Origin of the sequence: Massilia niastensis DSM 21313 (assembly GCF_000382345.1) — a bacterium.
Classification (GTDB): Bacteria; Pseudomonadota; Gammaproteobacteria; order Burkholderiales; family Burkholderiaceae_D; genus Telluria; species Telluria niastensis.
The window spans coordinates 172,129-287,471 of sequence record NZ_KB908076.1 but is presented as its reverse complement, the minus strand read 5'-3'; the positions used below and the strand labels follow the sequence as shown (position 1 = coordinate 287,471).

Here is a 115,343-nt window from a genome sequence, read left to right as displayed (position 1 = left end):
CGCGTCGACCTGCACCTGCACGAGGCCAACATGGCGGTCGCGCAGCGCAGGCTGAGCGAGGCATGGACCCGGCGCGAGCTGCTCGACAAGGTCCTGGAACGACAGCAGGCCGCCCTGGCGCGCGAGCAGGACCGCGCGACCCGCAAGCGGGAAGACGATATCGCCACCCAATCCTGGATGGCCGGACGGGCGGCGTAGCCGCGACAACAGCACAAAGGAGAGCAGCAATGGCATCGCCGATCACCGCACCTACCTACGACCCGCGCAGCACGGCCGCGAGCCTGGCCCGCTCCTACGTGCTCGCGCGCGAACAGCTCCTGGAGTTCCAGGGAGACCAGTCCGTCGCCACCGGGCAGGCGCTGGGCGAGCTGAACTCGGCGATGCTGGCCTTCCAGACCAGCCTGGGCGCGCTCACCGGCCTGAACAAGACCCTGTTCGCCCAGACCGCGAGCTTCAGCGACACCACGCTCGGCAGCGCGACCGCCAGCGCCAGCGCGACAGCCGGCAGCTACGCGTTCTTCGTCAAGCAGGTCGCCACCGCGAGCCAGGTCTCCTACACCGGCTTGACCGACAACGCCGGCGTCGGCGGCAACCTGGCCATCAGGATGGGCGGCGCCGCCGCGTTCAACGTCAACCTCTCGGCCGCGGACAGCGACGGCAACGGCACCCTGAGCACGCGCGAGCTGGCCGCCGCGATCAACGGCGCGGCCGGCAACGATGCGAAGGTCACGGCCTCGATCGTCACCACCGGCGGCACTTCGGAGCTGGTGCTGACCGCCAAGAACACCGGCGCCAACACCGCCATCACGATCGACACCAGCGCCGTCACCGGCCCGTCCAGCCTTGCTGCCGCAAACGCCGACCCGGCGCGCGTGCGCACCCTGGTGGCGGCCCAGGACGCGGAGATCCGGGTCGGCTCCGAGACCGGCACCGCGATCGTCCAGGCCAGCAACACCTTCACCAACATCGACGGCGTGAAGATGACGTTCACCAAGGCCCAGGCCAGCGGCAGCGCCCCGCTGACGGTCACGGTCGGCGCCGACCTCGAGGCCACCACCGCCAACGTGCAGGCCTTCGTCGACGCCTACAACAAGCTCAAGACCACGCTGAACAAGCTGACCGAGGCCGGCGATCCGGCCAAGAACGTCGCCGGCGGCGCCTTCGCCCACGACAGCGGCATCCGCGCGCTGAACGCGCGCCTGGTCGGCCTGCTGCGCCCGGTCAGCGGCGACACCCTGGCCGCCTACGGCATCATCGCCACCCGCGAAGGCACGCTCGAGCTGCGCACGGATCGCCTGAAGAGCCAGCTGGCCGCCGAGCCGGGCGGCCTCGATGCGCTGATCGGCAGCGCGTCGAGCTCCAGCCCGACCGGGATCGCCGGCGCGCTCGAGAAGTACCTGAAAAGCTGGAGCAACGGTGTCGACGGTCAGATCAAGCAGCGCAAGGACGCCGCCAGCAGCCAGCAGTCCCGGGTCGAGGACCGCCTGGTGGCCCTGAAGAAGGAGGAAGAAGCCGCCTATGGCCGCTACCTGCGCCAGTTCACCCAGCTGCAGACCGTGCAGGGCATGATGAACCAGCACTCTTCCCTGTTCGATTCCCTGTTCGGTAACAAAGACTGACGAGCACCCCATGTCCTATCACGAAGCCTACGGCAGCTACCACGCCGTCAACCTCGACGCCCAGACCTCGCGCGCCACCCCGGTGGAGCTGGTCCTGCTGCTGACCGACGGCCTGCTCGACGAGCTGGCGCGCGCGCGCGCCCACATCGTCGCGCGCCGCTACGAGCAGAAGGCGGCCAGCATCGACAAATGCGTCGAGATCATCAACGGTCTTTCCAGCTCGCTCGATTTCGAGCAGGGCGGCGAGACCGTGGCCAACCTGGCGCGCATCTACGACTTCTGCGCCGCGCACCTGCACGGCGCCGGCATCAGGCTCGACCCGGACATGGTCGACGAGGTGATCCGCGTCCTGGCCACCATCCGCCAGGGCTGGAACGGCGTCCAGGAGCGCAATGGATAGGACCCGCAACATCGAGCGCCTGGCCGCCGTCCTCGCCGATGCCGGCGGACGCGCCGACTGGGACCTGCTGGAGAAGGCCGTGCGCGAGCTGGCGCCGCGCCTGCAGGCCCTGGCCGCCCACGGTCCCTGGAGCGCCGCCGAACGCGCGGCCCTGCAGCGCCTGCGCACGGCCCACGAAGGCGCGGCCGCGGCCTGCGCGGCGGGCGCCGCGCTGCTCCAGGCGCGCCTGGACGAGCTGTGCAACAACAAGGAAGGCTGGATGGCCTATGCCCTCGCGGGCGAACTCGAATCTGGTGACACCCCTCGATGACTATTTCGATGAACAACACGCCCCTGCCCGCGGCGCATGAGGGCGCCGCAGCCGCGGCAGCCCTGCCCGCCCACCCGGCGCTGATGGCGCCCGGTGTCCAGCGTTTCCTGGCGTGGCTCGACCCCGATCCTGCTGCGCTCCAGTCCGATCCGGCGCTGCCGGACGAACCCGGCGCCGACACGGAAGAAATCGCCACCGGAGAGGACGAGCCGCCGCTCGATGGCGCCACGCCAGGCGCGGCGCTGCTGGCCGCGATGGCGATGCCGCTGATGCCGGCCACGCTGCCGGCCATGATGATGGCGATGCCTGGCGCGAAAGGCCTTCCTGCGCAGCCAGCCGCCGACGCCGAAGCGCTGGTGGGCGTCGCGGCGGCGCCGGGCGCCGAAGCCCGGGCAAGCCTGCCTGCGGCTGCCAGCGTCCCTGTGCTGCCGCAAGACGGCGCCGTGCCGCTGCCGGTCGCAGACGCCGGCGGCGCCCTGCCGGCCCGCGCCGGTGCGCCAGTCCAGGCCGCCCCCGTGGCAGGCGACGGCGCGCCGGTCGCCGCCTCCTTCGACGCCGGCGCCGTCGGCGGCGCGGGCTGGGGCGTGAACCCGCCGGCCGCCGGCGCCGCTCCGGCGCGCGCCGCCGACACCGTGGCGCTGGCCGGTCCGCCGGCGGCCTGGCGCCGGAGCCTGCAGGAAGCCCTGGGCGAGCGCCTCGACCTCCAGCTCGGCAAGAACGTCGAGCAGGCCATGATCCGCCTCGAACCGCCGCAACTGGGCCGGATCGACATCTCGATCCGCCACGCCGCCGGCAGCCTGGAAGTGCATATCTCGGCCACCCACGGCGAAGTGCTGCGCCAGCTGAACACGGTGAGCGACAACCTGCGCAACGACCTGGCCCAGCGCCAGTACACCGAGGTGTCGGTCAGCGTGACCCAGGCGCCGGCGCGCGCCCAGGCCGGCGCCCAGTTCGGCGCCGATGCCCAGGGCCGCGGACGCCAGCCGCGCGAGCAGGAGCACACGCCCGGCATGGCGCTGCTCGACGCCGGCGCGCCGCATCCGGACCTCCTGTTTTCCCTGAATGGACGCGACTGAGCGAACCCCCATGAAAGCCAAACTGATCATCGCATTCGCCGGCGTCGCGCTGGCCGCCGCGGCCGCCGCCGGCGGCGCCATGTGGTACCTGAACCCCGTGCCCGTCAAGGCCGAGGCGCCGCCCCGGCCGGCCCCGGAAAAGAAGCCGACCAGGTACGTCACCCTCGACAAGGTGATCGTGATGCTGCGCCGCGCCCCGAACGAGCAGGCCGCGCACTACCTGTCGGTCGACCTGGTGCTGGCCACCACGCCGGAAGACGAGAAGGAAGCCAAGGAGCACCTGCCGCTGCTGCGCAGTATCGCCCTGTCGGCGCTGTCGAACCGCACCCTGGCCGAAGCCTCGGCCATGACGGTCGACCAGTATGCCGCGCAGCTGAACAAGACCTTCGACGCCGCCTATGTCAAGGAAAACCACCTGAAGCCGTTTTCCGAAGTCATGGTCGGCAAGCTGATCATCGAGTGAGCTTGGAACGGGGATGACGTGGCCTATCTAGCCGACTACCTCGATGCCGCCGCCGGCGATTACCAGGAGGCGGCCGCGGGCGCGGGCATGGATCCGCGCGAGGAGCAGCGCCACCTGGTGGCCTATGCGCCGCTGGTCAAGCGCATCGTGCGCCAGCTGAACGCCCAGGTGTCCGGCGCGGTCTCGCGCGAGGACATGGAGCAGATCGGCCTCATGGGACTGCTCGAGGCGCTGCGCCGCTACGGGTCGCCGGACGCCGGCTTCGGCAGCTATGCCTCGCTGCGCGTGCGCGGCGCCATCCTCGACGAGCTGCGCCGCCAGGACTGGCGCCCGCGCGCGGTGCGCCAGGACAGCCACCGGCTGCGCGACGCCGTGCGCGCCCTCACCCGCCGCCTGGGGCGCGAGCCGAACGAGAAGGAAGCGGCCGAGGCGCTCGGCGTCACCGCGGAGGAATACCGGCAGCACCTGCTGGACGAGGGCGCCGAGGAAATGCTCAGCTTCGACGAGCTGCTGCAGGAAGCGACCGAGCAGGCGCACAGCGCCCCCGGTCCGGAAGAACGGTACCTGGTGCGGCGCAGCCTGGAACAGGTGCTGGGCAGCCTGAACGAGAAGGAACAGCGGGTGATCCAGATGATCTACGAGTTTGAACTCAGCTACAAGGAAATCGCCGCCGTGCTCGACCTGTCGGACGCCCGCGTCTGCCAGCTCAACAAGAGCGCACTGGCGAAAATGAAGGCCGCGCTGCAGCGCGTCTGACCCGGACCAACAACATCAAAAGCCAGAAAGGCCTGACCTCATGCAGCAATTACTCGGAATCGCCATCGTGCTCGGTTGCGTCTTCGGCGGCTTCGCCCTGATGGGCGGCACCGCCAGCGCCATCTTCCACCCGACCGAACTCCTGATCATCGGCGGCGCCGCCTTCGGCGCGCTGGTGCTGGGCAATCCGAAGCACGTGCTGGCCGAAATGGCGCACCAGCTCAAGAAGGTGGCGGCGCGCAAGAAGCACGATTCGGAATTCCAGCGCCAGCTGCTGCTGCTGATGTACGAACTGCTGCAGACCGCCGCCGGCGGCCTGAAGGCGCTCGACGCCCACGTCGAGGCGCCGGCCGAAAGCCCGCTGTTCCAGCGCTATCCGCGCGTCCTCGAGGAACCCAAGCTGCTCGCCTTCATCGTCGACAACTTCCGCCTGATGGCGATGGGGAAGATCAACGCCCACGAACTCGAAGGCGTGCTGGAACAGGAGCTCGACGCCATCCACGAGGAACTGACCCAGCCGGCCAGGTCGCTGCAGAAGATCGCCGAGGCGATGCCGGGCTTCGGCATCCTGGCCGCGGTGTTGGGCATCGTGATGGCGATGTTCTCGGTCTCGAGCGGCGCCGATTCGGGCGAGATCGCCGAGAAGGTCGGCGCGGCCATGGTCGGCACCTTCATCGGCATCTTCTTCTGCTACGGCCTGCTGGAGCCGCTGGCGAACATGATGAAGCAGCTGGTCAACTCCGAAGCCTCGACCATGGAAACCGTCAAGGTGGTGCTGTGCACCCACGTGGCCGGCAAGCCGGCGCTGCTGGCGATCGACGCCGGGCGCCGCCTGATCCAGCTGAACACCAAGCCCAGCTTCGCCCAGCTCGAGCAGTGGATCACCGCCATGGGCGGCGAGGACGAATCGCAGAACAAGCGGCGCCGTACCAGCGACCGGATGACGGGATGACGGGTCCGATGTCGAAACTGATCGAAAAGCACGAATCCACGATCGTCAAGCGCGGCGGCGGCCGGCACCAGCACGACGAGCATGGCGGCGCCTGGAAGGTGGCGTTCGCCGACTTCTGCCTCGCGCTGATGGCCCTGTTCCTGGTGCTGTGGCTGATCGCCGCGCGCGAACAGCAGAACCTGAAGAAGATCGTGCGCGACGCCACCGACAGCGGCATGCTCGAAGGCCTCGGCGCCAAGCCGCAGATCGCGGCGGAACCGGCAGGCAGCATGATCGAACGCTTCGAGCTGCCCATCGCCGGCACCAGCGGCAACCAGGGCCCGGGTAGCCCGAGCGCGCCGCGCGTGGCCTACGAGTCGCCGTCCGACCTGGCGGCGCTGTCGAAGGCGCTGGCCGAACTCAGTCTGGATGCCGGCCTGGCCTCGAACCTGGCCACCGTGGTCACCCCCTATGGCTTGCGCGTGATGTTGCACGACACCGAGCGCCAGGGCATGTTCATGCGCGGCAGCGCGCTGCCGACCGGCCGCTTCGCGCGCCTGCTGCGCAAGATGGGACCCCTGTTCGCCCGGATGAAGAACCAGATGCTGGTCATCGGCCATACCGACTCGTCGCGCTTCGCCGGACCCGATGCGGGCGGCTACTCGAACTGGGCGCTGTCGACCGACCGCGCGCTGGCGGCGCGCGCCGAACTGCTGGGCGGCGGCATGCGCGCCGACAGCGTGCTGCAGGTGGTCGGCATGGCCGACCGCGGTCCGCTCGACCCCAAGGAACCGCTGGCGGGCGTGAACCGCCGCATCGAACTCATGATCCTGACCAGCGCCCAGGCGCGCGCGGTGTCCGCGATGTTCGGCGCACCGGGCCCGAGCCAGGCGCTGGGCAAGGACGCGTCGGTCAGCATGCCGAATGCGGCAGCCCTGGAAGAACTGCGCCGCCAATTGCCGGACCAGCCATGACGATCCAATCGAAAACCCGAGCCCACCGCATGAAAATTACCGGATCCCCCGTCTCGACCGTGACCCCTGGCGCCCAGCCCGCGAGCGCGCCGGCCCAGCCCGCGCCGGCGGGAGCCCCGGCTGCCGCGCTGCAGTCGGAAGTGCTGAAACCCGCCAGCGAAGCGCTGCGCGCGCTGCCGGACTTCGACGCCGCCCGGGTGGCCGAACTGCGCGATGCGCTGGCGCGCGGCGAACTGCCGTTCGACCCGGCGCGCCTGGCCGGCCTGATCCAGAAATTCCACGGGAGCCGCTGACATGACCAAGATGACCCGCCAGCAGGCCAATGCACGGCTGCTCGACGACGTGCAGGCCGACCTGATCGACAGCTCGGCCGTGTTCGCCCTGCTGGAACGCCAGTTCGACGCCGCCGTGCGCCACCGCAGCGCCGAACTGGCGGCGCTGGCGGCGGAACTCTCGCCACTGCTCGACGCGATCGACGCGCGGCGCCGGCAGCGCCTCGCCCTGGTGCGCGCCCTGCTCGGCCCGCAGGCCACGATGGACCAGTACTTCGCCAGCCTGGCGCCGGCCGCGCGCGGCGCGATCGCATCCGCTTGGGGCGAACTGGAACGGATCGTCCGCGCCTGCAAGGAAGCCACCAGCCGCAATGGCGCGCTGCTGGCGGAACAGTATTCGGTGATGCAGCGCGTGCTGCATGGCGAGGAGCAGATCTATGAGCCGCGCTGAACCCTCCGCCGCCCGCATCGGGCCGCTCGCGCCCACCAGCGCCACCCGGCCCACCGCGGCCATGAAAGGCGGCGACGCCGGTTTCGGCCGCCTGTTCGGCGAGCTGCGCGACGAGGTGGAGCACTACATCCGGCAGGGCGACGCCGGGAGCACCGCTGCTTCCACGCTCAGCGCCGAAGGCAGCGTGTGGCGTGCGCGCGCGGCGGGACTGCTGGCGCCTGGCGGCGCCGGCCCCGACTCGCCCCAGCAGCAGGCCTTCCTGGAAAGCATCGCTCCCTGGGCGCGCGAGGCCGCCGACAAACTGGGCGTGGCGCCGGAACTGGTGTCGGCCCACGCCGCGCTGGAATCGGGCTGGGGCCAGCGCCTGCTGCGCACCGGCGACGGCGCCGCCAGCCACAACCTGTTCGGGATCAAGACGGGCGGCAACTGGGAAGGCGCGGTGAGCGAAGCGGCCACCACGGAATACGTGAACGGCGAAAAGCTGGCGACGCGCGAGCGTTTCCGCGCCTACCCGGACCAGGCCAGCGCCTTCCGCGACTATGCGCAGCTGTTGATCGACAATCCGCGCTATCGCGGCGCGCTCGGCGCCGGCAGCGATGCGGCGGCCTTCGCCCAGGGACTGGCGCGCGGCGGCTATGCCACCGACCCGGCCTATGCGGCCAAGCTGGCCCGCCTGGCCGCGCAACTGCAGGGAACTAGCGAGTGATGGGCTGGTCGACCGGTTCGACGGTGCCCGCGCCCGCCACGCGCATGCGCACCACCTGTCCGCTGGCCGCATTGCGCACCCGGACCACGGCGCCGTGCGCGCCGGCGTCGAGCGCCTCGCCCGCCATGCTGACCTCGACGCCCTCGTGGCGCGCCACCATCAGCACCTGGTCGCCGCGCTTGACCACCAGGGGCGCCGCCAGCTGGCTGGCGCGCAGCACCTCGCCCGCCCGCAGGCTGCGCCGGCTGCTCCTGCCGACCGCCTGCGCGGGCGCGACCGCGTCCGGCGTGTGGGTGATGTCGCGCCGTTCCAGGGCCAGGTCGGATTCCGCCAGCTGCTGGTTGGCGGCCACCGGCGCGGCCGTGACCGCGACCTCGGCCGAGATGCGCGCCCGTACCACGAACTCGTGGCGCCAACCGCGTCCATCGGGGCAGCGCGCGACGAAGCGCGTGCGCGCCGGCTGGCGCGTGTCGAGGGCCTCGATCGCGGGCGCGACGCTGCAGGGCGGCGCCGCACGCGAGGTGACGACGCTCAGCTCGAACCTGGGCTCGCGCAGCCCGCTGGCGGCCGCCTGCCTGTCCAGAAAGTTACGCGCAGCCTCCTCCACTTCCGCCGCAAGAGTTTGCGCCGCCCCTGACGCAGGAGCGAAAAGAGAGGTTACAATAACAAAAATTGCCGTACGGAAAGACATCATTGTAAATACGGGTCGCGTCGAAGAAGACCCATTCTACTCAAAACACACGCTGCAGATCACCGACGGAGGATTGCCATGTCGATAAATTTCAAGGAAGCCCTGGGCGTGCACGACGACGCCCTGCACCTGCGCGCCGAGCGCACGCGGGTGCTGGCGTCGAACATCGCCAATGAAAGCACGCCCGGCTACACGGCGCGCGACATCGACTTCGCGCAAGCGCTGCAGGAACGGTTCGACCTCGAGGCGGGCGCGCCGACCTTGTCGGAAGACGGCCCGCTGTACCGCGTGCCCTACCACCCCAGCGCCGACGGCAACACCGTCGAGATCGGCGTCGAGCAGGCCGCGTTCTCGCAGAACGCTTCCGATTTCCAGACCAGCCTGACCTTCATCAACATGAAGCTGCGCGGCCTGGCCAAAGCCATCAACGGACAATAAGCATGGGTTCCTTCAAAGACATCTCCCTGATCGCCGGTTCGGCCATGGCGGCCCAGACCGTGCGCCTGAACACGATCGCCAGCAACCTGGCCAACGCCAACGCCGTCGCCGGTTCCGAAGCCGAGGCTTTTCGGGCCCGCAAGCCGGTGTTCGCCGCCATGGTCGGCGAGCAGGGCGTGGCGCGGGTCCAGGTGCTGGACGTGGTGCAGTCGAGCGAGCCGCTGCGCCGGGTCCACGAGCCGGACAATCCGCTGGCCGACGCCGACGGCATGGTGTACTACGCGAACGTCAACGAAGTGGCCGAGATGGCGGACATGATGGCCGCCTCGCGCGCCTTCGAGACCAACGTCGAAGTGATGGGCCGGATCAAATCGATGCAGCAGTCGCTGCTGAAACTGGGCGAGGCCTGAGGCATGAGCACCACCAACAGCAGCTACAACTTCCCCCCTTCCGCCGCGCCCAGGACCACGGACGACCAGGTCGTCACCCACGCGCCGGTCAACGAGAACCGCGACCTGTTCACCAAGCTGCTGGTGGCGCAGATCCGCAACCAGGATCCGCTGTCGCCGAGCGACCCGAGCCAGTTCGTCAGCCAGCTGACGCAGCTGTCGCAGACCGAGGCCCTGGAGAACCTGGCGCAGACCACCGCCGCCAGCGCCAGCATGCTGCAGAACCTGCAGGTGCTGGCGATGGGCGGCCAGGTCGGCACCGAAGTCTCAGTGGCGACGGAGAAGGTGCGCCTGGGCGAGGGCAAGATCTCGGGCAGCGTGCAGCTGGAAGGCGCCAGCAACCTGACCCAGCTGGTGCTGACCGGCGTCGACGGCAAGGAGCACAAGATCGACCTGCCCTCGCACGGCCCGGGCGCGCTGGCGTTCACGATCGACCCGGCGGCGCTCGGCCTGCCGCCGGGGAACTACGGCATCAAGGCGATCGCCTCGGACGGCACCAAGCCGGCCGTCGAAGTCAACGGCCGCCTGGACAGCGTGCGCGTGTCCGCCAGCGGCGGCGTCCTGCTGCAGGTCGCGGGCATCGGCGACGTCGACCCCGAAAAGATTACTGGTTTCAAAGGCAAGACCACGGCGGCCCGGATGGCGGCCCTGTCCACGGATCACTGAAAGGAGTCACCATGAGCTTCAACATCGCCCTGTCCGGCATCCAGGCCATCAACGAGCAGCTGGAATCCGTCTCGCACAACATCGCCAACGCCGGCACCTACGGCTTCAAGAGCAGCCGCGCCAACTTCTCGTCGGTGTATGCCGGCGAGCAGGCGAATGGCGTGCAGATCGGCTCGGTCACCCAGAACATCGGCCGCAACGGCAGCGCGATCGGCACCGGGCGCGGCCTGGACGCGTCGATCCAGGGCCGCGGCTTCTTCGTCGGCCGCGACAGCCAGGGCGTGCTCTCGTACACCCGGGTCGGCATCTTCGAGCCGAGCAAGGACGGCTACCTGATCGACGCCAGCGGCCGCCGCGCGCAGGGCTATGGCCCGACCGTGAACGGCGTGCAGGGCCCGATGGGCGACATCAGGATCCCGACCGGCCAGATCCCGGCCGTGGCCAGCACCAGGGTCAGCTACGTCGGCAACCTGTCGGCCGACTGGACGGCGCCGGCCCTGCCGTTCGACCCCGCCAACGCGAATACCTATAACATGGTGAAGCAGTCGGTCGTCTATGACGCGCTCGGCGGCGAGCATACCGTGTCGCAGTATTTCGTCAAGGCCGCGGCCCCGGCCAATACCGTGACCGTGCATTACGCCTTCGATGGCGGAGCCCCGCTCGCGGCGACCAGGAACCTGAGCTTCGGCGCCAACGGCCAGCTGCCGGCCGGCATCCCGACCACGCCCCTGACCCTGACCCCGACCAACGGCGCGGGCCCGATCAATTTCGCGATCGACTATACCGGCACCACCCAGTTCGCCGGCGAAGCCAACACCACCACCAACCGCCCCGACGGCTACCCGTCGGGCAGTTTCCTGGGCGTGGACCTGGCGGCGGACGGCTCGGTGGTGGCCAAGTACAGCAACGACCAGCGCCAGATCGTCGGCACCCTGGCGCTCGCCACCTTCGCCAGCGAAGGCAACCTGACCTCGATCAACGACACCAGCTGGGTCGCCAACAACAGCTCGGGCGATCCGCTGTACACCACGCCGGGCGTGGGCCTGGGCGGCAAGCTCGCCACCAGCTCGCTGGAAGGCTCGAACGTCGACATCACCGCGGAACTGGTCGGCCTGATGACCTCGCAGCGCAACTACCAGGCCAACTCGAAGGTCATCACCGCCGAGAACCAGATGATGCAGGCCCTGATGCAGGCGCTGTAAGCACATGGACAAGCTGATCTTCACCGCCGTCAGCGGCGCCGAGCGCACCATGCGCGCCCAGCAGGTACGCGCGAACAACCTCGCCAATGCCGACACCCCGGGCTTTCGCGCGAATATCGAACTGGCTTCGGTGCAGGCGCTGGGCGGCTACGGCTATGACGACGTGCACCTGTCGAAGACCGAGGCGGACACGATCTCGACCCGCGCCGGCGTGGTGCGCGAGACCGGCCGTCCGCTCGACGTGGCCCTGAACGGCGCCGGCTTCCTGGCGGTGCAATGGGGCGACGGCGAAGCCTATACCCGCGCCGGTGCGATCGACATCGGCGCCGACGGCGCGCTCTCGGTCCAGGGCCGCGCGCTGCTGGGCGAAGGCGGCGCGATCGTGCTGCCGCCGCACACCGCGGTCGACATCGCGGGCGACGGCACCATCTCGGTCATGCCGGAAGGCGGCACCCTGATGCAGGTGGTCGACCGCCTGCGCCTGGTGAACGCCGAGGGCGCGGAACTGACCAAGAACGAGGCGGGCCTGATCGTGCCGCGCGGCGGCGACCCGCTGCCGGCCGATCCGAACGTCACCGTGCGCGGCCGCGCCCTGGAGGGCAGCAACGTGTCGGCGATCGAGGAAATGGTCGCCGTGATGAGCCTGAACCGCAGCTTCGAGATGCAGATGAAGCTGTTCAAGGCCAGCGACAACATGAACGAGGCGGGCAACCGCCTGATCGGCGGCTAAGGCCGCCGTCACACCGAGACAGGAGCAAGCATGAATCCAGCAATGTGGATCAGCAAGACCGGCGTGCAGGCGCAGGACGCCAAGCTGCAGGCGATCGCCAACAATCTGGCCAACGTCAACACCGTCGGCTTCAAGCGTGACCGCGTCGTGTTCGAGGACCTGTTCTACCAGGTCGATGCGCAGCCGGGCGCCCAGAACGCCGACAACACGGTGTCGAACGGCGTGCAGCTCGGGAACGGCACGCGCGTGGTCGGCACCCAGAAGGTATTCAGCGACGGGAACATCCAGACCACCGACCGCCAGCTCGACGTCGCCATCTCCGGCGCCGGCTTCCTGCAGGTGCGTCGTCCGAACGGCGAGACGGCCTATACCCGCTCCGGCCAGCTGGGCGTCGACCAGAACGGCACCCTGACCAATGCCCAGGGCCTGCCGCTGGTGCCGCAGATCACGATTCCCCTCAACGCCAGCGGCTTCACCATCGGCGCCAACGGCATGGTCTCGGCCACCATCCCGGGCCAGGTCCAGCCGGTCGAAGTCGGCCAGCTGACCCTGACCAGCTTCATCAACCCGGCCGGCCTGCTGGCGCTGGGCGGCAACCTGTTCCAGGAGACCGGCGCCAGCGGCACCCCGAACGAGGGCCGTCCGGGCGATGCCGCCTTCGGCACGCTCAAGCAGGGTGCGGTGGAAGGCTCGAACGTGCAGGTGGTCGAGGAAATGGTCGACATGATCGCCGCCCAGCGCACCTACGAGATGAACACCAAGGTGCTGTCGGCCGCCGACAACATGCTGCAGTACCTGGCCCAGGCCGCGCGCTGATGAAAGCCTGCGCCGCCCTGCTGTCCGCACTGCTGCTGGCCGGGTGCGCCTCGCGCGCCCCGGTCGCGATTCCCGAGGACGAGCCGATGCCGGTCCAGCGCGCGGCGCGCGGCGGCGTGTCCGGCGGCGTCTTCACCAGCGACGCGATCTCGCTGACTTCCGACAGCCGCGCCTTCCGCGTGGGCGACGCGGTGACCGTGATCCTGCAGGAGACCACCCAGGCCAGCAAGCGCGCCGGGACCAGCTTCTCGAAGGGTTCCGCGGTCTCGGTGGCGCCGCTCGGGGTGCTCGGCAAGACCTTCGGCAAGACCGGCATCGAGATCGCCGCCGACCGCGACTTCCAAGGCGACGCCACCAGCACCCAGCAGAACGCGCTGTCCGGCGCGCTCACCGTGATCGTGCAGGAAGTGCTGCCCAATGGCCTCCTGCGCGTGGCCGGCGAAAAGAACCTGATGCTGAACCAGGGCGAGGAATTCGTGCGCCTGAAAGGCTACCTGCGCGCGGCCGACATCGACGCCGACAACCAGGTCTCGTCGCTGCGCGTGGCCAACGCCCGCATCGCCTACTCGGCCAAGGGCGTGCTGGCCGACGCCAACTCGCCGGGCTGGCTGACCCGCTTCTTCAACAGCCCCCTGATGCCCTTCTGAGTACACCATGAACCTGTTCACCCGCTGCGCCCTGTGCGCCCTGCTCGCAGCAGCCACCCTGCCCGCCTTCGCCGCGCAGGCGCTGCGCAACCTGGTCAGCGTCGAGGGCGTGCGCGACAACCCGCTGGTCGGCTACGGCCTGGTGGTCGGCCTGAACGGCAGCGGCGACTCGACCCAGGTCAAGTTCGCCAGCCAGTCGGTGATCAACATGCTCAAGCAGTTCGGCGTCAAGCTGCCCGAGGGCGAGGACGCCAAGAACAAGAACGTCGCCGCCGTGATGGTGTCGGCCGTTTTCCCGCCCGGCTACCGGCGCGGCCAGAGCATCGACGTCACCGTCTCCTCGCTGGGCGACGCCAGGAGCCTGCGCGGCGGGACCCTGCTCCTGACCCAGCTGCGCGCGGCCGACAACGAGACCTATGCGCTGGCCCAGGGCAACCTGGTGGTCGGCGGCCTGAGCGCCACCGGCAGGAGCGGTTCCTCGGTGACGGTGAACACCCCGACCACCGGCCGCATCCCGAACGGCGCCATGATCGAGCGCGAGATCGCGAGCGACTTCGCAACCCGCCCCCAGATCATGCTGCGCCTGCGCCAGCCGCACTTCGAGACCGCGACCAACGTGGTGGAGGCGATCAACCAGCGCTTCGGCCCGGTCGCCACCACGCTCGATGGCACCAGCATCGAAGTGGTCGCACCAGACAACCCGACCGAGCGCGTGGCCTTCGTCGCGAAGCTCAACAACCTGCCGGTCGATGCCGGCGCCGAGGTGCCGAAGGTCGTGTTCAATTCGCGCACCGGCACCGTGGTGATCGCCGACGGCCTGCGCGTGAAGGCGGCCGCCGTCACCCATGGCTCGCTCAAGGTGATCATCTCGGAAAGCGCGCGCGTCAGCCAGCCCGGCCCGTTCTCGCGCGGCCAGACCGCGGTGACGCCGGAATCGAAGCTGTCGGTCGACCAGGGCTCGGGCCAGATGTTCCGCTGGCCGGCGGGCGCGCGCCTGCAAGCCATCATCGACACGGTCAACAGCCTGGGCGCCTCGCCCGACGACATCATGGCGATCCTGCAGGCGCTCGACCAGGCCGGCGCGATCGAAGGCGAACTGGTGGTGATCTGATGCGCATCGACGACGTCGACAACAGACTGCCGCGCGGCGCCGATGCATCGGCCACATCGGTCGCACCGGCCACGGACGCCGCCTACGCGGCCAAGGCCACCGGTGCGGCGGTCGAGTTCGAGCGCTTCTTCATCTCGCACATGCTGCGCCAGATGCGCGCCTCGACCCGCGCGATGGCGTCCGAGGACAGCGTCTTCAACAACCGCATCAACCAGGACATGCAGGACCTGGCGGACGACCACCTGGCCGGCAACCTGGCGGGCCAGCGCGCCTTCGGCATCGCCGACGCCATCCTGCGCCAGCTGCTGCCGGCGGCAAAACATAAAGCTTAACAAAAAGCAGGAAGCGGTCGCCTTACCAGGGTATCCCTGTCTCGAGGACACACAGAACCATGTCGATCATCAATAACGCCCTGTCGGGCGCGCTTGCCGCCCAGGTGGCGCTCACGGCCGCCAGCCAGAACATCGCCAACCTGCAGACCAGGGGCTATACGCGCCAGGGCGTGCTGCTGGGGGCAATGGGTCCGGACCAGAGCCCGCACTCGACCGGCAGCGGGGTACAGGTGACGGCCCTGCTGCGCTTCTCGGACAACTACAAGAGCCAGGCGATGTGGCGCGCGGCCTCCGACCAGGGCCAGTATTCGCAGAACCAGCCCTACCTGACCCAGCTCGAGAACGTCATGGGCGACAAGGACGCCAGCCTGTCTTCCGGCATCGACGAGTTCTTCAAGGCCCTCAACGCGGTGGCCGGCGATCCCGGTTCGACCCCGCTGCGCCAGGCGGTGGTGACCTCGGCCAACCTGATGGCCGAGCGCTTCAATGGCCTGAACAATGTCTTCAACTCCCAGCTGCAGTCGGTGCGCCAGCAGCGCAGCGCCGTGGTCGATGCGGCCAACGCCCAGATCAGCACGATCGCGAGCCTGAACGCGCAGATCGTCGAAGCCCGCTCCGCCGGCGTCAGCCCCTCGGCGCTGATCGATGCGCGCGACCAGGCGATCGACGAGCTGGCCAGCAAGATGGGAGTGGAAGTCTCGGACAACGCGGACGGCACGCGCGACGTGTCGCTCAAGAGCGGCCAGGCGCTGGTACTGGGCGGCATGCACGGCAGCCTGAAAGCGGCCCCGACCGCCACCTCGCCCCAGGAATTCAGCCTCAGCTTCGCCGGCACCACCTATGTCCTCGACGCCAACAAGATGGGCGGCCAGCTCGGCGGCCTGAGCAAATACGAAACCGAGAAGCTGCTGCCGCTCCAGAAGGACGTGGACGACATGGCGCGCCAGGTCGCCGAGCGGGTCAACACCCAGCTCGGCCTCGGCTTCAAGGCCGACGGCCCGCCGGGCACGCCCGGCACCCCGCTGTTCGTCTACACCCCGGGCAGCAGCACCGACATGCTCAAGCTGGTGCCCGGCTTCAAGGCCGAGGACCTGGCCTTCTCTTCCGACGGCACGCCGGGCGACACCGGCAACCTGCAGAAGCTGGTGGCGATCAAGGGCCAGGCGATCACCCTGACCTCGCTCGGCACCGTGGTGCTGAGCGACGCGGACACCCAGCTGGTGGGCAAGCTCGGCGTGGACAGCAAGCTCAACAAGGAAGCGCTGAAGACCGCGCAGGCGGTGCGCACCCATTCGGTCGATTCCTGGCAGGCCACCAGCGGCGTGAACCAGGACGAGGAAGCCGTCAACCTGGCGGAATTCGAAAAGATGTACAACGCCAACATGCAGGTGGTGCGGGTCGCCACCCAACTCTTCGACACCCTGCTGGCGTCGATGAACTGAAGAGACAATCATGCGCATCGCCACTTCCCAATTCCAATCCACGCTGAGCCAGTCGCTCCAGCTGAACCAGGAACGCATTTCCCACCTGACCAAGCAGATGGCCTTGAACCAGCGCATCCTGTCGCCGTCGGACGATCCGGTCGACAGCGTGCGCCTGGCGCGCCTGACCCGCGAAGAAGCCGCTGTGCAGCAATACCGCGACAACATCGGCTCGCTCAAGCTGCGCCTGAACAAGGCGGAAGGCTACATGAGCAACATGGTCGACGAGATGATCGCCGGCCGCGACCTGCTGGTCTGGGCCTCGGATGGCGGCAACGTGCCGGACGACCTGAAGTCCATGATCGCCCCGCTGACCTCGCTGCGCGACAGCCTGTTCTTCGGCGCCAATACCAAGGACGAGGAAGGCCGCTCGCTGTTCTCGGGCACGCTGACCAATACGCCGGCGATCACCTACAACGCGGCCGCGCCGCTCGGCGCCCGCTACACGTATACCGGCAACACGAACGCGCAGAGCGTGGTGGTCGGCAACGGCATCACGCAGGCCTCGAACCAGAACCTGAGCGGCCTGGAACAGCTGCTCAACCGCATGGACGAGACCATCAGCGTGATGTCGGCGCCGGGCGCCTCGCCGAACGATCCCGCGGTGCGCGCGATCCTGACCGCCAACCTGAACGGCTTCGACAGCGCCATGAACCTGGTGTCGAGCAAGGTCGCCAACCTGGGCGGCGTGCAGAACGTGATCGCCACCCTGGACGCCAACCACGCCAACATCAGCCTGTCGAACAAGATGGCGTACACCGACATCGGCCAGCTCGACGTCGGCGTCGCCGCCACCGAGCTAGCCGGCTACTCGACCGCCCTGCAGGCCACCTACAAGGCCTATGGCCGGATCGGTGAGCTGTCGCTGTTCGACGCCCTCCGCTAGGCCATGGACACCAGCCTCCGTTCGGCCACGCTGGCGCCGGCCACCGGCGGCGCCCAGGGCCCTGCCGCGGCCGGGCGGGCCGCGGCCATACGGCCGGCCGCCCCGGACAAGGGCGCGGTCGCCCTCGTCGCCGCCAATCCGGCGCCGCTCAAGCGCAGCATCGACTGGAACCCGGACCTGCAAGGCGAGGTTGCGCGCGCCCAGCAGGCGCTCGATTACCTGGAACGGGTCGCCGGGCAGCTGGAAGCGCTGAAGTCCGACCTCAGCGCCAGGCTGACCGGCCGCGGCGATCCGGCGCGCAGGATCGAGGCGCAGGCGCGCCAGCTCGCCGCCACCCTGGACGCCCGCCGCGCCCAGGGCGGCGGCGGCATCGACGCCGAGCTCGGCTTCAACCATGGCCAGCCGGCGCTGCAGCGCTTCCGCATCGAGGGCCTGGACGTCGCCTCGCTGCAGGCGCGCGCCCCGGCGAACCTCGGCTTTTCGGTCGGCGCCCAGGGCGGGCCGCAGCTGGCGGCGACCATCGAGCCGGGCATGACGGCCGAGGAAATCGCGCACAGGCTGGACCGCAGCCTGGCGCCGGTCAAGCTGCGCGCGGGACTGGACGAGAAGCGCGAGCTGGTGTTCGCGACGCCGGAGCCGGAATGGGAAGGCGTGAAGGATGCCATTGCCGTAACCGGGCGCGGGCGCGCCGGGACGGTCGAGGTGCCGGGCTCCCTGGCGCCGCAGCAATGGGAACTGGGCAATCCGGACGCGCTGCGCCAGAGCTTGCGCGAAGTGGTGCAGGCGCTAGCGCGCGTGCGGCGTTCGCAGGAGGCGGCCAGCGCGGCGCTGAGCGCGGCGATGGCGCGTACTGCGCAGCCGGAGATGCCGAGCGCGGAACTGGCCATGATCATGGATGACTTCGCGCTGACCGCGGCCAGTCATGATTACGAATCTCTTCTGGCGATTACCTCGGCGCTGGTCGGCGTCAGCCGGGAACGGGTGCAGGCGCTGCTCGGCTTGCGCTGAGAGGTTCTTCTTTTTGTGAAAAAGCTCCCATGCGCGGGTTCGCGGTGGGAGCTTTTTTCTTGGTAAGCGACCGACTTGGACCGACCAGGCATCCAATGCAGCATTCAGGGTCAGGTCTGTCATTCGGACACCGAGCGAGTACCTTTGCTCTATCTCAAAATGCCAGTTTGTTTATCCCAAACTCGTCAATGTTCGGCTTACATTTGTCACCGCAACCCGCGCATCACGAACAATGTCGGAAAGAGGAAAAAGTCTCAGCAAATTTAAAACCATTCTGTGATTTCGCAAGGATTGTGCGTCCATGTCCGAATGACAGACCTGACCCTGAATGGCCTCTTTTCAAGCACCCAATAAAAAACCCGCTGCAAGCAGCGGGCTTTTCCTCAAACCACCAAGCGCAGATTACGCTTCGCGGCTTGCCTTCTTGCGCTCGTGTTCCTTCAGGAAGCGCTTGCGCAGGCGGATGCTCTTCGGGGTGATCTCGACCAGCTCGTCGTCCTCGATGAACTCGACGGCGTATTCCAGCGACATCTGGATCGGCGGCACCAGGCGCACGGCTTCGTCGGTACCCGACGAACGCACGTTGGTCAGCTGCTTGCCCTTGATCGGGTTGACGACCAGGTCGTTGTCGCGCGAGTGGATGCCGATGATCATGCCTTCGTACACCGGGTCGTTGTGCGACACGAACATGCGGCCGCGGTCCTGCAGCTTCCAGATCGCGTAGGCGACAGCGGCGCCGTCGTCCTGCGAGATCAGCACGCCGTTGCGACGGCCAGCCAGGTCGCCCTTGCTGTTGTCGACCGGCGCGTATTCGTCGAACACGTGGCTCATCAGGCCGGTGCCGCGGGTCAGGGTCATGAATTCACCCTGGAAGCCGATCAGGCCACGGGCCGGGATCTTGTATTCCAGGCGAACACGGCCCTTGCCGTCCGATTCCATGTTCTGCAGGTCGCCACGACGGCGGCCCAGTTCTTCCATGACGCCGCCCTGGTTGACTTCTTCGACGTCGACCGACAGCATCTCGAACGGCTCGTGGCGCACGCCATCGACCATCTTGTAGACCACGCGCGGACGCGACACGGCCAGCTCGAAACCTTCGCGGCGCATGTTTTCCAGCAGAATGGTCAGGTGCAGTTCGCCGCGGCCCGAGACTTCGAACACGGTGTCGTCGTCGGTCGGCGAGACGCGCAGCGCCACGTTGGCCTTCAGTTCGCGCTCGAGGCGGTCGCGCAGCTGGCGGCTGGTGACGAACTTGCCTTCGCGGCCGGCCAGCGGCGAGCTGTTGACCATGAAGTTCATGGTCAGGGTCGGCTCGTCGACGGTCAGCATCGGCAGCGCTTCCGGCACGTCCGGTGCGCACACGGTCGAGCCGATGCCGATTTCTTCGATACCGTTGATCAGGACGATGTCGCCGGCGACGGCTTCATCGACCAGCACGCGCTCCAGGCCCTTGAAGTTCAGCACCTGGTTGATGCGGCCCTTGGTCGGGGTCGAATCCGGGCCGTTCATCACGACCACGTCCTGGCCGGCCTTGACGCGGCCGCGGCTGATGCGGCCGATGCCGATCTTGCCGACGTAGGACGAATAGTCGAGCGAGGTGATCTGCATCTGCAGCGGGCCGTCCGGGTTGTCGTCACGCACCGGCACGTATTTCAGGATGGCTTCGAACAGCGGCTTCATGTCGCCGTCGCGCACGCTTTCGTCCAGGCCGGCATAGCCGTTCAGGCCCGAAGCGTAGACGATCGGGAAGTCGAGCTGCTCGTCGGTGGCGCCCAGCTTGTCGAACAGTTCGAAGGTCTGGTTGATCGCCCAGTCGGCGCGCGCGCCCGGACGGTCGATCTTGTTGACCACGACGATAGGCTTCAGGCCCAGGGCCAGCGCCTTGCGGGTCACGAAGCGGGTCTGCGGCATCGGACCTTCCTGGGCGTCGACCAGCAGCAGCACCGAGTCCACCATCGACAGCACGCGCTCGACCTCGCCGCCGAAGTCGGCGTGGCCCGGGGTGTCGACGATGTTGATGTGGGTGCCTTCGTACTCGACCGCGCAGTTCTTCGACAGAATCGTGATCCCACGCTCTTTCTCGAGGTCATTCGAGTCCATCACGCGGGTGTCCACTTGCTGGTTTTCACGGAAAGTGCCCGACTGACGCAGCAGCTGATCCACGAGCGTGGTCTTGCCGTGGTCAACGTGGGCGATGATTGCGATATTACGGATCGCGCGTTTGGTGTTTGACATGGTCTTTGAGAAGTTGCGTGTTGTACGGAAGTGTACGGGTGCTGCCAAATTCGGAAACCGACTAGTATAGCATGCTTATCCCCTCTTCAGAGGGGAACACGGGAAAAGCCCCGCTTTTTCAACGGCTTGCCACACTCGGCATCCCTTTTGGCAGAGCCCGGGCGCCGCTGCGGCAGCATACCTGCCGCAGATGACGCCTTGTTGACTCAGCCTTGGGCCGGGGCCTGGGGCGCCGTCGAGATCAGGCGCTCCGGCGCCAGGATCGCGTACTCGCCCAGCTGGCCGGTGCCGAGCAGGCGGCCGTCGTGGTAGATGCGCACCCTGCCCTGCCCGGCCGGCACCATCACCGCTTCCTTGCCCAGCGCCAGGCGCTGGCCCTGCAGGAAGCGCTTGGCCAGTTCGGCCGTGAGTTCGACCTCCGGGAAGGTCGACAGCAGCGCATCGACCGGCCGCAGCAGCGACATCGGATCCGGATGGGCCAGCAGTTCGTCGAGCGTCACCATGCCGGACACGGTCAGGGCGCCGACTTCGACGCGACGCAATTCCTTCAGGTGAGCGCCGCAGCCGAGCGCGGCGCCGATGTCCTCGCCCAGCACGCGCACATAGGTGCCCTTGCTGCAGGTCACCATGATCTTCAGGAAAGGCGCCTGGTAGTCGAGCACGCACAGGCCATGGATGGTGACCGGGCGCGCCTCGCGTTCCAGCGTGATGCCTTCGCGCGCGTATTCGTACAGGGCCTTGCCGTCGCGCTTGAGCGCGGAATACATGGGCGGTACCTGCAGGATGGGGCCGCGGAAACGGGCCAGCGCGGCTTCGACCTGTTCGCGCGTGACGTCGACCTCGCGGGTCTCGATGACTTCGCCTTCGGTGTCGCCGGTGGTCGTCATGATGCCGAGGTGCACCACGGCTTCATAGGTCTTGTCGGCTTCCAGCAGGTCTTGCGAGAACTTGGTGGCCTCGCCGAAGCACAGCGGCAGCAGGCCGGTGGCGAACGGGTCGAGCGTGCCGGTGTGCCCCGCCTTCTTCGCGTTCAGGACACGCTTGGCCTTGATCAGGGCGTCGTTGGACGACAGGCCGACCGGCTTGTCGAGGAGCAGCACGCCATCGACGAGGTCGCGCGGCTTCCTGGCGGGACGGGCGTTCACTCTCGGTCCGCCGCTGCGGCGCCGGCTGGCCCGTCGCCGGTGTCGTCGTCGGCGTCTTTCGCGCGCGACGCGTTGGCCTGGTCGATCAGCGCCGACATCTGCAGGCCGCGGACGGTCGAGGTGTCGTGCACGAAGTGCAGCTGCGGCAGGGTGTGGATGTGCAGGCGCTTGCCCAGCTGGTTGCGCAGGTAGCCGGCCGCCTTCGACAGGCCTTCGAGGGTCTGCTTGACGTCTTCCGGGTTGTCCTTCAGCAGCGTGAACCAGACCTTGGCGTGGGCGTAGTCCGGGGTCAGCTGGACTTCGCTGATCGTGACCATGCCGACGCGCGGGTCTTTCAGTTCGAAGGCGATCAGTTCCGACAGGTCTTTCTGGATCTGGTCGGCGACGCGCAGGCCGCGCTGGGGAATGCTTTTGCTGTGTTTTGCCATAGTGTTACTGCGTGTGTTGTTCTTTTAAATCGATGGGGCCCTGCGGCCCCTGGGGAGCGGGCCGGGCGCTACGCCATTCGCATGACGTAATAAAAGGGCCAGGCCCCCCGCGATTGCATCGCGAAGCGTCCTGGCCCCCATGGTACTACCAAGCCGTGAATTACAGCGTACGCGCCACTTCTTGAACTTCGAACACTTCCAGGGTGTCGCCAACCTGGATTTCGTTGTAGTTCCTCAGCGACAGGCCGCACTCCAGACCGGCGCGGACTTCCTTCGCGTCGTCCTTGAAGCGCTTGAGCGAATCGATCTCGCCAGTCCACACGACGATGTTGTTGCGCAGCAGGCGGACCGAGGAGGTACGCTTGACCACGCCATCGGTGACCAGGCAGCCCGCAATCGCGCCGACCTTCGACACCAGGATGACCTGGCGAATCTCGACCTGGCCGGTGATGTGCTCGCGCTTCTCCGGCGCCAGCATGCCCGACAGTGCGGTCTTGATCTCGTCGATCGCATCGTAAATGATGCTGTAGTAACGGATATCGACGCCGTTGGCTTCCGCCAGCTTGCGCGCCTGTGCATCGGCACGGGCGTTGAAGCCGATGATGACCGCTTTCGAGGCCACCGCCAGGTTGACGTCCGACTCGCTGATGCCGCCCACGGCCGCGTGCACGATCTGCACACGCACTTCCGAGGTCGACAGCTTCTGCAGCGAACCGACCAGCGCTTCCTGCGAACCCTGCACGTCGGTCTTGACGATCAGCGGCAGGTTCTTCACCTCGCCCTCGGCCATCTGGTCGAACATGTTTTCCAGCTTCGCCGCCTGCTGCTTCGCCAGCTTGACGTCACGGAACTTGCCTTGACGGAACAGGGCGATCTCGCGCGCCTTGCGCTCGTCGGCCATGACCATCACTTCCTCGCCGGCGCTCGGCACTTCGGTCAGGCCCTGGATCTCGACCGGGATCGACGGACCGGCTTCGCTGATCGCCTTGCCGTTCTCGTCCAGCATCGCACGGACGCGGCCGAACGAGGAACCCGCCAGCACGACGTCGCCGCGCTTCAGGGTACCCGACTGCACCAGGATCGTCGCGACCGGGCCGCGGCCCTTGTCCAGACGGGCTTCGACCACCAGGCCGCGCGCCGGTGCTTCGGCCGGCGCCTTCAGTTCCAGCACTTCGGCCTGCAGCAGCACGTTCTCGAGCAGGTCGTCGATGCCCTGGCCGGTTTTCGCCGACACCGGGACGAACGGCGAATCGCCGCCGTATTCTTCGGGCACCACGCCCTCGCTCACCAGTTCCTGGGTGACGCGGTCGGTATTCGCACCCGGCTTGTCGATCTTGTTGATCGCCACCACCAGCGGCACGCCGGCGGCTTTTGCGTGGGCAATCGCTTCCTTGGTCTGCGGCATCACGCCGTCGTCGGCCGCCACCACCAGGATGACGATGTCGGTCGCCTTGGCGCCACGGGCACGCATGGCGGTGAACGCCTCGTGGCCCGGGGTGTCCAGGAAGGTGATCATGCCGCGCGGGGTGTCCACGTGGTACGCACCGATGTGCTGGGTAATGCCGCCGGCTTCGCCCGCGGCAACCTTGGCGCGGCGGATGTAGTCCAGCAGCGAGGTCTTGCCGTGGTCGACGTGACCCATCACGGTCACGACCGGCGCACGCGGGGTCGCGTCGAACTCGGCGTGCTCGCCCTGGTCGGCCAGCAGCGCTTCCGGATCGTCGACGGCGGCCGGGTAGGCCTTGTGGCCCATCTCTTCCACCACGATCATCGCGGTTTCCTGGTCCAGCACCTGGTTGATGGTGCACATCTGGCCCAGCTTCATCAGTTGCTTGATGACTTCCGACGCCTTCACCGACATCTTGTGCGCCAGTTCGGCCACGGTGATGGTTTCAGGGACGTGGACGTCCTTCACGATCGCCTCGGTCGGCGCCTGGAAGTTCGATTCGCGATCGTCGCCATGCGAACGGCGGCCGCCACGGCCACCGCTGCGCCAGCCGTCGCGGCCGGTCGACGGACCTGCGCCGCCGCGCGTCTTCACGCTCGGGCCGCCACGCTTCTTGGCGTCGTCCGACCAGGTCGAAGAGACATTCGCCGACTTGATCGACTTCTTGTCGCCCGGCTTCTTGGCGTCGTCTTTCTTGGCCTCGGTTGGTTTCTTGTCGGCAGGCTTGTGCAGCGTGCCGGCGGCAGCCGGGGTCGCGGCCGGAGCGGCCGGCTTGGCGACCGGTTCCGGCGCCTTGATCACGCGGCGCGGCTGGCTCATCATGGCCTTGATCTGGGCCACTTCGTCGGCCACGGCCTTGCGTGCACGTTCGGTAGCGGCGGCGCGCTCGGCCGCTTCACGCGCGGCTTCCTCGACGCGGCGCTTGGCTTCCTCGGCCGCGGCCTTGGCCTTTTCTTCGGCGGCGAGGGCGGCGGCGGCGCCGGCGGCGCCGGCGGCGGCCTTGGCCTCGCTTGCAGCTGCCTGGGCAGCCCCGGCAGCGGCCTGGGCGGCTTCACGCTTGGCCTGTTCCGCCGCTTCGCGCTTGGCCTGCTCTTCGGCAGCCTTGGCCTGGGCGGCCTTTTCTTCCTCGAGCTTGGCCAGGCGTTCCTGCTTCTCGCGCAGGTCGGCTTCCTGGCGCGCGATCAGCTCGGCCTGGCGGCGTGCCTCTTCTTCACGACGCGCCTGCTCGGCGGCATCGATCACCGGCTCGCTCGGCACGGCCGGCTTGGTGGTCAGGTCGTCACGTTGCACGAAAGTACGCTTCTTGCGCACTTCGACCTGGATCGTGCGCGATTTGCCCGAAGAGTCAGCCTGCTTGATTTCCGTGGTTTCCTTGCGGGTCACCGTGATCTTTTTCTTTTCACCGGTTTCGCCGGCGCCGTGGGCACGACGCAGATGGTTCAGCAGCTTGTCCTTATCATCTTTCGACAATGGATCTGACGTCGAACTTTTTTCGACGCCGGCCGAGCGCAGCTGCGTCAGCAGCAGGTCTGCAGGCATCTTCAGTTCGGTGGCAAATTGGGCTACGTTGTTACTCGCCATTCAGTCCTCTTTTTTCTATGTGTCGCTTAGATGATAAGAAATATGCTTTTTATTAAGCCTTGGCCGTTTCAACCAGGTTCCAGGCTTTCGCCTGCAATCCCTTGGCCCGGTCGTCGTACTTGGCGTCGACCAGCTTCATCTCATCGTCGGTCACATCATTAAATTCACTCTTGATCAGTTCGCGGGCACGGTCGGACGGGAGCGCCAGGATGGCGCCGAATTCGTCGTAGGCAAGGCCAGCGAATGCTTCGACCGACTTGATGCCTGCAAGACCAAGCTTGCCGGCGGTGGTACGGTCCATGCCTTCCAGGTTTACCAGGGCTTCTTCCATGCCCTCGAGACCTTCCTCGGAAGCGATCGCTTCGGTCACCAGCGCGTCGCGGGCACGAGTACGCAGTTCGTTGACGGTGTCTTCGTCGAACGATTCGATTTCCAGCATCTCGGAAATTGGTACGTATGCGATTTCTTCAAGGCTCGAGAAGCCCTCTTCCACCAGGATGTCGGCCACTTCCTGGTCGACATCCAGTTTTTCCATGAACAGCACGCGGATCGCGGCCGTTTCCTGGGCCACCTTGTTGGCCGATTCCTCGGCCGTCATGATGTTGATCTTCCAGCCGGTCAGCTCGGACGCCAGGCGCACGTTCTGGCCCGAACGGCCGATCGCGATCGCCAGGTTTTCCTCGTCGACCACGACGTCCATCGCGTGCTTTTCTTCGTCAACCATGATCGACGACACATTGGCCGGGGCCAGGGCGCCGATGACGAACTGGGCCGGATCGTCCGACCACAGCACGATGTCCACGCGCTCGCCGCCCAGCTCGCCGGTCACGGCCTGCACGCGCGAACCGCGCATGCCGACGCAGGTGCCGATCGGGTCGATGCGCTTGTCAGCCGTAAAGACGGCGATCTTGGCGCGCACGCCCGCGTCACGGGCGGCCGACTTGATCTGCAGCAGGCCCTGCTCGATCTCGGGTACTTCGAGTTCGAACAGCTTCATGATGAATTCCGGCGCGGTGCGCGACAGGATCACCTGCGGGCCGCGCATGTTGCGGTCGACGCGCAGGATGTAGGCGCGGACGCGGTCGCCGATGCGCAGGTTTTCCTTCGGAATCATCTGGTCGCGCGGCAGGCGCGCTTCGATCTTGCCCGACTCGACGATCGCATCGCCGCGTTCCATGCGCTTGATGGTGCCGGTCACGAGCGAATCGCCACGCTCCAGGAAGTCTTGCAGGATCTGCTCGCGCTCGGCGTCGCGCACGCGCTGCAGCACGACCTGCTTGGTGTCCTGGGCGAAACGGCGGCCGAACTCGACCGACTCGATCGGTTCTTCGATGTACTCGTCGACTTCGATGTCCGCGATCTGTTCTTTTGCTTCGAAGTGCAGGATTTCCTGGTCGGGCAGCTGCAGGCCGGCCTCGTCGGGAACGACGTGCCAGCGGCGGAAGGTCTCGAATTCACCGGTGTCGCGATCGATCGCAACGCGAATGTCGACTTCGCCTTCGTAGCGTTTTTTCGTGGCTTGCGCCAGAGCAAACTCAAGCGCCCCGAAAACCACTTCCTTGTCGACGTTCTTTTCGCGCGCGAGCGCATCCACCAGTAATAAAATTTCGCGACTCATGCTTTGCGACTCCTAAAATCCACCTGCGGCACCAAACGTGCCTTGTCCAATTCGGCCAGCGTAAATTCCATCAACGCCGGGCCATCTTTATTTTCAAATTCCAAACCGATCTTGTCGCCCTCGACGCCGCGCAGGATGCCGGTGAAGGTTTTCCTGTTCGCAGTACCGGGCATCGGCACCCGCAGCTTGACCGAGCACTCATGGCCGGCGAAGCGCGCAAAGTCCGCCAGGGTCCGTACCGGGCGATCGAGGCCGGGCGACGAAATCTCGAGGCGTTCGTAATCGACGTTCTCCACGGTCAGTACGTGCGACAACTGGTGGCTCACCGTTGCGCAATCCTCGACCGTGATCGGCCCTTTCTCGTCCGCAGTAGCAGCCGGGAAATCGATGTATACACGCAGGATCCCCCGCTCGCCTCGTTCGACTTCAACGAGTTCGTAGCCGAGGCCACTGACTGTTTTGGCGATAAGTTCAAACTGCTGCACGGCACTTCTCCAGGGCTTTAAAACGATTTACCAAAAAAAAAATGGGCATCTGCCCATCTTTTTGTATTCACAACCCAACCAGATGAAAGCACTTGCACCAAGAAGATAATGGGAAGAACTTTGATTAGGCTGCAAATTATACTGCTTTCCGGCTTCTATCGCAATCGCCATACCAAAAATGCACAGCTGAGCAACAGTTGTCAGGGTGACTACATTGGGCATACCGCATTTTACGAGGTTTGCCCGACTTGCGCGCGCGGCGACACGATATTTTCGTGTCAATCCGCGCCGGATGCCCCCCCCGGATCAGCCGCGCCGGCCGCGGCGCGGCAGGCCGTGTTCGGAGCCGCGCGGGCCCTGGCCGCCGCGGCGGCCGCCGCCGCCGGTGCCGGCGAAACCGAAGGTGGTCTGCAGCGGATCAGGCTGGCGCGGACGGCTGCTGCCACCACCACCACCGCCACCGCCACCAGCGCGCTGGCCCTGGCCTTGCCCCTGGCCCTGGCCGAACGGATTGGCGTTGCGGCCACCCTTGCCGCCCTGCCCCGGATTGCCGGGACGGCCGCCGGCAGGCTTGCCCCCCTGCCCCTTGCCGCCGGCCGGCTTGCCGCCGAACCCGGTGTTGCCCAGGATGCCCTGCTCGCGCACCGAACCGACGCGCGCCACCGGCGGGCCGAACGGATCGACATTGCGATTCGCGTCGGCGCGGTCGATGCGGTTGCCGTCCGAACGGCGATTGTCGTCGCGGCCGCCCTTGGCGCCCTTGCCCTTGTCGGCGCCGGCAGCGGCGCCGCCTTTCTTTTCAATACCGAACGCGGACATCAGCGCGCGCACGTCGTTCTCTTCCAGCTCTTCCCAGCGGCCGCGCTTCAGGCCGGTCGGCAGGGTCATCGCGCCGTAGCGGGTGCGGATCAGGCGCGAGACGGTCAGGCCGACCGCCTCGAACATGCGGCGCACCTCGCGGTTGCGGCCTTCGCCGATCACCACGCGGTACCAGCGGTTGACGCCTTCGCCGCCGCCGTCCTGGATCTTCGAGAAGGCGGCCTTGCCGTCCTCGAGGTCGACGCCGGCCAGCAGCTTCTGGCGCATGCCTTCTTCCAGCTCGCCCAGGGTGCGCACCGCGTACTCGCGGTCGATGTTGTAGCGCGGGTGCATCAGGCGGTTCGCGAGGTCGCCCGAGGTCGTGAACAGCAGCAGGCCCTCGGTGTTGAAGTCGAGGCGGCCGACGGCCAGCCACTTGCCGGTCTTCATGGTCGGCAGGCGGTCGAATACCGACGGGCGGCCTTCCGGATCGTCATGGCTGACGATCTCGCCGGCCGGCTTGTGGTAGACCAGCACGCGCGGCGGCTTGCTGCTGTTGACGCGGCGCTGGATCAGCTTGCCGTTGATGCGCACCGCATCGGTCGGCAGGATGCGCTGGCCGATGTGGGCCGGCTCGCCATTCACCGAGACGCGGCCGGCGATGATCAGCTCTTCCATGTCACGGCGCGAACCCAGGCCGGCCTCGGCCAGCACCTTGTGCAGCTTCGGCGCGTCGTCCTCGGCGGTCAGGTCGCGGCGCACCTTGGACGGCTGCGCGTTGCCGCGGCCGCCCTCGTGGGCGTCGAAGTCGTCCGAGGTGACGAACGAGAAGACCGTATCGGCGTCATTGCCCTTGACCGGCTTCTGCTGCCTGCCCGGCTTCTGCTGCTGCTTGCCCTGCTGCGGCCTGGCGCTCTGCTGCGGCTGCTGGCCACGCTTGCCCTGCCCCTGCTTTTGCTGGCCACGGGCGCGCTGCTCGCGCGGTTCGCGGCGACCTTCCGGCGCGACGGCGGCGCCCTCGGCGCCTTCTGCAGCCTGGATCGCGGGCTCGGCGGCAACGCCGGTCTCGGCCTGGCGTTCCTGCTGGAGCGCTTCGCGCTCGGCGCGCTTCTCGCGCATCTGGCGCGGACCGCGCGGCTTGCGGGTTTCCGCGGCCGCCGGCGAAGCGGCCGGCGCTTCGGCAGCCGGGGCCTGGGCGACGGGCGCGGCGGCGGCCGGCGCAGGTGCGCCCTCGGCCACGGCGGGCGCCGGGGCCTGCTCGACGGCGGCAGCCCTAGGGGCGCGCGGCTTGCGCGCCTTCGGGGCCGGCTTCTCGCCTTCGGGCGCGGCGGCAGCGGCGGCAACCGGTGCCGCGTCGCCGGCCTCGGCGGCCACGGCGGCCTTGCGGGTGCGTTTCGGCTTGGCGGCGGGCGCCGCCTCGGCCGGCGCCGCGGCTTCCGGCGCAGCAGCCTCGACTGCGGCGGCCGGGGCCTTGCGGGTGCGCTTCGGCTTGGCCGGCTTGTCCGCCTCGGGCGTCGCCAGGTCGGCAGGCTTGGTATCGATAGGTTCAGTAGTCATCGTTCGTATCTTTATTGTGCTGACCTGGCCCAGCGACTGCCGCCGTTTCCCGGTCAAAAATCGGGACTTCAACAGGTGAAGTATCTGTCTCTTCGGCGGCCGCCACGGCGTCCGCCTTCTCAAAGTTTTCCTTCAGCGCCGCCTCCAGCGCTTCCAGGCTGCGTCCGTCGGGCGCGTCGGCCACCGGCTGCAGCGGCGGCAGCTGGGACAGCGAAGCCAGCCCCAGGTCGTCCAGGAACTGCTTGGTGGTGCCGAGCAGGGCCGGCCGTCCCACCACTTCCCGGTGGCCGACCACGTCGATCCAGCCCCGGTCTTCCAGCATCTTGACGGTCTGCGAGTTCACCGCCACGCCGCGGATCTCCTCGATGTCGCCACGCGTCACCGGCTGGCGGTAGGCGATGATGGCCAGCGTTTCCAGGGTCGCACGCGAGTATTTCGGCGGCTTTTCGGGCGACAGGCGGTCGAGATAGGGTTTCATCTCGGGACGGCTCTGGAAGCGCCAGCCCGAGGCCAGGCCGACGATCTCGATGCCGCGCCCCTGCCAGTCCTGGCGCAATTCCTCGAGCAGGATCTTGATCGTATCCGCCCCGACGCCGGCGCCGACCTGGCGCCCGCTGGCATCGACCTCGGCGAACAGCTTCTTCATGCCATGGATGGACATCGGCTCCCGGGCACACAGCAAGGCGGTTTCGAGGACGCGCTTGGCCTCGTCAGTATTCATGTCGCGATGTCGTCAAGTCAAACAAAAACCGTTAACGGGTACAAGCGCGGATGCCAGCCGCCATGGCTCGGGTTGGCCGGCCGGGGCTGCGGTCTACTGCACGTTCAAACTGGAATCCGTGGGCCCGGGCTTGGATGCGCCGGGCTGACATTACATGGCAGGAAAGGAACCTGCCCAGGGCGGCCCGCCTGGAGGCTGGGCTGCCGGCTGTTGATTTTCAGGCGAAACGCGGGCTCGGTATCGCTGGGAGGCCTGGCTCCGGGGCGCGACTACGCGAGCGGACGACGTCGTTTCTTTCCAACTGGCGGCCATTGTAACCGATAAAACGCGCGAGCGGACAAGGGAGCCGGCCGCGAATGCGCCGGGATTTGCGTCAGTCGGACAGTTTTTCCGCCAAGATGGCCGATACGCCAAGAAATGCCGGGTAGTCGGCGGTGATCACATAGGTCGGGATCTTTCCCAGGTAGGCGCTGAAACGCCCCTTCTGTTCGAAGCGCCGGCGGAACGAGGAGCCGGCGAAGCGCTCGCCCAGGCGCGGCACGATGCCGCCCCCGATATACACGCCGCCCTGGGCGCCCAGGGTGATCGCCAGGTTGCCGGCCGCGGTGCCGAGCATGCCGCAGAAGACTTCCAGCACCTGGTCGCACAGCGCGCACTCGCCCGCCAGGGCGCGGCGCGAGATCTCCGGCGCCGCCAGGCCGTCGCCCGGGCGGCCGGCGCGGTCCGCCAGCGCGCGGTAGATCAGTTCCACGCCCGCGCCCGACAGCAGGCGCTCGGCCGAGACGTGCTCGAACTCGCGCCAGGCGTATTGCAGGATCGCCACTTCGACTTCATCGGCCGGCGAGAAGCTCACGTGGCCGCCCTCGCTGCGCAGCGCGGTCCAGCCGGAACCGCAGGGGACCAGGCCGGACACGCCCAGGCCGGTGCCGGCGCCAAGCAGGCCCAGAGGGCTGTCCGGCAGCGGCGCGCCGCCGCCGACCTGGCGCTTCTGCCCGCCCAGGTGCGGCAGTGCGCGCGCCAGTGCGGAGAAATCATTGACCACCAGCAGCGTATCGAAACCGCATGCCTGGCGCATGGCCTCGATCGAGAATTCCCAGTGGTGGTTGGTCATGCGCACATGGTCGCCCACCACCGGGTTGGCGATCGCGATCGCCGCATGGCGGATTGCGCCGGGAGCGGCGGCCGCCACGGCCGGCGTGGCCAGGTAGGCGCGCACGGCATCGGCCAGGGTCGGGTAGTCGTTGCAGGACAGCACGTCGATCAGCTCGATGCGGCCGGGCCCGAACTCCAGGGCGAAGCGCGCATTGGTGCCGCCGATGTCGGCGAGCAGGCGTGCGCCGTCCGGGTGGACGATCGGGGTGGACGGTTGGCTGGACGAGGAGGCGATCATTGCGGGCAATAAATTCGTGGTTGCCCAAGCTTACACAACTTTTTGCAGCCGTGACAAGATGTTTTTGTAGTTTAGGTACATAACCGGGGCCTGTTAGCGACATTTCCCATACACCCGCCCCTGCGAGAGGTAGTACAACTACTTCGCGACAATCATGCGCTGAAACGAAGAAAGCCCGCTCAGGGCGGGCCGTCGGGGGGAGCGTGAGCGCTCAGGCGGTGGCCGGATCGAACCCGGAATCGCCCTTGCCGTGGTGGCTGTTCCACGCGTCCAGCCCGCCCTTGAGCGGACGCGCACGGTGGAAACCGTTGGCGGCGAACTGCCTGGCCACCTCGACCGCCGTCAGGTCGTCCGGGCAGCTGCAGTAGACGACCACGTGGCGGTCCTTGTCGATCGAGGCCATCAGCTCCTCCGGCACGCAGGCCTTGAACACCACGGCGCCGGGGATGGCCGCTTCGAGCTGCTGGGCGGTCAGGCTGCGCGCGTCGATGATGACCGGCTCGTGGCCGCCGTCGATCAGGTCCTTCAGCTCGCACATCTCGATGCGCGGGATGCCGCCGAGCCTGCGGTGGCGCCGCCGCTCGGCGTACTTGAAGACGATGAACAGCGCCAGCAGGCCGAGCACGACCATCAGCGCGGTGCTGCCCATGGTCGACAGGGTGGTCAGGAGCTTGTCGACGCTGTTGTGGAACCAGATGCCCAGCAGGATGCCGGTGCCGCTCCACAAGGCCGCGCCGGTGATCGAGAAGAACAGGAAGGGACGGGTCGTGGTGCCCATGGCGCCCGACAGCGGGGCGGCGATGGTGTTAAAGCCGGGAACGAACTTCGAGACCAGCAGCGACTTCACGCCGAAACGGCTGAAACGGTCCTCGGTCTGGGTGACGCATGAATCGGGGGACAGGGAAATCTTGCACAGCAGGCGCAGGATGCGCTTGCCGTAGAAGCGCCCGGCACGGAACCAGAAGTAATCGCAGATCAGGCAGGCAAGCACGGCCGCCCCCAGGCACAGCGGCCAGCTGACCTCACCGTCGACCGCCAGCGCCCCGGACACGATCAGGATCGGGAAGGCTGGGATGGGCAGACCGAACTGTTCGACAAGCACGATACCGAACACGATCAGTACGCCGTACATCTGGATGAGGTCAACTAACTGGGGCATCTTTGTAGTTTATCTGAATTCCGAAATGCATACAGGGGAGGTCTTTCCTTTGGCGTAGGCGGCGCAGGAGCGGCGCCGCTCCCGGTGGCCGTCCTAGGCCCCGCGCGGAATCGCGGCCAGCAGCGAGCGCGTATACGGATGCTGCGGATCCCGATACAGCGCATCCGAATCGGCCATCTCCACCACGCTGCCATGGTGCATGACCATCACCTGGTCCGAGATGTATTTCACCACCGACAGGTCGTGCGAGATGAAGATGTAGCTCATCCCGTACTCGTCCTGCAGGTCCTGCAGCAGGTTCAGCACCTGGGCCTGCACCGACACGTCCAGCGCCGACACCGACTCGTCGCACACCAGGATTTCCGGCTTCATGGTCAGGCAGCGCGCGATCGCGATGCGCTGGCGCTGGCCGCCCGAGAACTCGTGCGGGTAGCGGTGGTAGGCCTGCTCCGGCAGCCCTACCCGCTTCAACAGGTAATACGCCATCTCCACCCGCTCGGCATCGTTGGCGCCGATGCGGTGGATGCGCATCGGCTCGAGCAGGATCTGGCCCACCGTGAAGCGCGGATTGAGCGAGGCGTAGGGATTCTGGAAGATGATCTGGATCCGCCTTTTATAAGGCTGGTAGTCGCGGTCCGACATCGCCACCAGGTCGCGCCCCTCGAACAGCGCGCTGCCGCCGGTGGCGCGGTGCAGGCGCAGCAGGGTCAGGCCGACCGTGGTCTTGCCCGAGCCCGATTCCCCCACCACGCCCAGCGTCTTGCCGCGCGCCAGGGTGAACGAGACATCCTTGACCGCCTTGAACTCGCGCTTGCCGAACAGGCCTTCGCGCAGCCAGAAGCTCTTCGCCAGATTGTTTACCACCAGCACCGGCTGGTCGCCCTCCCCCGTGCCGCGGGCGCGCTGGGCCAGCGTGTCGCCGGGCGCCGTGCGCCCGCTCAGGTAGTCGTCGATCACCGGCAGGCGGACCGGCCGCTGGTCCAGCTTCGGGCGGCAGTGCAGCAGGGCGCGGGTGTAAGCGTCGGCCGGGGCGCCGAACACCTGGCTCGCCGCGCCCTGCTCGCGCACTTCGCCGTGGCGCATCACGATCACGCGGTCGGCGATCTCGCCCACCAGCCCCAGGTCGTGGGTGATGAACAGCACCGACATCTGGTGCTTCTTCTGCAGGCGCGCGATCAGTTCCATGATCTGCTTCTGGATCGTCACATCCAGCGCCGTGGTCGGCTCGTCGGCGATCAGGAGCTTGGGTTCGCAGGCGATCGCCATCGCGATCATCACGCGCTGCTGCTGGCCGCCCGACATCTGGCCGGGATAGGCGTCGATCTTGTTGTCCGGATCGGGGATGCCGACCTCGGCCAGCAGTTCCAGGGTGCGCGCGCGCGCCCGGCGCTTGTCCATGCCCATGTGCAGGCGCAGCACCTCGCCGATCTGGAAGCCGACCGTGAACACCGGATTCAGCGAGGACATCGGTTCCTGGAAGATCATCGAGATCTCGCGCCCGCACAGCTTGCGCCGCTCGGCGACCGGCAGCTCGAACAGCTCGCGGCCGTCGAAGCGCACGCTGGCGCCCTCGTGCACCACGGTGGTGTCCGGCGGCAGCAGGCCCATCACGGCGAGCGAGCTGACCGACTTGCCGCTGCCCGACTCGCCCACCAGGGCCACGGTGGAATTTCTGGGCAAGTCGAAGGAAATGCCCTTGATCGCCTCGACCGTGGTCTTCTTGTCGACGCGGAAGGAAATGCGCAGGTCGCGCACCGACAGCAGCGGAGTGTCATCCTGGTTCATGGCCGGTCTCCTCAACTCATTTCAACTTCGGGTCGAGCGCGTCGCGCAGCGCGTCGGCGAACAGCGAGAACGCCGTCACCAACAGCGCCATGGCGCTGGCGGCGGCGGCCAGCTGCCACCACTTGCCCAGGATCAGTTCATTCTGCGCCTCGTTCAGCATGCTGCCCCAGGACACCGTGCCGACCGGCACGCCAAAGCCGAGGAAGGACAGGATGACCTCGGCCTTGATGAAGCCGACCACCAGGATCGACATCTGCACCAGCGCCACGTGCGAGACGTTCGGCAGGATGTGGCCGAACATGCGCCGCCAGCTCGATGCCCCGATGGCGTCGGCCGCCATCACGTATTCGCGCGCCTTGTGCTTCATGTATTCGGCGCGCATCAGGCGGTAGGGGCCGGTCCAGCCGGTCAGGCCGAGGATCAGCACGATCGTCATCAGCCCTTTCTGCTGCAGCACCGCGGCCACGGTCAGGATCATCAGGATCGAGGGGATCGAGGTGAAGATGCTGTAGAACCAGTTGAACAGGTCGTCCACCAAGCCGCCATAGAAGCCGGACACGGCGCCGAACAGGGTGCCCAGCGCCACCGCGACGAAGGCCGCGACCAGGCCGACCACGATCGAGGTCTCGCCGCCCTTGATGGTCTTCTTGAGCACGTCGTGCCCCCACTTGTCGGCGCCGAACGGCAAGGTGGTGAGCTTTTCCAGCGGCGGATGCTCGGCCGCCACCCTGGCCTTCAGCTCGGCCAGCTCGTCCGCCAGCGGATCGAAGGCGTTCGGCGGCGTGGCGCGCGGCGCCTGGGCCGCCGCCAGCGCCCGGGTGGCGGCATCGGCGCCCACGAAAGTCGGCGGCGCGTAGTTGACCGCGACCTCGTCTTCCCAGTCGGCCGCGACCAGGCCGGCGCTGGAGAGCACCAGCAGCAGCAGGAAAGCCAGGACCACGGCCAGCGCGGCCATCGCAACGCGGTCGGCGCGCAGGCGGCGCCAGGCCAGGGTCCAGAGGCCGGGCGAGGCCGAGCGCGTATCGGAGGCCGGCGGGGAAATCACGTGAGTTGTCATTGGATTACTTCAGTTGCACGCGCGGGTCGACTGCCTGGTACAGCAGGTCGGCCAGCAGGTTGAACACCATGGTGGCGGCGGCCACGTAGACCGTGATCGCCTTGATGACCGGGAAGTCGCTGCGCTCGACCGCCAGGATCACCTCGCGTCCGATGCCCGGGATGCCGAAGAAGCGCTCCAGCAGGAAGGCGCCGATCAGGAGCGCCGGCAGGTTGGCCATCACGTGGGTGATGATGGGAATGGCGGCATTGCGCAGCACGTGGATCCAGACGATCCGGCGTTCGCCGAGACCCTTGGCGCGCGCGGTGCGCACGTAGTCCTGGCCGACCTCGTCCAGCACGAAGCTGCGGTACAGGCGCAGGGTCGGTGCGATCGAGACCGCCAGGCCGATGATGATCGGCAGCAGCGCGTAGCGCAGCAGGTTCTCGCCCAGGCTCTCGCCCCAGCCCTGCACCGGGAACAGGCCCAGCTTGTAGGCGAAGAAGTACTGGAACACGATGATGTAGACCAGGATCGAGATCGACATGCCGACCGTGCACGCGACCATCACCGCGCGGTCGGTCAGCGAGCCGCGCACGAAGGCGATCGCCAGCGCCAGCGCGATGCCGAACACGGTTTCCAGCACGGTGAGCGGCACCAGCACCGTCAGCGACGGCCCCAGGCGGCTGGAGATGATGTGCGAGACCGGCTCCCCGGTGCTCCAGGCATTGCCGAAGTCGAAGCTCAGGATCTGCTGGACGAAGATCCACAGCTGGATGTGCCAGGGCTGGTCGGTGCCGAGCTGGCGCCGGATGTTCTCGATCGCCGCGCTGTCGGCCATCTTCCCGACCAGCAGGTAGGCCGGGTCGCCGCCCACCCAGTTGAACAGCACGAACACCAGCACGACGACACCCGCCATGGTCGGCAGCATCTGCCACAGGCGCCGGAGGATATAAGCAAACATGGAACTCCCGATTATGCGCAGCGGCGCCTGCCGCTCTTGCTGCCGAGCCAGCCCGAAAAGGCGTAACGATAGCGCATCTCCCCTTGCATTGACAGGTACGCCCTTCCGTTGACCGACAGTCAAACGTTGTATTTACGCAATATGCATCATTTTGCGTATTGACGCTTGGGCAAGGCAGGTGGTCTGATAACGCCGCTCCCAGAAAACAACCATTCTAAACTTTTCTGGAAGCGAGAGAGACTCATTAGTTTATCGGCATAACCAAGGGTTATTCACCCATGAATATGTCGTCGTAAGAATATGTATTTTTACACAATGTAGTCTGCCTTTCCTACCTTGTTGGAGTTGAGATGTATAAAAAAACAGCAATCGCTCAAGCAGTATCGTTCGCCCTGGCCAGCGCCGCGCTGGCGCCGGCCATGGCGCAGGACACCGGTGGCGCAATGCAGCGCGTGGAGATCACCGGTTCCGCCATCAAGCGTGCAACCGCCGAGACCGCTTCGCCGATCCAGGTGATTGGCCGCGAAGACCTGGCCAAGTCGGGCAAGGGCACGGTCTCCGAATACCTGCAGACCCTGACCGCGGACGGCGCCGGCTCGCTGCCGACCGGCTTCGGCAACGGCTTCGCCGCCGGCGCCACCGCGATCTCGCTGCGCGGCCTGGGCGCGACCTCGACCCTGGTGCTGCTCAACGGCCGCCGCATGGCGCCGTTCGCGCGCGCCGACGACGGCCAGAAGAGCTTCACCGACCTGTCGACGGTGCCGATGGAAGCGGTCGAGCGCATCGAGATCCTGAAGGACGGCGCCTCGGCGACCTATGGCGCGGACGCGATCGCGGGCGTGGTCAACATCATCCTGCGCAAGGACTTCACCGGCGTGGCGCTGAAGGCCGAAGCCGGCCAGTCGCGCTACCGCGATGGCGAGACCGGCAAGGCGACCCTGACCTACGGCAAGGGCAACCTGGACGAGGACGGCTACAACCTGCTGTTCAACGCCGAGGTGTATTCCAACAAGGGCATCCAGAACCGCGACCGCGCCGGCCGCCGCGAATGGATCGGCGCGGGCGACATCCGTCCATGGGGCTATGCCCAGAACACCCAGTTCGCGGGCGGCTGGATCACCCCTGGCAATGCCTCGCCGAGCCCGGTCGGTTCGGTGCGCGACCCGGTCACCGGCAACTTCGTCTCGCTGCCGGGCTGCTCCCAGCTGTCGCCGGTCAAGTACCAGGATCCGGCCGGCGGCTGCCTGTGGCACCAGGACCAGTTCCGCTCGATGACGCCGGACATCGACGGCTTCAACCTGTACACCCGCTTGACCAGAAACCTGGACGGCGGCCACCAGGCCTATGCCGAACTGGGCTACTCGCGCCGCGATACCTCGTTCACCCTGACGCCGGTGGCGGCCAGCGGCATCTTCGCCTTCCCGGGCGGCATCAACAACTACAACTCCGGCCCGGGCGCGACCGTGCTCGACGCGACCCACCCGCAGAATCCCTTCGGCGTCGACGCCCGCCTGCGCTACTCGCCCTTCGACGTCGGCCCCTCGACCCGTTCGGCCGACAACCAGTTCGCGCGCTTCGTGGTCGGCATCAAGGGCCAGGCCTTCGGCTGGGACTACGACACCGCCTATAACCACTCGCGTTCGACCCTGGACCTGACCTGGAGCAACATGCTCAACATGCGGGTCCTGAGCGCCGCGCTGGGCGACCCGAAGAGCAAGTTCTTCCCGTACTACATCGGCAACCAGGCCTACAAGAACCCGGCTTCGCTGTACCAGGCGATGGTGCAGGACGCCAGGTCGCACTCGACCACCCAGCTCGACATCCTCGACTTCAAGGCTTCGCGCGAACTGATGCAGCTGCCGGGCGGCGCCCTGGGCCTGGCGGTCGGCGCCGAATACCGCCGCGAGAAGCTGGACAACCCGTCGCTGTCGGGCACCGAGGACGGCACCATCAACACCAACTACGTGGCCGCCAAGGGCGAACAGGACATCTACGCGCTGTACGCCGAGATCGCCGCTCCGGTGGTCAAGGACGTCGAGCTGAGCGCGGCGGTGCGCTACGACAAGTACGAGAACTTCAACTCGACCACCCCGAAGGTCGGCGTCAAGTGGACGCCGCTGAAGACCTTCGCGCTGCGCGGCACCTATTCGGAAGGCTTCCGCGCGCCGGGACCGGCTGAATCCGGCGTGCAGAGCCAGAGCACCGGCAACTCTTCGGTGCGCGACCCGATCCGCTGCCCGGGCGGCCGCCCGGCGGCCGGCGGCGCCACCGAGGCCGACTGCAACATCACGATCGGCGCGGTCAAGATCGGCAATCCGGACCTGGCGCCGGAAGAGTCGAAGGGCTACACCCTGGGCATGGTCTGGGATCCGTTCAACGGCACCAGCGTGGCGCTCGACGCCTGGAAGATCAAGCGCAGCAACGAGATCAATCCGCTGCCGTACAACGAAGCGGCGGCCCTGCCGACCGCGATCCGCAGCGACAACAACCTGGTCGTGAACGGCGTGGCGATCCCGAACACCGGCACCCTGCTGCTGTCGCGCGCGCCCTACCGCAACTCGAGCTTCACCGAGGTCAAGGGTATCGACCTGGACATCAAGCAGCGCTTCCGCCTGGGCGACTACGGCCGCGCCACCGTCGGCCTGACCTGGACCCACATCTCGTCCTGGCTGCGCGCCGAGAACGCCACCACTGCGTACCAGTTTGCCGGCACCCACGGCAACTGCGACACCTCGAACTGCGCCGGCACGCCGAAGAACAAGGGCAGCCTGGTGGCGTCGTGGGACCGCGATGCGTGGAACCTGACCGCCACCGCGAACTTCCGCAGCGAGATGGAGAACACGCGCTTCGCGGGCGACCTGTGCGCCTCGCAGTTCGCGAACGGCGCCCCGGCCCCGACCGGCTGCCGCCTGCCTTCGTTCACGACCCTGGACCTGTCGGCCCGCTACAACGTGAGCAAGCAGCTGCAACTGTACGGTTCGGTCAGCAACCTGTTCGACAAGGTTGCTCCGCTGGATCCGCTGACCTACGGCGGCATGAGCTTCAACCCGATGGATGCGAGCGGCGCGATCGGCCGCTACTTCAAGCTGGGTGCGCGTTACCAGTTCTGATGAGCTGAACCCTGGGTGAGTCCTGCGACTCACCCGACCACGCCTGGGGCGGTGAGCAATCACGGGCGGTGAGCAATCACCGCCCTTTTTTTATCTACCCAGGCAAAAGATATTTACCCATCAGTAACATTAATGAGCCCGGCTGTAAATACATTTGTGCAAGCTAGTTGTTTTTAAAGCTAGTCAAGATTTTACGATTGACACTGTATTTACATCATGTTTTTATTGCCTCGTAGTAAAAAAATGCCGTGAATTATTCATCACGGCCTTCATTAAAAACACACTGTGCAGGCGCGATCCGCCCGCAGGGACTACAGGGAAGATGCGATATGATGGTTGAAAGAGTGATATCTCGATCAGTAAGATTGATGTTCGCAAGCGGCATGGCGGTTGCCGTCTCGGCCGCCTATGCGCAGGAAGCGGCGCCGGCAGCAGCAGGCCAGCCACTGCAGCGCGTGGAAGTGACCGGTTCGCGCATCGCGACCGCGAACCTGGAAAGCGTGAGCCCGGTGACCGTCGTGGGCGCCAAGGACATCAAGCTGGAAGGCGTGAAATCGGTCGAAAACCTGCTGAACAACCTGCCCCAGGTGTTCGCCGACCAGGGCGGCTCGATCTCGAACGGCTCGACCGGCACCGCCACCGTCAACCTGCGCAACTTCGGCGCCGACCGCACCCTGGTGCTGGTCAACGGCCGCCGCCTGCCTGCCGGCAGCCCGCGCAACACCGCAGCCGACCTGAACCAGATTCCGGCAGCGCTGATCAAGCGCGTCGAAGTGCTGACCGGCGGCGCCTCCGCCATCTACGGCTCCGATGCGGTGGCCGGCGTGGTCAACTTCATCATGAACGACAACTTCCAGGGCGTTCAGATCGAGAGCAACTACCAGTTCTACAACCACCAGCAGAATGGCGGACCGGTCGCCGACGCGAACAAGCGCCGCAACTTCCCGCTGCCGGGCGACAAGGGCGCCGACGGCAAGGTCAAGGACATCAGTTTGCTGATGGGCGGTAACTTCGCCGACGGCAAGGGCAATGCCGTGCTCTACTTCGGCTACAAGAAGGAAGATCCGCTGCTGCAGTCCGAGCGCGATTTCTCGGCCTGCTCGCTGGACGGCTTCAGCTCGGGCAACACCTTCAACTGCGGCGGTTCGGGCACCAGCTTCCCGGGCCGTTTCTTCACCGATTCCGGCCAGGTCACCGTGGCCAATGCGGCCGGCGGCGTGCGCCCCTGTGTGGCCGCGACCGACCAGTACAATTTTGGTCCGCTGAACTACTTCCGCCGTCCGTCGCAGCGCTACACCTTCAGCGCGTTCAGCCACTACGACCTCACCGACAACGCGCGCCTGTACACCGAGGCCAGCTTCCACGACGACCATACCGTCGCGCAAATCGCTCCTTCGGGCCTGTTCGGCCTGGACGCCTCGGGCGCGGCCGCGATCCGCTGGGAAAACCCATTCCTGTCGACCGCCTGGAAGAACGCGCTCGGCCTGACCGGTCCTGGCGACACCGCCGATGCGGTCATCTTCCGCCGCAACGTCGAAGGCGGCGGCCGTCAGGACGACCAGCGCCACACCTCCTACCGCGGCGTGGTCGGCATCAAGGGCGATGTCGCGAACTGGAACTACGACGTGTTCGCCCAGGTCGGCAAGGTCCTGTTCACCGAGAACTATCTGAACGACTTCTCGATCGCGCGCAGCGCCCGTGCGGTCGACGTCGTCATGGGCCCGAACGGCACGCCGGTGTGCCGCAGCGTGGTCAACGGCACCGACCCGAACTGCGTCCCGTACAACATCTGGGCGCTGGGCGGCGTCACGCCTGAGGCGCTGAAGTACCTGCAGACCCCGGGGTTCCAGAAAGGCAGCACCTCGCAGACCGTGCAGGGCATCAACCTGTCGTCCGACCTGGGCGAGTACGGCATGAAGCTGCCGACCAGCAACCAGGGCGTGGGCATCGCACTGGGCTGGGAACACCGCACCGAGAAGCTCGACCTGGCCACCGACGCCGCGTTCGAGTCCGGCGACCTGGCCGGCCAGGGCGGCCCGACCCTGGGCGTGGCCGGCCAGTTCAGCGTGCGCGACTACTATGTCGAGACCCGCATCCCGGTGCTCGAGAAGCTGCCGTTCGCGGATTCGCTGACCCTGACCGCTTCCTACCGCAAGTCGGACTACTCGACCGGTCACAAGACCAGCTCGTATGGTTTCGGCGCGGAATGGGCCCCGGTGCGTGAAGCCAAGTTCCGCTTCAGCTACCAGCGCGCGGCGCGCGCCGCCAACGTGGTGGAACTGTTCACCCCGCAGGGCCTGAGCCTGTTCGGCATGGCGGAAGACCCGTGCGCGGGCCCGACCCCGTCGGCGACCCCGGCGCAGTGCGCGCTGACCGGCGTGACCGCGGCGCAGTATGGCCGCATCGAGGATAGCCCGGCCCAGCAGTACAACCAGATCTCGGGCGGCACCTCCACCCTGGCTCCGGAGAAATCCGATTCCTTCACCCTGGGCCTGGTGCTGCAGCCGATGCGCAACCTGTCGATGACCATCGATGCCTTCGACATGAAGGTCAAGGGCGTCATCGATCCTCAGCCGGCCGCGACCACCCTGACCCAGTGTCTCCAGACCGGCGATCCGAAGTTCTGCTGGCTGATCCCGCGTGACCGCCTGGGCACCCTGTGGGCCCTGCCGGGCGCGCATATCCTGGCGCTCAACGAGAACCTGGGCATGCGTTCGACCAAGGGCGTCGACCTGGGTGTGAACTACGGCATGAAGCTGGGCGCCTGGGGCAACCTGGACCTGTCGCTGATCGGCACCTACCTGAAGGAGTTCAAGCAGGAAGACTTCCCGGGTTCGGGCGAGTATGACTGCGCCGGCCTGCACGGCACCACCTGCGGCACCCCGCTGCCGAAGTGGCGCCACAAGGTGCGCGCCGTCTGGGGCACCCCGTGGAACGGCGTGGAACTGGGCGTGACCTGGCGCTACATCAAGGGCGTGAAGCTCGACGCCACCAGCGGCAACGCCCTGCTGGCAACCGATTTCGAGCCGGCCGACGAACGCCTGGGCGCACGCAACTACCTGGACCTGGTGGGCAGCTGGCAGATCAACAAGACGCTGACCTTCCGCGCCGGCATGAACAACGCGCTGGACAAGGATCCGCCGGTGACCGGTGTCGTGGCTGCGGTGTTCGGCAACGGCAACACCTATCCGCAGGTGTTTGACGCACTGGGCCGTCACGTGTTCCTCAACCTGACCGCCAAGTTCTAAAACTCTACGGTACAGGCAAAAACGGCGCACTTCGGTGCGCCGTTTTTTATGGCGCTGTCACCGTAAGCTGTTGGTCCGCTATGAACTGTCGAGCTTTTGCCTGGTCCAACGCCTATCGGATCGAGGGCGGAGGCAGGATGAAAGCGCCGGGTTTCAAGAGGTGGCTGAAACGGCTGCCCGGGCTGACCCGGCCCCAGCGGGCTCAGGTGCTGCAAGCCCTGCGTCCGGCCGTCGGCCTGGACCGGGTCGTCGAAGCGATCGCGCAGGCCAGGGCGGCCCGGCGCTGCTGTCCCGCCTGCGCAAGCAAGTGTTGCCACCGGCACGGCCATGCCAATGGCTTGCAGCGCTACCGCTGCCGCCAGTGCGGGCGCACCTTCAACGACCTCACCGGCACGCCGCTGGCGCGGCTGCGGCACCGCGCGAAATGGCTTGATTACCTGGAGTTCCTGCTCGAATCGCAAAAGGGATCGCGCAAGCTCGATCGTCCACCGCGCAAGCGTGGCGGCGTGGCCAGGCGGCGCGGCTCGTGACCGACTCGCACGCCGCCTACCGCGCCTTTGCCCGGGAAGCCGGCATCGCGCATCACGCCGTCAACCTGCGCGCCGGCGAGCGGCTGCGTGGCGCCATCCACGTGCAGAACGTCAACGCCTACCACCGGCGTTTTCGCGAATGGCTGGCGCGCTTCCACGGCGTCGCCTCGCGCTACCTGCCCAACTATCTCGGCTGGCAATGGGCGCTGGACGGCGGGCGCATCAGTTCAGCTGAGCAATTTCTCCGGGCCGCGATCGGCCTCTTCAATATGCAAGGATGACAGCGCCTTGCTTATTCTTCTTCGCGCAGGCGCCGCTGGCGCACCGCCGCCGCCAGCCCTTCCAGCACGCCGATGCTGGTCTCCCAGTCGATGCACCCATCCGTCACCGACTGCCCGTAGGTCAGCTCCTTGCCCTGCACCAGGTCCTGGCGTCCCGCGACCAGGTGCGACTCGACCATCACGCCCACGATGCGGTCGTCGCCGGCCGCGATCTGGCTGGCGATGTCGGCGCACACCGGCACCTGGTTCTCCGGCTTCTTCGAGCTGTTCGCATGCGAGGCGTCGATCATCAGGCGGCTGGCCAGGCCCTGGGCCGCGATCTGGCGGCAGGCGTCCTCCACGCTGGCGGCGTCGTAGTTCGGGGCCTTGCCGCCGCGCAGGATGATGTGGCAGTCCTCGTTGCCCGCGGTCGACACGATCGCCGAGTGCCCGCCCTTGGTCACCGACAGGAAGTGGTGCGGCTGGGACGCCGCCTTGATCGCTTCCACCGCGATCTTGATGTTGCCGTCGGTGCCGTTCTTGAAGCCCACCGGACAGGACAGGCCGGAGGCGAGCTCGCGGTGCACCTGCGATTCGGTGGTGCGGGCGCCGATCGCGCCCCAGCTGATCAGGTCGGCGATGTACTGCGGGCTGATCACGTCGAGGAACTCGGTGCCGGCCGGCAGGCCCAGCTCGTTGATGTCGCGCAGCAGTTCGCGCGCCATGCGCAGCCCGTCGTTGATGCGGAAGCTGTTGTCCATGTACGGGTCGTTGATCATGCCCTTCCAGCCGACCGTGGTGCGCGGCTTCTCGAAGTAGACCCGCATCACCACCTCGAGCTCGCCGGCGAAGCGCACGCGCTGCTCGGCCAGGCGGCGCGCATACTCGAGCGCGGCCTTCGGATCGTGGATCGAGCACGGACCGATCACCACCATCAGGCGGTCGTCCTGGCCGTGCAGGATGCGGTGCAGCGCGATGCGCGCACTGGCGGCGGTCTGCTCGGCCACCGGGCCCACCGGGAACTCGCGGATGAGGTGCGAAGGCGGCGTCAGTTCCTTCATTTCGCGGATGCGTAAGTCGTCGGTGCGAGGCATGCTGTTCTCCGTTTCGTCGTGTCTAGGCTGGAAATAAAAAAACCGCCATCGCTGGCGGTTTGTCTGGATTTGCTGGGACTGTTCGTTATCGCGTGAACCTGCCGCTACTCCACCGCCAAGGGGCTGGAATGGCTAAAGTAAAAAAAGCAGGTAAAGAAAACGTTCTGGCGCATGGAGGTCGTCCGGTTTGGTTAATTGACTATAACAACAATGCGTGAAGATTGGCAAGCTCTTTGTCTGCTCGCGGCGTCGCGGATGGAAAACGATCAGTGGCGACAAACAGACAATTGTGAACAACGATGATGGCACGTTTGACATTGATCATGTGCCCGTCGCATGCTGATGGACGCAAGAGTCGATTCACATCCCCGAGTGCCGCGCACGGGTGGGTTGATTGGAGCAGGACTCGGTAGTTGAAGAACCCATTCTTTTTCAACGCTGGCGCGGCCGGGTCCACCCATCCTTGGAGTCCGGAACATGACCGAAACCCCTCTCTCACGCTCCGTCCGCCGGCTGTTCGCCGGGGGCGGCGCCGCCGGCCTGGCCCTGATGGCCATCCCGGTCGAAGCGCTGGCGCAGGATCCCGCGCCCAAACCGATCGCCCGCGTCGAAGTCACAGGCTCGAACATCCGTCGCGCCCAGGCCGAGACCGCGTCATCGGTGCTGACCGTTAACCGCGCCGACATCGAGCGCTCCGGCAAGACCACCGTCGCCGAACTGCTGCAAACCCTGGCCGTCGACAACCAGGGTTCGGTGCCGGTCAACTTCGGCGCCGGTTTCGCGGCCGGCGCATCCGGCATCTCGCTGCGCGGCCTCGGTACGGCCTCGACCCTGGTGCTGCTCAATGGCCGCCGCATGGCGCCCTACGGCCTGGCCGACGACGGCCAGAAGGTGTTCGCCGACCTGAACGTCATTCCTTCCGACGCGGTCGAGCGGGTCGAGATCCTGAAGGACGGCGCCTCGGCCATCTACGGCTCCGATGCGATCGCCGGCGTGGTCAACATCATCCTGCGGCGCGACTACCAGGGCTCCACCGCGCGCGCGCTGATCGGCACCGGCGAAGCCGGCGACGGCCAGCAGCACCAGGCCGCCCTCACCTGGGGCTGGGGCGACCTCGAGGCGGACCGCTACAACGTGCTGTTCACCGTCGAGTACAAGCATACCCAGGAGATCTTCAACCGCCAGCGCGGCAACCGCGACTACATCGGCAAGGTCGACCTGCGGCCGTACGGCTTCTCGGCCCAGGAACTCCTCGGGGGCACCGGCGCCATCACCGGCAACAACGCCGCCGGCAATGCGATCAACGGCAACGTGCGCAATCCCGACACCTTCGACTACTTCAACCGCGGCAACCTGGCGGGCGCAGGCTTCACCCGCACCTTCCCCGGCGCCGCCTGCAGCAACTTCACCAACCACCCGCAGGGCGACCCGCTCGGCGGCTGCCTGGTCGATGCCGCCTTCCTGTACAACCAGATCCAGCCGGATAGCGAATACATCTCGACCTTCGGACGCGGCGCCCTCAAGCTGGGTTCGGACATGGAGGCCTACACCGAGCTGAACCTCTACCACAGCCTGACCCAGTCCTCGACCACGCCCTCCTCGGTCAGCGCCTCGGTCGGCTTCCCGGGCGGGCCGGTCAGCAACGCCGGGGCCCAGCTCGGCGCGGCCCACCCCGACAACCCCTACTTCGGCCGCCCCGGCCGGCTGCGCTACCTGGCCGCCGACGTCGGACCGCGCTTCTCGGACATCGAGTCGACCTTCATCCGGGCACTGGTCGGCATCCGCGGCAAGTACGGACCCTGGGACTGGGACACCTCGCTGCTGTACTCGCGCAGCAAGGTGGTCAACGAGCGCGGCGGCTTCCTGCAGCGCGACGTCACCTTCGCCCTGCTCGATCCCTCGCCCACCAACGTGGCGGCCGCCACGGCGAACAGCGCCGCCTACCGGGCGCTGCCGCCGGGCACGGTCTGGCGCATCGCCGAGAACGCCGGCCTGAACTCGCCGGGAGTGTACGCGGCGCTGTCGCCGTCGATCGAGAACGACGCCAAGACCGAGATCGCCCAGATCGACTTCAAGGCCTCGCGCGAGTTCGGCAAGCTGGCCGGCGGCGCGATCGGGCTCGCGGTCGGCGGCGAGTTCCGCCACGAATCGGCCGAGCTGCAACCGACCGCGGGCACCGAGCGCGGCAACATCATCGGCCTCGGCTATTCGGCCTACGATGGCCAGCGCAATATCTCCGCGCTGTATGGAGAACTGCTGGCGCCGGTGCTGCCCGGCCTGGAAGTGACCGGCGCCATGCGCTGGGACCATTTCACCGATGTCGGCAGTTCCTACACGCCGAAGGTCGGGGTGAAGTGGAATCCGCGGCGCGACTTCGCGCTGCGCGCGACCTTCGCACGCGGCTTCCGCGCGCCGAGCGCGGCCGAGAACGGCGAGGGCGGCCTGGCCGCCTTCTCCACCGCCACCGATCCGATCCGCTGCAGCCTGGGCGTGGAAGCGGCCTGCAATCCGGCGGCCGTCGCCATCATCACCTCGCCCAACCAGGACCTGAGTCCGGAGCGCTCGCGCAGCTACAACGTCGGCGTCATCTGGGATCCGCTGCCGCGCACCAGCATCTCGCTCGACTTCTGGAAGATCCGGCGCACCAACGAGATCAACCAGGAGCAGATCGACGCGGCGATCGCGAACGGCAACGTGGGACGCGACCCGAGCACCGCCGAACCGGGCATCCCGGGCGATCCGGGCGCCATCACGGCGGTGCTGGCGCGCTACGTCAACTCGGCCCGCACCGAGGTGCAAGGCATCGACCTCGACGCGCGCCAGAGCTTCAAGCTGCCGAGCGAATGGGGCAACCTGGTGTTCGACATCAAGTACACCTACCTCGACAAATGGGAGCGTACCGAGCAGGACGGTACGAAGCGCGACTTCGCGGGCACGCACGGCAACTGCGACGTCACCAACTGCGTGGGCACGCCTGACCACAAGGTCAACTTCCGCACGACCTGGGAGCGCAGCAACTGGCGCGTGTCGGCCAACGTGAACTACCGCGCGCCGATCGACAACACGCTGTTCAAGGACGATCCCGACGGCTGCGCCTTCCACTTCGCCAACGGCGACGACGCCCCGACCGACTGCGAACTGTCCTCGTTCACGACGGTCGACCTGGTGTTCCGCTGGAAGCCGCAACCGCGCTGGGAAGTGTTCGGCTCGATCCAGAACGTCTTCGACAAGAAGGCGCCGCTCGATCCGCTGACGTATGGCGCGGTGTCGTACAACCCGGTCGACTACTACGGCGCGATCGGGCGCTTCTTTACCCTGGGGGCGCGCTACTCGTTCTAATAGGGTGGGCGGGTCTTCCCGCCCACGCGGTGATAGCTACAGGACGAGTCGGATGAACGCGTGGACGGCATAGCCGTCCACCCTACTCCCGGCCCACAAACAACAACGCCCGGTGGAGACACCGGGCGTTGTCATTCAGGCGCGAGTCGATCAGCCGGTGCCGCCCACGGTCACGCCGTCGATGCGCAGGGTCGGCTGGCCGACGCCGACCGGCACGCTCTGGCCTTCCTTGCCGCACACGCCGACGCCCGAATCCAGGCGCATGTCGTTGCCGATCATCGAGATGCGGTTCATCACGTCCGGACCGTTGCCGATCAGGGTGGCGCCCTTGACCGGATAGGTGATCTTGCCGTCCTCGATCATGTAGGCCTCGCTGGCCGAGAACACGAACTTGCCGTTCGTGATATCGACCTGGCCGCCACCGAAGTTCACCGCATACAGGCCGTTCTTGACCGAGGCCAGGATTTCCTGCGGATCCTTGTCGCCGGCCAGCATGTAGGTATTCGTCATGCGCGGCATCGGCAGGTGGGCGAAGGATTCGCGGCGCGCATTGCCGGTGACCGGCATCTTCATCAGGCGCGCGTTCATGGTGTCCTGGATATAGCCCTTCAGGATGCCATCCTCGATCAGGGTCGTGCACTGGGTCGGGTTGCCTTCGTCATCCATGTTGAGCGAACCGCGGCGGTCCTGCAGGGTGCCGTCGTCGACCACGGTCACGCCCTTGGCCGCCACGCGCTGGCCGATCATGCCGGCATACGAGGACGAGCCCTTGCGGTTGAAGTCGCCTTCCAGGCCGTGGCCGACCGCCTCGTGCAGCAGCACGCCGGGCCAGCCCGGTCCCAGCACGATGGTCATCGGGCCGGCCGGCGCCGGGCGCGCCTCCAGGTTGACGCAGGCCGACTTGACGGCCTCGGTCGCATAGCGGTCGAGCACCTCGTCGCTGAAGTAGCCGTAGTCGTAGCGGCCGCCGCCGCCCGAGGAGCCGACTTCGCGCCGGCCGTTCTGTTCGGCGATCACGGTCACCGAGACCCGCACCAGCGGGCGGATGTCGGCCGCCAGCACGCCGTCGCTGCGCACCACCAGCACCACGTCGTATTCGCCGGCCAGGCTGGCCATCACCTGCACCACGCGCGGATCCTTGGCGCGCGCCATCTTCTCGACCCGTTCGAGCAGGTTCACCTTGGCGGTCGCATCGAGCGAGGCCAGGGGATCGTGCGGCAGGTAGAGCGAGCGTCCGCCGGTCGGCTGGGCGGCGCCCGCGATCTTCACGCGGCCGGCGCCGGCGCGCCCGATGGTGCGCGTGGCCGCGGCCGCGTCCAGCAGCGCGCTCTCGGAAATCTCATCGGAATACGAAAACGCCGTCTTGTCGCCGGAAACGGCGCGCACGCCGACGCCCTGGTCGATCGAGAAGCTGCCGGTCTTGACGATGCCCTCTTCCAGGCTCCAGCCTTCGCTCTTGGTGAACTGGAAGTACAGGTCGGCATAGTCGACCTTGTGCGTAAACATCGTCCCCAGCGCGCGCAGCAGCTTGCCCTCGTCGAGGCCGAAAGGCGTCAACAGCACGTCGCGGGCGACGGCGATGGAGGAAAGGTTCGGTTCGAATGGAGTCATTTTGCGGTCTTTCTCGTATAGAGAGGGCATTGTGCCATATCCGCAAGCTTCGTACAGGACGGGGGACGCACCCGGCGCGCCGCCCTGGTGCCGGCTTGCGATGGCTCGCGGTGGCTGGCCGTGGCGCTTACAGCTTGCGATGGCGCAACGCCGGCAGGCTTTCGCGCACGCGCGCCAGGAAGCCCGGGTCGAGTTCGCCGCACACCACGCCCTCGCCTTCGTGCAGCACGGCCTTGACCTCGCCCCAGGGGTCGACCAGCATGCTGTGGCCGAAGGTGCGGCGGCCGCTGGCGTGCACGCCGCCCTGCGCCGAGGCCAGCACGTAGCACTGGTTCTCGATGGCGCGCGCGCGCAGCAGCACTTCCCAGTGCGCGAGACCCGTGGTGTGGGTGAACGCGGCCGGCACCACGATCAGGGCGCACTCGCCCATCGCACGGTAGAGTTCGGGGAAGCGCAGGTCGTAGCACACCGACAGGCCGACCCGGCCGAACGGCGCGTCGAAGCTGCCCACGGTCTCGCCCGGCACGATGGTGCGCGCCTCGTCGTAGGATTCGCTGCCCTTGTTGAAGCCGAACAGGTGGATCTTGTCGTAGCGGCTGACCGCCTCGCCTTGCGGGTCGTAGACCAGGGTGGTGTTCATCACCCTGCCGGCGTCGCTGGAGACCAGCGGCAGGGTGCCGCCGATCAGCCAGATGCCGTGCTCGCGCGCCAGTTCCGCCATGCAGTCCTGGAGCGGGCCGGCGCCCGGCTGCTCGGCATGCGCGACCTTGTCGCTGTCGCTCAGGCCCATGATCGGCCAGTATTCGGGCAGGGCCACCAGTTCGGCGCCCTGGCGCGCGGCGTCGCCGACCAGGCGGCGGGCGGTGGCCAGGTTGTCGCTTACCTGTGGGGTGGAAACCATTTGCACTGCGGCTACGGTGGTCATGTCACTCCTTCTTCGCTGTGGGGCGCGCGGCCTTTGCAGCAGCCGGCGCAGGGTTCTCGAGTTTGGTGATGGTCGGGGACTTCCACGGCCCCGTGATCTGCATCTGGTAGGTCAGCGCCTTCATCACCGGCTCGCGCAGGAAAAGCTGGGCCAGGAAGCCGCCCAGGCCGATGATCGGATTGACCGCCAGGCCATACACCAGCGGACCGGTGCCCAGGTTGAATTCGGGGATCACCACCACGCGCAGGTTGGTCGATTCGTTGGCGATGTCGGCGGTGCCGTCCATCAGCACGGTGGCCGCCACGCCATGCATCTTGAGGTTGTCGGTGCGCAGCACGCCGCGCTGGATCATGGCGTTGGCGCTGATGCCGTCGAAGGCCAGGCCTTCCGAGAACACGTCGTGGAAATCGAGCTTGAGCAGGCGCGGCAGCGCCTGCAGGCTGAGCACGCCCAGCAGCTTGGCCGCGCCCGGGTCCTGCTTCAGGAACTGGCCGGATTCGACGTTCATCTCGATCTGGCCCGACAGGCTGGGGATGTCCATGGCGTACGGCAGCCCGGCCCAGGAAATGTCGCCCGCCATCTTGCCCTTGCCCCGGCGCAGGGTCTCGGGGAAGCCGAGGCGGTCCAGCAGGCGGCCGGCGTCGTCGATGTCGAGCGCGAAATTCAGGCTGGTGTTGCTCTTGCCATCCTTGGTCAGCCAGCGGCCGTTGGCCTTGAGCTGACCGTCCGGGTTGGCCAGCGCCAGCCGGTCGATGCGCCATTCGCGCCCGGCCAGCGCCTGCACGTTGCTGGCCTGCAGCTCCAGGCGCCCGAGCCGCTTGTTGAACAGTTCGAAATGCTCGGCCACGATGTCGAGCGAAGGGATGGTGGCGCTCGCGCCCCGGTTCGATTCGAGCAGGTCCTTGACCTCGGCCTCGGCCGATTCCGGAATCACGAGCGAGGCCAGGCGCGCCGTGACCTTGCCCAGCCCGCTGGACGATTCGGCCCAGGTCACGTAGCCGCTCGCCTGGCGCGAATGGATGCTGGCCTGCCAGGTGTCGCCCGCATGGGTCGCGCCGACCAGCACGTCGGCCAGCCGGCGTTCGCCGACCGTCATCTCGACCGCGCGCGCCGCCAGGGTCGTCGGCAGCACATACTGGGTGAAATCGGCCCCGCCCGCCCCATCGGCCGCGCCTGGCGCAGCGTCTTCGCCGACGCCGGCGATCGCCTTCCCGGCCGCGATCCAGTGGTCGACGTTGACCGCCTTCATGTTGACGTTGACCATCATGCCGCTGTCCGGTTCCGGCGCCGGCACGTTCACCCCGATGCCGCCGCGGCGCACCGTCCAGGGCCCGCGCCCCTGCTTCTCGCGCAGGTAGCGGGCGCTCACACCCTGCCCCAGCGCCACCCGGATCTCGTCGCGTCCGACGCCGCCCACGGTGGGCTCGCCGGCCAGGGTGAAATGCAGGGGCAGCGCATCGGCCTGCGGCTTGTTCAGCGGCGCCGGCAGCTCGAGGCCGAGCCCGGCCAGGCTGGAATCCACCGTCACCATGCGGCGCCCGTCCTTCACCACCACCGCGCCGGTGTAGCGGGTGCTGCCCGACAGGCGCTGGGCGAGGCGGCGCAGCGCCGGCGCCGGCGCGGTGCGGCGCATGCCCTCGGCCGACAGGGTGCCGCCCAGGCGGATCACGATGCCGCCGTCGCGCTGGGTGCCGCCGCCCAGGGCCAGCGGGCCGCCGAGGAAGCTGGCGCCGACCCCGTTCAGGTTGACACCGCGCTCGAAGAATTCGATCTTGCCCAGCGCCGCCTGCAGCGGCGGCAGTTCCGGGAACAGGCTGACGTCGTTGCTGAGCAGCTGCAGGCTGCCCTGCACCTTGGTATCGGGCAGGTGCGCGAGCGGCATGCTCAGCTTCAGGCCCAGGCGCGCATTGCCGGTGGCGCGCGTCTCCTCGGTGAAGTGGCCGATCCATTCCAGCACCGGCGACGCCGACACGTAGCGCAGGAATTCCTGCAGCGGGGCGCTGGCGCCGCCTTCGATTTCCAGCATCATTTTCTCGTGCGCGCCCAGGTCGGGGATGACCGCCTTCACCTTCGACAGCGCCACCCCCTGGGTGCGCAGGGTGTCGCCGCGGATTTCCAGGCGCGCACGGTCGAACTCGATGCTGCCGTCGATCTGTTCGGCCAGCGGCCACAGCGGGCTGCCGTCGGCATGCCGGTGGCCGGGCGCGTATTCCAGGCGTGCGCCTTCCAGGCGCCCGGAGACGTTGAATTCGCCGCGCGCGCGCTCGGCCAGGCTGCTGGCGCGGAACGGGAATTCGGCCAGGTCGCCGCGCAGGCGCAGGCGCGCGTCGCGCAGGCGGCCGCCCTGCAGGGCGCCGGTCAGCCAGTGCCCCAGGTGCTCGGGCGTGACGCGCGGCAGGAAGCGTCCGACCTGGGCGATCTCGAAGCCGTCGATGCTGCCGGTGAAGTCGGCGGTGCCGGGACCATGCCCGGGTTCGAGCGGCAGCAGGTGGCGGCCCGACAGCTGGCCGTTCAGCGCGCCCTGCTGGAAGGAGAAGCTGTCGACCTCGACCAGCAGCTGGCGCTGCGGCTCGTAGTTCCAGCGCGCCTTCATCTGCATCCGGTCGAAGGGCATGGCGGGGTCGGAGAACCAGGACGGCATGCGCAGCACCATGCTGCTCGAATCGATCGCCACCGAACCGCCGCGCTCGTTGGCGTCGATGCTGCCGGTCAGGTTGTCGAAGCCGGGAAGCGCGGCCCGCGCCGGCACCCCGGGCACGCCGGGGCGGGCCGGCAGCGCCGGACGGGCTGGCTGGGCATTCACGCCCAGGTCGGCGACATCGCCGCGCACCCGGAATCCGGTGATGTTCGGATAGCGCCCTTCCCATTCGGCGGTCACGTCGACCAGGCGGCCGCGCGGGGCGTAGTCGGCCAGCAGCTGGCGCTGCAGCCGGGTGATCGGCAGGTAGTGGGCCAGCGCCGCCAGCGCGCCGACGTCGAGCTGGCGCGCGCTCAGCTCGCCCTGCTCGGGACGGCCGTGGTGCGCCGGACGCCAGGTTTCTTCCATCGTGGCCGGGGGCAGCGCCCGGCCGTCGCGGGTGACCACCGAGAAGTCGCTCAGGCTGACGGTGTGGCCATGGGCGCCGAAGGTCGGCTTGCCGTCTTCCTTGCCCGGCAGCATTTCCTCGCGCGCGGACAGGCGGCCGGTCACGCGCGCCAGGTCGAGCACCGGCGCATCCTCGGCCAGGCGCGCATGCACGTTGGCCAGCGCCAGGTCGGCGGTGAAGCCGGCCAGGCGCGCCTGGTCGAAGCTGACCCAGGCGCGCAGCGAACCGCGGCCCCGGGTCAGCCGGACCGGATAGTCGACATGGCGCTTCCAGGCGCCCAGGTCGGCGCCGCGCAGGTCGGCATACAGCTCCCCTTTCCAGCGCGACATGTCCGACGGGCTCGATCCGAAGCGGTGACGGAACTGGGCGCGCACGTCGATGGGTTGGCCGAGTTCGGCCGGCGGGGTGGCGCGCAGCGCGAAGTGGTGGGTGCCCCAGCGGTTCAGCAGGGCCAGGGTGACCTTGCTCAGTTCCAGGGACGGGGTGCCGCGCAGCTCGTCGGTCCAGTCGACCCGGCCGTCGCGGATGACGATCTCGCGCTGGCGGAACAGCCAGTCGCCGCCGCCCGTGTCCTCGCCCTTCGCATCGAGGCGCACGCCGGCCACTTCGACCACGCCGTCCAGGCCGCGCCGCACCGCCAGGTGCGGGCGCTGGAGCTCGAGCGACTGGAAACGCGGCTCGAGGGCGGCCACGCTCCACCACGACACGGTGGCCGAGACCGAGGGCAGCGCCAGCACCTGGCGCCCGCGCGGGTCGTGCAGGCGCACGTCGCCCAGGAACAGCGAGGGGTTCAGTCCCTTCCAGGAAGCATCGATGCGGGCGATCGTGACCCGGTTGCCGAGGGCGCGCCCGGCGGCGCGCTCGATGTCGCCTTTATATAGATCGATATTCGGCAGCACCGCGTAGCGCAGCACCAGGAACAGCACCGCCAGCCCGAAATACACCAGCAGGAGCAGCTTGATGGTGAACCCCAGCACATGGTGCGAGGCCAGGTTCGCGATGCGATAGGCGGCACGGAGCCTTCGCCAGCGCACGGCGAGCGGCAGGTGCGCGGGCGCAGCCTGCGGGTCCGGGTTGTGCATCAAGGTGCTAATAACTCAAACTCGCCGTAAGGGAGATTCCCGCAAATTATTTCTTTAGTAACAGACAGCTTGCAACAGTCGCGGCGTCTACCTTACCATCATGCTGACCCAGGCAGCACGGCGGGCAATTCTACCGCATTGCACGCCTGCCGCAACGCAAACCATTGCTTGGATCCAAAAGATGAACCCTGCTTCCCCGGCGTGCGCGTCGCGCTTCTACCAACGCTGGCTCGACGCCGCGCCCGGCCGTGCGGCGCAGCTCGCCGATCTGGCTCGATTATCGCTGGCCCGGGCCGATTTCGGCGCGGTATTGGAACGGGAGCTGGCGGCCGGCCTGCCGCTCGAGCGCGCCATGCGGCGCCTGCGCAATCTCCTGATCTGCGCCATCATCGAACGCGACCTGGACGGGCGCGCCGAACTCGACGAGGTGGTGACGGCGATGACGGCCTTCGCCGACTTCGCGATCCGGACCCACGCGGCCGCGCTCACCGACGAGCTGGTGGCCATCCACGGCATGCCGGTCGGCGAGGAATCCGGCCGGCCCCAGCAGTTGATGGTGCTGGCCATGGGCAAGCAGGGTGGCGGCGAGCTGAACGTCTCGTCCGACATCGACCTGATCTTCGTCTACCCCGAGGACGGCGAGACCGCCGCCGGGCCCGGCCAGCGCCAGCTGTCCAACCACGAATTCTTCGTGCGCCTGGGGCGCAAGCTGATCGCCGCCCTGTCCGAGGTGATCGAGGACGGCTTCACCTTCCGGGTCGACATGGCGCTGCGGCCGAACGGCAAGTCGGGACCGCTGGCCGCCAGCCTCAACATGGTCGAGGAATACCTGATCGTCCAGGGCCGCGAATGGGAGCGCTACGCCTGGGTCAAGGCGCGCGCCGTCACCGGCGCGCCCGAGGACATCGCGGCCCTGGATGCGATCGTGCGCCCCTTCGTGTTCCGCCGCTACCTCGACTTCGGCGTGATCGATGCGATCCGCAACATGCACGCCCAGATCCGCGCCGAGGTCAAGCGCCAGGAGCGCCTGCACCCCGAACGCAGCCACAACGTCAAGCTGGGACGCGGCGGGATCCGCGAGATCGAATTCCTGGCCCAGGTGTTCCAGCTGATCCGCGGCGGGCGCGACCCGGCTTTGCGCGAGCGCTCGACCCGCGCCACCCTGCGCCTGCTGGCCGAGCGCGAACTGCTGACCCACGACACCGTCGCGCGCCTGCTGGACGCCTATACCTTCCTGCGCAAGCTCGAACACCGGGTGCAATACCTGGAGGACGCCCAGACCCATACCCTGCCGGCCAACGACGCCGACCGCCTGGCGGTGGCGCGGATGATGGGCCTGCCCGACGTGCCCACCCTGCTGGCGCGCCTCGAAGAGCAGCGCAGCTTCGTCGCCGCCCAGTTCGACGCGATCTTCGCCGACAAGGCCGAGAGCGCCGAGGCCGAAGGCCCGCTGCTGGCCGACGACCCGGAAAACCACGAAGCGATTGGAGCGCGCCTGGCGCAACTGGGCTTCGACGACCCGGCGGGGGCCGCCGCGCGCCTGGTCGCCACCCTGCAGGGACCGCGCATGGCCAGCCTGCCCGAGGCCAGCCGCGCGCGCCTGCTGGCCCTGGCCGATTGCGCCCTGCCCCAGATCGCGACCGTGGTCGGCGAGGCCGGCATCGGCAGCCACAGCGCCACCCTGGGCCGCCTGCTCGACTTCTTCGAAGCGATCGCGCGCCGCTCGGCCTACCTGTCGCTGCTGACCGAGTATCCGCACACGCTCGAGCGCGTGATCCGCATGATCAATGCCAGCGGCTGGGCCGCGACCTTCCTGACCCAGCACCCGCTGCTGCTCGACGAGCTGCTGGACGACCGCAACAACGGAGCCGGCGACCTGGCCGAGCTGGCCGCCAGCCTCGACCAGCAGCTGCTTGACGCGGCCGGCGACACCGAGCGCCAGCTCGACATCCTGCGCGAAGTCCACCATGCCCAGCAGTTCCGCCTGCTCGCGCTCGACCTGGCCGGCGAGCTCTCGGTCGAGCGCCTGGCCGACCACCTGTCGGCGCTGGCCGACACCATCGTCGGCGCCACGGTGCGCCACGCCTGGCGCACAGTGGCCACCCGCCATCGCGAGGAACCGCGCTTCGCGGTCATCGCGTACGGCAAGCTGGGCGGCAAGGAACTCGGCTACGTGTCCGACCTCGACGTGATCTTCCTGTACGACGACGACGACCAGGACGCGCCGCCCAACTATGCCAAGCTGGCCCAGCGCTTCATCACCTGGATGACGGCGCATACGGCGGCCGGCATCCTGTTCGACGTCGATATCGCGCTGCGTCCGGACGGCGCCAGCGGCATGCTGGTCTCCTCGCTGCAGGCCTTCGAGCGCTACCAGGACAGCGCGGCCTGGATCTGGGAGCACCAGGCGCTGACCCGCGCCCGCTTCTGCGCCGGCGACGCCGCCATCGGCGCGCGCTTCGAGGCGATCCGCGAGCAGGTGCTGCGCAAGGACCGCGCCGGCCAGGCCGAGGAGCTGAAGGACGAAGTGGCGCGGATGCGCAAGCGCATGCGCGACGCCAATGTCAACCGGTCCGACCTCTTCGACCTGAAGCACGATCCGGGTGGCATGATCGACATCGAATTCATCGTCCAGTATTTGGTATTGCGTCATGCCAGCGCCTGGCCGCAACTGACCGCCAACGCCGGCAACATCGCGCTGCTGCGCACCTGCGGCGAACTGGGCCTGATCGATGCCGACCTCGCCACGGCGGTCGCCGACGCCTACCGCGCCATGCGCAAGCTGCAGCACCAGGTGCGCCTGCAGGGGCAGGACAAGGCCCGGGTGGAGTCGCCCCTGGTGGGCCGGCATCCGGACAGCGTGCTGCGCCTGTGGCAGGCCTGCTTCGGCGAATAATTCCTCATCTCATCCAACGCCGCCCGGCCGGGCGGCATCCCCCTCTCCGTATCTCCCCCCTCTCCGTATCTCCCTCCTGGCGCGCGCACCCTTCCCGGGGCTCGCACACTTTTTTACTGCCCGCAAGCACATTTTTGCACCGCTCATGCGCAATCGATTGCTGCTGACTTTCTGGTCAGAGATATGTACACAATCTGTTGTTTTTTAGATAGATCCTCCTGGAAACATCGTTGACATAAAACAACGCAAAATGCTCTGATACATACGTGTATTCACGGCAGGCAATATCCGTTACAACGGTGCGCCCAGGTTCACACGGGATGTATTTCTAAACATATAAAGCCGTACCCGCACAACGGGAACGCAAAGATGGAGAGCACATGCAACAACGTACCAAGATCGCGGTGGCAGTGGCGTTCGCGCTGCATTCGATGACCGCACTGGCCCAGGACGCCATGCAGCGCGTGGAAGTGACCGGCTCGCGCATCCGCCAGGTCGACCTCGAAACGGCCCAGCCGATCCAGGTGATGAGCCAGGAACAGATCCAGAAGAGCGGTCTCGTCACCGTCGGCGACATCATCAACAACCTGTCCTCGGCCGGCACCCCGGCCTTCAGCAAGGGCTCGACCCTGACCTCGAACCGTGAACAGGGCGGCCAGTACATCAACATGCGCAACCTGGGCGCGAACCGCCTGCTGGTGCTCGTCAACGGCAAGCGCTGGACCCAGACCGTGGCCGGCTATACCGACCTGTCGACCGTGCCGTCGGCCCTGATCGAGCGCATCGAAGTCCTGAAGGACGGCGCTTCGTCGATCTACGGCTCGGACGCGATCGCCGGCGTGGTCAACATCATCCTGAAGAAGACCATGCAGGGCGGCACCGCCAGCGCCTACGTCGGCCAGAACGAAAAGAACGACGGCAAGACCAAGGATTACTCGCTCTCCTACGGCGCCGGCGACGAGAAGGCGTCGCTGATGTTCGGCCTGACCCACAGCGAGCAGGGCGAAGTCTGGGCCAAGACCCGCGACATCACCTCGTTCAGCTTCGGCCCGGAACACTACAACGCCGGCTTCGGCGGCGGCCCATGGGGCCGTATCCGCCAGGTCAGCGCCACCGGCGCGGCCAGCGGCTTCGACCAGATCCTGAACCATACCGGCAGCTACAACGGCGACGGCGTGGGCCAGGATTCGCGCAACCCGGCCAACTACCATCCGTACCGCTCCACCAACGATCCCGACGTGTTCAACTCGAGCAGCCAGATGATGTTCACGTCGCCGACCAAGCTGACCTCGATCTTCGTCAAGGGTTCGGTCGCGCTGCCCTACGACATGCGCCTGACCACCACCGCGATGTACGCCGACCGCGACTCGTCGCGCCAGATCGCCGGCTATCCGCTGAGCTCGACGGCCCAGGCCAAGTTCCCGGTCTACATCGACAGGAACAGCTACTACAACCCGTACGGCAGCTCGGTCGCCGGCGCCGCCGCCCAGGACCTGTTCTTCTACCGCCGCACCATCGAAGTGCCGCGCGTGACCGACAACAACAACCGCACCCTGCACATCGACGCCGCCCTGGAAGGCGAATTCGAACTGCGCAGCCTGCCGTGGAACTGGAGCGTCGGCTACAACCACAGCAGCGTCGACGGCAGCGTGCTGAGCACCGGTAACCTGAACCTGCTGAACCTGAAGAAGGCCCTCGGCCCATCGTTCCGCAACGCCTCCGGCGTGGTCCAGTGCGGCACCGCGGCGGCCCCGATCGCCCTGGCCGAGTGCGTGCCCTGGGATATCCTGGGCGGCCCGTCGGCCAGCACGCCCGAAGCGCTGGCCTACGTGATGTCGACCGGCCAGTCCACCTACGGCTCGACCGTCAACAGCGCCACCGCCGACCTGACCGGCGAACTGTTCAACCTGCCGGCCGGCGCCGTCGGCCTGGCGGGCGGCCTCGAGTACCGTGAAGTGCGCGGCTACGACCGTCCGGGCCAGTTCGAGCAGTCCGGCTATTCGACCGACCTGGCGGGCAACGCCACCATCGGCCGCTATACCGTGCGCGAAGCCTACCTGGAAGCGAACATCCCGCTGCTCAAGGGCGTGCCGCTGGCCGACTTCCTGAGCCTGAACCTGGCCTCGCGCTATTCGGACTACTCGAACTTCGGCTCGACCACCAACAGCAAGGCCAGCATGATGTGGAAGCCGATCAAGGACCTGCTGGCGCGCGGCACCTATGCCGAAGGCTTCCGCGCTCCGACCGTGGGCGACACCTTCGGCGGCGGCTCGCAATCCTTCGACTCCTACCTGGACGCCTGCGACAGCGCCTTCGGCGATGCGAAGAGCAACGCGACCACCATGGCCAACTGCCGTGCGAAAGGTGTGCCGGCCAACTTCCGCCAGGTCAACCAGGCGGGTTCCCCGGTCACCGCGGGCGGCGGCCAGACCCCGACCCCGTTCCAGACCGGCGCCGGCAATGCCTTCCTGACCCCGGAAACCGCCAAGACCCGCACCCTGGGCCTGGTGTACAGCCCATCCTGGGTGCCGGGCCTGTCGCTGTCGGTGGACTGGTTCAACATCCGTGTCGACAACCGCATCACCGCGGTCTCGGCAACCTACGTGATCAACCAGTGCTACGTCAACAACGTGCAGGGCTTCTGCGACGCGATCAAGCGTGACCCGCTCACCGGCCAGATCACCAACCTGGCGCGCGGCAACGCCAACCTGGGCCAGCTGGAAACCGAAGGCGTCGACCTGAGCTTCTCGTACCGCCTGCCGCGCAATGCCTACGGCCAGTTCGGCCTGCGCAGCGAAACCACCTACATCGACTCGTACAAGATCAAGAGCACCGCGACCGCGGACTGGGTCGAATACGCCGGCGAGTGGGATACCTACCGCGTGAAGTCGAACATCGCGCTGGACTGGAGCCTGGGCAACTGGAGCGCCACCTTCGCGACCCGCTACTACAGCTCGCAGAAGAACCGTTGCTGGACCACGTCGATCGAGTGCTCGGACCCGACCGCGAAGACCAGCTGGGGCACCGGCTACAACCGCCACAGCGCCATGGTCTACAGCGACCTGTCGATCGGCTACTCCCTGCCGTGGCAAGGCAAGATCCTGATCGGCGCCAACAACGTGTTCGACAAGAAGCCGCGCGTGAATTACAGCGCATCGAGCAGCTATGGCGGCACCGCCTCGTCCTCGTCGGTGAATCCGGATCTGCCGCTGGACCGCTTCGTCTACGTCCGCTACAACCAAGCGTTCTAACGCAATTTAATTGCGCAAAAAACCCGCCCGGCGCCAGCCGGGCGGGTTTTTTTGCTTTATAGAAATTTAGAACGACAACTGACCGCGGCGTCAATAAGCGACCAACAGTTAAACGGTAATTACGCGTTTCCGCAACATATCTGAAAAACGAGATGCATATACATTGACACTGCCGAGTCCTGAATGTTTCTATTGCAAACTTAAAAATTCGTTGAACCAACAGTTGAGCGCATTTTTTTAATCGGTCGCCGAGCGACCCTTCCCGATAGGCTGTACTGCAACCCAGTACGGCCGCGTTTTCACCCCTAGGAGTTTTGCAATATGATGGAAACAATCCTGTCCCGGTCGATCCGCGTGATCTGCCTTGGCGGCATGACCCTCGGCATGCACGCTGCTTACGCTCAACAAGCCGAGCAGCCGCTGCAGCGCGTCGAAGTTACCGGTTCCCGCATTCGCCAGGTCGACCTGGAAACGGCCCAGCCGATCCAGGTGATGAGCCAGGAACAGATCCAGAAAACCGGTCTGGTCACCGTCGGCGACATCCTGAACAACCTCTCGTCGGCCGGCGCGCCTGACTTCAGCCGCAGCGGCGCCCTGACTTCGAACAGCGAAGCTGGCGGCCAGTACGTCAGCCTGCGCAACCTGGGTTCGAACCGCCTGCTGGTCCTGGTGGACGGCAAGCGCTGGACCCAGACCGTGGACGGCTACACCGACCTGTCGACCATCCCGTCGTCGATGATCGAGCGCCTGGAAATCCTGAAGGATGGCGCTTCGTCGATCTACGGCTCGGACGCGATCGCAGGCGTGATCAACATCATCCTGAAAAAGAACATGCAGGGCGGCCAGCTGTCCCTGTACACCGGCCAGAACGAAAAGAACGACGGCAAGAACAAGGACTTCTCGCTGAGCTACGGCGCCGGCGACGACAAGGCCTCGCTGATGTTCGGCCTGTCGCACACCGAGCAAGGCGTCGTGTGGCCATCGACCCGCGCCATCACCTCGACCACCTACGGTCCGGCCCACCCGTTCGACGGCCTCGGCGCGTCGCCATGGGGCCGCATCACCCCGGTGAACGCGGCTGGCGGTTCGAACACGAACCCGGCAACCGGCGGCTTCAACCGCATCCTGAACCACACCGGCACCTATGACGGCGTCGGCGTCGGCGCCAACTCGCGCGACCCGAACAGCTACCACGCCTACACCGGCGCGGCGGCGGACAAGTTCAACTCGAGCCAGGACATGCACCTGCTGTCGCCGAACAAGCTCGACACGCTGTTCGTCAAGGGTGAAATCGCCCTGCCGAAAGACATGCGCCTGAAGACCACCGCGATGTACTCGCAGCGCCAGTCCACCTCGCAGATCGCCGGCTACCCGCTGCAGTCGACCTCGCAGGCCGCGTACAAGGTCTACATCGACAAGGACAGCTACTACAACCCGTACGGCAACCAGGTTGCTGGCGCCGGCCTCGGCCAGGACCTGTTCTTCCAGCGCCGCACCATCGAGATGCCGCGTATCACCGACAACGAAAACCGCACCCTGCACGTCGATGCGACGCTGGAAGGCGAATTCGCGGTCCGTGACCTGGCGTGGAACTGGAGCGCTGGCTTCAACCACAACAAGGTTTCGGGCTCGGCGACCGGCACCGGCAACATCAACCTGCTGAACCTGAAGAAAGCGCTGGGCCCGTCGTTCCGCAACGCCGCCGGCGTCGTGCAGTGCGGCACCCCGACTGCGCCGATCGGCCTGTCCGAGTGCACCCCATGGGACATCCTGGGCGGCCCATCGGCCTCGACCCCGGAAGCCCTGGCCTACGTCAACTCGATCGACCAGCGTTCCTACGGTTCGACCATCAACAGCGCCACCGCCGACATCGGCGGCGAACTGTTCCAGCTGCCGGCCGGCGCCGTCGGCCTGGCAGTCGGTGTCGAACACCGCGAAGTCAAGGGTTCGGAAGTCCCTGGCCAGTTCGAACAGTCGGGCTACTCGACCAACCTGTCGGGCAAGCCGACCTACGGCCGCTACACCGTGCGCGAAGCGTACGCCGAGCTGAACGTCCCGGTGCTGAAGAACAAGCCGTTCGCTGAACTGCTGAGCTTCAACCTGGCGACCCGCCACTCCGACTACAGCAACTTCGGCGTGACCAACAACAGCAAGGCCAGCTTCATGTACAAGCCGGTCAAGGACCTGCTGACCCGCGGTACCTGGGCTGAAGGCTTCCGTGCACCGACCCTGGGCGACACCTTCGGCGGCGGCTCGCAGTCGTTCGACACCTTCCTGGATCCGTGCGACACCCGCTTCGGCGAAGCGTCGAGCAACGCGGCCGTGCAGGCGCGCTGCGTTGCCTCCGGCACCAGCGCAACCTACCGCCAGCTGCAGCAGGCAGGCACCCCGATCACCAGCACCAACGGTACCCAGTCCCTGGTGGCTTTCAACTCGGGCGCAGGCAACAGCTTCCTGGAACCGGAAACCGCGACCACCAAGACCGTCGGCTTCGTGTACAGCCCGTCGTACCTGCCAGGCTTCAGCCTCGGCCTCGACTGGTACAACATCAAGGTCGAGAACCGCATCACCGCGATCACCGCCGAGTACGTGGCCAACGAGTGCTTCATCGAAGGCAACACGAACTTCTGCAGCGTGATCAAGCGTGACCCGATCACCGGCCAGATCACCACCCTGTCGCGCGGCAACGCCAACCTGGGCGAGATGGAAACCGAAGGCCTGGACCTGGCGGTCAACTACCGCCTGCCGCGTACCGCCTACGGCCAGTTCAGCGTGCGTAACGAAACCTCGTACGTCGACAAGTTCCGTACCCGCAGCAGTGCCGGTTCGGACTGGAACGAGTACGCCGGCGAGTACTTCTACAACCGCGTGAAGTCGAACACCTCGATCGACTGGGCACTGGGCAACTGGAACGCGACCTGGGGCTTCCGCTACTACAGCCCGGTCAAGGACCAGTGCTGGGATCGTGACGAAGGCATCGAGTGCAACATGCCTGACCACGAAGCCACCTTCGGTACCGGCGCCAACAAGCTGGGTTCGGTCACCATCCATGACCTGAGCGTCGGTTACAAGACCTCGTGGAACGGCCGCATCCTGTTCGGTATCAACAACATCTTCGACAAGAAGCCACGCATCGTGTACAACACGCAAGCCGACGCTTCGTCCGTGGATGCCGACCTGTCGCTGGACCGCTTCTTCTACGTCCGCTACAACCAGTCGTTCTAATCGCAATATAATTGCGCAAAAAGCCCTCCCGGCGTGAGCCGGGAGGGCTTTTTTGCTTTTGAACGAACGGTATTCGGACAGTCAGTGACTTTCGAATTGAAACCAAGAATGTTTCACGTTTACGCAACATTGTACATATTCGTACATATTCTGTATTGACACCCTGCTCTCGCAAATGCTCTGATTGCCGCCTCGAAATTTTTTACCTAACCCCGGAAAAGAAATTTCGAGGACCTTTGTGACTTTGTCACCGTGGCAACAGCCAGGGGGACTGGCTTTGCCATGTTCAACACTCGGAGAAATTTGTAAATGATGGAAAAAACTTTGTCCCGGTCGATCCGCGCGATCTGCCTGGGCGGCATGACCCTCGGCATGCACGTTGCCACCGCCCAGGAAGCCGGGCAGCCACTGCAGCGCGTCGAAGTCACCGGCTCGCGCATCCGCCAGGTCGACCTGGAAACCGCGCAACCGATCCAGGTGATGAGCCAGGAACAGATCCAGAAGAGCGGCCTGGTCACCGTTGGCGACATCCTGAGCAACCTGTCGTCGGCAGGCGGCGAACCGGCCTTCAGCAAGGGCGGCGCCCTGAACAGCAACCGCGAAAGCGGCGGCCAGTACATCAACCTGCGCAACCTGGAATCGAAGCGCCTGCTGGTGCTGGTGGACGGCAAGCGCTGGACCCAGACCGTGGACGGCTTCACCGACGTCTCCACCGTGCCGGCAGCCATGATCGAGCGCATCGAAGTCCTGAAGGACGGCGCCTCGTCGATCTACGGCTCGGACGCGATCGCGGGCGTGGTCAACATCATCCTGAAGAAATCGCTGACCGGCGGCCAGATCAGCCTGTACACCGGCGCCAACGAAAAGGCCGACGGCCGCAACAAGGACTTCTCGCTGACCTATGGCGCCGGCGACGACAAGGCCTCGCTGATGTTCGGCCTGTCGCACACCACCCAGGGCGCGGTCTGGCCGGGCACCCGCAACATCACCTCGACCACCGGCGGCCCGAACCACCCGACCGCAGGCCTGGGCGTCGGCCCATGGGGCCAGATCCGTCCGGTCGCCGCCAACGGCGGCCCGGGCACCGGTTTCAACAAGGTCCTGAACCACACCGGCAGCTATGACGGCAAGGGCGTCGGCGCCGACCCGCGCAACCCGGCCAACTACCACGCGACCGGCACCGGCGCTGACGACCGCTACAACACGTCGCAGGACACGACGTTCATCATGCCGAACAAGCTGGACACGATCTTCACCAAGGGCCGGATCCAGCTGCCGAAGGACATCACCCTCAGCACCACCGCGATGTACTCGCAGCGCAAGTCGACCCAGCAGCTGGCCGGCTACCCGCTGCGCTCGGACAGCCAGCCGGGCTTCCCCGTCTATGTCGACAAGGACCACTACTGGAATCCATACGGCAACCAGGTAGCGGGCGCCGGCAATGGCCAGGATCTGTTCTTCAACCGCCGCACGATCGAAGTGCCGCGCGTGACCGAGAACGAAAGCCGCACCCTGCACCTGGATGCCGCACTGGAAGGCAACTTCGAGCTGCGCGGCCTGCCGTGGAACTGGAGCGCCGCCTACAACTACAACGAGGTGTCGGGCACCTCCAACAGCACCGGCAACCTCAACCTGTTCAACCTGAAGAAGGCGCTGGGACCGTCGTTCCGGAACGCGTCCGGCCAGATCCAGTGCGGCACTCCGGGCAAGCCGATCGCGCTGGCAGAGTGCGTGCCGTTCAACATCCTGGGCGGCCCGTCGGCCTCGACGCCGGAAGCGCTGGCCTATGTGATGTCCAACGGCCAGGCCAGCTTCGGCAGCAAGGTCAGCAGCGCCAACCTCGATCTCTCCGGTGAAGTGCTGCAGCTGCCGGCCGGCGCGCTCGCGGTCGCGGGCGGTGTCGAGCACCGCGAAGTCGAAGGCTACGACCGTCCTGACCAGTTCGCGCAATCCGGCTTCTCGACCGACCTGGCGGGCAACCCGACCTTCGGCAAGTACATCGTGCGCGAAGCCTACCTGGAAGCGAACATCCCGGTGCTGAAGAACGTGCGCTTCGCCGAACACCTGAGCTTCAACCTGGCCACCCGCTACTCGGACTACAGCAACTTCGGCAACACGACCAACAGCAAGATCAGCTTCATGTACAAGCCGGTCAAGGACATCCTGACCCGCGGTACCTATGCCGAAGGCTTCCGTGCGCCGACCGTGGGCGATACCTTCGGTGGCGGCACCCAGTCGTACGACACCTACCTGGACGCCTGCGACACCCGATTCGGCGAAGCCGGCCGCAACCCGGGCGTGCTGGCGCGCTGCCTGGCCGCGGGCGTGCCGAACAACTTCCGCCAGATCGACCAGACCGGCGCTCCGATCAAGAGCGTCGGCGGCGCCCAGGGCGGCAGCCCGTTCCAGGCCGGCGCCGGCAATTCCTCGCTGCAACCGGAAACCGCCACCACCGCGACCCTGGGCCTGGTCTACAGCCCGTCCTGGCTGCCGGGCTTCTCGGCAGCGGTGGACTGGTACAACATCAAGGTCGACAACCGCATCAGCGAGATCTCCGCGAACTACGTCGTCGAGCAGTGCTACATCCAGGGCGTGGGTTCGTTCTGCAACGCGATCAAGCGCGATCCGGCGACCGGCGCCATCATCAACCTGTCGCGCGGCAACGCCAACCTGGGCCAGCTGAAGACCGAAGGCTTCGACGTGGCGCTCGGCTACCGCCTGCCGCGCACCCAGTACGGCCAGTTCACCGTGCGCAGCGAAACCTCGTACGTCGACTCGTACATGGTCAAGAATTCGGCGGACGCGCAGTGGTATAACCGTGCGGGCGACTACTTCTACAACCGCGTGAAGTCGAACATGTCGCTGGACTGGAGCCTGGGCAACTGGAGCGCCACCTGGACCGCGCGCTACCAGAGCGGCGTGAACGACGAGTGCTGGGACGTGCAAGCCGGCATCGAGTGCAACCGCCTGAACGACAAGGGCGAATGGGGCACCGGCGTGAACAAGCTCGGCTCGCTGACCTACCACGACGTCAACGTGGGCTACAAGACCCCGTGGAACGGCCGCATCGCACTCGGCATCAACAACCTGTTCGACAAGGGCCCGCGCGTGACCTACCGCGGCGGCGCCGATGCCGCACCGGTCGACGCCGACCTGCCGCTGGACCGCTTCGTCTACGTCCGCTACACCCAGTCGTTCTAAGCAGTACTCCCGGTCCGCAAGGGCCGGGCTGGACGCCTGATCGATGCCCGTCCGGCCATGCCGGGCGGGCATTTTCCACTCCCGCGCCACCGCTTGCGCGCGACAAGGTATCATGGCGGCTTGCCGGCCGTTGGCCGGCGCTTTTTTTTTGCATGCGATGATCAAACTCAAGAACGACAAAGACCTGGCCAAGATGCGCGTGGCGGGCCGGCTGGCGGCCGAAGTGCTGGAAATGATCGGCGAATACGTCGTCCCGGGCGTGTCGACCGAGGAACTGGACCGCCGCTGCCACGACTACATCCGCAAGGTGCAGAAGGCGACCCCGGCCAATGTCGGCTACCACGGCTTCCCGAAGACCCTGTGCACCTCGATCAACGGCGTGGTCTGCCACGGCATCCCGAGCGAGAAGGAAGTGCTCAAGGACGGCGACATCATCAATATCGATGTCACCGTGATCAAGGACGGCTGGCACGGCGACACCAGCCGCATGTACTTCGCCGGCACCCCGAGCCCCGAGGCGCAGCGCCTGGTCGAGACCACCTATGACGCCATGATGGCGGGCATCCGCGCGGTGCGCCCCGGCGCACGCCTGGGCGACGTCGGCCACGCGATCCAGAAGCTGGCCGAAGCCGCGGGCTACTCGGTGGTGCGCGACTACTGCGGCCACGGCATCGGCCGCGTCTACCACGAGGAACCGCAGGTGCTGCACTACGGGCGTCCGAACACCGGGCTGCTGCTCAAGGAGGGCATGACCTTCACCATCGAGCCGATGATCAATATCGGCGCGGAAGACGTGGTGCAGCTGGAGGATGGCTGGACCGTGATGACGCGCGACGGCTCCCTGTCGGCGCAGTGGGAGCACATGATTGCGGTGACGAAGAACGGCGCGGAGATCCTGACGCCATGGCCGGGCAAGTAAGTTCTTCCTGACCCGCAGACCAAAAGAAAAGCGCCCCGCAGGGCGCTTTCCTTTTTGGCCTTGGCCGTGGATTACTTCGCGTTCATCAGCGCGACAGTGGTGTCGAGCATGCGGTTCGAGAAGCCCCACTCGTTGTCGTACCACGACGACACCTTCACCAGGCGGCCCGACACCTTGGTCAGGGTCGCGTCGAAGTTCGACGATGCCGGGTTGTGGTTGAAGTCGATCGAGACCAGCGGTTCGGTCTGGTAGGTCAGGATGCCTTTCAGGGCGCCCTCTTCCGCTGCCGCCTTCATCAGCTGGTTGACTTCTTCCACGGTGGTGTCGCGCTTGGCGATGAAGGTCAGGTCGACCAGCGAGACGTTGATGGTCGGGACGCGGATCGCGAAGCCGTCCAGCTTGCCATTCAGCTCAGGCAGCACCAGGCCGACCGCGGCGGCGGCACCGGTCTTGGTCGGGATCATCGACTGGGTGGCCGAACGCGCGCGGCGCAGGTCTTCGTGCATCACGTCGGACAGCACCTGGTCGTTGGTGTAGGCGTGCACGGTGGTCATCAGGCCGGTTTCCAGGCCGATGGCTTCATGCAGCGGCTTGACCAGCGGGGCCAGGCAGTTGGTGGTGCAGGATGCGTTCGAGATCACGGTGTCGGTGCTCTTCAGCACGTCCTGGTTGACGCCGAACACGATGGTCGCGTCCACGTCCTTGCCGCCCGGCGCCGAGATGATGACCTTCTTGGCGCCGCCCTTCAGGTGGGCCGATGCCTTCTCTTTGGTGGTGAAGAAACCGGTGCACTCCAGGACCACGTCCACGCCCAGCTCGCCCCACGGGATTTCGGCCGGGTTACGCTGCGCGAACACGCGGATCGGATCGCCATTGACGATCATCTTGTCGCCATCGACCGTGACGGTGCCCGGGAACTTGCCGTGCGCGGTGTCGTAACGGGTCAGGTGGGCGTTCGATTCTGCGTTGCCCAGGTCGTTGATCGCCACGATCTGGATGTCCTGTTTCTTGCCGCCTTCGTAGAAAGCGCGCAGGACGTTGCGGCCGATGCGGCCATAACCATTGATTGCAACTTTAATCGTCATTACTCTGCTCCTGATTAGAAAAAAAACCTTTTTCCCTACGGAAGAACTTCAGGGCGGGGCACCTCTGCGGCGCCCCGCCCTGGCGGCATTTACGCTGCGATGACAGCCTTGGCCTTGGCGACCACGTTCTCGACGGTGAAGCCGAAGTGCTTGAACAGCACCGGCGCCGGAGCCGATTCGCCGAAGGTGTCGATACCGACCACCGCCCCTTCCAGGCCGACATACTTGTACCAGAAATCGGTCACGCCTGCCTCGATGGCAACACGCGGCACGCCGCGCGGCAGCACGCTCGCCTTGTAGCCGGCGTCCTGGCGCTCGAACACGTCGGTCGACGGGATCGAGACCACGCGCGCGGCGATGCCCTCGCCTGCCAGCGCGTCGGCCGCCTTGACCGCCAGTTCGACTTCCGAACCGGTCGCGATCAGGATGACTTTTGCGTCGGCCGCGTCGCGCAGCACGTAGCCGCCCCTGGCGACGTTCGCGACCTGGGCCGCGTCACGTTCCATGTACGGCAGGTTCTGGCGCGAGAAGATCAGGGTCGTCGGGCCGTCCTTGCGCTGCACCGCCGCGCCCCATGCCACCGCCGATTCGACGGTGTCGCACGGACGCCAGTTGTCCAGGCCCGGGATCAGGCGCAGCGACGAGACGTGCTCGATCGACTGGTGGGTCGGGCCGTCTTCGCCCAGGCCGATCGAGTCGTGGGTGAACACCGAGATCGAACGGATCTTCATCAGGGCCGCCATGCGCAGCGCGTTGCGGCTGTAGTCCGAGAAGGTCAGGAAGGTCGCGCCGAACGGGATGAAGCCGCCGTGCAGGGCCACGCCGTTCTGGATCGCGGCCATGCCGAATTCGCGCACGCCGTAGTTGATGTGGTTGCCCGGGATGCCCGAACGCACCGCCAGCGATTCCTTCCAGTTGGTCAGGTTCGAGCCGGTCAGGTCGGCCGAGCCGCCCAGGAATTCCGGCAGGCTCGGGGCCAGCGCCTGGATCGCGTTCTGGCTCGCCTTGCGGGTGGCGATGGTTTCCTTCTTGTCGACGCAGGCTGCGATGGCGGCGTCCAGCACCTCGCTGAAGTTGCCCGGCAGTTCACCCTTCATGCGGCGCTCGAATTCGGCGGCCAGCTGCGGGTGGGCGTCGCGGTAGGCGCCGAACAGGGTGTTCCACTCGCCTTCCAGCTTGGCGCCGCGTTCCTTGGCGTCCCAGGCTGCGTACAGGTCGGCCGGGATGTCGAACGGGATCGGATCCCACACCAGGTGCTGGCGCACCGCGGCGATTTCCTTGTCGCCCAGCGGGGCGCCGTGGACCTTGTCGCCGCCTTCCAGGTTGGGCGAGCCCTTGCCGATGATGGTCTTGCAGCAGATCAGGGTCGGACGGTCCGACGCCTTGGCCTGCTCGATGGCTGCCGACACGGCGGCGACGTCGTGGCCGTCCACCTTCGGGATCACGTTCCAGCCGTAGGACTCGAAGCGCTTCTGGGTGTCGTCGGTGAACCAGCCTTCGACACGGCCGTCGATCGAGATGCCGTTGTCGTCGTACAGCCAGATCAGCTTGTTCAGGCGCAGGGTGCCGGCCAGCGAGGCCACTTCGTGCGAGATGCCTTCCATCAGGCAGCCGTCGCCCAGGAAGGCGTAGGTGTAGTGGTCCACCACCTCGTAGCCGGGGCGGTTGAATTCATACGACAGCAGCCACTCGGCCAGCGCCATGCCGACCGAGTTCGCGATACCCTGGCCCAGCGGGCCGGTGGTGGTCTCGACGCCGGGGGTGATGCCGACTTCCGGGTGGCCCGGGGTCTTCGAGTGCAGCTGGCGGAAGTCGCGCAGGTCGTCCATCGAGACGTCGTAGCCCGCCAGGTGCAGCAGCGAATAGTGCAGCATCGAGCCATGGCCGTTCGAGAGCAGGAAACGGTCGCGGTTCATCCAGCCCGGATTGGCCGGGTTGTGGCGGTAGTGCTTGTCCCACAGCGCAACGGCGATCTCGGCCATGCCCATTGGCATGCCCGGGTGGCCCGAGTTGGCTTTCTGGACAGCGTCCATCGCCAGCGCGCGGATCGCGTTGGCCATCATGGTGGTGGTTTGCGTAGGTTTCATGGATTAACGGTGCGATGAACAGGAATAGGCAGGGAATGGAATTTGGTGGCGATGGAGCTGGCCGTAGCCCGTTATTTTACCAGACCAGTGTGCTGCCGAATTAAAATGCAGCTTTTGTTCCTCATCCCCAGGTCCTGCATGCCCCGTTTTTACTGTCCCCAGCCGCTCGCCGAAGGCGCCACCATCGACCTGCCGGAGCCGGTCGCCCACCACCTGCACGTGGTGCGCCTGCAACCGGGCGCGGCGCTGACCTTGTTCAATGGACAAGGCGGACAGTACCGCGCCACCCTGGCCGAGATCGGCAAGAAGCGCGCCAGCGCGCGGCTGGACGCCTTCGAGGCGGTCGAGGTCGAGGCGCCCTACCCCGTCACCCTGGCCCAGGCGCTGCCGGAAGGATCGAAGATGGACTGGATCGTCGAAAAGGCGGTCGAACTGGGCGCGGCGGCGATCCAGCCGCTGGCGGCCCGGCGCAGCGTGGTGCGGCTCTCGGGCGAACGGGCCGAAAAGCGCCAGGCCCACTGGGAAGGCGTGGTCGTATCCGCCTCCGAGCAGAGCGGGCGCAACCGGCTGGCGCGCCTGCATCCGCTGGCCGACCTGCATCCCTGGCTGGCCAGCCCCGCCGATGGCCCCCGTATCCTGCTGAGCCCGCGCGCCATCCAGTCCCTGGCCGGCTGGGCGCAGGCCACGCCGCCCCAGGCCGTGACCCTGCTGGTCGGCCCCGAAGGCGGCTTCACCGCCGAGGAAGAAGATGCGGCGCTGGCGGCCGGCGCGCTGGCGCTGTCGATGGGGCCGCGCGTGCTGCGCACCGAGACCGCCGGCCTGGCCGCGCTGGCGATCCTGGCCGGCGCCTGGGGTGCGATCTAGGCGGCGCGCGCCTATATATATAGTAGGCGCGCGAACCCGACCCAAAAAATAAAAAAACCCCGGTGGCAGGCTGACCTGCCACCGGGGTTGTAGACGACTACCCGGTTAGAACGTGTAGTTCAGGCCGAGGCTGAAGTAGCGGCCAACCGCGCCGGCCTGGTGCATGGCCGAGTTGTACTGGCTCAGGTTGTTGCCGGCGCTGCCGTAGGTGGCGACGTCGACTGGCGGCTCGCGGTCGAACACGTTCAGGATCGTGCCCTTCAGCATCAGGTTTTCGCTGAGCTTGTAGGTGACGTTCAGGTTGGTGCTCGCGAACGAACGGATGGTGCAGTAGTTGATCGGCGTGCCGTTCAGGTCGAAGAAGGTGCGTCCGGCCACGTCGTGCGCCGCGGTCTTGCAGTCGGTGGCGCCCACCGACGGATCGAGCGCCGAGTACTTGTCGACCCAGTTCACGGTGGTGGTGATGTTCAGCGGACCACGGTCCCAGCCCAGCGTGAAGTTGGCGCGGTTCTTCGGATTGCCGGTGTTGCCGCCGACCGCCGAAGGACCGTGGGTGCCGGCCAGCTGGATCTTCTCCTTGCCGGTATCGATCTCGTAGCCGAACATGTGGTTGAAGTTCAGGCTGGTGCGCAGGTTGCCCAGCGAGCCCAGGCGCAGGCGGTACGACCAATCCAGTTCGACGCCATGGGTTTCCACGCCGCCGACGTTGATGTACGGCGTCGGACCGTAGGCGATGGTGCCGACCGACGGGGTGCCGACGAAGGTGCCGCCCTTGCCGTCCGAGATATCCATCGGCACGACCGGGTTGCGCACCCAGGTCGGGGTGAAGCCCGGCACCGTCACGGCCGAGGTGATCTGGCCGGTCATCTTGATGCGGTAGTAGTCGACGATGACCGACATGTCCTTGATCGGCTCGACCAGCAGGCCCAGCGTGTAGCTCTTTGCCTTTTCCGGCTCGACATCGTTGTCGGTGGTCTGCACGTAGGTCGGCTGGATGCCGCAGGCCGCCGGCACGTTGCCGGCGGTGTTGCGGTTGCCGTCCGCGCACAGGATCGGATCGTTGATGCCGTTGAACAGGAAGAACGAACCGGCGTTGCCCACTTCGGCCGGGTTCGGCGCGCGGAAGCCCTTGGCGAAGGTGCCGCGCAGCGCGATCTTGCTCGACGGCGACCACTTGAACTTGGCCGCCGGCGTGAACGAATTGCCATAGGTGTCGTAGTGGTCGTAGCGCGCCGAGGCGCTCAGTTCCAGGCTCTTGATCGGATTCGCGCCCAGTTCGGCGAACACGGCGCTGTTGGTTTCCTCGCCGACCACGAAGGCCGTGGTGTTGGCCACCTGGCCGGTCAGGGTCGGACCTGCCGCAGGCGAGTTCTGCTCGCGCTTGTGCCAGTGCGCGCCGACCGCCGCCTTGAGCGAGCCTTCGCCCAGCTGCATCAGTTCGCGGCTGGCGCTGGCGTCGAAGTAGGTCATTTCCGACTCGAGGGTGTTCGAGAAGCGTGGCGAGACCTGGGCGATCACGCCCGGATGGTTGCCGCCGAGCGGATTGAAGCTGCCGTTCAGGATGGCCGCCTGCAGCGCGGGACGGTCGATGTAGCCGCTGTAGTCGATCTCGGTCTTGACCTTGCTGTAGCCCAGCGCGGCATTCACGTCCCAGCCGATGGCGCTGCCGTTCAGGTCGGCGGCGAAGCGGGTCGAGCGCGAGGTGTTGTCGGTCGAGGTGGCTGCGCCGGCTTCGTTGATGTAGCCGTACAGGCGCGCCGGGGCGCCCAGCCTGTTGAGCGGATTGGCGGCCGGGATGCGGGTGTTGGCGATGCGGCCCACGCCCGGGGTCAGCTTGCCGTTCACATAGGTCGTGGTGCCGGCGAAGGTGGTCGGCGCGAAGGTCGCCGGTGTGCCGCGGTTGTTGGCGCTGTGACGCTCGAACATCGAGGCTTTCGTGGACAGCGTCCAGTTGTCGCCCAGCTTCTTGGTGGCGCCCACCAGGATGTTCAGGTTGTCCGACGCGGGCTGCAGGAAGGACCAGGTGTCGCGCACGCTGCACTGGCCGGCGCGGTACAGCTGGAAGTTGCAGCTCGGGTCCAGGAACTGGTAGTTGGCCGGATTGTTGACGCCGCCGGCGCCGGTATCGTTGTACAGGAACGGGGTGCTGGCCGCGGTCAGGAAGCTGTTCAGCGGAGTCGGGATGCCGCGGCGCACATCGTAGCCGCCGCGCGAGCGGTAGTCGCCGCTGGCCCACTCGCGGTGGTCGCGCTGCGACAGCTTGATCGCACCGGAGTCGCGGTATTCGACGCTGGCGAAGACGTTGTAGCCCTGCTCGTCCAGGTCACCGAAACCGGTGGTGATGGACGCCTTCTTGGTGCGTCCGCCGCCGTGCTGCGAATTGCCGGCCTCGGCATTGAAGCGGGTGCCATTGAATTTCTTCTTCAGGATGATGTTGACCACGCCGGCCACCGCGTCCGAACCGTACAGCGCCGATGCGCCGTCCTTCAGGACTTCGACACGGTCGATCAGGTCGAACGGGATCGACGAGACGTCGACGAAGGAGCGCTGGCCATCGTCCGACAGCGGGTAGGACGCCATGCGGTGGCCGTCGATCAGCACCAGGGTCAGGCCGACGGTCAGGCCGCGCAGCGAGACGCCCGAGGCGCCGTTGGCGAAGGCGCCGGGGAAGCCGGTGCCGAGCGCGCCCTGGCCGTTGGCGGCCAGGTCGCTCAGGATTTCCGCGATCGAGGTCTTGCCGGTCTTGACCATTTCCTCGGCGGTGATCACCTGGATCGGGCTCGGGGTTTCGAGGTCCGAACGGCTGATCAGCGAGCCGGTCACGACCACGCGCTGCGGGGCCGCGCCTGCGGTTTCCGTGGTCTGCGCAATGGCAGGAGCGGCGCCGGCGAGCGCGCCGCTGGCGATCGCGCAAGTGATCGCGAAGGGCAGCGACTTCAATTTGAACGTCATGGATACTTCTCCTTCAGGGCTTTTCTTAAAGTGGTTTGTACCCGCACCGCCAGCGCGGGTGTCTCCTGAACCCCGAGCACAAAAATCGCCCCTCACCGGGAAATCCCGGCCGACAGGAGGATTGATGACGTCTGAACTATTGCCCCGCTGCGCGATGCGTCGCACCGGAACGCCGATGCTGCCGACTAATGTTTATTGCAAACCAAACATTATTTCGTAAATACATCAAACCATAACGAAAGCGAAAGTGTCAACGAAGCACTAGTCCATGCGCGGATGCGCCACGGCGCATGCATGAAGAACCGAAGTGGGATGAAGGAGATTGACGCATCGCAACAATTTGGTCGGGATGCCGCACAAAAAGAGCCGGCGGCGCTTCGTATTGACAGTATTTTTTGACACAGTTGCGTTGCAGCACGCGCGCCGCGCACACAGGATTTCCAAGCCAATGGCCCAGTCATCCGATGAATTCTTGGCACATAGAAATGTGCCGAGTTATCAATATTTATAAGTCGCAAAAAAGCAACATCGCGGCCATACTTGCCGGCACGAGAACAGCAGACAGAAAAAAGCCCCGCCGGCTGGATCTGCCGACGGGGCTTGGTGCTTGCATGCAGCGGCATCGTTGCCGCTGCACGATTCAGGCGCTTAGAACGTGTAGTTCAGGCCCAAGCTGAAGAAACGGCCAACCGCGCCGGCCTGGTGCATGGCCGAGTTGTACTGGCTCAGGTTGTTGCCGGTGCTGCCGTAGGTGGCGACGTCGACTGGCGGCTCGCGGTCGAACACGTTCAGGATCGTGCCCTTCAAGGTCAGGTTGTCGCTGAGCTTGTAGATCACGTTCAGGTTGGTGCTCGCGAACGAACGGATGGTGCAGTAGTTGGCTGGCGTACCGTTCAGGTCGAAGAAGGTACGGCCGGCCACGTCGTGCGCCGCGGTCGAGCAGTTGGTCGCGCCCACCGACGGATCGAGCGCCGAGTACTTGTCGACCCAGTTCACGGTGGCGGTGACGTTCAGCGGACCACGGTCCCAGCCCAGCGTGAAGTTGGCGCGGTTCTTCGGATTGCCGGTGTTGCCGCCGACTGCCGAAGGACCGTGGGTGCCGGCCAGCTGGAAGGTCTCGGTGCCGGTATCGATCTCGTAGCCGAACATGTGGTTGAAGTTCACGCTGGTGCGCAGGTTGCCCAGCGAACCCATACGCATGCGGTAGGACAGGTCCAGCTCGACGCCATGGGTTTCCACGCCGCCGACGTTGGTGTACGGGGTCGGGCCGTAGGCGATGGTACCGACCGACGGGGTGCCGACGAAGGTGCCGCCGTTGCCGTCCGAGATATCCATCGGCACGACCGGGTTACGCACCCAGGTCGGGGTGAAGCCAACCGACACGGCCGAGGTGATCTGGCCGGTCATCTTGATGTGGTAGTAGTCCACGATCATCGACAGGTCCTTCATCGGCTCGAGCAGCAGGCCGACCGTGTAGGTCTTGGCCTTTTCCGGCGCGACATCCGCTTCGGTGGTCTGGACGTAGGTCGGCTGGATGCCGCAGGCCGCCGGCACGTTGCCGGCGGTGTTGCGGTTGCCGTCCGCGCACAGGATCGGATCGTTGATGCCGTTGAACAGGAAGAACGAACCGGCATTGCCCACTTCCGACGGATTCGGCGCGCGGAAGCCCTTGGCGAAGGTGCCGCGCAGCGCGAACTTGCTCGACGGCGACCACTTGAACTTGGCCGCCGGCGTGAACGAATTGCCGTAGGTGTCGTAGTGGTCGTAGCGTGCCGAAGCGCTCAGCTCCAGGCTCTTGATCGGATTCGCGCCCAGTTCCGCGAACACGGCGCTGTTGGTTTCCTCGCCGACCACGAAGGCCGAGGTGTTGGCCACCTGGCCGTTCCGGGTCAGGCTTGCCGCAGGCGAGTTCTGCTCGCGCTTGTGCCAGTGCGCGCCGACCGCCGCCTTGAGCGAGCCTTCGCCCAGCTGCATCAGCTCGCGGCTGGCGCTGGCGTCGAAGTAGGTCATGTCCGACTCGAGGGTGTTCGAGAAGCGTGGCGAGACCTGGGCGATCACGCCCGGGCTGTTGCCGCCGAGCGGATTGAAGCTGCCGTTCAGGATGGCCGCCTGCAGCGCGTTACGGTCGATGTAGCCGCTGTAGTCGATCTCGGTCTTGACCTTGCTGTAGCCTGCCGCGGCATTCACGTCCCAGCCGATGGCGCTGCCGTTCAGGTCGACGGCGAAGCGGGTCGAGCGCGAGGTGTTGTCGGTCGAGGTGCCGGCGCCGGCTTCGGTGATGTAGCCGTACAGGCGCGCCGGGGCGCCCAGCCTGTTGAGCGGATTGGCGGCCGGGATGCGGGTGTTGGCGATGCGGCCCACGCCCGGACGCAGCACGCCGTCGTTGAAGGTGGTCGTGCCGGCGAAGGTGGTCGGCGAGAAGGCCGGCGGCGTGCCGCGGTTGTTGGCGCTGTGGCGCTCGAACAGCGAGGCTTTCGTGGACAGCGTCCAGTTGTCGCCCAGCTTCTTGGTGGCGCCCACCAGGACGTTCAGGTTGTCCGACGGCGGCTGCAGGTAGGACCAGGTGTCGCGCACCATGCACTGGCCGGCGCGGTACAGCTGGAAGTTGCAGCTCGGGTCCAGGAACTGGTAGTTGGCCGGGTTGTTGACGCCGCCGGCGCCGGTATCGTTGTACAGGAACGGGCTGCTGGCCGGGGTCAGGAAGCTGTTCAGCGTGGTCGGGATGCCGCGGCGCACATCGTAGCCGCCGCGCGAGCGGTAGTCGCCGCTGGCCCATTCGCGGTGGTCGCGCTGCGACAGCTTGATCGCCTCGGCGTCGCGGTACTCGACGCTGGCGAAGACGTTGTAGCCCTGCTCGTCCAGGTCACCGAAGCCGGTGGTGATCGAGGCCTTCTTGGTGCGCGCGCCGCCGTGCTGCGAGTTGCCGGCCTCGGCGTTCAGGCGGGTGCCGTTGAATTTCTTCTTCAGGATGATGTTGACCACGCCGGCCACCGCGTCCGAACCGTACAGCGCCGATGCGCCGTCCTTCAGCACTTCGACGCGGTCGATCAGGTCGAACGGGATCGACGAGACGTCGACGAAGGAGCGCTGGGCGTCGTCCGACAGCGGGTAGGACGCCATGCGGTGGCCGTCGATCAGCACCAGGGTCAGGCCGACGGTCATGCCGCGCAGCGAGACGCCCGAGGCGCCGTTGGCGAAGGCGCCGGGGAAGCCAGTGCCGAGCGCGCCCTGGCCGTTGGCGGCCAGGTCGCTCAGGATTTCAGCGACCGAGGTCTTGCCGCTCTTGACCATTTCCTCGGCGGTGATCACCTGGATCGGGCTCGGGGTCTCGAGGTCGGTACGGCTGATCAGCGAGCCGGTCACGACCACGCGCTGCGGAGCCGCGCCTGCGGTTTCCGTGGTCTGCGCAATGGCAGGAGCAGCGCCGGCGAGCGCGCCGCTGGCGATCGCACAGGTAATCGCGAAAGGCAGCGACTTCAATTTAAACGTCATGAATACTTTCTCCTTCTGGGTTTTCTTTGAAAGTGATTTGTGGCCCGCGCCGGTAATACCGCCGCAGGCTGTCTCCGACAAACCTGCACGCCGGAATGCACGCTTCCCGCCAGGCTCAAGCCGGGCCCTTGCCTGGTGCTGGAAATGGAAGACCGCTGTTTTTGCCTCTAATACTGCGTTTGCTATCGCCGCTTTTTTAAGCGACGTTATTTGTCACCCCGCCCATCCGAACGGACAGTCTTCATCAATCTTTGGCTCTAGACCAAACATTATTTGAGTGATACATAAAACCATATCAAATCCGAAAGTGTCAACAAAGCACGAGATCGTGCCGCAACTAAAAACAACAATAAAAATACATATAATGTTATGTGCTTAACACTGGTGCAGCGCAACATAGAAATGGATCATCTGACAGAGAGTGTTGTCGCATCACCCACCATTACCGTTAGTTAGATTACTTTGACGGCAGTTTCCCCAACTTTGCAGTGCAGCACGGAAGGATTCAAAAGAACTTCAAACAGATCCGGAATGCCAGAAAAGGCATGGACTATTCTTTGTGCGCCATATTGGAATACATCTTCAGGCAGTTGCGGGAAAACAACATTACATTTTGAGATACGTCCGGGCGTCCAAAGTGGGCCATGCGCAGCCGCGCCGGCCACGGCAGGGACGAGGTAAAATAGCGGTTTCCCCGCTTCACTTTTGTTGCCTCACTAGCAACCTCCCTCCATGCTCCGAATCAACGAACTCAAACTGCCCCTGAACCATCCGGAACCCGCGCTGCGCGAAGCCATCCTGGCCCGTCTCGGCATCCCGGACGCCGACCTGATCGACTTCAGCGTTTTCAAGCGCAGCTATGACGCCCGCAAGAAAGCGGCGATCGTCCTGATCTACGCGATCGACGCCGAGGTCCGCAACGAAGCGGCGGTGCTGGCGCGCCTGGCGCGCGACCAGCACGTGATGCCCGCTCCCGACACCGGCTACAAATTCGTCCAGGCCGCCAGGCCGGCGCCGGGCACGCCGCGTCCGATCGTGGTCGGCACCGGTCCTTGCGGCCTGTTCGTGGCCCTGGTGCTGGCGCAGATGGGCCTGAATCCGCTGGTGCTGGAACGCGGCAAGATCGTGCGCGAACGGACCGTCGATACCTTCGGCTTCTGGCGCAAGCGCAAGCTCAATACCGAATCGAACGTGCAGTTCGGCGAGGGCGGGGCCGGCACTTTTTCGGACGGCAAGCTGTACAGCCAGATCAAGGACCCGAAGCATTACGGCCGCAAGGTGCTGACCGAGTTCGTGAAGGCCGGCGCGCCGGAGGAAATCATGTACGTCAGCAAGCCCCACATCGGCACCTTCCGCCTGGTCAAGATGGTCGAGCAGATGCGCGCCGAGATCGTCGCCCTGGGCGGCGAGATCCGCTTCCAGACCCGGGTCGAGGACGTGCTGATCGATGAAAGCGGGGGCGAGCGCCAGGTGGTCGGCGTGCGCCTGGCGGACGGCGAGGAAATCCCGACCCGCCACCTGGCGATGGCGATCGGCCACAGCGCGCGCGACACCTTCCAGATGCTGTACGACCGCGGCGTCTACATCGAGGCCAAGCCGTTCTCGATCGGCTTCCGGGTCGAGCACCCGCAATCCCTGATCGACGTCTGCCGCTTCGGCCCGAACGCCGGCAACAAGCTGCTCGGCGCCGCCGACTACAAGATCGTGCACCACGCCTCGAACGGCCGCTCGGTCTACAGCTTCTGCATGTGCCCGGGCGGCACCGTGGTGGCCGCCTCCTCGGAAGAAGGCCGCGTGGTCACCAACGGCATGAGCCAGTACTCGCGCGCCGAGCGCAACGCCAACAGCGCGATCGTGGTCGGCATCACCCCCGACGACTATCCGGGCCACCCGCTGGCCGGCATCGCCTTCCAGCGCGAACTGGAATCGCGCGCCTATGTACTGGGCGGCAGCAACTATGACGCGCCGGGCCAGCTGATGGGCGACTTCGTGCGCGGCGTGCCCTCGAAGGAGTTCGGATCGGTGACCCCGTCGTTCCGCCCGGCCGTGCACCTGACCGACCTCGCCCCGTCGCTGCCGGAATACGCGATCACGGCGATGCGCGAAGCCTTCGTCGCGTTCGACAAGCAGATCAAGGGCTACTACAAGGAAGACGCGGTGCTGACCGGAGTCGAGACCCGCACCTCCTCGCCGATCCGCATCAAGCGCCACGACGATACGCTCCAGAGCCTGAACACGCGCGGCCTGTTCCCGGCCGGCGAAGGCGCGGGCTACGCCGGCGGCATCCTGTCGGCCGCGGTGGACGGCATCAAGGTCGCGGAAGCGGTGGCCCTGGCGATGGCCGGATGACCCGGGCCGGCGCGCTCGCACCCGGCCTGGCGATCCTGGCCTCGATGGTGTCGGTGAATGCCGGCGCCGCCTGGGCCAAGCACCTGTTTCCCGTGGTCGGCAGCGCCGGCGTGACGGCCCTGCGGGTCGGCATCGCGGCCCTGCTCTTGATGTCGGTCACGCGTCCCTGGCGCACGCCCCTGCGGCGGCCCGATGCCCTCAACGTGGCCATCTATGGCCTGATGCTGGGCGCCATGAACCTGCTGATCTACGGCGCGTTCGCGCGCATCCCGATCGGGATCGCGGTGGCGATCGAAGTCACCGGCCCGCTCGCGGTCGTGATCCTGTCCTCGCGCCGCGCGCGCGATTTCGCCTGGGTGGCCTGCGCCGCGGCCGGCCTGTGGCTGCTGCTGCCGCTGCACGCCGGGGCCGCCGCCCTCGACCCGGTGGGCGTGGCGTATGCGCTGGGCGCGGCGTTCTGCTGGGCGATGTACATCGTGTTCGGCAAGCGTGTGTCGGCGCTGGGCGGAGGACGGGCGGTGGCCTGGGGCATGCTGGCGGCCAGCGTGTTCGCGGTGCCGGTCGGCGTGGCCACGGCCGGCGCGGCGCTGTTCACGCCGGCCATGCTGCTGGGCGGGCTGAGCGTGGCCCTGCTCTCCAGCGCCCTGCCCTATACGCTCGAAATGATGGCGCTGGCGCGCCTGCCGCAGCGCGTGTTCGGGATCCTGGTCAGCGCCGGCCCGGCGGTTGCGGCGCTGGCCGGCTTCCTGATGCTGGACGAGCGCCTGGCGGCGCAGCAGTGGCTGGCGATCTTGCTGGTGATCTTCGCGTCGGCGGGTGCGGCTGCCACGGCGCAGCGCGCCTAGATCCACCCTGCCTTCTTGAACTTCCGGTACAGGTAGCCGCACACGCCCACCATGGTCAGCAGCGCCAGCGGATAGCCGTACTTCCACTTCAGCTCCGGCATGAACTCGAAGTTCATGCCCCACACCCCGGCGAAGGCCGTGAAGACGGCGAAGATCGCCGCATACGAGGCCAGGCGCTTGCTGATGTCGTTCTCTTCGATCGCGACCATCGACAGCGTGACCTGGATCGCGGTGTTGATCGTGTCGCGGATCGCGTCCAGCCGGCCGGCGATGCGGAACAGGTGGTCGTGCACGTCGCGGAAGTAATCCTGGGTGTCGCACACGATGGTAGGCACCCGGCCGCCGTACAGGCGGCCGATCGCGTCCAGCAGCGGGATCACGGCATGGCGCAGCACCTGCGACTTGCGCTTGAGCGCGTACAGGCGCTCGATATTCGCGCGCTGCTCGCCCACCCGGCCGAAGATGTGGTCCTCGATCGATTCGAGCTCGGACTCGAGCATGTCGACCACCGGGAAATAGCGGTCGACCACGGCGTCGACCAGCGCGTACAGCACGAAGCCGGCGCCCTTGCGCAGCTGGTGCGGCTCGCGCTCGGCGCGCGCGCGCACCCCGAGGAAGCCCTGGTTGGCGTCGCGCCGCACCGACAGCACATAGTTGGGACCGGCGAAGATGGCGACTTCGCCGACGTTCAGCTCATCTCCGCCGAGCTCGACGATCTGGGCCACCATGAACACGTTGTCACCGTACTCCTCCATCTTGGGACGCTGGTGGCCGCGCGCGGCATCCTCCACGGCCAGCTCGTGCAGGGCGAACTCTTCCTGCATGGTGAGGATCTCGTCCTTCGTGGGATCGCGCAGGGCGACCCAGACGAAGGTGTCGGGTTGCTTCAGGTACTCGCTGATGTCCTCGACGGGGACATCGGACAGCTTCTTGCCTTCCTGGTAGGCGACACAGTTGATCAGCATGGATAAGGGTAAGGTAATACGGGCGGATGACGAAGATGCATGAGCTTACACCATCGCCCCCGCCCCGCCCCTTACTCGTCGCGCGCGCCGTCGATCCCCAGTTCCACGATCTTGCGGGTGATCGTGTTGCGCCCGATCCCGAGCCGCATCGCGGCGTCGTTCTTGCGTCCGTGCGTGTGCTTCAGGGCGGTACGGATCAGGGCCGACTCGAACTGGCGGCCGAGCACGTCCATCACATCCATCTGGCCGGCGCTGAGCATGCCGGCGGCCTGCAGTTCGAGCAGGCCGATCCAGCCCTCCGGCGACAGCGGCAGCGCCGGCATGCCGCCGTTGCCGTTGCCGTTGCCGTTGCCGTTGGCGGCAGCCAGCGGCGCCGCAACAGCGGCGCTGGCCACCATCCCGTCGGCCAGCGGCACCGCCGGCTGCTGGCCCTGGGTCAGGTCGCGCGGCAGGTCCTTGACCTCGACCGTCTGGCCCGGGGCCATCACGGTGATCCAGTTGCACAGGTTTTCCAGCTGGCGCACGTTGCCCGGCAGTTCCAGGCCGGCCAGGAAACGCATCGCCTGCTCGCTCATGCGCTTCGGCTCGACGCCCAATTGTCGTGCACTCTGCACCAGGAAGTGGCGCGCCAGGATCGGGATGTCCTCGCTGCGCTCGCGCAGGGACGGCAGGCGCAGGCGGATCACGTTCAGGCGGTGGTACAAGTCTTCGCGGAACAGGCCGTCGCGCACCCGCTGTTCCAGGTTCTGGTGGGTGGCCGCGATCACGCGCACATTGGCCTTCACCGGCTGGTGGCCGCCCACGCGATAGAAGTGCCCGTCGGACAGCACGCGCAGCAGGCGCGTCTGCAAGTCGAAAGGCATGTCGCCGATCTCGTCCAGGAACAGGGTGCCGCCCTCGGCCTGCTCGAAGCGGCCGCGCCGCATCGCCTGCGCGCCCGTGAACGCGCCGCGCTCGTGGCCGAACAGTTCCGATTCCAGCAGGTCCTTCGGGATCGCGGCGGTGTTCAGTGCGATGAAGGGCTGCTGGGCGCGCGGGCTGTGCTTGTGCAGGGCGCGCGCCACCAGTTCCTTGCCGCTGCCCGACTCGCCCGTGATCAGGACCGTCACGTTCGACTGCGACAGGCGGCCGATGGCGCGGAACACTTCCTGCATCGCCGGCGCCTGGCCCAGGATCTCCGGGGTCTCGGTCGGCGCCGCCTCGACGCTGGCTTCGCGCAGGCTCTCTTCCAGTGCGCGCCGGATCAGGGCGACGGCCTTGTCGATGTCGAAGGGCTTGGCCAGGTAGTCGAAGGCGCCGCCCTGGAACGAGGCGACCGCCGAGTCGAGGTCGGAAAACGCGGTGATGATGATGACCGGCAGGCCGGGATGGCGCGCCTTGACCGCCTGCAGCAGGTCGATGCCGGATTCGCCCGGCATGCGGATGTCCGACACCAGCACCTGCGGCGTATCGGTGTCGAAGGCTGCCAGGGCCTCGCGCGCGTTGGCGAAGCTGCGGGTCTCCAGGCTCTCGCGCGCCAGGGCTTTTTCCAGCACCCAGCGGATCGATGCATCGTCGTCGACAATCCAGATTGGTTTCATGTATTCGTGTTTCCCGCAACATGGATTCAATGGGGACTGGCCGGCCGGCGCACCGGGGCGGAGCAGCGTCCGCGCTTATGGCAGCGGCAGCAGGATCCGGAAATCCGTCAGTCCAGGCCGGCTTTCGCACTCGATCACGCCCAGGTGCTGTTGCACGAAGGTCTGCGCCAAGGTGAGTCCGAGACCGCTGCCGCCGTCGCGCCCGGAGACGAGCGGATAGAAGATGCGGTCGCGGATCTCGGGCGCGATGCCCGGTCCATTGTCAATGATATGCAAGTCTAATGCCAGCCCGTATCGGACCTTGGCCAGGGTCACCTGGCGCGCCACGCGGGTGCGCAGCACGATCTCGGCGTCGCCCTGTGCGATGCGGCTTTGCAGGGCCTGGGCGGCGTTGTGGGCGATGTTGAGCACGACCTGGATCAGCTGCTCCATGTCGCCGCGGAATTCGGGAATCGAGGCGTCGTAGTCGCGCCGGATCGTCAGGCCTTGCGGAAACTCGGCCAGGATCAGGCTGCGCACCCGCTCGCACACTTCGTGGATGTTGACGTCGCCGACGATGTGCGGCTTGCGGTGCGGCGCCAGCAGCCGGTCGACCAGGGTCTGCAGGCGGTCGGCTTCCTTGATGATGACCTGGGTGTACTCCTGCAGGTCGGCCAGGTGGTGCGGCGGCAGTTCGAGTTCGAGCAGCTGGGCCGCGCCGCGGATCCCGCCGAGCGGGTTCTTGATCTCGTGCGCCAGGTTGCGGATCAGCTCCTTGTTGGCCTGGCTCTGGTCGAGGATGCGTTCCTCGCGGTCGAGCTTGAGCTGCTGGACGTTCTCGCGCAGCTCGATCAGGAGCTCGCCTTGCCCCAGGGCGCAGACGATGCTGTTCACGTGCAGCGGTTCGCGACCGCTGCGCTGCAGGGTCAGGTCCTGGCGCAGGTCGGCGTACTGGTGGATCAGCACCTGGTTGCACAGCGCCGCCAGCTCCATGCCGTTAAGGAACAGGTCGGGCAGCCGGTGGCGCTGCAGCGACTTGAGGGATAGCTCGAGCAGGTTCTCGGCGGCAGGATTAGCGTAGTGCACCTGACCGGCGCCATCGGTCAGCAGCACGGCCGAGGCCAGCAGGTCGAGGCCGGCGTAACGGGAGCCTGTCTCGGTGCTGCTCATCGGATATTCGCGATCTCGCGCCGCAGCGCCTCGACATTGCGTTCGGTACGGCCAATTTCTTCGCGCATGGATGCCACCCTTTCCTGGTATTTGGCGTAGTTGCGTTCGTTGCCCTGGCGTTCGGGCTCGCCATTGTTGAAGTCGCGCTTCAGGTCGGCCAGCTTCTTTTCCTCGAAACGCAGTTCATCGTTGAGGATCTCGCGGCGGTCGTCGTCGCGCGCGCGCTGCTGGGCGCTGTCGACGCGCGGGAAGGCGGCCGGCGCGACGCCCGCGGCCGGCCCCGGGTTGCTGGGGCGCACGGACGGGATCGGCGCGGAAGCGCGCGGCGCCGGCGGCGTATAGCCCGGCAGGTCGAGCAGCTTGCAGCCGCGCCGGTTGCTGTCGGTGAATTCGACCCGCCCTTCGGCATCGACACATTTGTAGACGGGGCTCTGGGCCAGGGCTCCGTTCGACAGGGCCAGCCCTGCCGTCAGCGCGACCGCGCCACGGCGGAGTAACATGCTTGTCATTCGCATCAGAAAGAAAGCTGCACAATAAAAGTGCACATAGTGTAGTCCACCGCGACTATACCCGATCCCGAAAACAACACGGGGAAAGCCATGGCTTTCCCCGTATTTGTTACACAGCCTGGCAGCCAGTGATGCCAGGCTGCAACAGTCGGATTACGACGAGTAGTACATGTCGAATTCGGCCGGGTGCGGGGTCATGCGCATGCGCTGCACTTCCTGCATCTTGAGGTCGATGTAGGCATCGATCATGGCGTCGCTGAACACGCCGCCGCGGGTCAGGAACTCGCGGTCCTTGTCCAGGGCTTCCAGGGCTTCTTCCAGCGATGCGCACACGGTCGGGATCAGCTTGTCTTCTTCCGGCGGCAGGTGGTACAGGTCCTTGGTCGCGGCTTCGCCCGGGTGGATCTTGTTCTGGATGCCGTCCAGGCCGGCCATCAGCAGCGCGGCGAAGCACAGGTAGACGTTGGCCAGCGGATCCGGGAAGCGGGTCTCGATGCGGCGGCCTTTCGGGTTCGCCACGTGCGGGATGCGGATCGATGCCGAACGGTTGCGGGCCGAGTAAGCCAGCTTGACCGGCGCTTCGAAGCCCGGCACCAGGCGCTTGTACGAGTTGGTGCCCGGGTTGGTGATCGCGTTCAGTGCGCGGGCGTGCTTGATGATGCCGCCGATGTAGAACAGCGCGGTTTCCGACAGGCCGGCATAGCCGTCGCCTGCGAACAGGTTCTTGCCGTCTTTCCAGATCGACTGGTGCACGTGCATGCCCGAGCCGTTATCGCCAGCCATCGGCTTCGGCATGAAGGTCGCGGTCTTGCCGTAGCTGTGGGCCACGTTCCAGATCACGTACTTCATGTTCTGGGTCCAGTCGGCGCGCTCGATCAGGGTCGAGAAACGGGTGCCGATTTCGTTCTGGCCGGCGCCGGCCACTTCGTGGTGGTGCACTTCGACCGGGATGCCCATCGCTTCGAGGATCAGGCACATTTCCGAGCGCATGTCCTGGAAGCTGTCGACCGGCGGGACCGGGAAGTAGCCGCCCTTGACGGTCGGACGGTGGCCGCTGTTGCCGCCTTCGATTTCCTTGTCGGTCGACCAGGATGCTTCATCCGAATCGATCTTCACGAAGCAGCCCGACATGTCGATCTTCCAGCGGACCGAGTCGAAGATGAAGAATTCCGGTTCCGGACCGAAGTAGGCGGTGTCGCCGATGCCGGCCGACTTCAGGTAGGCTTCGGCGCGCTTGGCGATCGAACGCGGGTCGCGGTCATAGCCCTTGCCGTCCGACGGCTCGATCACGTCGCATTGCATGAACAGCGTGGTCTCTTCCATGAACGGGTCGAGGTTGGCGGTGTTCGGGTCCGGCAGCAGGAGCATGTCCGACGCTTCGATACCTTTCCAGCCGGCGATCGACGAACCGTCGAAGGCGTGGCCCGACTCGAACTTGTCGAGGTCGAAGTGCGACACCGGCACGGTCACGTGCTGTTCTTTGCCGCGGGTATCGGCGAAGCGAAAATCAACGAACTTGACTTCGTTGTCCTTAACCATCTGCATTACATCTGCGGCGGTCTTTGCCATTCGGAATCTCCTAATTGAAAAGGGGCGTCGAACCATGCGGTACGACAACTTGGATGGGATAATGCAGGAACCGTGCCAGCGGGCATATATGAACAAATGCACGATCGTTCTTTGGAAAGCAGCCGGTTTGCCCATAAAATCGTTGTAGCGGATGCCACGTTTGCGGTACGAGGCAACCCCGCCATTGCACCACATTGGTGCGCATAATGCAAAACGCACCACAGCAGGGCAGCATACACTGAACCATGATGGTGCACTGCATCTGTATTTATCTTCGATGCTCGAAAACGGAACAACACGATGACTCCCGAACAAATTCTCGCCGCGGCGCGCGGGCGCACGCCCGGCCAGCCGTATGCCGGCGCCGTCACGCCCGCCGAAGCCTTCGCCCTGCTGCAGGCCGATCCGAACGTCAAGCTGGTGGATGTGCGCACCAATGCCGAGCGCGACTGGGTGGGCCGGGTCGCGATTCCCGACGCCCAGCACGCGGCGGTGCAATGGGCCACCTACCCGGGCGGTACGCCGAACCCGGATTTCGGCCAGCAACTGGAAAAAGTGGCGCGCAAGGGTGAGGTGCTGCTGTTCCTGTGCCGCTCGGGCGTGCGCTCGCGCCACAGCGCGCGCGTGGCGACCGAACTGGGCTACGCCGAGTCCTACGACATCCTCGAAGGCTTCGAAGGCGACAGGGACCAGGAAGGCCACCGCAAGACCCTCGGCGGATGGTGCAAGGCGGGCCTGCCCTGGGTCGGCGCCTGATGTAGCGTGGGCGGCTTGCCGCCCACGCCATGAAGGCTACTTGGCCAGTTGCACCGGCGGCATCCCGTTCGACCCGACTCCGCCGCGCACCCGCTCGCGCACCAGGTGGATATGGCTGCGCAGCCGGTACAGCTCGTCCGCATAGGCCAGCGGGATCGAGATGTGGTTGACGCGCTCCTCGATGTCGTCGAGGCGGCCCAGCAGGTCGCCGCGCGCGCTCTCGCGCTGGGCGGGCTCGGTGCTTTCCAGCGACTGCTCGACCGCGCGCAGCTCGCCGTACCAGCGGTACACGCGCGAGCGCACCCGCCACACGTAGATCGGCGGCACCACCTTGGACAGCGGGATCAGCAGCGCCGTCAGCGCCACCACCACCACCCACAGCCGCTCGGCCAGGTTGGCCAGCCAGAAGCGCATGTAGCGCTGCATCAGCGGCGGGCCGTCGCGGTAGTAGCGCGCCGCTTCGCGCGCCACCGGGACCTCGGTGTACTTCGGCGAGGGGAACTGCCCCTGCTGCTGGAACCAGCCGGTGCCGCCGTGGATCTCGCCGGCCGCCTTCACGAACAGCCCCACCAGCGCCGGATGCAGGTCTTCGCGCGCCACCAGGGTGGCGGTCGGGGCGATCAGGTGGTAGTCCTGGGCCGGGATGTTGCGTCCCAGGTCGACGATCCCGCGCGGCAGCACCACGTGGGTCAGGAACGGCAGGCGCCGCGTATAGGCTTCGGCCTGGGCGAAGTCGAACAGGCGGATGCCGGGCGTCTGCAGCAGCATCTGGATCAGCGGCGCCTCGGGCGCGGAACTGAACACCAGGCCGTCGATGCGGCCCGCCAGCAGTTCCACCGTGGCCGGCGTGTTGGCCAGCGCGCCGATGCGCAGCTGCGCCGGTTCGATGCCGTTCGCGGCCAGCACCTGGCGGAACAGGTTCGGCACGCCCGTGCCCTCGGGACCGAGGTTGATGCGCTTGCCCTTCAGGTCGGTGAGCCTGGTGACGCGCGCGCCCTCGCGCAGGAACAGCCAGACCGGTTCGGTGAACAGGCTGCCCAGCGACACCAGCCCGTGGCTCGCGGCCGCGTCGCCGTCGGTCGAGCCGCTCTGCACGAAGGCGATGTCGGCCTTGCCGTCGACCAGGCGCTGCAGGTTTTCCTGCGAGCCCAGCGAGGGCTGCAGGGTGACCTTGATGTCGTCGCGCGCCAGCGCCCGCGCATACATCTTGGCGAACTGTTCGTAGGCGCTGTTGTCCTGGCCGGTGGCCAGCACCAGCTGCCGCGGCGGCGCCGGGTCCACCCACCAGTAGGCGGCCAGCACCGCCGCCGCCACGATCAGGATGGTCGGGCCGGAAGCGACCACGAGGTCGCGCAGCGACACGATGCTGAAGTTGCGCATGCGCGAGACGGCGCGCCGCATCGCGCCGCCCTGCTTCAACGCACGCACTGGCGCTGGGCCGCCACGCTGCCCTGCGGCGGTTCGATCATCGGCATCAGGCTCGGCGCCAGGGTCGACAGCAACTGCACCGGCAGCGCGCTGGTGAAGTCGTAATTGGCCGATTGCGGGCCGTGCACGTAGGCGGTCATGCTGCCGTAGAAGCGCTCGCCGATGTTGAACACGAAGGTCGCCGAGCGGTTCACGTAGCGCGACTCGATCACGCGGCCGCCGCGCGCATACACTTCGAAGCGCTGGTCGCCGGTGCCGGTCTTGCCGCCCAGCGCGATCACGCTGCCGTCGGACTGCACGAAGGAAGTCCTGACGCGCTTGGCGGTGCCGTCCGAGACCACGCCGCGGATGGCGTCGGCCACGGTGCGCGCCACTTCCGGCGCCAGCACCTGCTCCTTGCCGCCGCCCTTGTTGCGCTTGACCAGGGTCTCATACGGCGTGTCCTTGGCGAAGTGCAGCGAGTCGATGCGCTCGATGGGCTTGCGCACGCCGCCGTTGATGATGATGCCCATCAGCTCGGCCAGCGCGGCCGGACGGTCGGCCGAGGCGCCCAGGGTGGTCGCATAGGACGGCACCAGCGAATCGAACGGATAGCCCATCTTCTTCCACTGGGCGTGGATCTTGAGGAAGGCCTCGACTTCCAGCAGGCCGGCGATGCGTTTATCCTGCGCGTGCTTGCGGTGGGTCTTGAACAGCCACTGGTAGACCTCCTGGCGCTGCTTGACGCTGGCGTTGGTCATCTCGGTCCAGCCGGCCTTCGGATGGGTGCGCAGGTAGCTCACCAGCCACAGTTCGAGCGGGTGCACCGAGGCCACGTAGCCGCGGTCGGCGAGCGACATATTGCGCGGATCGTACATCTCGTACATCTTCTCGATGCGCTCCTGGTCGACCTCGTTGCTTGATGCCAGCGAGCGGTCGATGAAGGCGCCGAACTCGGCCAGGGTGGCGTTCGGCGCGACCGTGCGGTGCGCCGCCGCCAGCTTGGACGCCGCCGGGCGCACGCCCGAGAACAGCAGGGTCTCGATCTCGGCCGGGGTCTTGCCCTTGTACTTGTTCCAGAACTTGGCCAGGAAGTCCTTGCCCTCGCTGTCGGCGAAGCGCGCCAGGTATTCGGCGCGGCGCGGATCGTCGGAATCGGCCAGCAGGCGCGCGGACGAACCCGGCAACTGGAACATGTAGTAGCGCACCACGTCGCGCATCATGCGCACGAATACCAGGTTGGTCGACTGGCGCAGCGCCTGGTGCACCGTCATGATCTTGCTGTTGTCGAGCTTGCTGAAGTTGCCGAAGGTGTGCAGGCCGCCGCCGGTGAAGAAGGCTTCGCCCGGATTGGCCGAGTACTTGCGCTCCATCGCCGCGTTCAGCATCGCCGCCAGCGAGCGGTCGGCGCCGTCGGGCAGCGTCTTGAAGTACTCGATCGCCCACTGCGACATGCGGTCCTTCGGATCGACGGTGACGCCCATCAGGCCGATCTTGTCCATCGGCCCGAAGCGCTTGTGCAGCTGGTCGACGATGTCGAGATAGGTCACCAGGGTGCGCAGCTTGGCCGTCGAACCGAGGTCGAGCTTGGCGCCCTCGTTGATGTCGAGCGGCTGGTCGTAGTTGTCGGTCTGCACCCGCAGGTAGTTGACGTGTTCGCCACGCTCCATCAGGGTGAAGCTGTACACCACCTCGGCCGGATCGCCGTTGCCGAGCAGGCCCTTGCCGGTCAGGCCGGCCTCCTTCGCGTGTTCGGCGTCGGACAGCCTGCGCAGCGCCGCGGTGACGGCCTGCTGGGCCTCGGCGTCGAGGGTCGACACCACCGACAGGTCGAGGCGGTCGACGTTGTACAGGCGCGTGTCGCCGATCAGGTAGCCGAGGTGGTTGCGCACCGCGTTGGCGGCCTTGCGCGACACGAAGGCGTCGGCCGGCGGCGGCGCCACGCCCGAGCCCTGGGCCGGGTGCAGGTGCACCTTCAGCGCGGCGTCGCGCAGCTGCGGCGAGATCACGCCGGCCTGGGCCAGCACGCGCAGGTGGCTGTCGGTGAGCGTCTCGAGGTCGCGCTCGCCGCCGCCCAGGTAATAGGCGGGACGGCGCTGCGCGATCATCAGGGACAGCGCTTCCTTGTAGGCCAGCACCGCTTCCGGCGTGGTCAGGGGGCCGGTCAGCATCTTGTTGACGGTGTCGAAGTCGCGTCCGTACCAGACCCACATGCCGTCGCCGATGCCGTTCACTTCGCCATAGCCGGGCTTGGCCGACAGCGGCACGGTATTCAGGTAGTCGAGCACGATCTGGCGCCGCGCCCCGGTGGTGTCTTCGCCGTCCTGGTAGGCGCGCATGGTGGCCGAGGACATCTGGATCAGCTTGTCGGTCAGCGAGCTGGTGCGCCCTTCCGGCGAATGGCGGTATTTCTCGATCTGGGTCGCCAGGGTGCTGCCGCCGGCCACGCGGCCGCCGCTGCCGATGCCGATGCTGGACAGCGACTTGTCGAACACGGCCTTCGAGAAGCGGTCCCATTCGACCGCCGGGTTGCGGTTCGGATGCGTGGAGTCGAGCAGTTCGCGGTTCTCGATGAACAGCAGGCTCTGCACCAGCAGCGAAGGCGCCTCGTCGAACTTGTGGTAGAAGCGTTCCGGGAAGCGCGAGGTGAACAGAGGCTGGGCGCGGCAGTCGAGGATCTCGAGGCCGACCTTGGTCTTCTCGTGGTAGGTCGCGTACAGGCCGAGGTCGGCCATCTTGACCATCTTGGGCGAGATGCGCGCCTGGGCCGCGATCGAATAATCGCGCGCCTGCAGCTTCTCGAGGTACTGCGGCAGGCTGGCATAGCCGAGCCGGGTGTCATACGGGCTGGCGGCCGGGAAGCGGATCGCGTTGCTCGGCCCCTTCTCCACCTTGTAGTTCAGGTCGTCGGCCATCTCGGCGAACACCTTGGCCTGCAGGCGCGAGGTGCGCATCTCGAGCGTCGCCCAGGCGGCCAGCAGGGCCGCCAGCAGCGCGGAGCCGAGGAACAGGTAGAGCTTGAAACGGCGCTTGCGCGGCGCGGGCTCGGGCGCGTCGGGGCCGCCGCCCGGCCCGCCGGGGGCGTTTCCAAGGTGGGGATAGGCTTCGTACAGCGGCACGTCGCGCCCCCCTGCCGAGGCGAGCACGGGAGCGCCCGTCTGTGCTGCGGATGCAACCGCGGCAGCGGGGCGATCGCGCCACCTGCCGAACATATTACTTGGCCGTTTTAAACGGCGGATACTTTCCATGATGGCTTAACCGGTCTGAATCAATGTGCTTGCAATCCCCGCAACCCTGCTTGCCATCTGTTGCTGCTGGTCCGTTCGAGTGATTGTGCTCATCATTATCGCGCAAAATCGGCAGTGCGACCCCACTCCAGATGGCACCGTTCGTAAGTAACATTCCACCACATCAATACGACACACGCGCGACACGGTTTAACAAATTTGTTTTGCGGGGAATATTTTCGCAAAAAAACAACGTCGGTCTTAACTGGACGACATGTCATTCAACAAAGCCTGTACTCGGCCCCGATCCGGTCCAGCTCGGCGCACATGGCGGCGAACGCCGACTCGACCGCTTCGAGGCTGCCCTTCACCCCGAGCTCGATGTGGCGGCGCGTCTGCGCATCGCCCACGCTCGGCAGGCTGAACACGCGCGCGCCCGCGAACTCGTGCTGCAGCCGTTCCATCAGCGGGGTGAGCGCGGCCTCCGCCTGTCCGTAGACCAGCACGGCGCGCTCGGCGCGCGGCTCGCGGTGGAACAGGTCGGCGTAGCAGTGGTCGAGCACCCAGGCCATCATGGGCCAGGCCATCACCGGGAAGCCGGGCACGAAGTGATGCAGTGCGACGGAAAAGCCGGCGATGCGGTTGTAGGGATTCGGGATCAGGGTGGCGCCCTGCGGGAACTCGGCCATCTTGAAGCGCTGCAGGTTGTCGGGCGCGTCGAAGTCGGGCTCGTGGCCGGCCTCGAGCGCGGTCTCGCGGATGCGCTGCTCGATGTTCAGGCGCCCTTCGGGATGCAGCACCAGCGGCAGCCCGAGCGCGCTTGCTGCGCACTGGCGCGTATGGTCGTCCGGGGTGGCGCCGATGCCGCCGCAGGAAAACACGATGTCGGGTCCGGCGAAGCTGCGGCGCAGGGTGGCGCCCAGGCGCGCGGGATCGTCTCCGACGAACTCGGCCCACGACAGCTGCAGTCCGCGCTCGTCCAGCAGCTCGACCATTTTCGAAAAATGCTTGTCCTGGCGCTTGCCGGACAGGATCTCATCCCCGACGACAATCAGCCCGAATCCCATGCGCAGCTCCCTGTGTGGTGGATGACCCAGTGTGCCACAGCGCGCTCCCGGCCGCTCGCGGCACCCACACCATTAACGCGCGAGTCTCCCCTCAGGTAGACAGCCGTGTCGCATGCGCCACAGGACGGCGCGCGGCGCGCCGATCGGCGCGGCATTTACACCGTCGCCCGCGCCACGCCGTCGCCGCGCAGTTCTTCCAGCGCCTGCAGGCAGTAGTACTGGAACCACAGTCCGGCGAACAGGAAGATCATGATGTACAGCCACAGCGACAGCATGGCCAGCAGGGGAAACAGCACCACCGACAGCACCGCCCCGCCCATCCAGGCGATGCCGGGCAGCGCGCCGGCCAGGCCGGTGGCCAGGCCGATCGCCAGCAGCGCCGTGCGGTGGCGCCGCATGAGGTCCTGGCGCTCGGCCGGGCTGGCGTGCGCGGCCAGCGCGTCGTAGCTCATCACGCGCGAGGTGACCCAGGCCCACAGGCAGGCCTGCACCAGCCAGGCCAGCGGCGGGATCGCGTACAGCGGCAGGGTGAACAGCCACAGCACCGCGAACACGGCCGTGCTGCCGAGGTTGACCGCGACGCTGCCGGCGAAGCTGCCGCCCTCCTTCTTCTCGAGCCTGGGGAACTGGGCGCGGCCCACGTGCTTCTCGATCGCCGGCATCGCCGCCACGCCCATGAACAGCAGGGCCGAGGCGATCATCAGGGGCAGCAGCAGCGCGATCGCCAGCAGCGGCACCACCATCACCTTGAGCATGCCCAGGCCCAGGGTGGCCAGCACGTTGCCGCTGGTCTGGAAGGCGTCGTATTCGGAAAACAGGCCGTGCAGCCAGTCGAGCAGCGGCTGCAGCCCGAGCCACAGCAGCACGCCCCACAGCAGCAGCGACAGCAGCAGCGGCGCCAGCGACAGGACCAGCATGCGGCCGGAGAACTGGGCGCGCAGCGCGCGCCGGTAGGCGGTGGCGACGCCTTTCATGGGCGGGCCCCCGGTGGGCGGCGACGGCAGGCGGCTTGCGGCATGAAAACTCCCGGCTTGTTGGCGATCTTGCCATTTTACGCACTTCAGGCGCGCGAGCCCCTGCCACGGCGACGCGCCCGCATGGCGCTGTCGGGACCCATGCACTACAATCGCCGTTCATCTTGAACAACAAAGGAAGATCATGTCCACCATCACCACTGATTCCGGCCTGCAGTACGAAGACACCGTCGTCGGCTCGGGCGACGAGGCCAAGGCTGGCCAGTACGTCACCGTGCACTACACCGGCTGGCTGCGCAACGACGACGGCAGCACCGGCGCCAAGTTCGATTCGAGCAAGGACCGCAACGACCCGTTCCAGTTCGCGCTGGGCGCCGGCCACGTGATCCGCGGCTGGGACGAAGGCGTGCAAGGCATGAAGGTCGGCGGTTCGCGCCGCCTGACCATCCCGGCCAGCCTCGGCTACGGCGCGCGCGGCGCCGGCGGCGTGATTCCGCCGAACGCCACCCTGATCTTCGACGTCGACCTGCTGGCCGTCTAAGGCAGGCACGATGTCGAAGAAACTGTGGCGCCTGCTGGTGGCGGCCGCCGTGCTGCCGTCCCTGGGCGGGTGCATGGCGGTGGCGGTCGGCGGCGCCGTGGTCGGCGCCGGCGTCAGCGTCGCTTCCACGGCAGTCAGCGCCGGTGCGGCGGTCGGCAAGGGCGCGGTCAGCGTGGCGACGATGCCGTTCCGCGACGACGAGGACGACGACGACTGAGCGCGTCCCGCCTCCGATGGCGCGCCTGCCGGCGCGCCATTCGAGCATCCCTTCTAAAGAGCGGCGCGATTTCCCGTCCGCATCTCCCTCCTGCGCTAAGATGCCTCCGCATTCATGATCGGATAGGCAATCCGGCAACCAACCACACAGGAGTTTCCATGAGCTTGCAGGAACAGTTCACCCAGGCCCAGGCCGATTCGAAGACCTTGTCCGAGCGTCCGGACAACATGACCTTGCTGAAGATCTACGCGCTGTTCAAGCAGGGTTCGAGCGGCGACGCGACCGGCGAGCGTCCCGGCATGACCGACTTCGTCAACCGCGCCAAGTACGACGCCTGGGCGGCCCTGAAAGGCACGTCGCAGGAAGACGCGCAGCAGCAGTACATCGACCTGATCGAGGAACTGAAGGGCTGATCCGGACACACTCCCAGGCCGGCGTCGCGGCACCGGCCGCAGATCGGTGCACTGCACCGATCCGCCCTTACGCGGGGATGAACACCTTGCGCATCTTCTCGACCACCTTGGCCTCGATGCTCGGCGCGAAGGCGCTCATGAAGAAGCCCAGGCGGATGCGCAGCGCCGCGCTCTGCCCCTCCAGGGTCAGCGCCCCGTCCACGCCGCTGCGCTCGAAGCGCAGCACATCGCCGTCCCACTTGCATTCCAGTCCGTATTCGGCAGCGAGACGCTGCGCCACCTGATCGGCCGCCGTGCGCGCCGCCACCGGACCCAGGCCGTGCTGCTGGACGATGCTGATTTCCGCCATCTGGACAATTCCTTCCTAATCGATTGCAAGACAATCCGCAATGATGCCAGTTGGAAGCCGGCTGCGCCAGAGCCCGCGAGCATGAGCGGCTTCGAGCGACATCAATTGATGAGTATCAATGCCTGCCCGGCGCAGCGCGCGACCATGAAGACGCCATCAAGCGTGAGGAGTCGACATGGAACCACATGCCCTGCTGCTGGACGACCCGGACCCGACTGCGGACCCCGCCGCGCAGGTCGAGCCGCCGCCCCTGCCGCATGCCTTCGGCGCCCGTGTGCTGATCTGGAAGCAGGATCCGTCGGTCAAGGAAATCGGCGCCCGCACCGCCTTCCTGCCCGGGGTGGTGCTGGCCGGCCCGCGCGACGCCCGCATCGCGCCCGGCGAGCCGGGCATCGCGGCGGTCGAGCCGAACGCCTTCGGCGACTTCCTCGTCCCGCCCGACACGCCCCAGTTCGATGCGGTGCACACCTTCGCCGTGGTGCGCCAGACCCTGACCATGTACCAGCGCTCCCTGAGCGCCGCGGGCGCAGCCATCCCCCTGCCCTGGCAATGGAACAGCGGCGCCGACACCAGCCCGCTGCGGGTCTTCCCGCACGGCCTGCCGAATGTGATGAACGCCTTCTACAGCCGCGCGCAGGCCTGCCTCAGGTTCGGCGACTTCGTTCCGGGCGGCGACGGCGCGCGGGTCTACACCTGCCGCTCGTTCGACATCGTCGCCCACGAGACCGCGCACGCCGTGCTCGACGGCCTCAAGCCGCGCTGGCTGCTGGCCGACGCCCCGCCCCAGACCGGCGGCCTGCACGAGGCCTTCGGCGACCTGAGCGCGATCTTCCTGGCGCTGGCCCAGCTCGACCAGTGCGAAGCCCTGGTGGCCCAGACCAAGGCGCGGCTGCACGACAAGAGCTTCCTTGCCGACATCGCCGAGCAGTTCGGCCTGGCGCTGGGCTCGGGCGCCGGCCTGCGCAATGCCGACAACGACCTGACCCTGTCCCAGGCCGGCACCCAGGTGCACGCGATCTCGCGGGTGTTCACCGGCGCCGTGTACGACGTGCTGGCCGACGTGTTCGCCTACGAACGCGATCCCGAACGCGAAGACGACGCCGCCGTGCTGCACCGGGTCGCCGCCTACCTGGGCGGCGTGCTGCTGCGCGCCCTGGTGGCCGCGCCGGACAGCGCGGCCACCTATGCCGACGTGGTCAACGAGATGCTGCGCATCGTCGGCGCCGACGGCAGGCCGCCGGCCTACGGCGGCTTCATCCGCAACCAGTTCAGCCGGCGCGAGGTGGTCGAGGCGGGCAGCGGCAACGCCGCCAGCCTGCCGGGCGTGCGGCTGGCGGCGCGCGTCTGCGACGCCCCCGGCGCGCGCCAGGACCGCAGCGCCTGCTGCGGCACCATGCAGCTGCCCGAATACCGGCACGCCGCACGCCTGCCCGCCGGCGAGGCCGCCGCTGCCGGCGCGGTCGTCGGCGCGGTCGCGGGCGCCGCCCCATGAAGATCAGTGCGCGCGCCTGCGGCGGCTTCGCCGGCGTGGCCGAATCCTACGACCTCGATACCGCCGGCCGGGCCGACGGCGCGGCGCTCGAGGCGCTCCTGCGACGCCTCGATTTCTTCGCCGCCGCGCCCTCCTGCCCGCTCGGCGCCGACCTGCCGCGCTGGGAAATCACGGTCCGGGACGGGGCGCGCTGCCACACCGTTTTCCTGCGCGAGGATGGCAGCGGCGGCGACTGGCAGGCCCTGCTCGACGGGCTGCGCCGGAGCGCCTGAAGCACGGCCGTACGGCTTTTCCCCGCATTTGCTTATGTATATTGTGTATTAAGGCAAATTTGAAGGAAAACCCGAATTGCCCTAAAATACAGTGCTTTGCCATGTCCGGCCGGCCCACTCAGCGCCCGGCGACGCGACATCCCCACCAATTGATAGGATTGTTATGACCCACGTTGTCACCGAATCGTGCATCCGCTGTCGTTACACCGATTGCGTCGATGTATGCCCGGTAGATTGTTTCCGGGAAGGCCCGAATTTCCTCGCCATCGATCCCGACGAGTGCATCGACTGCGCCGTCTGCGTGGCCGAATGCCCGGTGAATGCGATCTATGCCGAGGAAGACGTGCCTGGCGACCAACAGCAATTCATCAAGCTCAACGTCGAACTGGCACGTTCCTGGCCATCGATCACCAAGACCAAGCCGGCCCTGCCCGACGCGGAAGAATGGAAAGACGTCAAGAGCAAACTCGACCAACTGGCCCGCTGACGCGGGCTGGCGCCGGAGCCCTCCACCTCCGGTCCGGCGCCAGCAGGGTGTCGCCATCGATGGCAGTCTGGCTGCCATCGCCCCCTCCCACAAAAAATCACAGGAAGTAAGCGCATGACTATCAGTGCCACCCACGAAGCGGGCAGCATCGCTCCCAACAGTTCGTTCGCCGGCGCCATCGAAGCGGACGCCGTGATCATCGGCGCCGGCCCGGTTGGCCTGTTCCAGGTGTTCGAACTCGGCCTTCTCGAAATCAAAGCCCACGTCATCGACTCGCTGCCGGCCGTCGGCGGCCAGTGCGTGGAACTGTACCCGGACAAGCCGATCTACGACATCCCGGCCGTGCCGGTGTGCACCGGCCAGGAACTGACCGACAACCTGCTCAAGCAGATCGAGCCGTTCGAGCCGACCTTCCACCTGGGCCAGGAAGTCACCACCGTCCAGCGCCGCGAAGACGGCCGCTTCAACGTCGAGACCTCGACCGGCACCCGCTTCATCACCAAGACCATCTTCATCGCCGCCGGCGTGGGCTCGTTCCAGGCGCGCACGATCAAGGTCGAAGGCATCGAGAAGTTCGAGAACAGCCAGCTGTTCTACCGCGTCAAGGATCCGGCCCTGTTCGAAGGCAAGAACCTGGTCATCTGCGGCGGCGGCGACTCCGCCCTGGACTGGGCCCTGAACTTCGTCGGCAAGGCCGAGTCGGTCGTGCTGCTGCACCGCCGCGAGGACTTCCGCGCCGCCCCAGCCTCGGTCGCCAAGATGAAGGCCCTGTGCGACGAATACGAGATGCAGCTGATCATCGGCCAGGTCACCGGCTTCGACGAAAAGGACGGCAAGCTGAGCGAAGTGAAGGTCACCGGCCAGGACGGCGTGACCCGCCGCGTCCCGCTCGACATGCTGATGGTGTTCTTCGGCCTGTCGCCGAAGCTCGGCCCGATCGCCGAGTGGGGCCTGGACATCGAGCGCCGCCAGCTCAAGGTCGTGGATACCGAGAAATTCGAAACCAACGTGCCGGGCATCTTCGCCGTGGGTGACATCAACACCTACCCGGGCAAGAAGAAGCTGATCCTGTCGGGCTTCCACGAAGCCGCGCTGGCCGCCTTCGGCGCCGCGCCGTACATCTTCCCGGACAAGAAAATCCACATGCAGTACACGACGACCTCGCCGAAGCTGCACAAGATCCTCGGCGTCGAGACTCCGGTTTTCGACTAACTGTTACATGCGCGCAAAGAAAAAGCCCCGCCAGCCGGGGCTTTTTCTTTTATGTGGTGCGTTTCACCAACGGCCGCAGATGAATATGCTAAAAGTGACACATGCAGAAGGGAGAGGACGGCAGCCGTTTCCGCAGGCCAATCCGAATTGCCCTATAATTGACTTTAAGTGACGCGCAAACGATTGCGGCGCGAACTGTCTACAAAGGAATTACCTATGCTTTACCAACTGCACGAGATGCAACGATCCTTCCTGACCCCGCTCATGCAGTGGGCCGATGCGTCTTCGAAACTCTTTTCCAATCCAGTCTCGCCCTTCGCTCACACCCCTTTCGCGCAACGTATCGCCGCCGGCTACGAACTGATGTACCGGCTCGGCAAGGATTACGAGAAGCCTGAATTCGGGATCGACACGGTCCCGGTCGACGGCGCAGACGTCGCCATCATCGAGCGCACCGTCCTCAACAAACCCTTCTGCAGGCTCCGGCATTTCAAGAAAGACATGCCCGACAGCGCCTTCGAAGCGCTGAACCAGCCCAAGGTGCTGGTGGTGGCGCCGCTCTCGGGCCACCATTCGACCCTGCTGCGCGACACCGTGCGCGCGCTGCTGGTCGAGCACGACGTGTACATCACCGACTGGACCGATGCGCGCATGGTGCCGCTGTCGGCCGGCCCCTTCCACCTCGACGACTACGTCTTCTACGTGCAGGATTTCATCCGCCATCTCGGCCCGGACGTGCACGTGATCTCGGTGTGCCAGCCGACCGTGCCGGTGCTGGCGGCGATCTCGCTGATGGCCTCCAACAACGATCCGAAGCTGCCCAAGTCGATGACCATGATGGGCGGCCCGATCGACCCGCGCAAGTCGCCGACGGCGGTCAACGACCTGGCGGTCGAAAAGCCGTTCTCGTGGTTCGAGAACACCGTGATCTACTCGGTGCCGGGCAACTACCCGGGCTTCGGCCGCAAGGTCTATCCGGGCTTCCTGCAGCACGCCGGCTTCATCGCGATGAACCCGGGCCGCCACGCGCAGAGCCACCGCGAGTTCTACCAGCACCTGGTGCAGGGCGACGACGATTCGGCCGAGGCGCACCGCCAGTTCTACGACGAGTACAACGCCGTGCTGGACATGCCGGCCGAGTACTACCTGGACACGATCAAGACCGTGTTCCAGGAAACCCGTTTGCCGAAGGGCACCTGGGAAGTGGGCGGCCAGCTGGTGCGTCCCCAGGACATCAAGACGGTGGCGCTGATGACGGTCGAGGGCGAGCTGGACGACATCTCCGGCCTGGGCCAGACCCGCGCCGCGCACGACCTGTGTTCCGGCATCCCGCCCGAGATGCACCGCGAGTTCATGGCCCCGAAAGCCGGTCACTACGGCATCTTCTCGGGCCGCCGCTGGCGCGAGATCATCTGCCCGAAGATTGGCGAGTTCATTCGCGAACATCGTTGATCGGGTGGTTAACGGAAAAATGCCGCGGGGTGCCGCGGCATTTTTTTTGCGCTAGTGGCGCGCGACGAACCTGGGGGCAATGCCAGGGGCATTGTCCCCGCCTTCGCAGGGATCCAGGTATGCCGGCGCAGTGCCAGTCCAACCCGAACGACTCACCTCCCCGCCAGCACCTCCACCACCGCCCCCGTCGCAATCGCCACCAGCGCATAACTACGCCCCGCCTGCACCCACTGGTGCCCGCGCGGCGGCGCATCGAGCCTGAGCGCACGCCAGTTCTCGATCACGTATTGATGGGCACGGTAACGCGGTGGCAATTGTTCCCCGCGCCGCACGGTGCCGCTTGCCTCGACGCTCCGGTAGGCCGGCGCGCTGGACCGCTTCACCCGCTCGTCACGCAGTTCCGTGCGCGAACTATCCACAAGTTGCGGGCGTTGCTGCGCCTGCGCCCGCGGCCCGCCCGCCAGGAGCGCGGCGAGCAAGACTGGTACGATCAACTCGTTCATCCCTAAGCCCTCCCCTGACCAACCCCTACTACAGCACCGCGGCGGCGCCCTGTCTGTTAGCTCGGACACCTTGTACGTGCATATAATGCCTGCGTCTTGCGCGCTTCGGGAAGGCATCTTCGCTTCAGTTGCATTTTTGGCGGATAATGTCGGCTTTACCAGTTTCTTGCAGCCGTGACCAAGACCCTCGCCGACCAGATCGAAGACCTGCTGCCGCAAACGCAATGCACCAAGTGCGGCTACCCCGCGTGCCGTCCGTATGCGGAAGCGATCGCGCGCGGCGAGGCCGGGATCAACCAGTGCCCGCCCGGCGGCATGGAAGGCGTGCGCCGCCTGGCCAGCCTCACCGGACGCCCGGTGATCCCGATCAACCCCGCCAACGGCGTCGAGCGTCCACGGCCGGTCGCCTTCATCGACGAATCCCTCTGCATCGGTTGCACCCTGTGCATCCAGGCTTGCCCGGTGGACGCGATCGTTGGCGCCGCCAAACAGATGCACACCATGGTCCCGAGCCTGTGCACGGGCTGCGACCTGTGCGTGGCGCCTTGTCCCGTGGACTGCATCGCGATGATCCCGGTTACCGGCGACCTGACCGGGTGGGCCGCCTGGTCGCAGGAAGCCGCCGACGCCGCCCGCGCGCGCCATGATTTCCGCAACGAGCGCCTGCGCCGCGAACGCGAGGAAAACGAGGCGCGCCTGGCCGCCAAGGCGGTGGAAAAAATGCGCGCCGTCACCGCCGAAGCCGCGAATACCCCAGAAGAACTGGCCGAGAAGGAACGCAAGCGCGCGATCATCGCCGCCGCCATGGAACGGGCGCGCCAGAAGGCCGCCGGCAATCCGCCAGACAAGACCTGATGTCCCGATGAATCCAGCCAAACGCCTCGCCATCTTCACGCGCTTTCGCGCCGCCAATCCGAAGCCGACCACCGAACTCGAATTCACCACGCCCTTCGAGCTCCTGATCGCGGTGCTGCTCTCGGCCCAGTCCACCGACGTCGGCGTGAACAAGGCCACGCGCCGCCTGTACCCGGTCGCCAACACGCCGCAGGCCATCCTCGACATGGGGCTGGACGAACTCAAGACCTATATCTCGACCATCGGCCTGTACAACAACAAGGCGAAGAACGTGATCGCCACCTGCCAGATCCTGGTGGAACAGTACGGCGGCGAGGTGCCGCATTCGCGCGAGGCGCTCGAGGCGCTGCCCGGCGTGGGCCGCAAGACCGCCAACGTGGTGCTGAATACCGCCTTCGGCGAACCGACCATGGCGGTCGATACCCACATCTTCCGGGTCGCCAACCGGACCAGGATCGCGCCCGGCAAGAACGTCGACATCGTCGAACAGAAACTATTGAAATTCGTGCCGAAGGATTTCCTGCACGACGCCCACCACTGGCTGATCCTGCATGGCCGCTACACCTGCGTGGCGCGCAAGCCCAGGTGCTGGAATTGCCTGATCGCCGACCTGTGCGAGTTCCGCGAGAAAACACCGGCGCCCGAAGGCGTGCTCGATCCCGCCGTCCAGGCCGCGGTTCAGGCGGCCGGGCTGGGGTAAAGGCGCTTGTCGCCGGCGGCGAACGAGGCGCGCACGATGCGTCCCTCGCTCACTTCGTACACGCACAGCATCTCCAGCGTGCCCTGGCCTTCCGGGAAATTGCGCGTCACCAGTTCCAGGTCGGTCACGAAGTTGCCCAGCACGGTGCGCGACAACAGGCGCGCATGCAGGTCCGGCTCCTGGAAACGTTCCAGGAAGCGCGGGCGCATCTGCTCATGTCCCTGCGCCAGCAGGGCGCCGTGCAGCGCGAACTGCTGCGCGTCCGGCGCATAGGTGTCCATCAGGGCGTCGATATCCCTTGCGTTGTAGGCGTCGAGCTGGGCCTGGACGGTGGCGAGCGGGGAGCGTGTCGTCATGCTTATGGTTCAATGGCGGATTGACATACGTAGGGTTGACAGCTTCGCTGCCCACGCGGATCGGGGATCTCGCGGATAACCATCAGCGCGTGGGCGAGAAGACCCGCCCCCTACAGCAGGACCATATTGTCGCGATGCACCAGCTCCGGCCCTTCGACATAGCCGAGGATGCCCTCGATGTCGGCCGACGAGCGGCGCATGATGCGGCGCACTTCGCTGCTCGCATAATTGGTCAGCCCGCGCGCCAGCGGCTTGCCGTGTTCGTCGACGCAGGTGATCACCTGGCCGCGCCCGAATTCGCCGTTCACCGCGATCACGCCGATCGGCAGCAGCGACTTGCCTTCGCGCGTCAGCTTCTGCGCCGCGCCGCCGTCGATCACGACTTCGCCGGTGGTGTGCAGGTGGTCGACCATCCACTGGCGGCGCGCGGTCAGGCGCGGGGTGGCGGCGGTGAGCTGGGTGCCGATCCCCTCGCCGGCGGCCAGGCGGGTCAGCACGTCCGGCTCGCGGCCCCAGGCGATCACGGTATGCGCGCCGGAACGGGCCGCGCGGCGCGCCGCCAGCACCTTGGTCAGCATGCCGCCGCGGCCGATGCTGCTGCCGGCGCCGCCGGCCATCGCTTCCAGGGTCGGGTCGCCCGCCTGCGCCTCGGCGATCAGGCGCGCCTGCGGGTCCTTGCGCGGATCGGCGGAGAACAGCCCGCGCTGGTCGGTCAGGATCACCAGCACGTCGGCCTCGATCAGGTTCGCCACCAGGGCGCCGAGGGTGTCGTTGTCGCCGAACTTGATTTCGTCGGTGACCACGGTGTCGTTCTCGTTGATGATCGGCACCACGCCCAGGCGCAGCAGGGTGGTCAGGGTCGAGCGCGCGTTCAGGTAGCGTTCGCGGTCGGCCAGGTCGGCATGGGTCAGCAGCACCTGGGCGGTCTTGATGCCGTGGGTGCGGAAGCTGGTTTCATAGATTTGCGCCAGTCCCATCTGCCCCACGGCCGCACAGGCCTGGAGTTCATGGATGTCGGTCGGGCGTCCACCGAAACCGAGGCGCAGCATGCCCTCGGCGATGGCGCCCGAGCTGACCAGCAGGACGTCCTTGCCGAGTGCGCGCAGCGCGGCGATCTGGGAGGCCCAGCGGGCGATGGCCTGGTGGTCGAGTCCCTGCCCCTCGTTGGTGACGAGCGAGGAACCGACCTTGACGATGATGCGGGAGGCTTGTTGGAGTACGGAGTTCATGGCGACAGGATTTTCCCTCGCGGCCGCAACGCCAGCAGGGAAAGTCCTGCCAGCAGTTCAACCGCGCAGACGACAAATAATACCCCTGTCGGCAGGCCAATCGCGAAAGCCGCGACAAGTCGGCCAGCCGGCTGGGCCAGGAGGAACAATGCAGTGAGGTCGCCGAGGACGGGCTGGTCGCCCTGCCTGGCCGCCAACAGAGCCAGCCCCGCGGTGGCGAGGCGGACTCCGACGTAGATCGCGTAGAACTGGCTGTAGCCGTTCACGCCGACGAGAAACAGACCCATCGCGGTGGCGATGCGGTCGGGGTCGAGCATGGCCGCAAGCGCGGCCAGGGAGCTGGCCGTCGCGACCAGCTGCAGCAGCTGGCCGCGCAGCCGGGCGCGATTGAGCGCTGCTGCCAACTCAGTCTTCAAGGATCTTGAAGCGCGGATCGGCAGGATCGATCGACGCGATGCCGCGCGCTTCCTCGGTCATCTGGGTCTCTTCGGCGCGGTGCTCGGTATGGCGCTTCTCTTCGAGGTGCAGGTAGATCGCATTGACCAGGTCCTGGCAGCCTTCGCGGTTCAGGGCCGAGATCTCGAACACCGGGCCCTTCCAGGCCATGCGCTTGACGAAGTCCTTGACGCGCTTCTTGCGCTCGGCCTCGTCCAGCACGTCGAGCTTGTTCAGCACCAGCCAGCGCGGCTTGTCGACCAGTTCGGCGTCGTACTTCTCGAGTTCCTTGACCAGGGCCTTGGCTTCCTTGACCGGATCGACATTGGTCTCGAACGGCGCCAGGTCGACGATGTGCAGCAGCAGACCGGTGCGCGACAGGTGGCGCAGGAACTGGTGGCCAAGGCCCGCGCCTTCGGCCGCGCCCTCGATCAGGCCCGGGATGTCGGCGATCACGAAGCTCTTTTCGTGCGACACGCGGACCACGCCCAGGTTCGGGTGCAGGGTCGTGAACGGGTAGTCGGCGATCTTCGGGCGCGCGTTCGAGACGGCCGTGATGAAGGTCGACTTGCCGGCGTTCGGCATGCCCAGCAGGCCGACATCGGCCAGCACCTTCAGCTCCAGGCGCAGGGTGCGGCGCTCGCCTTCCTTGCCTTCGGTCTTCTGGCGCGGCGCGCGGTTGGTCGAGGTCTTGAAATGGATGTTGCCCCAGCCGCCCTCGCCGCCCTTGGCGAGCAGTTCGGTCTGGCCGTGCTCGGTCAGGTCGGCGACGATCTCGCCGTTGACGTCATCGACGATCAGGGTCCCCACCGGCATGCGCATGTAGACGTCTTCGGCGCCCTTGCCGTAGCAATCGGAGCCGCGTCCCGGTTCGCCGTTCTTGGCGTTGTGGACCTTGGAGTAGCGGAAGTCGACCAGTGTATTGACGTTGCGATCTGCAACCACCCAGATCGAGCCGCCCTTGCCGCCGTCGCCGCCGTCGGGACCGCCGAAGGGACGGAACTTCTCGCGACGGAACGAGGCGCACCCGTTGCCGCCGTCGCCAGCGATGACTTCAATTCTTGCTTCGTCGATAAACTTCATGATGACCGCCAAAAAACTAAAAAGGCCCTACCTTGGGCAGAGCCTTTCGATGGAAGGCTTGCGCCTTACAAAGAGCGCCGCATGCGCGGCGCGTGCGTGACCTAATAAATTAGGCTGCGACTGCTTCGTCAGCAACGACGGTCACGTACTGCTTCGAACCGACGCCTTGCTTGACGAACTTGACCTTGCCGTCCACCAGGGCGAACAGGGTGTGGTCCTTGCCGGTACCGACGTTGGCGCCTGCGCGCACCGGGGTACCACGCTGGCGGATGATGATGCCGCCGGCGTTGATCGCCTGGCCGCCATACACCTTCACGCCGAGGCGTTTGCTTTCTGAGTCACGGCCGTTGCGTGTAGTGCCGCCGCCTTTTTTGTGTGCCATTTAATGCTCCTTGATGACTTGGGTTACCGGACGGTGATTAGCCGTTGATCGAAACGATCTGGATTTCGGTGAAGTTCTGGCGATGGCCCTGACGCTTCTGGTAGTGCTTACGACGGCGCATCTTGAAGATACGGACCTTGTCGTGACGACCATGCGAAACCACTTTCACCAGCACCGTCGCACCTTCGACCAGCGGAGCACCAAACTTGATGCTGTCGCCCGCGCCAACGGCGAGGACCTGATCGATCGTGAGTTCGGAACCAATGTCTGCCGGTATCTGTTCTACTTTGAGTTTTTCGCCAGCGACAACTTTATATTGCTTGCCACCGGTTTTTATGACCGCGTACATGATTGAAACCTCATCAAATGTTAAAAGAATCCCAACGGCGCAAGAGCGCTGGACTGTTCGAATGCCGGGGAACAGGGGATTATACATGGATCGCTACCATGCGTCAAAACGCAGTACGGATCAGTGTGGCGCGTCGCGCCTGCCCAACGGCGGCCGCCCTTCCCTGCGGGCTGCCGCCGGAACACCGGCTTAGTTCTAGGCAGGACGAGTACTGCTTGCATGTCGTATAATCGCGGCACTTGATAAAACTCACTGTTTATTGCAGGTTCGCCTTGTCAGCCGCTATCCCACACGCACAACAGAATTCCATCACCCATTCGATCGCCACCGACATGGAGGCCGTCAACCAGGTGATCCGACAGCGGTTGCACTCGGAAGTCAGCCTGGTGAGCCAGGTCTCCGAGTACATCATCAGCGCCGGAGGCAAGCGGATCCGTCCGGTGCTGGTGCTGCTGCTGGCGAACGCCTACGGCTACCGCGGCGCCGGCCACCACGAGCTGGCGGCGCTGATCGAATTCATCCACACCGCCACCCTGCTGCACGACGACGTGGTCGATGAATCCTCGATGCGGCGCGGGCGCCAGACCGCCAACGCCCTGTTCGGCAACGCGGCCTCGGTGCTGGTCGGCGACTTCCTGTACACGCGCTCGTTCCAGATGATGGTCGGCCTGGACGACATGCGCATCATGCGCATCCTGTCCGACGCCACCAACGTGATCGCGGAAGGCGAAGTGCTGCAGCTGCTGAACATGCACGATCCGGACGTGACCGAAGCGAGCTACCTGAATGTGATCCGTTCCAAGACCGCCAAGCTGTTCGAGGCGGCGGCCGAACTGGGCGCGCTGGTGGCGGGCGCCAGCGATGCGCAGATCGCGGCGGCCGGCGAATACGGCCGCTCGCTGGGCACGGCCTTCCAGCTGATCGACGACGTGCTCGACTACGCGGGCGACGCCGCCGAAATCGGCAAGAACCTGGGCGACGACCTGCGCGAAGGCAAACCGACCCTGCCGCTGATCTGGCTGATGGAACACGGCACCCCGGAGCAGCGCGAACTGGTGCGCACCTGCATCGAACAGGGCGACGAACAGCACTTCGACGCGGTGCTGGCGGCGGTCACCTCGAGCGGCGCGCTGGCCTACACCCGCGAACAGGCCGAGCAGGCGGCGCAGCGCGCGTCCGACGCCATCGCCGACCTGCCGGACAACGAATACAAGTCCAGCCTGCTCCAGCTCTGCAGTTTCGCTGTTGACAGGAACCACTAACGCAAATTATAGTAATGCCTTCCCGAGATGTCGGAAACGACATCTCAAACAGTCGGGGTGTAGCTTAGCCCGGTAGAGCGCTACGTTCGGGACGTAGAGGCCGGAGGTTCGAATCCTCTCACCCCGACCACGAATTCCAAAAGCCGGATCAGGCATCAGCCGATCCGGCTTTTTCCATTTCTTCGAGGCCTGCCCCTGGGCATCTCGACACACCGGCCATGAAGCCCCAGCCTGGCGCCGAGATGCCGCGTCGCGGCTACATGGGCTGACGCATCCTGCTGGGCGTCCTGCCGAACCAGCGCAGGCAGGACCGGGTCAGCACCGACTGGTCGGAAAAGCCGAGCAGCCCGGCCAGCTGGGCCAGCGGGATGCGCGTCTCGCTCAGGTAATGCAGCGCGAACTGGCGCCGCACCTCGTCGCGCAGGTCTTCGAAATGCACGCCTTCCTGCGCCAACCGGCGCTGCAGGGTGCGCGGGTGCAGGAACAGGAGTCCGGCAATGGCCGCCTTGTCGCCCCGGTTGCTGCTCAGGGTCGTCCCCAGCGCCCGGCGCACCCGGTCCGCCGTCGACAGGTTCGGGTCGCCATACAGCCGGCCCAGGTAATCCAGCGCGATGTCGCGCAGCGCCGTATCGGCGTTCGCGAGCGAGCTGGTGAGCGTGGCTGGCGTGAGCAGCAGGGCGCCATGCTCATGCTCCGCATCGACCGGCGCGCCGAAGAAGCGCCGGTAGACCCGGAGGTCGGCCAGCGGCTTGTGCGGCAGCGTGACCGCCAGCAGCTGGTAGCTGCTGCCAGCAATGAACTGCACGATGCGGTGCGTGATGCCCAGGCTCTGGTCCAGGGTCTGGCGCCGTACCGGGGTGTGCGGCAGCACGATCTCCATGCGCAGCTCGACCGCGGAGCCGGCCTCGACCATGCTCAGCTGGATCGCGGGACTGTGCGCGAACAGGTAACGCGACGCCGTCAGGACCGCTTCGCGCACGTTCGCCGCATGCTGCATGGCCACCGCCAGCGGCCCCAGGATGCGGATGTCCTGGCTGGCGGCGAGCCGCAACCCGAAGTCCGGGCACGCCGTCACTGCCGCGCTCTCCTCCATCAGCGCGGCGACGGCGTGCAGCGGCATCATCGCTTCCTCGTCCTGCCCCAGGTCCGCCGGCAAGCCATGCCGTGCCAGGAGCGGCAAGGGGTCGACGCCGAGGCTGCGCATCAGCTCGGAATATCCCCTGGCGCCGGAAGAACGGACCATTGCATGCATGTCCCGTAAAGTAAAACATTTGTCTCGTCATATCAAGAATGCCGGCGCAGGGCTCCCTAGAATGCGGGTTCTGACAAGGAGCAAGCAATGACCTGCAATCAAGACAAACCTTATCGCAGCTTTCTGGGAATGTGGCGGGCGGACAGGCCGGCCCCCTCCTCCGGCCAGGGCGGCAGTCCCGCGCATGCCGGGGCGGCCGATGTTGCGCATCTGGCGGCATGCGCCTTTTGCGGCTTTTCCAATCCGGCACAAGGACCTATGATGCAAAGCTGACACGGCCGGCCGCGCCGGCCGCCTGCCGCACCAGGTTCTTACTCCACATCAAGAAAGGAAGACCATGTCCGAGAAACTCACTGTCCAGACGCCTGACGGCAGCTTCGACTGCTACGTTGCCCGCCCCGCCGCGCCCGGTCCGCATCCGGTCCTGATCGTGATCCAGGAAATCTTCGGCGTGAACGCCGGCATCCGCTCGATCGCCGACGACTATGCCCGCAAAGGCTATATCGCGGTCTGCCCCGACCTGTTCTGGCGCACCGAGCCGGGACTGTCGATGTCGGAAGCGAAGGAAGGCGACTGGGCCAAGGGCATCGCCCTGTACCAGGCCTATGACGTCGACCGGGGTGTGCAGGACATCGCCGCCGCCATCAGCGCGGTGCGCACCATGGACGACGCCAGCGGCAAGGTCGGCGTCACCGGCTACTGCCTGGGCGGCCTGATGACCTTCCTGAGCGCCGCGCGCACCGATGCCGACGCCTTCGCGGCCTACTACGGCGGCGGCACCGACAAGTACGTGGACGAGGCGGAGAATATCGGCGCCCCCCTGCTCTACCACCTGGCGGGCGAGGACGAATACATCGACAAGGCGGCGCAGGCGAAGATCACCGGCGCCCTGGCCGGCAAGGAGAACGTCGAGGTCTACACCTACCCGGGCCGCAATCATGCCTTCGCCCGTCCGGGCGGCAACCACTACGACGATGCCGACGCGCGCCTGGCCAACGGCCGCACCGACGCGTTCTTCGCGCGCACGCTGCGCTGATTCCGCCTGGCCCGTCGCTTCATGACGCCGTTGCCGCCAGTGGCGGGAACGGCGTCCGGGAGCCGCGGACCCTCAGGTTTCCGCGCAGCGCACTTCGTCCAGCAGCTTCCTGATCTCCGGCACGCACGAGCCGCAGTTGCCGCCCGCCTTCACGCAGGCCGTCACCTCGCCCGCCGTCTTCAGGTCCTTGTCCCGGATCGCCGCACAGATCGTATTTCGTCCCACGCCGAAGCAGGAGCACACGGTCGGTCCCGGATCCGGTCCCAGGGCCGGCGCACGGCCCGCCAGCAGGGTCGCGCGGTCGGCGCTGTCCAGCAGTTCCTGCGCGAACAGTCCGCCCAGCCAGGCGCGCGACGGCAGATCGGGACGGCGCGCCACGAACACGCAGGCCTGCAGCCGTCCGTCGACCACCAGCGCCGCGCGCAGCATGCCCCCGGCCTTGTCCTGGTATTCGATCCAGTCCGCCTCCTCGTCCGCGCCCAGCAGCGCGCGCGCCCACTCGGGCGAGACCGGTTCGCGTCCGCCCAGCTCGTAGCGCAGGAAACCGCTGCCGCGCACCCGGGTCCAGTTGGCGATCCGCTCGAGCTGGAGCTCGTCGCGGCTCAGGATGAAGCCGTGCCAGTTCACGCCGAAGGGCTCGATCCGCACCGGTGTGTGCTTGAACTCGGGCTCGCCCGAGACCGGATCGACTTCCGGGTTGACCAGCGCGCCCACGCGCGCATCGGACGCGGTCTGGCCGTTCCAGTGGATCGGCACGAAGGCCGCCCCGCGCGCGATGCCGCCGCCATGGGCGACGCGTGCCACCATGGCGCCCCAGCGGCTGGTCACGCGCGCCAGCTCGCCCTCGCGCACGCCGCACAGCAGGGCGTCGTGCGGATGCAGGTCGACGAAGGGTTCGGGCGCGTGGCCCGCCAGGCGCGGCGACTTGCCGGTGCGCGTCATCGTGTGCCACTGGTCGCGCAGGCGGCCGGTGTTCAGCACCAGCGGGAATTCGCCGCCGGGTGCGTTCACCGGCGCGCGCGGCACGGTGGCGATGAAGCGCGCCCTGCCGCCCGGATGCGAGAAGCCGCCGCCGGCGAACAGACGCGCCGTGCCTTCGCCGCGGCTGCGCAGCGGCCACTGGACCGGGTCCAGCGCGTCATAGGCGGCGCGGTCCATTCCCACCAGCGGATCGAGGCGGAAGGCGCGCGGATGTCCGTCTTCGGCATTGCGCCACACCGACAGGCGCGCGTGCTCGTCGAAGATCTCGTGGGCGCCGGCGTAGTCGAAGCCCTCATAGCCCATGCGCTTCGCCACGCCGCACAGCGCGTCCCAGTCGGCGCGCGCTTCGCCCGGCGCCGGCAGGAAGGCGCGCTGGCGCGAGATGCAGCGCTCGGAATTGGTGACGGTGCCGTCCTTCTCGCCCCAGGCCAGGGCCGGCAGCAGCACGTCCGCGAAGGCGGCGCTGTCGGTGCCCGCCACCACGTCCGACACCACCACCAGTTCGCAGGCCGCCAGCGCGCGCCGCACCTGGTCGGCGTCGGGCATGCTGACCACCGGATTGGTGGCCATGACCCAGACCGCCTTGACCTTGCCCTCTTCCACCGCGCGGAACAGGTCGACCGCCTTCAGGCCCTGCTTCTGCGCGATGCGCGGGGCGTTCCAGAAGCTGCGCACGGCCTCGCGGTGGGCCGGATTGTCGATATCGAGGTGGGCGGCCAGCATGTTGGCCAGCCCGCCGACCTCGCGCCCGCCCATCGCGTTCGGCTGGCCGGTCAGCGAGAACGGCCCCATGCCGGGCCTGCCGATGCGGCCGGTGAGCAGGTGGCAGTTGATGATGCTGTTGACCTTGTCGGTGCCGCTGGTGGACTGGTTCACGCCCATCGAGAAGGCGGTCACCACTTTCTCGGTGGCGGCGAAGGATTCGTAGAAGTCGCGCAGCAGGGCCGGATCGAGCCCGCAGGCGCGCGCCACGTCCTCCAGCTCGCCGTCGGCCGCCGCCAGCGCCGCTTCCAGGCCTTCGGTATGGGCCTCGACGAAGGCCTGGTCGGCTGCGCCGTGGCGCGCCAGCCAGGCCAGCAGGCCGTTGAACAGCGCGACGTCGGCGCCGGGCTTGACCGGCAGGTGCAGGTCGGCCAGCTCGCAGGTGGCGGTGCGGCGCGGGTCGATGACGACGATGCGCAGTCCGGGACGCGCTTCCTTGGCCTTGACGATGCGCTGGAACAAGGTCGGGTGGCACCAGGCGGCGTTCGAGCCGACCAGCACGATCATGTCGGCCAGCTCGAAGTCCTCGTAGCAGCCGGGCACCACGTCCTCGCCGAAGGCGCGCTTGTGCCCGGCCACGGCCGAGGACATGCACAGGCGCGAATTGGTGTCGATGTTCGCGCTGCCGACATAGCCCTTCATGAACTTGTTGGCGACGTAGTAGTCCTCGGTCAGGATCTGGCCGGAGACGTACAGCGCCACCGCGTCCGGGCCATGCTCGGCGATGATGCGCGACAGGCTGCCCGCGACCTTGTCCAGCGCCTCGTCCCAGCCCGCCTGGCGCAGCTTGCCCTCCTCGCGGATGGCCGGATGCAGCAGGCGGCCGTCCAGGCCCAGCGTCTCGCCCAGCGCCGAACCCTTGACGCACAGGCGTCCCCGGTTCGCCGCATGGTCCTCGTCGCCCTCGATCTTCGCCTCGCCCTCGCCCAGCGGCGTGGCCTTGACGCCGCAACCCACGCCGCAATACGGGCAGGTGGTGCGGATCGCTTCCACTTTCTTCAACATCGTCACTCCTTCACGCGGCTTGCGCCTCGCACAGCGCAGGCCCGAACAGCAGGCGGTCGCGATAACCGGAAACATCGGCCCCGCGCTGGATCAGGTCGAAATACCAGGGACCGTCCGCCACGTCGCCGTACAGCACCGCGCCGGTGACGCGGTTGCCGGCCAGGACCAGGCGCTTGTAGATGCCGGAACGGCGGTCGCGCAGCACCAGGTCTTCGCTGCCCTCGCCGCCGACGATGTCGCCGGCCGAGTACAGGTCGATGCCGGTGACCTTCAGCTTGGTGGCGGTGGCCTGCTGCACGTAGCGGCGGTGGCCGAAGCCCGCCAGGTGGGCCGCGCACACGCGCGCCTGGTCCCAGATCGGCGCCACCAGCCCGAAGGTGTTCTTGCGGTGCTGGACGCATTCGCCGACGGCGTAGACGCGCGGGTCGTAGGTCTGCAGGGTGTCGTCGACCACGATCGCACGCTCGACGTGCAGGCCGGCCTCGCGCGCCAGGCTGACGTTGGGACGCACGCCGGCCGCCATCACCACCAGCTCGGCGGGCGCCTCGCTGCCGTCCTGGAAGCGCACGCCCTCCACTTTATCCGTGCCGAGGATCGCGGCGGTCTGGGCCGACAGCTGGATGCGCAGGCCGCGGCGCTCCAGCGCCGCCTTGAGCAGCAGCGAGGCGCTGCTGTCGAGCTGCTGGTTGAGCAGGCTGTCGGTCAGGTGCACCACCGTGACTTCCATGCCGCGCCGCAGCAGGCCGTTGGCCGCTTCCAGCCCGAGCAGGCCACCGCCGATCACGACCGCGCGGCCGCCCTGGCGCGCCGCCTGCAGCATGGTCTCGACGTCGTCCAGGTCGCGAAAGCCGACCACCCCCGCCAGCTGCGAACCCGGCACCGGGATGATGAAGGGGCTGGAGCCGGTGGCCAGCAGCAGCCGGTCGTAGGCGACTTCGCAGCCCGACTGCGCGCGCACCACGCGGCGGCGGCGGTCGATGCCCACCACCGGGTCGCCCGCGTGCAAGGTGATGCCGTGCTCCGCATACCATTCGCGCGTGTGCAGCACGATCTCGTCGAAGTCCTTCTCGCCGGCCAGCACCGGCGAGAGCATGATGCGGTTGTAGTTGGTGCGCGGCTCGGCGCCGAACACCGTGATGTCGTACATGCCGGGCGCGAGCGCCAGCAATTCCTCGACGGTGCGCATGCCGGCCATGCCGTTGCCCACCACGACCAGCCTGGGTTTTACGCCGCTATCCATACCTTGCCCCCTTCCAGCCGGGCCGGGTAGCTGGTCACGGAATGCTGCGGCGCCTCCAGG

Annotated in this window: 91 protein-coding genes, 1 tRNA gene and 1 pseudogene (2 of these 93 only partly in view); 50 read left to right on the top strand and 43 right to left on the bottom strand. The window is 66.7% G+C overall.

Features of this window, described 5'->3' with window-relative positions; translation table 11 throughout:
• The 12 genes in view from fliJ to H162_RS0101165 are tightly spaced (at most 40 nt apart) and all read left to right on the top strand, a layout consistent with a single transcriptional unit that may run on beyond the window.
• Positions 1 to 198, top strand: the end of a protein-coding gene (fliJ, locus tag H162_RS0101220) for a flagellar export protein FliJ (RefSeq protein WP_020651622.1). Its footprint begins 240 nt before the window's first position; only the last 198 of its 438 coding nucleotides appear in the window; the start codon falls outside the window, past its left edge; it ends in the stop codon at positions 196 to 198.
• A gap of 29 nt (positions 199 to 227) precedes the next feature.
• Positions 228 to 1,619 (top strand): flagellar filament capping protein FliD, encoded by a 1,392-nt coding sequence (gene fliD / locus H162_RS0101215; RefSeq protein ID WP_020651621.1) that lies wholly within the window; start codon positions 228 to 230, stop codon positions 1,617 to 1,619.
• A gap of 10 nt (positions 1,620 to 1,629) precedes the next feature.
• Positions 1,630 to 2,019, top strand: coding sequence for a flagellar export chaperone FliS (gene fliS / locus H162_RS0101210; RefSeq protein ID WP_020651620.1), 390 nt, complete (start codon positions 1,630 to 1,632; stop codon positions 2,017 to 2,019).
• On the top strand, positions 2,012 to 2,329 hold the full coding sequence (locus H162_RS0101205) for a hypothetical protein (RefSeq protein ID WP_020651619.1): 318 nt from the start codon (positions 2,012 to 2,014) through the stop codon (positions 2,327 to 2,329). The genes fliS and H162_RS0101205 overlap by 8 nt, the downstream gene beginning before the upstream one ends.
• A gap of 8 nt (positions 2,330 to 2,337) precedes the next feature.
• Positions 2,338 to 3,405: a flagellar hook-length control protein FliK gene (locus tag H162_RS29850; protein ID WP_020651618.1), complete on the top strand. Its 1,068-nt coding sequence runs from the start codon at positions 2,338 to 2,340 to the stop codon at positions 3,403 to 3,405.
• A 10-nt stretch (positions 3,406 to 3,415) separates the two neighbouring features.
• Positions 3,416 to 3,868, top strand: coding sequence for a flagellar basal body-associated FliL family protein (locus H162_RS0101195; protein WP_020651617.1), 453 nt, complete (start codon positions 3,416 to 3,418; stop codon positions 3,866 to 3,868).
• Between the two features lie 18 nt (positions 3,869 to 3,886).
• On the top strand, positions 3,887 to 4,624 hold the full coding sequence (locus H162_RS0101190; protein ID WP_020651616.1) for a FliA/WhiG family RNA polymerase sigma factor: 738 nt from the start codon (positions 3,887 to 3,889) through the stop codon (positions 4,622 to 4,624).
• A 40-nt stretch (positions 4,625 to 4,664) separates the two neighbouring features.
• Positions 4,665 to 5,576: a flagellar motor stator protein MotA gene (motA, locus tag H162_RS0101185; RefSeq protein ID WP_020651615.1), complete on the top strand. Its 912-nt coding sequence runs from the start codon at positions 4,665 to 4,667 to the stop codon at positions 5,574 to 5,576.
• A gap of 8 nt (positions 5,577 to 5,584) precedes the next feature.
• Positions 5,585 to 6,529, top strand: a complete 945-nt coding sequence (locus H162_RS0101180) for a flagellar motor protein MotB (protein WP_040786092.1) — start codon at positions 5,585 to 5,587, stop codon at positions 6,527 to 6,529.
• Positions 6,530 to 6,558: 29 nt separating this feature from the next.
• Complete coding sequence (gene flgM, locus H162_RS0101175; protein WP_026354093.1) at positions 6,559 to 6,822, top strand: flagellar biosynthesis anti-sigma factor FlgM; 264 nt, start codon at positions 6,559 to 6,561, stop codon at positions 6,820 to 6,822.
• 1 nt (position 6,823) lies between these two features.
• The gene (gene flgN, locus H162_RS0101170; RefSeq protein WP_020651612.1) at positions 6,824 to 7,252 is read left to right on the top strand and encodes a flagellar export chaperone FlgN; all 429 of its coding nucleotides are present in this window, start codon (positions 6,824 to 6,826) and stop codon (positions 7,250 to 7,252) included.
• Positions 7,239 to 7,958, top strand: a complete 720-nt coding sequence (locus H162_RS0101165) for a glycoside hydrolase family 73 protein (RefSeq protein ID WP_020651611.1) — start codon at positions 7,239 to 7,241, stop codon at positions 7,956 to 7,958. Before flgN ends, H162_RS0101165 begins: the two co-directional genes overlap by 14 nt.
• Here H162_RS0101165 and flgA read toward each other — a convergent pair.
• Positions 7,948 to 8,565: a flagellar basal body P-ring formation chaperone FlgA gene (flgA, locus tag H162_RS0101160; RefSeq protein WP_020651610.1), complete on the bottom strand. Its 618-nt coding sequence runs from the start codon at positions 8,563 to 8,565 to the stop codon at positions 7,948 to 7,950. The genes H162_RS0101165 and flgA overlap by 11 nt on opposite strands.
• 162 nt (positions 8,566 to 8,727) lie before the next feature.
• On the opposite strand from flgA, the gene flgB reads away from it, so the two are divergent.
• From flgB to H162_RS0101100, 12 genes are read left to right on the top strand one after another with little or no spacing between them, the layout of a single operon-like run.
• Positions 8,728 to 9,087 (top strand): flagellar basal body rod protein FlgB, encoded by a 360-nt coding sequence (gene flgB, locus H162_RS0101155; RefSeq protein ID WP_020651609.1) that lies wholly within the window; start codon positions 8,728 to 8,730, stop codon positions 9,085 to 9,087.
• A 2-nt stretch (positions 9,088 to 9,089) separates the two neighbouring features.
• Positions 9,090 to 9,497 carry a flagellar basal body rod protein FlgC gene (flgC, locus tag H162_RS0101150; protein WP_020651608.1) on the top strand — a complete coding sequence of 136 codons (408 nt, stop codon included), beginning with the start codon at positions 9,090 to 9,092 and terminating at the stop codon, positions 9,495 to 9,497.
• A gap of 3 nt (positions 9,498 to 9,500) precedes the next feature.
• Positions 9,501 to 10,202, top strand: a complete 702-nt coding sequence (locus tag H162_RS0101145) for a flagellar hook capping FlgD N-terminal domain-containing protein (protein ID WP_020651607.1) — start codon at positions 9,501 to 9,503, stop codon at positions 10,200 to 10,202.
• 11 nt (positions 10,203 to 10,213) lie between these two features.
• Positions 10,214 to 11,404, top strand: coding sequence for a flagellar hook protein FlgE (locus H162_RS0101140; RefSeq protein WP_020651606.1), 1,191 nt, complete (start codon positions 10,214 to 10,216; stop codon positions 11,402 to 11,404).
• A gap of 4 nt (positions 11,405 to 11,408) precedes the next feature.
• Positions 11,409 to 12,134 carry a flagellar basal body rod protein FlgF gene (locus H162_RS0101135; RefSeq protein ID WP_020651605.1) on the top strand — a complete coding sequence of 242 codons (726 nt, stop codon included), beginning with the start codon at positions 11,409 to 11,411 and terminating at the stop codon, positions 12,132 to 12,134.
• 30 nt (positions 12,135 to 12,164) lie between these two features.
• Positions 12,165 to 12,950, top strand: coding sequence for a flagellar basal-body rod protein FlgG (gene flgG / locus H162_RS0101130; RefSeq protein ID WP_026354091.1), 786 nt, complete (start codon positions 12,165 to 12,167; stop codon positions 12,948 to 12,950).
• Positions 12,950 to 13,597 (top strand): flagellar basal body L-ring protein FlgH, encoded by a 648-nt coding sequence (flgH, locus tag H162_RS0101125; protein WP_020651603.1) that lies wholly within the window; start codon positions 12,950 to 12,952, stop codon positions 13,595 to 13,597. The genes flgG and flgH overlap by 1 nt, the downstream gene beginning before the upstream one ends.
• Positions 13,598 to 13,604: 7 nt before the next feature.
• Positions 13,605 to 14,708, top strand: coding sequence for a flagellar basal body P-ring protein FlgI (locus H162_RS0101120; protein WP_020651602.1), 1,104 nt, complete (start codon positions 13,605 to 13,607; stop codon positions 14,706 to 14,708).
• Positions 14,708 to 15,040 carry a rod-binding protein gene (locus H162_RS0101115; protein WP_020651601.1) on the top strand — a complete coding sequence of 111 codons (333 nt, stop codon included), beginning with the start codon at positions 14,708 to 14,710 and terminating at the stop codon, positions 15,038 to 15,040. Before H162_RS0101120 ends, H162_RS0101115 begins: the two co-directional genes overlap by 1 nt.
• Positions 15,041 to 15,099: 59 nt before the next feature.
• Positions 15,100 to 16,482 (top strand): flagellar hook-associated protein FlgK, encoded by a 1,383-nt coding sequence (gene flgK / locus H162_RS0101110; protein WP_020651600.1) that lies wholly within the window; start codon positions 15,100 to 15,102, stop codon positions 16,480 to 16,482.
• Positions 16,483 to 16,492: 10 nt separating this feature from the next.
• On the top strand, positions 16,493 to 17,407 hold the full coding sequence (gene flgL / locus H162_RS0101105; protein ID WP_020651599.1) for a flagellar hook-associated protein FlgL: 915 nt from the start codon (positions 16,493 to 16,495) through the stop codon (positions 17,405 to 17,407).
• A 3-nt stretch (positions 17,408 to 17,410) separates the two neighbouring features.
• Positions 17,411 to 18,415 carry a hypothetical protein gene (locus H162_RS0101100; RefSeq protein ID WP_020651598.1) on the top strand — a complete coding sequence of 335 codons (1,005 nt, stop codon included), beginning with the start codon at positions 17,411 to 17,413 and terminating at the stop codon, positions 18,413 to 18,415.
• 402 nt (positions 18,416 to 18,817) lie between these two features.
• Here H162_RS0101100 and typA read toward each other — a convergent pair whose 3' ends face one another.
• The 13 genes from typA to H162_RS0101035 form a co-directional block, all read right to left on the bottom strand.
• A complete protein-coding gene (typA, locus tag H162_RS0101095) occupies positions 18,818 to 20,650 on the bottom strand; it encodes a translational GTPase TypA (protein WP_020651597.1) in 1,833 nt (610 codons plus the stop codon).
• 206 nt (positions 20,651 to 20,856) lie between these two features.
• Positions 20,857 to 21,795: a tRNA pseudouridine(55) synthase TruB gene (gene truB / locus H162_RS0101090; protein WP_020651596.1), complete on the bottom strand. Its 939-nt coding sequence runs from the start codon at positions 21,793 to 21,795 to the stop codon at positions 20,857 to 20,859.
• The gene (rbfA, locus tag H162_RS0101085) at positions 21,792 to 22,223 is read right to left on the bottom strand and encodes a 30S ribosome-binding factor RbfA (RefSeq protein ID WP_020651595.1); all 432 of its coding nucleotides are present in this window, start codon (positions 22,221 to 22,223) and stop codon (positions 21,792 to 21,794) included. The genes truB and rbfA overlap by 4 nt, the downstream gene beginning before the upstream one ends.
• Before the next feature lie 160 nt (positions 22,224 to 22,383).
• Positions 22,384 to 25,251, bottom strand: a complete 2,868-nt coding sequence (infB, locus tag H162_RS0101080; RefSeq protein ID WP_020651594.1) for a translation initiation factor IF-2 — start codon at positions 25,249 to 25,251, stop codon at positions 22,384 to 22,386.
• 52 nt (positions 25,252 to 25,303) lie between these two features.
• Positions 25,304 to 26,869 (bottom strand): transcription termination factor NusA, encoded by a 1,566-nt coding sequence (gene nusA, locus H162_RS0101075; RefSeq protein ID WP_026354090.1) that lies wholly within the window; start codon positions 26,867 to 26,869, stop codon positions 25,304 to 25,306.
• Positions 26,866 to 27,354: a ribosome maturation factor RimP gene (gene rimP, locus H162_RS0101070; protein ID WP_020651592.1), complete on the bottom strand. Its 489-nt coding sequence runs from the start codon at positions 27,352 to 27,354 to the stop codon at positions 26,866 to 26,868. Before rimP ends, nusA begins: the two co-directional genes overlap by 4 nt.
• Before the next feature lie 306 nt (positions 27,355 to 27,660).
• Positions 27,661 to 29,709 carry a 23S rRNA pseudouridine(2605) synthase RluB gene (gene rluB, locus H162_RS29845; RefSeq protein ID WP_020651591.1) on the bottom strand — a complete coding sequence of 683 codons (2,049 nt, stop codon included), beginning with the start codon at positions 29,707 to 29,709 and terminating at the stop codon, positions 27,661 to 27,663.
• Complete coding sequence (scpB, locus tag H162_RS0101060) at positions 29,699 to 30,430, bottom strand: SMC-Scp complex subunit ScpB (RefSeq protein ID WP_020651590.1); 732 nt, start codon at positions 30,428 to 30,430, stop codon at positions 29,699 to 29,701. Before scpB ends, rluB begins: the two co-directional genes overlap by 11 nt.
• Before the next feature lie 373 nt (positions 30,431 to 30,803).
• Positions 30,804 to 31,820 carry a glucokinase gene (locus tag H162_RS0101055; RefSeq protein ID WP_020651589.1) on the bottom strand — a complete coding sequence of 339 codons (1,017 nt, stop codon included), beginning with the start codon at positions 31,818 to 31,820 and terminating at the stop codon, positions 30,804 to 30,806.
• 211 nt (positions 31,821 to 32,031) lie between these two features.
• Complete coding sequence (locus H162_RS0101050; RefSeq protein WP_026354089.1) at positions 32,032 to 32,979, bottom strand: rhodanese-like domain-containing protein; 948 nt, start codon at positions 32,977 to 32,979, stop codon at positions 32,032 to 32,034.
• Positions 32,980 to 33,072: 93 nt separating this feature from the next.
• On the bottom strand, positions 33,073 to 34,764 hold the full coding sequence (locus H162_RS0101045) for an ABC transporter ATP-binding protein (RefSeq protein WP_020651587.1): 1,692 nt from the start codon (positions 34,762 to 34,764) through the stop codon (positions 33,073 to 33,075).
• Positions 34,765 to 34,780: 16 nt separating this feature from the next.
• Complete coding sequence (locus H162_RS0101040) at positions 34,781 to 35,821, bottom strand: ABC transporter permease (RefSeq protein ID WP_051109849.1); 1,041 nt, start codon at positions 35,819 to 35,821, stop codon at positions 34,781 to 34,783.
• Between the two features lie 4 nt (positions 35,822 to 35,825).
• Complete coding sequence (locus H162_RS0101035; RefSeq protein ID WP_020651585.1) at positions 35,826 to 36,764, bottom strand: ABC transporter permease; 939 nt, start codon at positions 36,762 to 36,764, stop codon at positions 35,826 to 35,828.
• Between the two features lie 350 nt (positions 36,765 to 37,114).
• Here H162_RS0101035 and H162_RS0101030 point away from each other — a divergent pair, with 350 nt between their 5' ends.
• The 3 genes and pseudogenes from H162_RS0101030 (at position 37,115) to H162_RS29840 (ending at position 43,933) form a co-directional block, all read left to right on the top strand.
• Entirely contained in the window at positions 37,115 to 39,874 is a 2,760-nt protein-coding gene (locus tag H162_RS0101030; protein ID WP_026354087.1) for a TonB-dependent receptor, read from the top strand.
• 383 nt (positions 39,875 to 40,257) lie between these two features.
• Positions 40,258 to 43,122, top strand: coding sequence for a TonB-dependent receptor domain-containing protein (locus H162_RS0101025; RefSeq protein ID WP_229451877.1), 2,865 nt, complete (start codon positions 40,258 to 40,260; stop codon positions 43,120 to 43,122).
• Positions 43,123 to 43,259: 137 nt separating this feature from the next.
• Positions 43,260 to 43,933, top strand: a pseudogene (locus tag H162_RS29840) (transposase).
• An 11-nt stretch (positions 43,934 to 43,944) separates the two neighbouring features.
• Here H162_RS29840 and aroG read toward each other — a convergent pair.
• A complete protein-coding gene (gene aroG / locus H162_RS0101015; protein ID WP_020651580.1) occupies positions 43,945 to 45,006 on the bottom strand; it encodes a 3-deoxy-7-phosphoheptulonate synthase AroG in 1,062 nt (353 codons plus the stop codon).
• Between the two features lie 477 nt (positions 45,007 to 45,483).
• On the opposite strand from aroG, the gene H162_RS0101010 reads away from it, so the two are divergent.
• The gene (locus tag H162_RS0101010; protein ID WP_020651579.1) at positions 45,484 to 48,345 is read left to right on the top strand and encodes a TonB-dependent receptor; all 2,862 of its coding nucleotides are present in this window, start codon (positions 45,484 to 45,486) and stop codon (positions 48,343 to 48,345) included.
• 150 nt (positions 48,346 to 48,495) lie between these two features.
• Here H162_RS0101010 and tldD read toward each other — a convergent pair whose 3' ends face one another.
• The 3 genes from tldD to H162_RS0100995 all read right to left on the bottom strand — a co-directional run bounded on the left by tldD (position 48,496) and on the right by H162_RS0100995 (position 55,049).
• Positions 48,496 to 49,956 (bottom strand): metalloprotease TldD, encoded by a 1,461-nt coding sequence (gene tldD, locus H162_RS0101005; RefSeq protein ID WP_020651578.1) that lies wholly within the window; start codon positions 49,954 to 49,956, stop codon positions 48,496 to 48,498.
• Between the two features lie 127 nt (positions 49,957 to 50,083).
• Positions 50,084 to 50,881 (bottom strand): carbon-nitrogen hydrolase family protein, encoded by a 798-nt coding sequence (locus H162_RS0101000; RefSeq protein ID WP_026354086.1) that lies wholly within the window; start codon positions 50,879 to 50,881, stop codon positions 50,084 to 50,086.
• Between the two features lies 1 nt (position 50,882).
• On the bottom strand, positions 50,883 to 55,049 hold the full coding sequence (locus tag H162_RS0100995; RefSeq protein WP_020651576.1) for a YhdP family protein: 4,167 nt from the start codon (positions 55,047 to 55,049) through the stop codon (positions 50,883 to 50,885).
• A gap of 181 nt (positions 55,050 to 55,230) precedes the next feature.
• Here H162_RS0100995 and glnE point away from each other — a divergent pair, with 181 nt between their 5' ends.
• From glnE to map, 5 genes are all read left to right on the top strand, one after another.
• Positions 55,231 to 57,945 (top strand): bifunctional [glutamate--ammonia ligase]-adenylyl-L-tyrosine phosphorylase/[glutamate--ammonia-ligase] adenylyltransferase, encoded by a 2,715-nt coding sequence (gene glnE / locus H162_RS0100990; RefSeq protein ID WP_020651575.1) that lies wholly within the window; start codon positions 55,231 to 55,233, stop codon positions 57,943 to 57,945.
• A gap of 380 nt (positions 57,946 to 58,325) precedes the next feature.
• Positions 58,326 to 61,196, top strand: a complete 2,871-nt coding sequence (locus H162_RS0100985) for a TonB-dependent receptor domain-containing protein (protein WP_020651574.1) — start codon at positions 58,326 to 58,328, stop codon at positions 61,194 to 61,196.
• 321 nt (positions 61,197 to 61,517) lie between these two features.
• Complete coding sequence (locus tag H162_RS0100980; RefSeq protein WP_020651573.1) at positions 61,518 to 64,421, top strand: TonB-dependent receptor domain-containing protein; 2,904 nt, start codon at positions 61,518 to 61,520, stop codon at positions 64,419 to 64,421.
• A 324-nt stretch (positions 64,422 to 64,745) separates the two neighbouring features.
• Complete coding sequence (locus tag H162_RS0100975) at positions 64,746 to 67,622, top strand: TonB-dependent receptor plug domain-containing protein (protein WP_020651572.1); 2,877 nt, start codon at positions 64,746 to 64,748, stop codon at positions 67,620 to 67,622.
• A 157-nt stretch (positions 67,623 to 67,779) separates the two neighbouring features.
• Positions 67,780 to 68,541, top strand: a complete 762-nt coding sequence (map, locus tag H162_RS0100970; protein WP_020651571.1) for a type I methionyl aminopeptidase — start codon at positions 67,780 to 67,782, stop codon at positions 68,539 to 68,541.
• 71 nt (positions 68,542 to 68,612) lie between these two features.
• Here map and gap read toward each other — a convergent pair whose 3' ends face one another.
• Together gap and tkt are read right to left on the bottom strand one after the other, a co-directional pair.
• Positions 68,613 to 69,626: a type I glyceraldehyde-3-phosphate dehydrogenase gene (gap, locus tag H162_RS0100965; RefSeq protein ID WP_020651570.1), complete on the bottom strand. Its 1,014-nt coding sequence runs from the start codon at positions 69,624 to 69,626 to the stop codon at positions 68,613 to 68,615.
• Between the two features lie 89 nt (positions 69,627 to 69,715).
• Positions 69,716 to 71,713, bottom strand: coding sequence for a transketolase (tkt, locus tag H162_RS0100960; RefSeq protein ID WP_026354083.1), 1,998 nt, complete (start codon positions 71,711 to 71,713; stop codon positions 69,716 to 69,718).
• Between the two features lie 138 nt (positions 71,714 to 71,851).
• On the opposite strand from tkt, the gene H162_RS0100955 reads away from it, so the two are divergent.
• Entirely contained in the window at positions 71,852 to 72,577 is a 726-nt protein-coding gene (locus tag H162_RS0100955) for a 16S rRNA (uracil(1498)-N(3))-methyltransferase (RefSeq protein ID WP_020651568.1), read from the top strand.
• Positions 72,578 to 72,682: 105 nt separating this feature from the next.
• Here H162_RS0100955 and H162_RS0100950 read toward each other — a convergent pair whose 3' ends face one another.
• Together H162_RS0100950 and H162_RS0100945 are read right to left on the bottom strand one after the other, a co-directional pair.
• A complete protein-coding gene (locus tag H162_RS0100950; RefSeq protein WP_020651567.1) occupies positions 72,683 to 75,529 on the bottom strand; it encodes a TonB-dependent receptor in 2,847 nt (948 codons plus the stop codon).
• Positions 75,530 to 76,177: 648 nt separating this feature from the next.
• Entirely contained in the window at positions 76,178 to 79,021 is a 2,844-nt protein-coding gene (locus H162_RS0100945; protein WP_040786036.1) for a TonB-dependent receptor, read from the bottom strand.
• Positions 79,022 to 79,753: 732 nt separating this feature from the next.
• Here H162_RS0100945 and H162_RS0100940 point away from each other — a divergent pair.
• Together H162_RS0100940 and H162_RS0100935 are read left to right on the top strand one after the other, a co-directional pair.
• A complete protein-coding gene (locus H162_RS0100940; protein WP_020651565.1) occupies positions 79,754 to 81,370 on the top strand; it encodes an NAD(P)/FAD-dependent oxidoreductase in 1,617 nt (538 codons plus the stop codon).
• A complete protein-coding gene (locus H162_RS0100935) occupies positions 81,367 to 82,215 on the top strand; it encodes an EamA family transporter (protein WP_020651564.1) in 849 nt (282 codons plus the stop codon). Before H162_RS0100940 ends, H162_RS0100935 begins: the two co-directional genes overlap by 4 nt.
• On the opposite strand, the gene corA is transcribed toward H162_RS0100935, so the two are convergent.
• The 5 genes from corA to glnA form a co-directional block, all read right to left on the bottom strand.
• On the bottom strand, positions 82,212 to 83,180 hold the full coding sequence (corA, locus tag H162_RS0100930; protein WP_020651563.1) for a magnesium/cobalt transporter CorA: 969 nt from the start codon (positions 83,178 to 83,180) through the stop codon (positions 82,212 to 82,214). The genes H162_RS0100935 and corA overlap by 4 nt on opposite strands.
• 71 nt (positions 83,181 to 83,251) lie before the next feature.
• Positions 83,252 to 84,760 carry a nitrogen regulation protein NR(I) gene (gene ntrC, locus H162_RS0100925; RefSeq protein WP_020651562.1) on the bottom strand — a complete coding sequence of 503 codons (1,509 nt, stop codon included), beginning with the start codon at positions 84,758 to 84,760 and terminating at the stop codon, positions 83,252 to 83,254.
• 75 nt (positions 84,761 to 84,835) lie between these two features.
• The gene (gene glnL, locus H162_RS0100920) at positions 84,836 to 85,909 is read right to left on the bottom strand and encodes a nitrogen regulation protein NR(II) (RefSeq protein WP_020651561.1); all 1,074 of its coding nucleotides are present in this window, start codon (positions 85,907 to 85,909) and stop codon (positions 84,836 to 84,838) included.
• Positions 85,906 to 86,409 carry a DUF4124 domain-containing protein gene (locus H162_RS0100915; protein ID WP_020651560.1) on the bottom strand — a complete coding sequence of 168 codons (504 nt, stop codon included), beginning with the start codon at positions 86,407 to 86,409 and terminating at the stop codon, positions 85,906 to 85,908. Before H162_RS0100915 ends, glnL begins: the two co-directional genes overlap by 4 nt.
• A 162-nt stretch (positions 86,410 to 86,571) precedes the next feature.
• Positions 86,572 to 87,987 (bottom strand): type I glutamate--ammonia ligase, encoded by a 1,416-nt coding sequence (glnA, locus tag H162_RS0100910; RefSeq protein ID WP_026354082.1) that lies wholly within the window; start codon positions 87,985 to 87,987, stop codon positions 86,572 to 86,574.
• A gap of 300 nt (positions 87,988 to 88,287) precedes the next feature.
• On the opposite strand from glnA, the gene H162_RS0100905 reads away from it, so the two are divergent.
• Positions 88,288 to 88,743, top strand: coding sequence for a rhodanese-like domain-containing protein (locus H162_RS0100905; protein ID WP_020651558.1), 456 nt, complete (start codon positions 88,288 to 88,290; stop codon positions 88,741 to 88,743).
• 36 nt (positions 88,744 to 88,779) lie between these two features.
• Here the strand turns inward: H162_RS0100905 and H162_RS0100900 are convergent, their stop codons facing one another.
• The 4 genes from H162_RS0100900 to H162_RS0100885 form a co-directional block, all read right to left on the bottom strand.
• Positions 88,780 to 90,144 carry a TAXI family TRAP transporter solute-binding subunit gene (locus H162_RS0100900; protein ID WP_026354081.1) on the bottom strand — a complete coding sequence of 455 codons (1,365 nt, stop codon included), beginning with the start codon at positions 90,142 to 90,144 and terminating at the stop codon, positions 88,780 to 88,782.
• Between the two features lie 14 nt (positions 90,145 to 90,158).
• Positions 90,159 to 93,296 (bottom strand): transglycosylase domain-containing protein, encoded by a 3,138-nt coding sequence (locus tag H162_RS0100895; protein ID WP_020651556.1) that lies wholly within the window; start codon positions 93,294 to 93,296, stop codon positions 90,159 to 90,161.
• A 362-nt stretch (positions 93,297 to 93,658) separates the two neighbouring features.
• On the bottom strand, positions 93,659 to 94,444 hold the full coding sequence (locus tag H162_RS0100890) for a competence/damage-inducible protein A (RefSeq protein ID WP_020651555.1): 786 nt from the start codon (positions 94,442 to 94,444) through the stop codon (positions 93,659 to 93,661).
• A gap of 155 nt (positions 94,445 to 94,599) precedes the next feature.
• Complete coding sequence (locus tag H162_RS0100885; protein WP_020651554.1) at positions 94,600 to 95,418, bottom strand: EI24 domain-containing protein; 819 nt, start codon at positions 95,416 to 95,418, stop codon at positions 94,600 to 94,602.
• Positions 95,419 to 95,602: 184 nt separating this feature from the next.
• Here H162_RS0100885 and H162_RS0100880 point away from each other — a divergent pair, with 184 nt between their 5' ends.
• From H162_RS0100880 to H162_RS0100870, 3 genes are all read left to right on the top strand, one after another.
• A complete protein-coding gene (locus H162_RS0100880; protein ID WP_020651553.1) occupies positions 95,603 to 95,959 on the top strand; it encodes an FKBP-type peptidyl-prolyl cis-trans isomerase in 357 nt (118 codons plus the stop codon).
• A 10-nt stretch (positions 95,960 to 95,969) separates the two neighbouring features.
• Positions 95,970 to 96,176, top strand: a complete 207-nt coding sequence (locus H162_RS0100875) for a hypothetical protein (protein ID WP_020651552.1) — start codon at positions 95,970 to 95,972, stop codon at positions 96,174 to 96,176.
• Between the two features lie 158 nt (positions 96,177 to 96,334).
• The gene (locus H162_RS0100870; RefSeq protein ID WP_020651551.1) at positions 96,335 to 96,589 is read left to right on the top strand and encodes an acyl-CoA-binding protein; all 255 of its coding nucleotides are present in this window, start codon (positions 96,335 to 96,337) and stop codon (positions 96,587 to 96,589) included.
• 67 nt (positions 96,590 to 96,656) lie between these two features.
• Here the strand turns inward: H162_RS0100870 and H162_RS0100865 are convergent, their stop codons facing one another.
• Complete coding sequence (locus H162_RS0100865) at positions 96,657 to 96,938, bottom strand: polyhydroxyalkanoic acid system family protein (RefSeq protein WP_020651550.1); 282 nt, start codon at positions 96,936 to 96,938, stop codon at positions 96,657 to 96,659.
• Positions 96,939 to 97,113: 175 nt separating this feature from the next.
• Here H162_RS0100865 and H162_RS29835 point away from each other — a divergent pair, with 175 nt between their 5' ends.
• From H162_RS29835 to H162_RS0100840, 5 genes are all read left to right on the top strand, one after another.
• A complete protein-coding gene (locus tag H162_RS29835) occupies positions 97,114 to 98,430 on the top strand; it encodes a gluzincin family metallopeptidase (RefSeq protein WP_156885412.1) in 1,317 nt (438 codons plus the stop codon).
• The gene (locus H162_RS0100855) at positions 98,427 to 98,702 is read left to right on the top strand and encodes a protealysin inhibitor emfourin (protein WP_020651549.1); all 276 of its coding nucleotides are present in this window, start codon (positions 98,427 to 98,429) and stop codon (positions 98,700 to 98,702) included. The genes H162_RS29835 and H162_RS0100855 overlap by 4 nt, the downstream gene beginning before the upstream one ends.
• A 163-nt stretch (positions 98,703 to 98,865) precedes the next feature.
• Positions 98,866 to 99,189 carry a ferredoxin FdxA gene (fdxA, locus tag H162_RS0100850; protein ID WP_020651548.1) on the top strand — a complete coding sequence of 108 codons (324 nt, stop codon included), beginning with the start codon at positions 98,866 to 98,868 and terminating at the stop codon, positions 99,187 to 99,189.
• A 114-nt stretch (positions 99,190 to 99,303) separates the two neighbouring features.
• Positions 99,304 to 100,401: an NAD(P)/FAD-dependent oxidoreductase gene (locus H162_RS0100845; RefSeq protein ID WP_020651547.1), complete on the top strand. Its 1,098-nt coding sequence runs from the start codon at positions 99,304 to 99,306 to the stop codon at positions 100,399 to 100,401.
• A gap of 216 nt (positions 100,402 to 100,617) precedes the next feature.
• Positions 100,618 to 101,853 carry a polyhydroxyalkanoate depolymerase gene (locus H162_RS0100840; protein ID WP_020651546.1) on the top strand — a complete coding sequence of 412 codons (1,236 nt, stop codon included), beginning with the start codon at positions 100,618 to 100,620 and terminating at the stop codon, positions 101,851 to 101,853.
• A gap of 152 nt (positions 101,854 to 102,005) precedes the next feature.
• Here the strand turns inward: H162_RS0100840 and H162_RS0100835 are convergent, their stop codons facing one another.
• On the bottom strand, positions 102,006 to 102,356 hold the full coding sequence (locus H162_RS0100835) for an RcnB family protein (protein ID WP_020651545.1): 351 nt from the start codon (positions 102,354 to 102,356) through the stop codon (positions 102,006 to 102,008).
• A gap of 174 nt (positions 102,357 to 102,530) precedes the next feature.
• On the opposite strand from H162_RS0100835, the gene rsxB reads away from it, so the two are divergent.
• Both rsxB and nth read left to right on the top strand, forming a co-directional pair.
• Positions 102,531 to 103,211 carry an electron transport complex subunit RsxB gene (rsxB, locus tag H162_RS0100830; RefSeq protein WP_020651544.1) on the top strand — a complete coding sequence of 227 codons (681 nt, stop codon included), beginning with the start codon at positions 102,531 to 102,533 and terminating at the stop codon, positions 103,209 to 103,211.
• Between the two features lie 7 nt (positions 103,212 to 103,218).
• The gene (gene nth / locus H162_RS0100825) at positions 103,219 to 103,911 is read left to right on the top strand and encodes an endonuclease III (protein ID WP_020651543.1); all 693 of its coding nucleotides are present in this window, start codon (positions 103,219 to 103,221) and stop codon (positions 103,909 to 103,911) included.
• On the opposite strand, the gene H162_RS0100820 is transcribed toward nth, so the two are convergent.
• The 6 genes from H162_RS0100820 to rplU all read right to left on the bottom strand — a co-directional run bounded on the left by H162_RS0100820 (position 103,890) and on the right by rplU (position 107,745).
• On the bottom strand, positions 103,890 to 104,267 hold the full coding sequence (locus H162_RS0100820; protein WP_020651542.1) for a nuclear transport factor 2 family protein: 378 nt from the start codon (positions 104,265 to 104,267) through the stop codon (positions 103,890 to 103,892). The two genes, nth and H162_RS0100820, sit on opposite strands and share 22 nt — an antisense overlap.
• A 110-nt stretch (positions 104,268 to 104,377) precedes the next feature.
• A complete protein-coding gene (gene proB, locus H162_RS0100815) occupies positions 104,378 to 105,496 on the bottom strand; it encodes a glutamate 5-kinase (protein WP_020651541.1) in 1,119 nt (372 codons plus the stop codon).
• A complete protein-coding gene (locus H162_RS0100810; RefSeq protein WP_020651540.1) occupies positions 105,493 to 105,900 on the bottom strand; it encodes a hypothetical protein in 408 nt (135 codons plus the stop codon). Before H162_RS0100810 ends, proB begins: the two co-directional genes overlap by 4 nt.
• 1 nt (position 105,901) lies before the next feature.
• A complete protein-coding gene (gene obgE, locus H162_RS0100805) occupies positions 105,902 to 107,014 on the bottom strand; it encodes a GTPase ObgE (protein ID WP_026354078.1) in 1,113 nt (370 codons plus the stop codon).
• A 109-nt stretch (positions 107,015 to 107,123) separates the two neighbouring features.
• Positions 107,124 to 107,396, bottom strand: a complete 273-nt coding sequence (gene rpmA, locus H162_RS0100800) for a 50S ribosomal protein L27 (protein WP_026354077.1) — start codon at positions 107,394 to 107,396, stop codon at positions 107,124 to 107,126.
• A 37-nt stretch (positions 107,397 to 107,433) separates the two neighbouring features.
• Positions 107,434 to 107,745: a 50S ribosomal protein L21 gene (gene rplU, locus H162_RS33015; RefSeq protein ID WP_005668436.1), complete on the bottom strand. Its 312-nt coding sequence runs from the start codon at positions 107,743 to 107,745 to the stop codon at positions 107,434 to 107,436.
• Between the two features lie 272 nt (positions 107,746 to 108,017).
• On the opposite strand from rplU, the gene ispB reads away from it, so the two are divergent.
• Together ispB and H162_RS0100785 are read left to right on the top strand one after the other, a co-directional pair.
• Complete coding sequence (gene ispB / locus H162_RS0100790; protein ID WP_040786029.1) at positions 108,018 to 109,007, top strand: octaprenyl diphosphate synthase; 990 nt, start codon at positions 108,018 to 108,020, stop codon at positions 109,005 to 109,007.
• Positions 109,008 to 109,060: 53 nt separating this feature from the next.
• Positions 109,061 to 109,137 (top strand) — tRNA-Pro (locus H162_RS0100785).
• A 126-nt stretch (positions 109,138 to 109,263) separates the two neighbouring features.
• On the opposite strand, the gene H162_RS0100780 is transcribed toward H162_RS0100785, so the two are convergent.
• Entirely contained in the window at positions 109,264 to 110,250 is a 987-nt protein-coding gene (locus H162_RS0100780; RefSeq protein ID WP_020651535.1) for an AraC family transcriptional regulator, read from the bottom strand.
• 346 nt (positions 110,251 to 110,596) lie between these two features.
• On the opposite strand from H162_RS0100780, the gene H162_RS0100775 reads away from it, so the two are divergent.
• Positions 110,597 to 111,295 carry a dienelactone hydrolase family protein gene (locus H162_RS0100775; RefSeq protein WP_020651534.1) on the top strand — a complete coding sequence of 233 codons (699 nt, stop codon included), beginning with the start codon at positions 110,597 to 110,599 and terminating at the stop codon, positions 111,293 to 111,295.
• A 72-nt stretch (positions 111,296 to 111,367) separates the two neighbouring features.
• Here H162_RS0100775 and H162_RS0100770 read toward each other — a convergent pair whose 3' ends face one another.
• The 3 genes in view from H162_RS0100770 to nirD are tightly spaced (at most 10 nt apart) and all read right to left on the bottom strand, a layout consistent with a single transcriptional unit that may run on beyond the window.
• Positions 111,368 to 114,043, bottom strand: coding sequence for a nitrate reductase (locus H162_RS0100770; RefSeq protein WP_020651533.1), 2,676 nt, complete (start codon positions 114,041 to 114,043; stop codon positions 111,368 to 111,370).
• A gap of 10 nt (positions 114,044 to 114,053) precedes the next feature.
• Positions 114,054 to 115,283, bottom strand: a complete 1,230-nt coding sequence (locus H162_RS29830; protein ID WP_084676889.1) for an NAD(P)/FAD-dependent oxidoreductase — start codon at positions 115,281 to 115,283, stop codon at positions 114,054 to 114,056.
• Positions 115,268 to 115,343, bottom strand: partial view of a nitrite reductase small subunit NirD gene (gene nirD / locus H162_RS0100760; protein WP_020651531.1) — the final stretch only. 272 nt of this gene lie beyond the right edge of the window; the window shows 76 of its 348 coding nt (coding positions 273-348); the start codon falls outside the window, past its right edge; it ends in the stop codon at positions 115,268 to 115,270. Before nirD ends, H162_RS29830 begins: the two co-directional genes overlap by 16 nt.

Bases quoted from the DNA above. Each gene is read 5' to 3' on its own strand.
- fliD (WP_020651621.1), top strand. From the start codon at position 228: ATGGCATCGCCGATCACCGCACCTACCTACGACCCGCGCAGCACGGCC.
- fliS (WP_020651620.1), top strand. From the start codon at position 1,630: ATGTCCTATCACGAAGCCTACGGCAGCTACCACGCCGTCAACCTCGAC.
- H162_RS0101205 (WP_020651619.1), top strand. From the start codon at position 2,012: ATGGATAGGACCCGCAACATCGAGCGCCTGGCCGCCGTCCTCGCCGAT.
- H162_RS29850 (WP_020651618.1), top strand. From the start codon at position 2,338: ATGAACAACACGCCCCTGCCCGCGGCGCATGAGGGCGCCGCAGCCGCG.
- H162_RS0101195 (WP_020651617.1), top strand. From the start codon at position 3,416: ATGAAAGCCAAACTGATCATCGCATTCGCCGGCGTCGCGCTGGCCGCC.
- motA (WP_020651615.1), top strand. From the start codon at position 4,665: ATGCAGCAATTACTCGGAATCGCCATCGTGCTCGGTTGCGTCTTCGGC.
- H162_RS0101180 (WP_040786092.1), top strand. From the start codon at position 5,585: ATGTCGAAACTGATCGAAAAGCACGAATCCACGATCGTCAAGCGCGGC.
- flgM (WP_026354093.1), top strand. From the start codon at position 6,559: ATGAAAATTACCGGATCCCCCGTCTCGACCGTGACCCCTGGCGCCCAG.
- flgN (WP_020651612.1), top strand. From the start codon at position 6,824: ATGACCAAGATGACCCGCCAGCAGGCCAATGCACGGCTGCTCGACGAC.
- H162_RS0101165 (WP_020651611.1), top strand. From the start codon at position 7,239: ATGAGCCGCGCTGAACCCTCCGCCGCCCGCATCGGGCCGCTCGCGCCC.
- flgB (WP_020651609.1), top strand. From the start codon at position 8,728: ATGTCGATAAATTTCAAGGAAGCCCTGGGCGTGCACGACGACGCCCTG.
- flgC (WP_020651608.1), top strand. From the start codon at position 9,090: ATGGGTTCCTTCAAAGACATCTCCCTGATCGCCGGTTCGGCCATGGCG.
- H162_RS0101145 (WP_020651607.1), top strand. From the start codon at position 9,501: ATGAGCACCACCAACAGCAGCTACAACTTCCCCCCTTCCGCCGCGCCC.
- H162_RS0101140 (WP_020651606.1), top strand. From the start codon at position 10,214: ATGAGCTTCAACATCGCCCTGTCCGGCATCCAGGCCATCAACGAGCAG.
- H162_RS0101135 (WP_020651605.1), top strand. From the start codon at position 11,409: ATGGACAAGCTGATCTTCACCGCCGTCAGCGGCGCCGAGCGCACCATG.
- flgG (WP_026354091.1), top strand. From the start codon at position 12,165: ATGAATCCAGCAATGTGGATCAGCAAGACCGGCGTGCAGGCGCAGGAC.
- flgH (WP_020651603.1), top strand. From the start codon at position 12,950: ATGAAAGCCTGCGCCGCCCTGCTGTCCGCACTGCTGCTGGCCGGGTGC.
- H162_RS0101120 (WP_020651602.1), top strand. From the start codon at position 13,605: ATGAACCTGTTCACCCGCTGCGCCCTGTGCGCCCTGCTCGCAGCAGCC.
- H162_RS0101115 (WP_020651601.1), top strand. From the start codon at position 14,708: ATGCGCATCGACGACGTCGACAACAGACTGCCGCGCGGCGCCGATGCA.
- flgK (WP_020651600.1), top strand. From the start codon at position 15,100: ATGTCGATCATCAATAACGCCCTGTCGGGCGCGCTTGCCGCCCAGGTG.
- flgL (WP_020651599.1), top strand. From the start codon at position 16,493: ATGCGCATCGCCACTTCCCAATTCCAATCCACGCTGAGCCAGTCGCTC.
- H162_RS0101100 (WP_020651598.1), top strand. From the start codon at position 17,411: ATGGACACCAGCCTCCGTTCGGCCACGCTGGCGCCGGCCACCGGCGGC.
- typA (WP_020651597.1), bottom strand. From the start codon at position 20,650: ATGTCAAACACCAAACGCGCGATCCGTAATATCGCAATCATCGCCCAC.
- rbfA (WP_020651595.1), bottom strand. From the start codon at position 22,223: ATGGCAAAACACAGCAAAAGCATTCCCCAGCGCGGCCTGCGCGTCGCC.
- infB (WP_020651594.1), bottom strand. From the start codon at position 25,251: ATGGCGAGTAACAACGTAGCCCAATTTGCCACCGAACTGAAGATGCCT.
- nusA (WP_026354090.1), bottom strand. From the start codon at position 26,869: ATGAGTCGCGAAATTTTATTACTGGTGGATGCGCTCGCGCGCGAAAAG.
- rluB (WP_020651591.1), bottom strand. From the start codon at position 29,709: ATGACTACTGAACCTATCGATACCAAGCCTGCCGACCTGGCGACGCCC.
- scpB (WP_020651590.1), bottom strand. From the start codon at position 30,430: ATGAATACTGACGAGGCCAAGCGCGTCCTCGAAACCGCCTTGCTGTGT.
- H162_RS0101055 (WP_020651589.1), bottom strand. From the start codon at position 31,820: ATGATCGCCTCCTCGTCCAGCCAACCGTCCACCCCGATCGTCCACCCG.
- H162_RS0101050 (WP_026354089.1), bottom strand. From the start codon at position 32,979: ATGCCCCAGTTAGTTGACCTCATCCAGATGTACGGCGTACTGATCGTG.
- H162_RS0101045 (WP_020651587.1), bottom strand. From the start codon at position 34,764: ATGAACCAGGATGACACTCCGCTGCTGTCGGTGCGCGACCTGCGCATT.
- H162_RS0101040 (WP_051109849.1), bottom strand. From the start codon at position 35,821: ATGACAACTCACGTGATTTCCCCGCCGGCCTCCGATACGCGCTCGGCC.
- H162_RS0101035 (WP_020651585.1), bottom strand. From the start codon at position 36,764: ATGTTTGCTTATATCCTCCGGCGCCTGTGGCAGATGCTGCCGACCATG.
- H162_RS0101030 (WP_026354087.1), top strand. From the start codon at position 37,115: ATGTATAAAAAAACAGCAATCGCTCAAGCAGTATCGTTCGCCCTGGCC.
- H162_RS0101025 (WP_229451877.1), top strand. From the start codon at position 40,258: ATGGCGGTTGCCGTCTCGGCCGCCTATGCGCAGGAAGCGGCGCCGGCA.
- aroG (WP_020651580.1), bottom strand. From the start codon at position 45,006: ATGCCTCGCACCGACGACTTACGCATCCGCGAAATGAAGGAACTGACG.
- H162_RS0101010 (WP_020651579.1), top strand. From the start codon at position 45,484: ATGACCGAAACCCCTCTCTCACGCTCCGTCCGCCGGCTGTTCGCCGGG.
- tldD (WP_020651578.1), bottom strand. From the start codon at position 49,956: ATGACTCCATTCGAACCGAACCTTTCCTCCATCGCCGTCGCCCGCGAC.
- H162_RS0101000 (WP_026354086.1), bottom strand. From the start codon at position 50,881: ATGACCACCGTAGCCGCAGTGCAAATGGTTTCCACCCCACAGGTAAGC.
- H162_RS0100995 (WP_020651576.1), bottom strand. From the start codon at position 55,049: ATGCACAACCCGGACCCGCAGGCTGCGCCCGCGCACCTGCCGCTCGCC.
- glnE (WP_020651575.1), top strand. From the start codon at position 55,231: ATGAACCCTGCTTCCCCGGCGTGCGCGTCGCGCTTCTACCAACGCTGG.
- H162_RS0100985 (WP_020651574.1), top strand. From the start codon at position 58,326: ATGCAACAACGTACCAAGATCGCGGTGGCAGTGGCGTTCGCGCTGCAT.
- H162_RS0100980 (WP_020651573.1), top strand. From the start codon at position 61,518: ATGATGGAAACAATCCTGTCCCGGTCGATCCGCGTGATCTGCCTTGGC.
- map (WP_020651571.1), top strand. From the start codon at position 67,780: ATGATCAAACTCAAGAACGACAAAGACCTGGCCAAGATGCGCGTGGCG.
- gap (WP_020651570.1), bottom strand. From the start codon at position 69,626: ATGACGATTAAAGTTGCAATCAATGGTTATGGCCGCATCGGCCGCAAC.
- tkt (WP_026354083.1), bottom strand. From the start codon at position 71,713: ATGAAACCTACGCAAACCACCACCATGATGGCCAACGCGATCCGCGCG.
- H162_RS0100955 (WP_020651568.1), top strand. From the start codon at position 71,852: ATGCCCCGTTTTTACTGTCCCCAGCCGCTCGCCGAAGGCGCCACCATC.
- H162_RS0100950 (WP_020651567.1), bottom strand. From the start codon at position 75,529: ATGACGTTCAAATTGAAGTCGCTGCCCTTCGCGATCACTTGCGCGATC.
- H162_RS0100945 (WP_040786036.1), bottom strand. From the start codon at position 79,021: ATGACGTTTAAATTGAAGTCGCTGCCTTTCGCGATTACCTGTGCGATC.
- H162_RS0100940 (WP_020651565.1), top strand. From the start codon at position 79,754: ATGCTCCGAATCAACGAACTCAAACTGCCCCTGAACCATCCGGAACCC.
- H162_RS0100935 (WP_020651564.1), top strand. From the start codon at position 81,367: ATGACCCGGGCCGGCGCGCTCGCACCCGGCCTGGCGATCCTGGCCTCG.
- corA (WP_020651563.1), bottom strand. From the start codon at position 83,180: ATGCTGATCAACTGTGTCGCCTACCAGGAAGGCAAGAAGCTGTCCGAT.
- ntrC (WP_020651562.1), bottom strand. From the start codon at position 84,760: ATGAAACCAATCTGGATTGTCGACGACGATGCATCGATCCGCTGGGTG.
- glnL (WP_020651561.1), bottom strand. From the start codon at position 85,909: ATGAGCAGCACCGAGACAGGCTCCCGTTACGCCGGCCTCGACCTGCTG.
- H162_RS0100915 (WP_020651560.1), bottom strand. From the start codon at position 86,409: ATGTTACTCCGCCGTGGCGCGGTCGCGCTGACGGCAGGGCTGGCCCTG.
- glnA (WP_026354082.1), bottom strand. From the start codon at position 87,987: ATGGCAAAGACCGCCGCAGATGTAATGCAGATGGTTAAGGACAACGAA.
- H162_RS0100905 (WP_020651558.1), top strand. From the start codon at position 88,288: ATGACTCCCGAACAAATTCTCGCCGCGGCGCGCGGGCGCACGCCCGGC.
- H162_RS0100900 (WP_026354081.1), bottom strand. From the start codon at position 90,144: ATGCGGCGCGCCGTCTCGCGCATGCGCAACTTCAGCATCGTGTCGCTG.
- H162_RS0100890 (WP_020651555.1), bottom strand. From the start codon at position 94,444: ATGGGATTCGGGCTGATTGTCGTCGGGGATGAGATCCTGTCCGGCAAG.
- H162_RS0100885 (WP_020651554.1), bottom strand. From the start codon at position 95,418: ATGAAAGGCGTCGCCACCGCCTACCGGCGCGCGCTGCGCGCCCAGTTC.
- H162_RS0100880 (WP_020651553.1), top strand. From the start codon at position 95,603: ATGTCCACCATCACCACTGATTCCGGCCTGCAGTACGAAGACACCGTC.
- H162_RS0100875 (WP_020651552.1), top strand. From the start codon at position 95,970: ATGTCGAAGAAACTGTGGCGCCTGCTGGTGGCGGCCGCCGTGCTGCCG.
- H162_RS0100870 (WP_020651551.1), top strand. From the start codon at position 96,335: ATGAGCTTGCAGGAACAGTTCACCCAGGCCCAGGCCGATTCGAAGACC.
- H162_RS0100865 (WP_020651550.1), bottom strand. From the start codon at position 96,938: ATGGCGGAAATCAGCATCGTCCAGCAGCACGGCCTGGGTCCGGTGGCG.
- H162_RS29835 (WP_156885412.1), top strand. From the start codon at position 97,114: ATGGAACCACATGCCCTGCTGCTGGACGACCCGGACCCGACTGCGGAC.
- H162_RS0100855 (WP_020651549.1), top strand. From the start codon at position 98,427: ATGAAGATCAGTGCGCGCGCCTGCGGCGGCTTCGCCGGCGTGGCCGAA.
- fdxA (WP_020651548.1), top strand. From the start codon at position 98,866: ATGACCCACGTTGTCACCGAATCGTGCATCCGCTGTCGTTACACCGAT.
- H162_RS0100845 (WP_020651547.1), top strand. From the start codon at position 99,304: ATGACTATCAGTGCCACCCACGAAGCGGGCAGCATCGCTCCCAACAGT.
- H162_RS0100840 (WP_020651546.1), top strand. From the start codon at position 100,618: ATGCTTTACCAACTGCACGAGATGCAACGATCCTTCCTGACCCCGCTC.
- H162_RS0100835 (WP_020651545.1), bottom strand. From the start codon at position 102,356: ATGAACGAGTTGATCGTACCAGTCTTGCTCGCCGCGCTCCTGGCGGGC.
- nth (WP_020651543.1), top strand. From the start codon at position 103,219: ATGAATCCAGCCAAACGCCTCGCCATCTTCACGCGCTTTCGCGCCGCC.
- H162_RS0100820 (WP_020651542.1), bottom strand. From the start codon at position 104,267: ATGACGACACGCTCCCCGCTCGCCACCGTCCAGGCCCAGCTCGACGCC.
- proB (WP_020651541.1), bottom strand. From the start codon at position 105,496: ATGAACTCCGTACTCCAACAAGCCTCCCGCATCATCGTCAAGGTCGGT.
- obgE (WP_026354078.1), bottom strand. From the start codon at position 107,014: ATGAAGTTTATCGACGAAGCAAGAATTGAAGTCATCGCTGGCGACGGC.
- rpmA (WP_026354077.1), bottom strand. From the start codon at position 107,396: ATGGCACACAAAAAAGGCGGCGGCACTACACGCAACGGCCGTGACTCA.
- rplU (WP_005668436.1), bottom strand. From the start codon at position 107,745: ATGTACGCGGTCATAAAAACCGGTGGCAAGCAATATAAAGTTGTCGCT.
- H162_RS0100780 (WP_020651535.1), bottom strand. From the start codon at position 110,250: ATGGTCCGTTCTTCCGGCGCCAGGGGATATTCCGAGCTGATGCGCAGC.
- H162_RS0100775 (WP_020651534.1), top strand. From the start codon at position 110,597: ATGTCCGAGAAACTCACTGTCCAGACGCCTGACGGCAGCTTCGACTGC.
- H162_RS0100770 (WP_020651533.1), bottom strand. From the start codon at position 114,043: ATGTTGAAGAAAGTGGAAGCGATCCGCACCACCTGCCCGTATTGCGGC.
- H162_RS29830 (WP_084676889.1), bottom strand. From the start codon at position 115,283: ATGGATAGCGGCGTAAAACCCAGGCTGGTCGTGGTGGGCAACGGCATG.